Annotated in this window: 86 protein-coding genes, 3 tRNA genes and 2 pseudogenes (1 of these 91 cut by a window edge); 47 read left to right on the top strand and 44 right to left on the bottom strand. The window is 72.1% G+C overall.

Annotated elements, in window-relative coordinates:
• Positions 1–178: 178 nt before the first annotated feature.
• The 3 genes from ACZ4A5_RS03960 to ACZ4A5_RS03950 form a co-directional block, all read right to left on the bottom strand.
• Positions 179–1,096 carry an MBL fold metallo-hydrolase gene (locus tag ACZ4A5_RS03960; RefSeq protein ID WP_467578130.1) on the bottom strand — a complete coding sequence of 306 codons (918 nt, stop codon included), beginning with the start codon at positions 1,094–1,096 and terminating at the stop codon, positions 179–181.
• A 212-nt stretch (positions 1,097–1,308) separates the two neighbouring features.
• Complete coding sequence (locus tag ACZ4A5_RS03955) at positions 1,309–2,220, bottom strand: NADP-dependent oxidoreductase (RefSeq protein WP_467578128.1); 912 nt, start codon at positions 2,218–2,220, stop codon at positions 1,309–1,311.
• A gap of 74 nt (positions 2,221–2,294) precedes the next feature.
• A complete protein-coding gene (locus ACZ4A5_RS03950; protein ID WP_467578126.1) occupies positions 2,295–3,137 on the bottom strand; it encodes a 4'-phosphopantetheinyl transferase family protein in 843 nt (280 codons plus the stop codon).
• Between the two features lie 150 nt (positions 3,138–3,287).
• Between ACZ4A5_RS03950 and ACZ4A5_RS03945 the strand changes: the two genes are divergently transcribed.
• From ACZ4A5_RS03945 to ACZ4A5_RS03930, 4 genes are all read left to right on the top strand, one after another.
• The gene (locus tag ACZ4A5_RS03945) at positions 3,288–4,073 is read left to right on the top strand and encodes an SDR family NAD(P)-dependent oxidoreductase (RefSeq protein WP_467578124.1); all 786 of its coding nucleotides are present in this window, start codon (positions 3,288–3,290) and stop codon (positions 4,071–4,073) included.
• Positions 4,074–4,311: 238 nt separating this feature from the next.
• On the top strand, positions 4,312–5,577 hold the full coding sequence (locus ACZ4A5_RS03940) for a beta-ketoacyl-[acyl-carrier-protein] synthase family protein (protein ID WP_467578122.1): 1,266 nt from the start codon (positions 4,312–4,314) through the stop codon (positions 5,575–5,577).
• On the top strand, positions 5,574–6,812 hold the full coding sequence (locus ACZ4A5_RS03935; RefSeq protein ID WP_467578120.1) for a ketosynthase chain-length factor: 1,239 nt from the start codon (positions 5,574–5,576) through the stop codon (positions 6,810–6,812). The genes ACZ4A5_RS03940 and ACZ4A5_RS03935 overlap by 4 nt, the downstream gene beginning before the upstream one ends.
• A 12-nt stretch (positions 6,813–6,824) precedes the next feature.
• Positions 6,825–7,079, top strand: coding sequence for an acyl carrier protein (locus ACZ4A5_RS03930; RefSeq protein ID WP_467578118.1), 255 nt, complete (start codon positions 6,825–6,827; stop codon positions 7,077–7,079).
• A 53-nt stretch (positions 7,080–7,132) separates the two neighbouring features.
• Here ACZ4A5_RS03930 and ACZ4A5_RS03925 read toward each other — a convergent pair whose 3' ends face one another.
• Positions 7,133–8,095, bottom strand: coding sequence for a DUF1259 domain-containing protein (locus ACZ4A5_RS03925; protein WP_467578116.1), 963 nt, complete (start codon positions 8,093–8,095; stop codon positions 7,133–7,135).
• 301 nt (positions 8,096–8,396) lie between these two features.
• On the opposite strand from ACZ4A5_RS03925, the gene ACZ4A5_RS03920 reads away from it, so the two are divergent.
• Positions 8,397–9,596, top strand: coding sequence for a cytochrome P450 (locus ACZ4A5_RS03920; RefSeq protein ID WP_467578114.1), 1,200 nt, complete (start codon positions 8,397–8,399; stop codon positions 9,594–9,596).
• Between the two features lie 29 nt (positions 9,597–9,625).
• On the opposite strand, the pseudogene dmpI reads toward ACZ4A5_RS03920, so the two are convergent.
• The 3 genes and pseudogenes from dmpI to ACZ4A5_RS03905 form a co-directional block, all read right to left on the bottom strand.
• Positions 9,626–9,817: pseudogene (gene dmpI / locus ACZ4A5_RS03915) on the bottom strand (4-oxalocrotonate tautomerase DmpI); the annotation flags it as partial.
• A gap of 186 nt (positions 9,818–10,003) precedes the next feature.
• Positions 10,004–11,041 carry a hypothetical protein gene (locus tag ACZ4A5_RS03910; protein ID WP_467578112.1) on the bottom strand — a complete coding sequence of 346 codons (1,038 nt, stop codon included), beginning with the start codon at positions 11,039–11,041 and terminating at the stop codon, positions 10,004–10,006.
• The gene (locus ACZ4A5_RS03905) at positions 11,038–11,595 is read right to left on the bottom strand and encodes an RNA polymerase sigma factor (RefSeq protein WP_467578110.1); all 558 of its coding nucleotides are present in this window, start codon (positions 11,593–11,595) and stop codon (positions 11,038–11,040) included. The genes ACZ4A5_RS03910 and ACZ4A5_RS03905 overlap by 4 nt, the downstream gene beginning before the upstream one ends.
• A 462-nt stretch (positions 11,596–12,057) precedes the next feature.
• On the opposite strand from ACZ4A5_RS03905, the gene ACZ4A5_RS03900 reads away from it, so the two are divergent.
• Entirely contained in the window at positions 12,058–12,645 is a 588-nt protein-coding gene (locus ACZ4A5_RS03900; RefSeq protein ID WP_467578108.1) for a DUF3291 domain-containing protein, read from the top strand.
• Between the two features lie 61 nt (positions 12,646–12,706).
• On the opposite strand, the gene ACZ4A5_RS03895 is transcribed toward ACZ4A5_RS03900, so the two are convergent.
• Positions 12,707–12,779: transfer RNA gene (locus ACZ4A5_RS03895), tRNA-Arg, on the bottom strand.
• A gap of 303 nt (positions 12,780–13,082) precedes the next feature.
• Here ACZ4A5_RS03895 and ACZ4A5_RS03890 point away from each other — a divergent pair.
• The 7 genes from ACZ4A5_RS03890 to ACZ4A5_RS03860 all read left to right on the top strand — a co-directional run bounded on the left by ACZ4A5_RS03890 (position 13,083) and on the right by ACZ4A5_RS03860 (position 22,953).
• The gene (locus ACZ4A5_RS03890) at positions 13,083–14,813 is read left to right on the top strand and encodes a dynamin family protein (RefSeq protein WP_467578163.1); all 1,731 of its coding nucleotides are present in this window, start codon (positions 13,083–13,085) and stop codon (positions 14,811–14,813) included.
• 5 nt (positions 14,814–14,818) lie between these two features.
• Positions 14,819–17,233 (top strand): GTPase, encoded by a 2,415-nt coding sequence (locus ACZ4A5_RS03885; protein ID WP_467578106.1) that lies wholly within the window; start codon positions 14,819–14,821, stop codon positions 17,231–17,233.
• 329 nt (positions 17,234–17,562) lie between these two features.
• Positions 17,563–18,108 (top strand): single-stranded DNA-binding protein, encoded by a 546-nt coding sequence (locus ACZ4A5_RS03880; protein WP_467578104.1) that lies wholly within the window; start codon positions 17,563–17,565, stop codon positions 18,106–18,108.
• A 221-nt stretch (positions 18,109–18,329) separates the two neighbouring features.
• On the top strand, positions 18,330–19,778 hold the full coding sequence (locus ACZ4A5_RS03875; protein ID WP_467578102.1) for a Cys-Gln thioester bond-forming surface protein: 1,449 nt from the start codon (positions 18,330–18,332) through the stop codon (positions 19,776–19,778).
• Positions 19,779–20,060: 282 nt separating this feature from the next.
• On the top strand, positions 20,061–21,725 hold the full coding sequence (gene ettA / locus ACZ4A5_RS03870) for an energy-dependent translational throttle protein EttA (RefSeq protein ID WP_398868484.1): 1,665 nt from the start codon (positions 20,061–20,063) through the stop codon (positions 21,723–21,725).
• A gap of 2 nt (positions 21,726–21,727) precedes the next feature.
• The gene (locus ACZ4A5_RS03865) at positions 21,728–22,183 is read left to right on the top strand and encodes an acyl-CoA thioesterase (protein ID WP_467578100.1); all 456 of its coding nucleotides are present in this window, start codon (positions 21,728–21,730) and stop codon (positions 22,181–22,183) included.
• The gene (locus ACZ4A5_RS03860; protein ID WP_467578098.1) at positions 22,180–22,953 is read left to right on the top strand and encodes a DUF8185 domain-containing protein; all 774 of its coding nucleotides are present in this window, start codon (positions 22,180–22,182) and stop codon (positions 22,951–22,953) included. Before ACZ4A5_RS03865 ends, ACZ4A5_RS03860 begins: the two co-directional genes overlap by 4 nt.
• A 51-nt stretch (positions 22,954–23,004) precedes the next feature.
• Here the strand turns inward: ACZ4A5_RS03860 and ACZ4A5_RS03855 are convergent, their stop codons facing one another.
• Complete coding sequence (locus tag ACZ4A5_RS03855; protein ID WP_467578096.1) at positions 23,005–23,409, bottom strand: globin; 405 nt, start codon at positions 23,407–23,409, stop codon at positions 23,005–23,007.
• Between the two features lie 119 nt (positions 23,410–23,528).
• Between ACZ4A5_RS03855 and ACZ4A5_RS03850 the strand changes: the two genes are divergently transcribed.
• Entirely contained in the window at positions 23,529–24,509 is a 981-nt protein-coding gene (locus tag ACZ4A5_RS03850; protein ID WP_467578094.1) for a methyltransferase domain-containing protein, read from the top strand.
• Here ACZ4A5_RS03850 and ACZ4A5_RS03845 read toward each other — a convergent pair.
• From ACZ4A5_RS03845 to ACZ4A5_RS03770, 16 genes are all read right to left on the bottom strand, one after another.
• Entirely contained in the window at positions 24,490–25,491 is a 1,002-nt protein-coding gene (locus tag ACZ4A5_RS03845; protein ID WP_467578092.1) for an FHA domain-containing protein, read from the bottom strand. The genes ACZ4A5_RS03850 and ACZ4A5_RS03845 overlap by 20 nt on opposite strands.
• A 216-nt stretch (positions 25,492–25,707) precedes the next feature.
• Positions 25,708–27,093, bottom strand: coding sequence for a vWA domain-containing protein (locus tag ACZ4A5_RS03840; RefSeq protein ID WP_467578090.1), 1,386 nt, complete (start codon positions 27,091–27,093; stop codon positions 25,708–25,710).
• 93 nt (positions 27,094–27,186) lie between these two features.
• Positions 27,187–28,467 carry a protein phosphatase 2C domain-containing protein gene (locus ACZ4A5_RS03835; protein ID WP_467578088.1) on the bottom strand — a complete coding sequence of 427 codons (1,281 nt, stop codon included), beginning with the start codon at positions 28,465–28,467 and terminating at the stop codon, positions 27,187–27,189.
• Positions 28,468–28,470: 3 nt separating this feature from the next.
• Complete coding sequence (locus ACZ4A5_RS03830) at positions 28,471–30,999, bottom strand: serine/threonine-protein kinase (RefSeq protein WP_467578086.1); 2,529 nt, start codon at positions 30,997–30,999, stop codon at positions 28,471–28,473.
• On the bottom strand, positions 30,996–32,312 hold the full coding sequence (locus ACZ4A5_RS03825; protein ID WP_467578084.1) for a hypothetical protein: 1,317 nt from the start codon (positions 32,310–32,312) through the stop codon (positions 30,996–30,998). The genes ACZ4A5_RS03830 and ACZ4A5_RS03825 overlap by 4 nt, the downstream gene beginning before the upstream one ends.
• 80 nt (positions 32,313–32,392) lie before the next feature.
• The gene (locus tag ACZ4A5_RS03820) at positions 32,393–33,391 is read right to left on the bottom strand and encodes a glutamate ABC transporter substrate-binding protein (RefSeq protein WP_467578082.1); all 999 of its coding nucleotides are present in this window, start codon (positions 33,389–33,391) and stop codon (positions 32,393–32,395) included.
• Positions 33,392–33,408: 17 nt separating this feature from the next.
• Positions 33,409–34,830 carry a hypothetical protein gene (locus tag ACZ4A5_RS03815; protein ID WP_467578080.1) on the bottom strand — a complete coding sequence of 474 codons (1,422 nt, stop codon included), beginning with the start codon at positions 34,828–34,830 and terminating at the stop codon, positions 33,409–33,411.
• Positions 34,831–35,042: 212 nt separating this feature from the next.
• Positions 35,043–35,867: a tyrosinase MelC2 gene (gene melC2 / locus ACZ4A5_RS03810; RefSeq protein ID WP_467578078.1), complete on the bottom strand. Its 825-nt coding sequence runs from the start codon at positions 35,865–35,867 to the stop codon at positions 35,043–35,045.
• 48 nt (positions 35,868–35,915) lie between these two features.
• Positions 35,916–36,326, bottom strand: coding sequence for an apotyrosinase chaperone MelC1 (gene melC1, locus ACZ4A5_RS03805; protein ID WP_467578076.1), 411 nt, complete (start codon positions 36,324–36,326; stop codon positions 35,916–35,918).
• A 401-nt stretch (positions 36,327–36,727) separates the two neighbouring features.
• A complete protein-coding gene (locus ACZ4A5_RS03800) occupies positions 36,728–37,714 on the bottom strand; it encodes an N-acetylglucosamine kinase (protein WP_467578074.1) in 987 nt (328 codons plus the stop codon).
• Positions 37,705–38,958: a 6-phospho-beta-glucosidase gene (locus ACZ4A5_RS03795; RefSeq protein WP_467578072.1), complete on the bottom strand. Its 1,254-nt coding sequence runs from the start codon at positions 38,956–38,958 to the stop codon at positions 37,705–37,707. The genes ACZ4A5_RS03800 and ACZ4A5_RS03795 overlap by 10 nt, the downstream gene beginning before the upstream one ends.
• A 16-nt stretch (positions 38,959–38,974) precedes the next feature.
• Entirely contained in the window at positions 38,975–39,805 is an 831-nt protein-coding gene (locus tag ACZ4A5_RS03790; protein WP_467578070.1) for a carbohydrate ABC transporter permease, read from the bottom strand.
• A 5-nt stretch (positions 39,806–39,810) separates the two neighbouring features.
• Positions 39,811–40,761: a carbohydrate ABC transporter permease gene (locus ACZ4A5_RS03785; protein WP_467578068.1), complete on the bottom strand. Its 951-nt coding sequence runs from the start codon at positions 40,759–40,761 to the stop codon at positions 39,811–39,813.
• Between the two features lie 11 nt (positions 40,762–40,772).
• Positions 40,773–42,116, bottom strand: a complete 1,344-nt coding sequence (locus tag ACZ4A5_RS03780) for an ABC transporter substrate-binding protein (protein WP_467578066.1) — start codon at positions 42,114–42,116, stop codon at positions 40,773–40,775.
• Between the two features lie 81 nt (positions 42,117–42,197).
• Positions 42,198–43,355, bottom strand: a complete 1,158-nt coding sequence (locus ACZ4A5_RS03775; RefSeq protein ID WP_467578064.1) for an ROK family transcriptional regulator — start codon at positions 43,353–43,355, stop codon at positions 42,198–42,200.
• 208 nt (positions 43,356–43,563) lie between these two features.
• Positions 43,564–44,628, bottom strand: coding sequence for a mechanosensitive ion channel family protein (locus ACZ4A5_RS03770; RefSeq protein ID WP_467578062.1), 1,065 nt, complete (start codon positions 44,626–44,628; stop codon positions 43,564–43,566).
• A 258-nt stretch (positions 44,629–44,886) separates the two neighbouring features.
• On the opposite strand from ACZ4A5_RS03770, the gene ACZ4A5_RS03765 reads away from it, so the two are divergent.
• Positions 44,887–45,423: an HNH endonuclease gene (locus tag ACZ4A5_RS03765; protein ID WP_121798258.1), complete on the top strand. Its 537-nt coding sequence runs from the start codon at positions 44,887–44,889 to the stop codon at positions 45,421–45,423.
• Between the two features lie 61 nt (positions 45,424–45,484).
• On the opposite strand, the gene ACZ4A5_RS03760 is transcribed toward ACZ4A5_RS03765, so the two are convergent.
• The gene (locus ACZ4A5_RS03760; RefSeq protein WP_467578059.1) at positions 45,485–48,508 is read right to left on the bottom strand and encodes a beta-N-acetylglucosaminidase domain-containing protein; all 3,024 of its coding nucleotides are present in this window, start codon (positions 48,506–48,508) and stop codon (positions 45,485–45,487) included.
• 610 nt (positions 48,509–49,118) lie between these two features.
• On the opposite strand from ACZ4A5_RS03760, the gene ACZ4A5_RS03755 reads away from it, so the two are divergent.
• From ACZ4A5_RS03755 to pepN (ACZ4A5_RS03730), 6 genes are all read left to right on the top strand, one after another.
• The gene (locus ACZ4A5_RS03755) at positions 49,119–49,304 is read left to right on the top strand and encodes a hypothetical protein (RefSeq protein WP_398868505.1); all 186 of its coding nucleotides are present in this window, start codon (positions 49,119–49,121) and stop codon (positions 49,302–49,304) included.
• Between the two features lie 10 nt (positions 49,305–49,314).
• On the top strand, positions 49,315–51,438 hold the full coding sequence (malQ, locus tag ACZ4A5_RS03750; RefSeq protein ID WP_467578057.1) for a 4-alpha-glucanotransferase: 2,124 nt from the start codon (positions 49,315–49,317) through the stop codon (positions 51,436–51,438).
• A gap of 48 nt (positions 51,439–51,486) precedes the next feature.
• On the top strand, positions 51,487–51,756 hold the full coding sequence (locus ACZ4A5_RS03745) for a hypothetical protein (RefSeq protein WP_361527963.1): 270 nt from the start codon (positions 51,487–51,489) through the stop codon (positions 51,754–51,756).
• A 214-nt stretch (positions 51,757–51,970) separates the two neighbouring features.
• Entirely contained in the window at positions 51,971–52,945 is a 975-nt protein-coding gene (locus ACZ4A5_RS03740) for an acyl-ACP desaturase (RefSeq protein WP_467578054.1), read from the top strand.
• 133 nt (positions 52,946–53,078) lie between these two features.
• Complete coding sequence (locus ACZ4A5_RS03735) at positions 53,079–54,122, top strand: aspartate-semialdehyde dehydrogenase (protein ID WP_467578052.1); 1,044 nt, start codon at positions 53,079–53,081, stop codon at positions 54,120–54,122.
• Positions 54,123–54,274: 152 nt separating this feature from the next.
• The gene (gene pepN / locus ACZ4A5_RS03730) at positions 54,275–56,845 is read left to right on the top strand and encodes an aminopeptidase N (protein WP_467578050.1); all 2,571 of its coding nucleotides are present in this window, start codon (positions 54,275–54,277) and stop codon (positions 56,843–56,845) included.
• A gap of 64 nt (positions 56,846–56,909) precedes the next feature.
• Here the strand turns inward: pepN (ACZ4A5_RS03730) and ACZ4A5_RS03725 are convergent, their stop codons facing one another.
• A complete protein-coding gene (locus tag ACZ4A5_RS03725) occupies positions 56,910–59,612 on the bottom strand; it encodes a S8 family serine peptidase (RefSeq protein WP_467578048.1) in 2,703 nt (900 codons plus the stop codon).
• A 498-nt stretch (positions 59,613–60,110) separates the two neighbouring features.
• Between ACZ4A5_RS03725 and ACZ4A5_RS03720 the strand changes: the two genes are divergently transcribed.
• On the top strand, positions 60,111–61,844 hold the full coding sequence (locus tag ACZ4A5_RS03720) for a TIGR03767 family metallophosphoesterase (RefSeq protein WP_467578046.1): 1,734 nt from the start codon (positions 60,111–60,113) through the stop codon (positions 61,842–61,844).
• A 22-nt stretch (positions 61,845–61,866) separates the two neighbouring features.
• On the opposite strand, the gene ACZ4A5_RS03715 is transcribed toward ACZ4A5_RS03720, so the two are convergent.
• Together ACZ4A5_RS03715 and pepN (ACZ4A5_RS03710) are read right to left on the bottom strand one after the other, a co-directional pair.
• A complete protein-coding gene (locus tag ACZ4A5_RS03715) occupies positions 61,867–62,922 on the bottom strand; it encodes a hypothetical protein (protein WP_467578044.1) in 1,056 nt (351 codons plus the stop codon).
• Between the two features lie 178 nt (positions 62,923–63,100).
• Complete coding sequence (gene pepN, locus ACZ4A5_RS03710) at positions 63,101–65,704, bottom strand: aminopeptidase N (RefSeq protein ID WP_467578042.1); 2,604 nt, start codon at positions 65,702–65,704, stop codon at positions 63,101–63,103.
• Between the two features lie 112 nt (positions 65,705–65,816).
• Here pepN (ACZ4A5_RS03710) and ACZ4A5_RS03705 point away from each other — a divergent pair, with 112 nt between their 5' ends.
• A complete protein-coding gene (locus ACZ4A5_RS03705; protein ID WP_467578040.1) occupies positions 65,817–66,461 on the top strand; it encodes a mycothiol-dependent nitroreductase Rv2466c family protein in 645 nt (214 codons plus the stop codon).
• A gap of 49 nt (positions 66,462–66,510) precedes the next feature.
• Positions 66,511–67,092: a hypothetical protein gene (locus tag ACZ4A5_RS03700; protein ID WP_467578038.1), complete on the top strand. Its 582-nt coding sequence runs from the start codon at positions 66,511–66,513 to the stop codon at positions 67,090–67,092.
• A gap of 420 nt (positions 67,093–67,512) precedes the next feature.
• Here the strand turns inward: ACZ4A5_RS03700 and ACZ4A5_RS03695 are convergent, their stop codons facing one another.
• The 3 genes from ACZ4A5_RS03695 to ACZ4A5_RS03685 all read right to left on the bottom strand — a co-directional run bounded on the left by ACZ4A5_RS03695 (position 67,513) and on the right by ACZ4A5_RS03685 (position 71,369).
• Positions 67,513–68,154 (bottom strand): superoxide dismutase, encoded by a 642-nt coding sequence (locus ACZ4A5_RS03695; protein WP_398868516.1) that lies wholly within the window; start codon positions 68,152–68,154, stop codon positions 67,513–67,515.
• A 166-nt stretch (positions 68,155–68,320) separates the two neighbouring features.
• Positions 68,321–69,754: an amino acid permease gene (locus ACZ4A5_RS03690; protein ID WP_467578035.1), complete on the bottom strand. Its 1,434-nt coding sequence runs from the start codon at positions 69,752–69,754 to the stop codon at positions 68,321–68,323.
• A gap of 223 nt (positions 69,755–69,977) precedes the next feature.
• Positions 69,978–71,369, bottom strand: coding sequence for an amino acid permease (locus ACZ4A5_RS03685; RefSeq protein ID WP_467578033.1), 1,392 nt, complete (start codon positions 71,367–71,369; stop codon positions 69,978–69,980).
• Between the two features lie 297 nt (positions 71,370–71,666).
• On the opposite strand from ACZ4A5_RS03685, the gene ACZ4A5_RS03680 reads away from it, so the two are divergent.
• Positions 71,667–72,263 carry a biotin transporter BioY gene (locus ACZ4A5_RS03680; protein ID WP_467578031.1) on the top strand — a complete coding sequence of 199 codons (597 nt, stop codon included), beginning with the start codon at positions 71,667–71,669 and terminating at the stop codon, positions 72,261–72,263.
• A 186-nt stretch (positions 72,264–72,449) separates the two neighbouring features.
• Here the strand turns inward: ACZ4A5_RS03680 and ACZ4A5_RS03675 are convergent, their stop codons facing one another.
• Positions 72,450–73,889, bottom strand: coding sequence for an amino acid permease (locus tag ACZ4A5_RS03675; RefSeq protein WP_467578029.1), 1,440 nt, complete (start codon positions 73,887–73,889; stop codon positions 72,450–72,452).
• 167 nt (positions 73,890–74,056) lie between these two features.
• Between ACZ4A5_RS03675 and ACZ4A5_RS03670 the strand changes: the two genes are divergently transcribed.
• On the top strand, positions 74,057–74,545 hold the full coding sequence (locus ACZ4A5_RS03670) for a ribose-5-phosphate isomerase (protein ID WP_398868521.1): 489 nt from the start codon (positions 74,057–74,059) through the stop codon (positions 74,543–74,545).
• Positions 74,546–74,805: 260 nt separating this feature from the next.
• The gene (locus ACZ4A5_RS03665) at positions 74,806–75,615 is read left to right on the top strand and encodes an Fpg/Nei family DNA glycosylase (RefSeq protein WP_467578026.1); all 810 of its coding nucleotides are present in this window, start codon (positions 74,806–74,808) and stop codon (positions 75,613–75,615) included.
• A 7-nt stretch (positions 75,616–75,622) separates the two neighbouring features.
• Here ACZ4A5_RS03665 and ACZ4A5_RS03660 read toward each other — a convergent pair whose 3' ends face one another.
• Positions 75,623–76,849: a GNAT family N-acetyltransferase gene (locus ACZ4A5_RS03660; protein WP_467578024.1), complete on the bottom strand. Its 1,227-nt coding sequence runs from the start codon at positions 76,847–76,849 to the stop codon at positions 75,623–75,625.
• Between the two features lie 213 nt (positions 76,850–77,062).
• Between ACZ4A5_RS03660 and ACZ4A5_RS03655 the strand changes: the two are divergent.
• Positions 77,063–78,169, top strand: a pseudogene (locus tag ACZ4A5_RS03655) (PP2C family protein-serine/threonine phosphatase).
• Positions 78,170–78,285: 116 nt separating this feature from the next.
• Positions 78,286–78,732, top strand: a complete 447-nt coding sequence (locus tag ACZ4A5_RS03650; protein WP_467578161.1) for an HD domain-containing protein — start codon at positions 78,286–78,288, stop codon at positions 78,730–78,732.
• 1 nt (position 78,733) lies between these two features.
• Here the strand turns inward: ACZ4A5_RS03650 and ACZ4A5_RS03645 are convergent, their stop codons facing one another.
• On the bottom strand, positions 78,734–79,825 hold the full coding sequence (locus tag ACZ4A5_RS03645; RefSeq protein ID WP_467578022.1) for an acyltransferase family protein: 1,092 nt from the start codon (positions 79,823–79,825) through the stop codon (positions 78,734–78,736).
• A 248-nt stretch (positions 79,826–80,073) separates the two neighbouring features.
• Between ACZ4A5_RS03645 and ACZ4A5_RS03640 the strand changes: the two genes are divergently transcribed.
• The gene (locus ACZ4A5_RS03640) at positions 80,074–80,271 is read left to right on the top strand and encodes a hypothetical protein (protein ID WP_361529572.1); all 198 of its coding nucleotides are present in this window, start codon (positions 80,074–80,076) and stop codon (positions 80,269–80,271) included.
• 122 nt (positions 80,272–80,393) lie between these two features.
• Here the strand turns inward: ACZ4A5_RS03640 and ACZ4A5_RS03635 are convergent.
• Positions 80,394–80,464: transfer RNA gene (locus tag ACZ4A5_RS03635), tRNA-Gly, on the bottom strand.
• Positions 80,465–80,627: 163 nt separating this feature from the next.
• Between ACZ4A5_RS03635 and ACZ4A5_RS03630 the strand changes: the two genes are divergently transcribed.
• From ACZ4A5_RS03630 to clpX, 5 genes are all read left to right on the top strand, one after another.
• A tRNA-Pro gene (locus ACZ4A5_RS03630) sits at positions 80,628–80,704 on the top strand.
• 132 nt (positions 80,705–80,836) lie between these two features.
• Positions 80,837–82,207 (top strand): trigger factor, encoded by a 1,371-nt coding sequence (tig, locus tag ACZ4A5_RS03625; RefSeq protein WP_467578020.1) that lies wholly within the window; start codon positions 80,837–80,839, stop codon positions 82,205–82,207.
• Positions 82,208–82,496: 289 nt separating this feature from the next.
• The gene (locus tag ACZ4A5_RS03620; RefSeq protein ID WP_361533554.1) at positions 82,497–83,114 is read left to right on the top strand and encodes an ATP-dependent Clp protease proteolytic subunit; all 618 of its coding nucleotides are present in this window, start codon (positions 82,497–82,499) and stop codon (positions 83,112–83,114) included.
• A 51-nt stretch (positions 83,115–83,165) separates the two neighbouring features.
• A complete protein-coding gene (locus ACZ4A5_RS03615; RefSeq protein WP_116211811.1) occupies positions 83,166–83,834 on the top strand; it encodes an ATP-dependent Clp protease proteolytic subunit in 669 nt (222 codons plus the stop codon).
• 154 nt (positions 83,835–83,988) lie between these two features.
• Positions 83,989–85,281 carry an ATP-dependent Clp protease ATP-binding subunit ClpX gene (clpX, locus tag ACZ4A5_RS03610; RefSeq protein ID WP_467578017.1) on the top strand — a complete coding sequence of 431 codons (1,293 nt, stop codon included), beginning with the start codon at positions 83,989–83,991 and terminating at the stop codon, positions 85,279–85,281.
• A gap of 76 nt (positions 85,282–85,357) precedes the next feature.
• Here the strand turns inward: clpX and ACZ4A5_RS03605 are convergent, their stop codons facing one another.
• From ACZ4A5_RS03605 to ACZ4A5_RS03595, 3 genes are all read right to left on the bottom strand, one after another.
• Positions 85,358–86,233, bottom strand: a complete 876-nt coding sequence (locus tag ACZ4A5_RS03605; RefSeq protein WP_467578015.1) for a hypothetical protein — start codon at positions 86,231–86,233, stop codon at positions 85,358–85,360.
• Between the two features lie 203 nt (positions 86,234–86,436).
• Positions 86,437–87,417, bottom strand: coding sequence for a hypothetical protein (locus tag ACZ4A5_RS03600; RefSeq protein WP_467578013.1), 981 nt, complete (start codon positions 87,415–87,417; stop codon positions 86,437–86,439).
• Positions 87,418–87,535: 118 nt separating this feature from the next.
• Positions 87,536–88,510 (bottom strand): hypothetical protein, encoded by a 975-nt coding sequence (locus ACZ4A5_RS03595; RefSeq protein WP_467578011.1) that lies wholly within the window; start codon positions 88,508–88,510, stop codon positions 87,536–87,538.
• 123 nt (positions 88,511–88,633) lie between these two features.
• On the opposite strand from ACZ4A5_RS03595, the gene ACZ4A5_RS03590 reads away from it, so the two are divergent.
• Complete coding sequence (locus ACZ4A5_RS03590; RefSeq protein WP_467578009.1) at positions 88,634–91,267, top strand: valine--tRNA ligase; 2,634 nt, start codon at positions 88,634–88,636, stop codon at positions 91,265–91,267.
• A gap of 75 nt (positions 91,268–91,342) precedes the next feature.
• Here ACZ4A5_RS03590 and ACZ4A5_RS03585 read toward each other — a convergent pair whose 3' ends face one another.
• From ACZ4A5_RS03585 to ACZ4A5_RS03565, 5 genes are all read right to left on the bottom strand, one after another.
• Positions 91,343–92,551, bottom strand: a complete 1,209-nt coding sequence (locus ACZ4A5_RS03585; protein WP_467578159.1) for a hypothetical protein — start codon at positions 92,549–92,551, stop codon at positions 91,343–91,345.
• Positions 92,552–92,740: 189 nt separating this feature from the next.
• Positions 92,741–94,105, bottom strand: coding sequence for a glycosyltransferase family 2 protein (locus ACZ4A5_RS03580; RefSeq protein ID WP_467578007.1), 1,365 nt, complete (start codon positions 94,103–94,105; stop codon positions 92,741–92,743).
• Between the two features lie 53 nt (positions 94,106–94,158).
• Positions 94,159–95,286 carry a non-hydrolyzing UDP-N-acetylglucosamine 2-epimerase gene (gene wecB / locus ACZ4A5_RS03575; protein ID WP_398868533.1) on the bottom strand — a complete coding sequence of 376 codons (1,128 nt, stop codon included), beginning with the start codon at positions 95,284–95,286 and terminating at the stop codon, positions 94,159–94,161.
• A 392-nt stretch (positions 95,287–95,678) separates the two neighbouring features.
• Complete coding sequence (locus tag ACZ4A5_RS03570) at positions 95,679–96,365, bottom strand: response regulator transcription factor (protein ID WP_467578004.1); 687 nt, start codon at positions 96,363–96,365, stop codon at positions 95,679–95,681.
• Positions 96,362–97,513: a PAS domain-containing sensor histidine kinase gene (locus ACZ4A5_RS03565; protein WP_467578002.1), complete on the bottom strand. Its 1,152-nt coding sequence runs from the start codon at positions 97,511–97,513 to the stop codon at positions 96,362–96,364. Before ACZ4A5_RS03565 ends, ACZ4A5_RS03570 begins: the two co-directional genes overlap by 4 nt.
• A gap of 97 nt (positions 97,514–97,610) precedes the next feature.
• Here ACZ4A5_RS03565 and ACZ4A5_RS03560 point away from each other — a divergent pair, with 97 nt between their 5' ends.
• From ACZ4A5_RS03560 to ACZ4A5_RS03510, 11 genes are all read left to right on the top strand, one after another.
• Complete coding sequence (locus ACZ4A5_RS03560; protein WP_467577999.1) at positions 97,611–99,068, top strand: peptidoglycan D,D-transpeptidase FtsI family protein; 1,458 nt, start codon at positions 97,611–97,613, stop codon at positions 99,066–99,068.
• Between the two features lie 38 nt (positions 99,069–99,106).
• Complete coding sequence (gene folC, locus ACZ4A5_RS03555; RefSeq protein ID WP_467577996.1) at positions 99,107–100,675, top strand: bifunctional tetrahydrofolate synthase/dihydrofolate synthase; 1,569 nt, start codon at positions 99,107–99,109, stop codon at positions 100,673–100,675.
• A 2-nt stretch (positions 100,676–100,677) separates the two neighbouring features.
• Positions 100,678–101,037, top strand: a complete 360-nt coding sequence (locus ACZ4A5_RS03550; protein ID WP_467577993.1) for a DUF4233 domain-containing protein — start codon at positions 100,678–100,680, stop codon at positions 101,035–101,037.
• Positions 101,038–101,153: 116 nt separating this feature from the next.
• On the top strand, positions 101,154–101,567 hold the full coding sequence (gene ndk / locus ACZ4A5_RS03545; RefSeq protein ID WP_366006226.1) for a nucleoside-diphosphate kinase: 414 nt from the start codon (positions 101,154–101,156) through the stop codon (positions 101,565–101,567).
• 288 nt (positions 101,568–101,855) lie between these two features.
• Positions 101,856–102,875, top strand: coding sequence for a rod shape-determining protein (locus ACZ4A5_RS03540; protein ID WP_004950903.1), 1,020 nt, complete (start codon positions 101,856–101,858; stop codon positions 102,873–102,875).
• Positions 102,876–103,062: 187 nt separating this feature from the next.
• Positions 103,063–103,995 carry a rod shape-determining protein MreC gene (gene mreC / locus ACZ4A5_RS03535; protein ID WP_398868540.1) on the top strand — a complete coding sequence of 311 codons (933 nt, stop codon included), beginning with the start codon at positions 103,063–103,065 and terminating at the stop codon, positions 103,993–103,995.
• Positions 103,996–103,999: 4 nt separating this feature from the next.
• Positions 104,000–104,641 carry a rod shape-determining protein MreD gene (gene mreD / locus ACZ4A5_RS03530; protein ID WP_398868541.1) on the top strand — a complete coding sequence of 214 codons (642 nt, stop codon included), beginning with the start codon at positions 104,000–104,002 and terminating at the stop codon, positions 104,639–104,641.
• A 106-nt stretch (positions 104,642–104,747) separates the two neighbouring features.
• A complete protein-coding gene (mrdA, locus tag ACZ4A5_RS03525) occupies positions 104,748–106,880 on the top strand; it encodes a penicillin-binding protein 2 (protein WP_467577989.1) in 2,133 nt (710 codons plus the stop codon).
• On the top strand, positions 106,877–108,076 hold the full coding sequence (gene rodA / locus ACZ4A5_RS03520; RefSeq protein WP_467577987.1) for a rod shape-determining protein RodA: 1,200 nt from the start codon (positions 106,877–106,879) through the stop codon (positions 108,074–108,076). Before mrdA ends, rodA begins: the two co-directional genes overlap by 4 nt.
• 84 nt (positions 108,077–108,160) lie before the next feature.
• Positions 108,161–109,705: a CYTH and CHAD domain-containing protein gene (locus tag ACZ4A5_RS03515; RefSeq protein ID WP_467577984.1), complete on the top strand. Its 1,545-nt coding sequence runs from the start codon at positions 108,161–108,163 to the stop codon at positions 109,703–109,705.
• 97 nt (positions 109,706–109,802) lie between these two features.
• Positions 109,803–110,568 carry the start of a TIGR03960 family B12-binding radical SAM protein gene (locus ACZ4A5_RS03510; protein ID WP_398868545.1) on the top strand. 1,160 nt of this gene lie beyond the right edge of the window, so the window shows 766 of its 1,926 coding nt (coding positions 1–766); its start codon is at positions 109,803–109,805; the stop codon falls past the right edge of the window.

Here is a 110,568-nt window from a genome sequence, read left to right as displayed (position 1 = left end):
TGTGCTGGCTACGGTCCGCACAATCCAGCCCGTCCGGCGTTTGAGGACGCGCCCGCAGGGCGCTCCCGCCGCAGGCGGCGAACCGGCCCGCAGCCGGGGGCCTGGGGCACGCGCCCCAGTTTCGGGAAGGGGCGGGTAGGGGAAAAAGCCCGCCGCAGGCGCCACCGAGCCGTGCCGACTACGCGCGGCACTCCGGAACGCCCCCGTGGAACTCGATCATCTCCCCGAACAGCGCCGTCATATCGACATGACTACCCGGCAAAGCCCCCCGCTCCTCCGCCACAGCCCGATGCAGATTAGGCACAAGCCGCTCCGAGTCGAGCCACTCGCCGAACGGACCCAGATCCGTCGCCCGGGCGATCTCGACCGGGGAGAGACCCGCCGCCATCCCCTCGCGGGCGAGCTCGCGGACGTAGAGGAGATAGCGCTCGGCGTCGTCCAGGAGACCGGGACCCGACACCGGCCCGTGCCCCGGCACGATGACACGGGGGCCCAGTTCGCGGAGGGAGGCGAGGGCGGCGAGCGAGCCGCTGACCGAGCCCATGGGGACGAAGGGGGTGGCGCCGTTCATCACGAGGTCGCCCGCGAAGAGCACGCGCTGTTCCGGCAGCCAGACGACGGTGTCGTTGCTGGTGTGGGCGGGCCCCAGGTGCAGGAGTTCGGCGCGGACGTCGCCCACGTGCAGCGTCAGCCGGTCGGTGAAGGTGAGGGCGGGCGGCACCAGTTCGATGTCGCCCCAGCAGACGTCGGGCCACAGCCCGGTCAGGTGCAGCCCGGCGGAGAGCATCTCCGTACGGGCCCGCTCGTGGCCGATGACGAGGGCCTCGGGGAAGACGAAGTTGCCGAAGGCGTGGTCCCCGTGGAAGTGCGTGTTGACCAGCGTCCGCGGGGCGGCGGGGGCGACCGTCAGGACGGCGCCGCGCAGCGCCCGTGCGCGGGCCTCCGTCGCGGCGGTGTCCACGAGCACGGCCTGCCCGCCGCCGACGATCAGCCCGGCGTTGTTCAGACACCAGCCGCCGTCGGGCTGCACATAGCCGAACACCCCGTCGGCGACCTCCTCCAGCCGCCCTTCCGTCCCCTGCACCGCACCACTCATTCGGGCCTCCTCCAGCACGTCGTCGATCCGGCCCATCGTCGGACGGGCGGATGGAGGCGTGCTGGAGTCACCCCCGCGGAGGCCGTCGGCGCGCGGCGCCGGGTATCCGCAGGAAAAGCAGGAAAAAGGGGAACAGCGCACCGCCACCGCCGGAAGCCGCTGACATACGGAAAAGCCCCGTCGACGACGGGGGCTTCACCTCTCCCGTGTCGTCAGCCGACGACAATGGCGACCTTCCCGCGCACGTGACGGGTCTCGACTTCGCGGTGCGCGTCGGCGGCGCGTTCCAGCGGAAACGTCCGGGCGATCTCGATGTGCAACTCGCCTCGCGCATAGCGATCGACGAGGTCCCGCAGCCTTTCGGTGGAGCGCTGGCTGAAGATGCCGAGCACCCCGAGCTCCGCCACCCGGTCGAACCCGACCAGCGTGCCGATCCGGGCCTTGTCCTTCAGGAGAGCGACCGAGACGTCGAGCGCCTCGCCGCCCGCCCCGTCGAGAACAGCCGTGATCCCGCCGGGTGCCAGTGCGCGGACCCGGTCGGCCAGCCCGTCGCCGTAGGCCACCGGAACGGCGCCCAGGGAGCGCAGGTAGTCGTGGTTGCGGGGGCTGGCGGTCCCGATGACCTTCGCGCCGTACGCCGTGGCGAGCTGGACGGCCACGGTCCCCACACCGCCGGCCGCGGCGTGGACCAGCAGGGTGTCCCCGGCACCGACCTTCAGCTTCTCCAGCGCGGTATGGGCGGTCTGCCCGGAGGCGGAGAGCGCCCCGGCCACCTCCCAGGGCATGGAGGCGGGCTTCTCCACGATCTGGTCGGCGGGCACCACCACGTATTCGGCGTGGCAGGCCAGCACGCACCAGCCGAGCACCTCACTGCCGGCCGGGAATCCCCCGACACCCGCGCCGACCTGGTCGACCACCCCGGCGAACTCGTTGCCGATCTTCTGCGGGAAGGACAGGGTCTGCCCGGGGGGCGTCCAGCCGCCCCGCACCGCGCAGTCGGCGGCCTGGATGCCGGCGGCCCTGACCTTGACCCGGACCTGACCCGGCCCCGCTGTGGGAGTTTCGACATCGAGCAGTTCGACGACCTCCGGCCCGCCGAACGCATTGACAGCCGCTGCCTTCATGAATCGCCTTTCTTCGGAAGCGGAGGCACGGAGGCTTTCCGCGTCCAGTGCCTGGATGCGTTCATGCTGAAAGATCAACTGCGCTTGAGGTCAAGCCTGATGGAGGGACCTTCGAGCGGCGCCCGGCCGCGTATCCCCTCACGGCCCAGGCATGCCGCCCGCCCGCTCTCCGCGGGCCGAGCCACCGCCACACTCAGCAGATACGGCTCCGGGAGGGCGGTCCGCACCAGGCGGGTGGCGAACGACCACCGCCGGTACGGGTCCGGTCCTCCCTCGCCGTCGTCCAGCAGCACGGGCCCGCGCGCGCCGGGCGCGAAGCCGAAGCTGCGCGGGGAGCGCCGCAGGCCCACGCCCAGGGCCTTGGTGTACGCCTCCTTCAGCGTCCACAGCCGCAGCAGTTCCGCCGCGCGCTCGTCGTCCCTGAGCCCCGCCAGCCGCCCCGTCTCCTCGGCGGTGCAGACGTGCGCGGGGGACAGCGACGTCCCCCGCCCGGCCCGCTCGGTGTCCACCCCGACCGGCCCGTGCCCGCTCACGGCCGCGGCCAGCACCGGCCCGCTGTGGCTGAGGCTGACCCGCAGCCCCGGCAGGCCCCGGACGTACGGGCGACCCGTCGTCGTACGCGCCGGGCGCACCCCGCGCCAGCCCGTACCCGTCACCGCGCCCACCAGGCTGCGCAGCAGGAAGCGCGAGGCGAGGAACCGGGTCCGCAGCCCCTCGCCGCGCAGCCCCGCCCAGCGGCAGGGCTCGTCCGCCGCGAGCCGCTCCGCCGCGGCATCGGACGGCGGCGCCCAGTCGGCGACCAGGCCGTAGACGAGCACCGTGCCCTCGCGCGCCCAGTCGTCCGCCACCCCCTCCCAGGGCCCGGACGGGGCGAGGAGCCGCACGGGCAGCAGCACGGCCGGCGAAGGAGCGGACACGGGGACCTCCTCGGTCAGGTGCCGCCACCGTGCCGCACCCGGCTGGAACGCCGGTCGAGCCGCGCGTCGTCCACGCACCCTCCAGTGCAGCTCAAGGCGGCCTCGCGACGCTCACGGCAGAACGGCCGCACTCTCGACAACGGAGGTCACATGTCCACCACCCCTGCCCCCGTCGCCCTGGTCACGGGAGCGACCAGCGGCATCGGCCTGGAGATCACCAGGCGGCTGGCCGGGCTCGGCGCCCGCACCTTCATCTGCGCCCGCGACAAGGCCCGGCTGGAAGGCGTGCTCAAGGAGCTCCGGGACGAGGGCCTGGACGTCGACGGCACCGTGTGCGACGTCACCGACGCGGGCCAGATCCGCTCCTGCGTGCGCTCCGCCGTCGAGCGCTACGGCCCCATCGGCATCCTGGTCAACAACGCGGGCCGCAGCGGCGGCGGTGTCACCGCCGAGATCCCCGACGAGCTGTGGCTCGACGTCATCAATACCAACCTCACCGGCGTCTTCCTGATGACCAAGGAGGTGCTGAACACCGGCCGGATGCGGGAGCGGGGCCGCGGCCGCATCATCAACATCGCCTCCACCGGCGGCAAGCAGGGCGTCGTCCACGCCGTCCCGTACTCCGCCTCCAAGCACGGCGTCGTCGGCCTGACCAAGGCCCTCGGCCTGGAACTGGCCCGCACGGGCATCACGGTCAACGCCGTCTGCCCCGGCTTCGTCGAGACCCCCATGGCGGAGAAGGTCCGCGCGCACTACGCGGGCATCTGGGGCGTGAGCGAGGAGGAGACCTTCGACCGCATCACGAACCGCGTCCCGATGGGCCGTTACGTACAGACGCGCGAAGTGGCGGCGATGGTGGAGTACCTGGTGAGTGACGACGCCGCCGCGGTGACGGCGCAGGCGCTGAATGTGTGCGGTGGCCTGGGCAATTACTGATCGACCCGGGTCGCGCACACGCCGGCCGGGCCGCACGGCACCCTCCGTGCCACCGGCTGCGCCCCGATCGTCCGGACGCGGTCCGGTGAGCGGCCCGATGCCCGGACCGGCCGCGTCGCGCGCGGCGTGATCGCGGCCGGCGAAGAGACCGTCCTCCTCGAGTCGCGCCATGTGTCCTACGACCGACCTTCCTCACCAAGGAGTTCGCCACCATGCACAGCACCGCAGGAACCACCCCGTGACCCGGCGCGTGGTGATCACCGGGATCGGGGTCCGCGCGCCGGGCGGGTCCGGGATCAAAGAGTTCTGGAGCCTCCTCAGCGAGGGCCGCACGGCCACCCGGGAGATCAGCTTCTTCGACGCCGCGCCGTTCCGCTCCCGCGTCGCGGGCGAGGTCGACTTCGACCCGCGCGCCGAAGGCCTCAGCCCGCGGCAGATCCGCCGCATGGACCGGGCCACCCAGTTCGCCGTCGCCTGCACCCGGGAGGCGCTGGCCGACAGCGGCCTGGAGACCGCAGGCCTCGACCCGCACCGGATCGGCGTCACCCTGGGCAGCGCCGTCGCCTCGGCGACCAGCCTGGAGAACGAGTATCTGGTGATGTCCGACTCCGGCCGCGACTGGCTCGTCGACCCCGCCCACCTCTCGCCGTACATGTTCGACTACCTCTCGCCCGGCGTCATGCCCGCCGAAGTGGCCTGGGAGGTGGGCGCCGAGGGCCCGGTCGCGATGGTCTCCGACGGCTGCACCTCCGGCCTGGACGCGGTCGGGCACGCCGTCGCGCTGATCCGCGAGGGCTCCGCAGACGTCGTCCTCGCCGGCGCCACCGACACCCCCATCTCGCCGATCGTCGTGGCCTGTTTCGACGCGATCAAGGCGACGACCTCGTACAACGACGACCCGGCGCACGCTTCCCGGCCGTTCGACGGCAGCCGCAACGGCTTCGTTCTCGCCGAGGGCGCGGCGATGTTCGTGCTGGAGGAGTACGAGGCGGCCAGGGCCCGTGGGGCGCACATCTACGCGGAGATCGGCGGGTACGCGACGCGCTGCAACGCGTACCACATGACCGGTCTGAAGAAGGACGGCCGCGAGATGGCCGAGGCCATCCGGGTCGCGCTCGGCGAGGCCCGTCTGGACCGTACGGCGATCGACTACGTCAACGCGCACGGCTCCGGCACCAAGCAGAACGACCGGCACGAGACGGCCGCGTTCAAGCGCAGCCTCGGGCAGCACGCCTATGACGTGCCGGTCAGCTCGATCAAGTCGATGGTGGGCCACTCGCTCGGCGCGATCGGCTCTGTCGAGATCGCCGCGTCGCTGCTGGCGATCGAGCACGGGGTCATCCCGCCGACCGCGAACCTGCACACTCCCGATCCCGAATGCGACCTGGACTACGTGCCGTTGACCGCGCGCGAGCAGCGCGTGGACACCGTGCTGACGGTGGGCAGCGGCTTCGGCGGCTTCCAGAGCGCGATGGTCCTGCACCGCCCGGAGGCAGCGGCATGAGCGCTCCCGTCCGCACCGTCGTCACCGGCATCGGCGTCGCCGCCCCCAACGGCCTGGGCCGCGAGGAGTTCTGGAAGGCCCTGCTCGCGGGCGAGAGCGGCATCGGCGCGGTCACCCGCTTCCACACCTCCCGCTATCCGTCCCGCCTCGCCGGGCAGATCAAGGACTTCGAGCCCAAGGAGCACCTGCCGTCCCGGCTGCTGCCGCAGACCGACGTCTCCACCCGCTACGCCCTGGCCGCCGCCGACTGGGCCCTCGCCGACGCGGGCCTGGGCCCCGGCTCCCCGCTCGCCGACTACGACGTGGGCGTCGTCACCTCCACCGCGCAGGGCGGCTTCGACTTCACCCACCGCGAGTTCCACAAGCTCTGGAGCAAGGGTCCGGAGTTCGTCAGCGTCTACGAGTCGTTCGCCTGGTTCTACGCGGTGAACACCGGCCAGATCTCCATCCGCAACGGCCTGCGCGGGCCCAGCGCCGCCCTCGTCACCGAGCAGGCCGGCGGCCTCGACGCCATCGGCCACGCCCGGCGCACCGTGCGGGCCGGCGCCCGGGCCGTGCTCACCGGAGGCGTCGACTCCGCCCTCGACCCCTGGGGCTTCGCCTCCCAGCTCGCGGGCGGCCTGGTCAGCACCTCGGCCGACCCGGAGCGCGCGTACCTCCCCTTCGACGCCCGGGCGGGCGGCCATGTGCCCGGCGAGGGCGGCGCGATCCTCATCGCCGAGGACGCCGCCTCCGCCCGGGAACGCGGCGCCGAGCGCGTCTACGGCGAGATCGCGGGCTACGCGGCCACCTTCGACCCGGCCCCCGGCAGCGACCGCCCCTGTGGCCTGGGCCGCGCCGCCGGACTCGCCCTGGCCGACGCGGGCCTCGCGGCCGCGGACATCGACGTCGTCTTCGCCGACGGCGCCGGGCGGCCGGACGCCGACCGGGCGGAGGCGGAGGCGCTCCGCGGGATCTTCGGGCCGCGCGGCGTCCCCGTCACCGCGCCCAAGTCCCTCACGGGCCGGCTCGCGGCGGGCGGCGGCGCCGCCGACGTGGCCACCGCCCTGCTCGCCCTGCGCGACGGGCTCGTCCCGCACACCGCGCACACCGGCTCCGTACCCGAGGAGTACGGCCTCGACCTCGTCGTCGGCCGGCCCCGGGAAGCGGAACTGCGGTCCGCGCTCGTCCTCGCGCGCGGCCGGCACGGATTCAACTCGGCGGTCGTGGTGACCGCGGCAGACCACTGTTCATGAGGGGGAACTTCCATGGCACAGCTGACACTTGACGACCTCCGGCGCGTCCTCGTCGCCTGCGCGGGCGAGAACGACGACGTCGACCTGAGCGGCGACATCCTCGACGTGCCCTTCGAGGAGCTCGGCTACGACTCGCTCGCCCTGATGGAGAGCGCCGCCGCCATCGAGCGCGAGGCGGGCATCTCCGTGTCGGACGACGCGGTCTCCGAGGCCGGGACGCCGCGCGCCCTGCTCGAACTGATCAACGGGGCGGTGCGGGCGTTGTGAGGCGGGCACGCTCCGGGCGCCGGACGGCCGTCCGGCGCCCGGAGCGTGGGGTCTCAGCCGAAGGTCTGGACGTTGGTGTGGGCCACCGCCCGCCGCAGGCACTTAGCGAGCTCGACGGCGTCGCCCACGCCCCAGATGTGCGCGAAGAACAGCCGGGGTTCGTCCCGCAGACTGTGGTTGTGGAGATCGACGACCTCGATCCCGTCCCGGGTCAGGGTCCGCAGCACCTTCTGGACCTCGTCGGCCACCATCACGACATCACCGTTGACCGCGGCCCGGCCGCCGCCCAGGGACTGGAAGTTGAAGGCGGAGATCGCGCCGAGCCCCGGCGGCAGGACGTGCCCGCCGTCGACGATCGTCTCGCGGCGGGCGAAGACGCATTTGTAGACCCCGTCGTAGTGGGACCCCTTGGCGGACATCGCGGCGTCGATGCCCTCGGTGTCCAGGCCGGTCGCCCGCGGCGGCTGGTGCTGCCGCGGCGGCGGGGTGCCGGTGCGGTCCATCGCCGCGCGCACGCCGCGGGCCAGCGCCACGGGGTCGTCGCCGTGGCCGTGCACATGGGTCCACCACACGTCGGGGCGCTGCGCGAGGAGGTGCTTGTGGATCGCGGTCTGCTCCAGCCCGTGCCGCTGCAGGGCCTTGGTCACGTGCTGGAGCTCCGACTCGGCGACCGCGAGGTCGCCCATCACCATCGTGCTGCCGTCGGCGTAGCGGACGAAGGCCACGTGCGAGCCGAGGGCGAGGCCCGAGGAGACGGTGATGCCCCGGGAGACCACGTGCAGGTCCTCGCGCGGATAGTCGGTGTGGTAGACCGTGCCGCGCGCCATGTTGCCCTTGCGGCCCAGGACGTCCGCGATGTCCGTCCAGTCCGCCGCGGTGGTGGGCATGGGCCTGACGGGTGTGACGAGGCCGCTGCCTCCCTCGTCCGCCGGCCGGGCCCCGGCCGCGGCCGCCGTGCCCGCCAGGGCCGGCACGGACGCGAGCGCGCCTGCGGCCAGCAGCGAGCGTCTTGACACGGGCTGTCGGGCCCTGCCGTGTGACTGCGGTTCCGGACCGACCGGTTGCGGGTCTCCACTGACCATATGAGCACCTCCGTGATCAGATCGAATCACGAGTGTGCGGAGGCGTCGTGACCGCCGGGGCGGACGGGTGACGGGGCCGCTTCCGACCCGATAGTACGTTCCGTACCCCCATCACCTGTTCGGGCTAATTGGGCTACTTCGGTACATGCGTTTGGGGGACCATGGGCATGAACGCCCTCACTGGCCCGCCGCATGGCCGGGCACCTGGCGCAAGCACCCGTCTGGAGTACCTGCGATGGAACCCGACGTTCGCACATGCCCTTTCGACTTCGCCCAGGCCCTCGAATTCGACCCCGTGCTCGAGCGGCTGCTGACGGAGGAGCCTGTCGCCCGCATCCGCATGCCCTATGGAGAGGGCGAGGCATGGCTCGTCACCCGCTACGAAGACGTGCGCACCGTCACCACCGACCGCCGCTTCAGCCGCAGCGCGGTCGTCGGCCGTGACTATCCCCGGATGACCCCCGAGCCGATCATCCAGCCCGAGGCCATCAATGTGATGGACCCGCCGGCCAGCAGCAGACTCCGCAGCCTGATCGCCAAGGGCTTCGCACCCCGCCATGTGGACCGGATGCGGGTCCGCACCCAGCACGTCGTGGACGACCTGCTGGACCGGATGGAGCGGCACGGCCCGCCCGCCGACCTCGTCGAGCACGTGGCCTCGCCGCTGCCCATGACCACGATCTGCGAGGTCCTCGACATCCCCGAGGCCGAGCGCACCCCACTGCGGCGCAACGCCTGGACGATGATGGGCGTCGGCGCGAGCGGCCGGGAAGCGGCCGTCAAGGCCAAGGCCGAGCTGCGCGCCTATTTCGACACCCTGACCGCCCAGCGGCGCGCGAACCCCGGTGACGACCTCATCAGCACCCTGGCCCTCGCCCGCGACGGAGACGAGATCCTGAACGACGAGGAGCTGTCCGTCATGGCCATGGTCCTGCTGATCACCGGCCAGGACACCACGTCGTACGAGATCGGCAACATCTCCTACACCTTGCTCACCCGGCCCGATGTGACCGCCGTCCTGCGCGACAAGCCCGAGCGGCTGCCGCAGGTGATGGAGGAGCTGCTGCGGTTCATCCCCTTCCGCAAGGGCGTCGGCATCCCGCGCGTCGCCCTGGAGGACGTGACGCTGAGCGGCGTCACGATCAAGGCCGGCGACATGGTGCACGTCTCGTATCTGACGGCCAATCGCGACGAGCGGAAGTTCGAGCGCTCCGGCGAGCTGGACATCGACCGCAAGTCGCCACCCCATATGACCTTCGGCTGGGGCTCCCACCACTGCCTCGGTGCCCCCCTGGCGGCCATGGAGCTCCAAGTGGCCCTGGGCACCCTCCTCCAGCGCTTCCCGGACCTGGCCCTGGCGGTCCCGAAGGAGGAGGTCCCCTGGAACACGACCTCGATCTGGCGCTATCCGACCGCGCTGCCCGTGCGGTGGTGAGGCCCTGACGGGCGGGGCGCCCCCGTCGCTCACCGGTCGGCGGTGAGCTTCCCGCCCGTGCCCCAGCTGTCGGTGGGCACCTCGTGGATCCAGACCTGCACGGCCTCGGCCGGGATCCCGTACGTGTCCACGAACGAGTCGGTGATCTGCTTGACCAGCTCCCGCTTGAGCTCGACGCTGCGCGGACCCTGGTGAACGGTGACGATCGGCATGACCGGACTCCTTGTCTCCCCGGCGGCGCCCCGGCTGTTCCGGGCCGCTCACCGGCAGACCCCAGTCCACCGCCTGCGGCCCGGCCGGCCAAGAAGCACTTGCCGCCGGCAGTGATCACGAATCGAGATCACTGCCGGCCGCCTGCCGCTGATGTCCCTCCGGTCTGCCTGTGACCTGCCTCTGACCGGCAGGACTCAGTGCCCCTCCGGGGTGGACCGCCCCGACGGAACGGGGTGCTCCAGGGTCCGCGGGTCCGGCTTCGGCGCGTCCCAGGCGGGCCCGACGGAGAGGTAGGTGGTCCGCATGAGGAGGTCCCCGGCCCGGAGCCGCTGCGTCCCCCACTTCAGACCGTCGTCGCGCGCCGTGTTCGCGGCCTCCAGCACGTGGAACGTCCCGGGGTCGATGATCAGACGCTCACGCCAGGTGTCGACGTCCAGGTCGACGGCCGTGCCCGCGCGCCCGGTGCTGTCCTGGACCCGCTCCGTCACCCGCGCCCCGGGAATCCCGGTGAGGACCTTGAACAGCGCGGCGCGCAGCCGGGGTTCGGCGGGGGAGCGGGCGAGCAGCTCCTCGATGCCGTTGAAGAGCCCCTCCGCGGCCTCCTCCCCGGTGGCCTCCCCGACGAGCAGGTCCCGCAGCGCGTCCGGGTCGGTGGGCAGCTTGCCGAGGCCGTCCCACAGGACCGGTTTGCCGCAGATCTTGTAGGCCGTCCCCGCGATGTCCACGGAGTAGAGCTGGACCGGACCGTCACCGGACTGCCCGCGGGTGTCGCTCCGGCTCAGCCATTCGGTCTTGTACGCCCCGTCCGGCCGCTGGGTCCCCTCGCTGCCCCGGCTCCACTCGGAGGTCCGCACCTTCCAGTACGGTGCCGTCCCCGTCTGCTCCCGCGGCATCGTCGACGCCGCGGGCGAGCTGCCGCGCGTGTCCGCGGAGTCCTGCCAGGGCTGGAGCGCGACACCCAGCACGACCGCCGCGACCGCCGCCGCCGAGGCGAGCACGGGAAGACGCCGCCGCCACGTCCGCACCGGGACGACCGCGGCCGCCGGCTCCCATTCGAGCTCGACGGCGGTCCCCTCCGCCTTCTCCTCCCGGCCGGCCGCAGACCGCACCGCGGCGAGCGCCGCGGCGACGGCGTCCGCCGAGGGCGGCGCGACCTTGCCCGCGGCCTTCAGCCGCCGGGCACCGGGGAAGTCGAGGAAGTCCTTGTCGTTCATGTCCTGCTGCCCGGTCATGCGAGGTCTCCTGTCAGGGAAAGCGAGGCGGAGGGGCCGAGCGCGGCGCGCAGCCGGGTGCGCGCCCGGTGCAGCCGGGACCTGGCCGTGCCCGCGGGGACGCCGACGACGGCCGCGGCCTCGGTGGGGCTGAGCTGCTCCCACGCGATCAGGAGCAGCAGCTCCCGCTCCACGGCGGGCAGCTCGGCCAGGGTCCGGCGCATCAGCGGCGCGACCGCCGCCGCGTCCAGCCTCTGGTCGACGGCGTGCCACGGGTCGCTGCTCGCCTCACCGGCGAGCGCGGCGGCCGCGGGCCGGTCCTGGCCGCGCCAGTGCGCGGCCAGGACGTTGCGGGCCACGCCGAAGAGCCACGCCCGGACCGGCCCCCGGGCCGCGTCGTAGGTGCCGCGCCCCGCGTAGGCCCGCAGCCACGCCTCGGCCAGCAGATCGTCGGCCGCGCCGGGCGCCCGGCGCGTGAAGTAGCCGTGCAGCGCCCTTGAATGGCGCTCCACGAGCGGTTCGAAGGCCGACGCGTCGGTTCCCGAGCGCGCCAGCAGTTCCTCGTCCGTCGCCACGAACCTCCCCTTCCACGGGCCACGCCGTCCGCGGCCCCCTCCTTTCTTGCGCCCACCCCCCAAAAGCGTTCGCACCCGGGAAACCGGGCACGGCTCACGCCCCTGCCGCGGCCCCTCGCCGGCGCGGGGTCCTTGGGGCCATTGATCTTCGCATCAGGTCGCTGCTCAGCCGGCAGTGTGGAGACACCCAGGCGGCGCCACGCCGCCCCAGCCCCGCGGGCGCCTCTGCGGGAGGCCACTTGGGCAGGGAAAACGCAACTTCGACAGAGTCTGGGACGAGGGCTATCTTCACCTGGCATTCGGCGCCGCCCGCAGGGGTTCCACCAGCCTGAGTCACCCGCGAGGGGACGCATCGATCACGCCCTCAGCTCCCCGCCCCCCCCCACGGGCCCGAATCGAGTCCACGCCCGGACAGCGAGAGCGTCAGGGATTTCCGCACCAGGCCCCGCCAGGGAGAGACGCATGCCTCATCTTGCTCTGTACACGTTCGGCGTCCTGAAGTCGCCCCTCACCGATCCCGCGCGTCTCACTCGGGAGTTCCACGAGAGCGGTGGGGCCGTCTACCGGGAGATCGGCCGGCACCCCGGATATATCGCCCGTGCCGAAGCGGCAGACCGCAGCCTGGGCGCACGGACGGATTTCGACTCGGACTGGGGTGAGTGGGGAGAGTTCGCTGTTCCGGCCTGGTACGGGAAGGGCCGCACCGCGGAAACCGCCGCCCTGGCCGCGACCCTCTCCCTCTGGACCGATCTGCGATCCGCCTTCGACGCCATCTACACCGGCCTGCACCGCACGGCGCTCAACAGGCGTTACGACTGGTTCGAGAGGACGGGACACCCGGGTCACGTGTTCTGGTGGGTCGCCGACGGCACGATACCGACCTGGCGGGACGGGGTCGCCAGGCTGGAACACCTCCACGACCACGGCTCCGCGCCGCACGCCTTCACCTTCCACCACTCCTTCGATCCGGACGGAACCCCGACCGGGCTCAAAGGCATCGGACCGGTCGCCGCCCCGGCGTTTACGCCCCCGCTACCGCCCCCTCGCTAGCGTGCGCCTGAACAGCGAAAACGCCCCTCCCGCAAGGGAGGGGCGTGCGGCACAAACGGAGCGCCCCCGGCAGGACTCGAACCTGCGGCCAAGCGCTTAGAAGGCGCCTGCTCTATCCACTGAGCTACGGGGGCCGGTGTACGGCGGTCGCGGACGGGTGAAGCCCCAGGCTCGGTGGTGCCGTGACCTTGCCGGGGACAAGGATAGGGCTCCGCTCGCCCCGTCCCGGTTGCTTCACCTCCGTGCCACGATGTGCAGGTTTGGTGAAGCGGTCCTGATAATCGCAGGCAGGTACGAATCTTGCACCGTTTTTCACGCCCCAGGCGTCGGGTGTTGTGTACTCGTTATGCCTGAGTCCCTTTCGCCACGCCTCGCGCGCCATGGGCTATACGCTTCAAAATCACACCAGAATTGGGCATTCTGCACGTGTGGCGACCTTGGACGTACGGCCCCGGATGCTCGACGCGCTCTCCGCACTGCGTGACCGTGTCGACGCCGCACGCTTCCCTCTCCCCCTTCCCGGCGCCGCCCGCGCCCGTCGAAACCGTGCCGAACTCCTGGCGCAACTCGATGACTACTTGGTGCCCCGGCTGTGCGCCCCCGAAGCGCCGCTGCTGGCGGTCGTCGGGGGGTCCACCGGAGCGGGCAAGTCCACCCTCGTCAACTCCCTGGTGGGCCGCCGGGTCACTGCGGCGGGGGTCCTACGGCCGACGACCCGCACGCCAGTGCTGGTCTGCCACCCGGACGACCACCACTGGTTCGCGGGCCGACGGGTGCTGCCGGAGCTGCGCAGGATGTGGGTCCCGGCCCAGGAGATCACCGAGTACGAACCCTGCGACCTGCGGCAGATGCAGGAGCTGATGGGCACCCACGAACTGCTCGACCCGCGCGAGCTGCTGGACCCGCACGCCGGGCGCAAGCCGCACGCCCAGGGCGTGCGCGACGCGGCCGGCCGGGAGGAGGACGGCCGGGGCGACGACCCCGAGGAGCTCCCCGCGCTGCGCATCGAGACGGACCGGAGCCTTCCGCTCGGACTCGCCCTGCTCGACGCCCCCGACATCGACTCCCTCGTCGCCCGCAACCGCGACCTCGCGGCCGAGCTGATCTGCGCCGCCGACATCTGGGTACTCGTCACCACCGCGACCAGGTACGCCGATGCGGTGCCGTGGCACCTGCTGCGCACGGCGAAGGAATTCGACGTCACGCTCGTCACCGTGCTCGACCGGGTGCCGCACCAGGTCGCCGCCGAGGTGTCCCGGCACTACGGCGCGCTGCTGGCGGCGGCGGGTCTCGGCGACGTGCCACGGTTCACGATCCCGGAGCTCCCGGAGTCCGCCGGCGGCGGAAACGGGCTGCTGCCCGCCTCGGCCGTCGCGGGGCTGCGGGCCTGGCTCGACCAGCGGGCGCAGGACCCGGCGGCGCACACCGTCGCGTCCGCCCGCACGGTCGCGGGGCTGCTCGCCTCGCTGGGATCCCGGCTGCCCGGTCTCGCGGGGGCCGCCGCGATGCAGCACGCCGCGGCCGTACGGCTGCTCCAGCGGGTGGAGGACGCGTACGGGCGGGCGAGCGAGCGGGTGCGGCAGGAGGTCGCCGCGGGCGAGGTGCTCGCCGGTGACGCGCTCACGCACTGGCGCGGACACCCGCAGGACAGCACCGCGGACGAGCTGCTCACCGCGCTCACCAGCTCGCTGGCGGCGGTGCTGAGCTGCGCCGTCGCGGCCGCCGACGAGGAGATCGCCGCGGCGTGCGCGGGCGACCCGGCGGCCGCCACCGTGCTCGCGCCGCGCGACCCGGACGGGGCGCTCGGCCGGATCGGCGTGGCCGTACGCCGCTGGCGCCGCTGTCTGGAGGAGGTCGCGGAGGAGGCGGTGCGGGCGGCCGAGCGCGGCACGGGCCTCGATGCGGACCGGGCCGGCGCCCTGCTCGCCGTGTCGCTGCTGGGCGGCCGCAGGTCCCGTACGGCGGGGGAGGTCCTCGCCGGGACGCTCGGCCGGCAGGGCGTGCTGCGGCTGCGCGACCGAGGCGCGCAACTGCTGGCCGACTGCCTTGAACGGGTGCTCGAAGGAGAGCGCGACCGCCGGACCGCGCCGCTCGAAGCGCTCGACATCACCCCCGACCACCAGGTCGAACTCATCGCCGCGCTGTCCGTACTGCAGAGGGAGAGGTGACCGCCGTGTCCACGTCCGACAGTCGTGAGGAAGTCGCCGAGAAGCCTGTCCCCGAGGCCGCGCGCGGCACGTGGGACGACGGGCTGATCGCACGTCGCGCGCGCCCGGAGCGCACGCCCCGTCCGTACGCCGTCCAGGAGACTCCGAGCGCCGAGCGCGCGGTCCGCACCGAGGACAGCGCGCCACAGGAGCGTGCGAACACCTCCGAGCGCTCCCTGTACGCGCCTGACCCCACTCCCACGCCCCCGGTCGGAGCCGTCCTCAGGCCCCGCCTGGACGCCCTGCGCGAGCTCGTGGGGCTGTCGCGGGCGCGGCTGGACCGGCGGACGCTCGCGGAGGCGGGGCGGGTGCTGGAGGCGGCGGCGGCCCGGCAGCGGCACTCGCTGGACCTGACGGTCGTGGCGATCGCCGGGGCGACGGGCAGCGGCAAGTCGACCCTCTTCAACGCCCTAGCCCGGACGCAGCTTTCGGAGGCCGGGGTGCGCAGGCCGACGACGGCCGTGCCGATCGCGTGCGCGTGGACGGACCGGGCGGACGGCGCGGACGGGCTGCTGGACCGGCTCGGCATCCCGCTGCGTGCGCGCCGGCAGCCGGTCCGCCCGTACGACCCGGGCATGCACGGGCTCGTCCTGCTGGACCTGCCCGACCACGACTCCGCGACGACCGGCCACCGCGAGCAAGTGGACCGGCTGCTGCGGCTGGTGGACGCGGTGATCTGGGTGGTGGACCCGGAGAAATACGCGGACGCGGTGCTGCACGAGCGCTATCTGCGGCCGCTGGCGGGCTACGCCGAGGTCACCTTCGTGGTGCTCAACCAGGTGGACCGGCTCTCGGAGGACGCCGCCGACCAGGTGCTCGACGACCTGCGACGGCTGCTGGACGAGGACGGACTGGCCCTGGGCGAACACGGCGAGCCGGGCGCCGTCGTGCTCGCCCTGTCGGCCCTCACGGGGGCAGGGGTCGGCGAACTGCGCGAGACCCTCACCCAGTTCACGGCCGGGCGCAACGTGGCCGAGCGGCGGCTGGTGGCCGACGTGGACGGCGTCTCCGCGCGGCTGCGGCCCGCCTACGTGGCCAAGGGCAGGCCGGGGCTGACGGAAGCGGCGCGGCAGGAGTTCGAGGACCGGCTGGCGGAGGCGGTGGGCGCCCAGGCCGCCGGACTCGCGGCGGAGCGCGCGTGGCTGCGCGACGCGGACCGCGCCTGCGGGACGTCCTGGACGCTGGCCCACCACTGGTTCGGACGGAAGCGGGGGGCGCGGAAGGCGGCGCGCGTGAAGGAGAGCGCACAGCGGAGCGCACTCGGGCGTACGGGCGAGCGCGCGAGCGGGAGCGTGATCGACACCCCTGCGCCCCCCACGGCCACCGACGCCCTCGGAGCCCTCGCCGAGCTCGCGTCCTCGCCATGCCGCACGGTGTCCCGGCCCCTGGTGGAACAGGCGGTACGGGCCCTGGCGTACGAAGCGTCCGCCGGGCTGCCCGACCCCTGGGCCCAGGCGGTACGGGAGGCGGCGGGCCGTGGCGCGGAGGGCCTGGCGGACGCCCTCGACACGGCGGCCTCGGAGGCGGCGGCCATGGCCAACCGCTGGACGGGACGGACCGGGGTGGGCCTGCGCGCACGCGGGCCGCGCACGGGAGCGGCAGGCCGCCACGCCACGGGCGGCGGACCCCGCACGGAGGCGCGGGGCGTCAGGACGTCCGGCGCGTTGGCCGAAGGAAACGGCGGCCGGCGAGGGCCGGGGGAGGCGGGCGGAGCCGCCCAGGCCCTCGCGCTCGTGACCCAGGAACCCGCTACCTCCGAGCTGGTGCCCGCCGGGCTTGTGGGAACGGGCGGTGCGGGTGCCGGTGGTGCCGGTGGCCGGAGCGGGGCGGTCGGCGCGGCCGGCGGTGTCGGCCGGTGCTCCGCGCCCGGAGGCGCTTCGGCCAAGCGGGCCCGCTTCCCCCTTCCGCGTTTCGCGGCTGCCTCAAGGCCCGTGAAGCGTTCCGGAAACAAGGGTTCCGGAGGTCCGGGCGGTTCGCGTACGCGCTCGGGGCGGGTGAGCACCTGGCGCACACGCGGGGGTGCGCGCCCGGCGCGCCCCGGCTGGTGGGCTGTGGCGGGGGCGATGCAGGGCGCGCTCCTCGGACTGCAACTGGCGGGGGCGGTGTGGCTGATGGGCCTGGCGACGGAGGTGGTCGGGGGCGAGTGGTGGGCTCCCGGGCTGCTGCTGACGGGTGGGGGCGTGGGCGGCCCGGTCCTCACCTGGTGCTGCCGGATGCTGGCGCGGGGCCCGGCGCGGCGGTACGGCCTGGAGACGGAGCGGCGCCTGCGCAGTGCGGCTGCCGGGTGCGGCCGGGAGCGCGTGCTGGAGCCGGTGGCGGCGGAGCTGCTGCGGTATCGGGAGGTGCGGGCGCAGTTCGTGATCGCGGCGGGCGGCTCGTAGGCGCCCGCGGCTGCGTTGAGCGGGCTGAACGGCCGTCGTCTGCCGGGCTGTCGCCTGCCGCGCCGTGACCTGCTGGTCCGCCAGGTGCCGAGGTGTCATGTGCCGAGCCGTCATGTGCCGGGCCGGCACCTGCCGGGGCATCACCCGCGCGCGGTTCCCGTCGCGTCCGTCAAGCCCGCCCGGCGCCCGTGAAGCCGCTCCCGGTCGGCCCACACGGGTGACGGATTTATCCACAAAGCGCTCGTCGTCCACAGCCCTCAGCGGGTTCGTGTGAGCGCGGGCAGCATGGGTCTCGTTGCAGGTCCAACGCGGTGGGGGAGGCGGCTCGGATGAACGAGACATTGGTGACGGTCGTGGGGAATGTCGCGACGCGGCCGGACTACAGAGAGGTGGCGAACGGCTCGGCGGTCTCGAGGTTCCGTCTGGCGGCGACGGTGCGCCGCTGGGACCGCGGCCGGGACGAGTGGGTCGACGCGTACACGAGCTTCTACACCGTGCGCGCCTGGCGCACGCTGGCCGCGAACGTGGTGGCCTCGGTCACGGTCGGCGAACCGCTCATCGTGCAGGGCAAGTTGCGGATCCAGGACCAGGAGCGGGACGGAAAACGGTGGCTGTCGGCGGAGATTGACGCCGTCTCGATCGGCCACGACCTCACTCGCGGCACCTCGGCCTTCCGCAGGGTCTCGCCGGCCAGACCGCTGCCGGTCGAGCCGGTGCGAATGGCGGGAGCGAGAGCGGAGGCGATGGCTCCGCCGGGGGCGCGAAGGCCCGCCCCGGACGGTCCGCCGACGGATCCGGGGGCCGTGGGGGTGGGGGCGATGAGCGCGGTAGCCGCCGCAACCGACGAGGTCGCGGCCGGGGCAACGCCCTTGTGAAATGGGTGGTTTATCCCGCCGATTTATCGATAATGCCAGGTCAGGCGGCCTTCTCCGATAACGATTCCGATTCGGATCGGTTGGGCGGAGCCCTCGGTGGGGAAGCCGTCGCGCCCGCTCCTTAAGATCACGTTCGCAGCACGTGGCAACGGGGGCTTCTGAGTTTTGAGTTCGCTGGCGAGGCGTGTCGACTGGTTCTGCGCGCGCCCGGAAGGAAATCGATGACTTCTGTCAAGAGGCGGGGAGCAGCCCGCCTTGCCGCAGCGGCCTTGGTGTCGGGTCTGGCTGCGGTAGGCACGATAGTCGTGGTGGGCCCCGCCGCCGCGGAGGACGCGCCGAGGAATTCGGGCGGCGTCAGTGCCACCCTCGGCAGGATCACGGCCGGGTCGGGAGCCGTCGTCCACGACCGGCGGAAGACCGGCGACATGCAGGCGGGCCTGTTCGAGATGAAGGTCGAGGGCGGGGGCTCGCTCCAGACGTACTGCGTCGACATACTCACCAGCACCGTGGACGGCGCGAAGTACAAAGAGGTCGGCTGGGGCGAGTCGCCCCTCCACGGCAACAAGAACGCGGGCCGGATCCGCTGGATCCTCCAGCACTCCTATCCCCAGGTGAACGACCTCGCCGCGCTCGCCAAGGACGCCGACTCGGGCCCGCTCGACGCGAACACCGCCGCCGCGGGCACCCAGGTCGCGATCTGGCGCTATTCGGACGGCGTTCAGGTCGACGCCAAGGACGGCGCGGCCGAGAAGCTCGCCGACTATCTCTACAAGAACGCGCAGGACGTCGAGGAGCCCCCCGCGTCCCTGACGCTGACCCCGTCGGCGGTCTCCGGGAAGTCCGGCGGCCGGCTCGGCCCGGTCACCGTCCGCACCAGCGCGAGCAGCGTCACCGTCACCCCGGCCGGGGACGCCGAGGCGAAGGGCGTGAAGATCGTCGACAAGGAGGGCAAGCCGGTCACCTCCACCGGCGATGGGGGCGAGCTCTATTTCGACGTGCGGCCCGGCGCCCGTGACGGCTCGCTGTCCCTGAAGGCCGCCGCCGTCACCAAGGCCCCGGTCGGCCGGGTCTTCATCGGCGACCACACCACCACGCAGAGCCAGATCCTGGCCGGCTCCAGCGAGAGCACCGTCTCCGCCACGGCCACCGCGACCTGGGCGGAGAAGGGCGCCATACCGGCCCTGTCCGCCAAGAAGAACTGCGCCAAGGGCGGCGTGGACATCACCGCCGACAACAAGGGCGACGCCCCGTTCGCCTTCGATCTCGACGGGACCAGACACTCCGTCCCGGCGGGCCGGTCGGAGACGACCTTCGTGAAGGTGGGCGAGGACCAGGCGTACCGCTTCACGATCAAGGGCCCCAACGGCTTCACCAGGACGTTCTCCGGGATATTGGACTGCATGACCGCGGAGAGCGGCGCGGCCGCCGCCACCGACGGCGGCACCGCGGCGGGTACGGGCACCAAGGCGGAGCGCGCGTCCCGGATGCGCCCGGCCTCGGCCGGCGGCACCGGGAAGGGCGTGGTCAACGCCTCCGCCGAGGGTGACCTCGCCGAGACGGGCGGCAACCGCACCGACCCCACGTTCACGGGCGTGGCGATCGCCCTGATCGTCGTCGGCAGCGGGGCGGTCTACCTCCTGCGCCGGCAGAAGGCGGCCTCCGGGGAGTGATCCCGGGCCCCGGCCGTGGTGCGCGGGCGGTCCGCTCCCGCCCGCGCACCACGGGGTCGGACCGCTGCCGGACGACCGCGCGCCACCGGACCGGACGGGCGCAGGCCGCCCGCGCACCACGGGGGCGGACGGCGGCCGCTTTCGCCCCGCGCGGCGCTCGGACGCGTACGGCTGTGACCAACCCGTTTCCGCCAGGGGCTACCAGTCCGGCATGATGGGGTGTATCTGCCCTCACGCGGCGGAGCCGCACATTGGCCCTTCTCGATTGCCGGACGGTTTCTCTTGGCTGAGTACATCTACACCATGCGCAAGACGCGCAAGGCGCACGGCGACAAGGTCATCCTCGATGACGTGACGCTGAGCTTCCTGCCCGGTGCGAAGATCGGTGTGGTCGGCCCCAACGGTGCCGGTAAGTCCACCGTGCTCAAGATCATGGCGGGTCTGGAGCAGCCGTCCAACGGCGACGCCTTCCTGTCGCCGGGCTACAGCGTCGGCATCCTCATGCAGGAGCCGAAGCTGGACGAGGCCAAGACGGTCCTGGAGAACGTCGAGGACGGCGTCGCGGAGATCAAGGGGAAGCTCAACCGCTTCAACGAGATCGCCGAGCTGATGGCGACGGACTACTCCGACGCGCTGCTGGAGGAGATGGGCAAGCTCCAGGAGGACCTGGACCACGCCAACGCCTGGGACCTCGACGCCCAGCTGGAGCAGGCCATGGACGCGCTGGGCTGCCCGCCCGGCGACTGGCCGGTCGTCAACCTCTCCGGTGGTGAGAAGCGCCGCGTCGCCCTCTGCAAGCTGCTGCTCGAGGCCCCCGACCTGCTGCTCCTCGACGAGCCCACCAACCACCTCGACGCCGAGTCGGTGAACTGGCTGGAGCAGCACCTCGCCAAGTACGCCGGCACCGTCGTGGCGATCACCCACGACCGGTACTTCCTGGACAACGTCGCCGAGTGGATCCTGGAGCTCGACCGCGGCCGCGCCATCCCCTACGAGGGCAACTACTCCACCTACCTGGAGAACAAGGCCGCCCGTCTGAAGGTCGAGGGCCAGAAGGACGCGAAGCGCGCCAAGCGCCTCAAGGAAGAGCTGGAGTGGGTCCGCTCCAACGCCAAGGGCCGCCAGGCCAAGTCCAAGGCCCGTCTCGCTCGCTACGAGGAGATGGCCGCCGAGGCCGACAAGATGCGGAAGCTGGACTTCGAGGAGATCCAGATCCCGCCGGGCCCGCGCCTGGGCTCCGTCGTGGTCGAGGTCAACAACCTCTCCAAGGCGTTCGGTGAGAAGGTCCTCATCGACGACCTGTCCTTCACGCTGCCGCGCAACGGCATCGTGGGCGTCATCGGCCCGAACGGCGCGGGCAAGACCACGCTGTTCAAGATGATCCAGGGCCTGGAGACGCCGGACTCCGGTTCGATCAAGGTCGGCGACACCGTCAAGATCTCCTACGTCGACCAGAGCCGCGCCAACATCGACCCCAAGAAGACGCTGTGGGCCGTCGTCTCCGACGAGCTGGACTACATCAACGTCGGCCAGGTCGAGATGCCGTCCCGCGCCTATGTCTCGGCGTTCGGCTTCAAGGGCCCGGACCAGCAGAAGCCGGCCGGGGTGCTCTCCGGTGGTGAGCGCAACCGCCTGAACCTGGCGCTGACCCTCAAGCAGGGCGGCAACCTGCTGCTCCTCGACGAGCCGACGAACGACCTCGACGTCGAGACCCTCTCCTCGCTGGAGAACGCCCTGCTCGACTTCCCGGGCGCCGCGGTGGTCGTCTCCCACGACCGCTGGTTCCTGGACCGGGTCGCGACGCACATCCTGGCGTACGAGGGCGACTCCAAGTGGTTCTGGTTCGAGGGCAACTTCGAGTCGTACGAGAAGAACAAGATCGAGCGCCTCGGCCCGGACGCGGCCCGTCCGCACCGCGCCACCTACAAGAAGCTCACCCGGGGCTGACCGTGGCGCGTCACGTGTACTCGTGCCCCATGCGCTGGTCGGACATGGACGCGTTCGGCCATGTGAACAACGTGGTCTTCATCCGCTATCTCGAAGAGGCGCGGATCGACTTCATGTTCCGGCTGGCGCCGGGGGAGGGGAGCGCGTCCTTCACGGGCGGCTCCGTCGTGGCCCGGCACGAGATCGACTACCTGCGCCCGCTGGTGCACCGGCATGCTCCGGTGACCGTCGAGACGTGGGTGACGAAGCTGGGTGCGGCGTCCATGACCGTCGCCTATGAGGTCAAGGACGAGGACCGGGTGTACGTGAAGGCCACCACCGTCGTCGTGCCGTTCGACTTCGAGACGGGCCGCCCGCGGCGGATCACCGCCGAGGAGCGGGCCTTCCTGGAGGAATACCGGGACGACGACGGGGATCCGGACGGCCGTCCGGCCGCGAAGGGGGCCGTCGCCGCATGACGGAGCGATCCGTTCCGTACGGGCAGCGGCTGTGCTTCGCCGATGCCGGGGAGGCGGCCGACCTGGCCGCCTTCCTGGCCCGGCTGATCCACTACGACCGGGCCGCCGCGGTCCGGATCCAGGCGAGCGGCGGGGTGCTGGGTATCTTCGGCCGCCCGCCGTCCTTCGAGGTCCTTGCCATCCGCACCGCGCGGCTCGCCGAGCCCCCGACGGCCGGGGAGCGGACCGTGCTGGACACCACCGTCTCCGCCGGCCAGCTCGCCGACGCCCTGGACGCGGCGGAGGCGGCTCCCGGCGCCGGGCCGGTCGTCGTCGTCCCCGAGGCCGTCACGGGCCCGCCGTGGGCCGGGGTGCTGCCCCCGCGCAGCGGCTGGCAGCGCGTGGAGGGCCTGCCCGACGTGGAGGCCGTGCGGGGCGCCGTGGCCGCCGCCGTCGCCGAGTTCCGCACCCGGGACGGGGCCCTGCCCGACCAGCGGCGCACGCGCGCCGAGCGGGACCGCATCGGCCGGGAGATCTGGTCCCGCACCCTGGGCGGGACGGCGCTGCCGCTGCGCGCGGTGCATGCCGCCCAGTCGCTGGGCTTCCTGCGGCCCGTACGGACGGCGGCGGCCGCCGGGCCCGCCGCGGGCCGGGCCGGTGCCGCGCTCGCCGTCGGCCCCGAGCCGCTGGCGCTCTTCGCCGCGGGCGGCTGGCTGCGCCTGCGCACCCCGTACGGCTCGGTCGCCGTGCGCACGGGCGGCCTGCAGAGTCTGACGGTCACGCCCGCCTGAGGCGCGCCGTGACCACGGGCAGGGGCGCCCGGACCGGCGCCCCGCCCGGGCTCAGCCCTCGGTGTTGATCATCGAGGCGGCGGCGTAGGTCAGGTACTTCCACAGCTGCTCGGCGTGCGCCGGGGAGAGCTCCAGCTCGTCGACCGCGACCCGCATGTGCCGCAGCCACGCGTCGTGCGCGGCGCGGTCCACCGCGAAGGGCGCGTGCCGCATCCGCAGCCGCGGGTGGCCGCGGTTGTCGCTGTACGTACGGGGGCCGCCCCAGTACTGGATCAGGAAGAGGACCAGGCGCTCCTCGGCGGGGCCGAGGTCCTCCTCCGGGTACATCGGCCGCAGCAGCGGGTCCTCGGCGACCCCCTGGTAGAAGCGGTGGACCAGGCGCCGGAAGGTCTCCTCGCCGCCCACCTGCTCGTAAAACGTCTGCTCCTGCAGTGTGCCGCGCGGAATCTCAATCACCCCTCCATGGTCTCAGACCACACGGCCGACGACCGGAGAAGTAGGACCATCGCCCTTTTCGGGGGCCCACGCGCCCGGCGGCCTTCGCACCCCGCCCCGCGGCGGCGCACCCTGGACACATGGCCGATGACGCCTACGACCGAGAGCTCGCGGCCGCCCTGCGCGCCGGGCTCGTACGGGAGCTGACCGCCCGCGGCGAGCTGGCCGACCCCCGGTGGCGGGCCGCCTTCGAGCAGGTCCCGCGCGAGCTGTTCGTGCCGTACTACTACGTGGGCGCGCCCGGCGGATACCGGCGGCGCTCCCGTGCCGACCCGGACCCCCGGGCCCGCGAAGCCTGGCTGACCGGGGTCTACGCGGACGAGCCGCTGGCCACGTACGTCCGGGACGGCGAGCTGATCTCCTCCAGCAGCCAGCCGTCCCTGATGGCCAGGATGCTCGCGGTCCTGGACCCGCGGGAGGGCCACGCCGTCCTGGAGATCGGCGCGGGCACCGGCTACAACGCCGCCCTGCTCGCGCACCGGCTCGGGGACGCCGCCGTCACGACCGTCGATCTCGACCCCGAGATCACGGAAGCCGCCCGCGCGCACCTCGCGGAGGCCGGTTTCCACCCCACGGTCGTCACCGGCGACGGGGCGCTCGGCTGCCCGTCACGCGCCCCCTTCGACCGGACCATGGCCACCTGTGCCCTGCCCTCCGTGCCGCCCGCCTGGATCGCGCAGAGCAGGCCGGGCGCGCTGATCCTCGCCCCGCTCGCCACCGGGCTGATCGCCCTGCGCGTCGCGGACGCGGCGCACGCGGAGGGGCGGTTCCTGCACACACCGGCCTACTTCGTGCCGCTGCGTGGTGCCGCCGTGCCACCGCCGCCCGACCGGAGCGGCATCCCCTGGCGCCTGCTGCGGAACGACCAGTTCCAATTCCTGCTTGCGGTGAGCCGGATGGCACCGGCGGCCGCCCTCGCCCTGTGGCACGACGAAGGCCGCCCGCCGCGCGAACGCTACGGCCTGACCGTGGCCGGGGACCGCCAGTGGACCTGGCTGGACGCCCCGGAGGGCCCCTGGCGCTGGCCCCTGGACCGGGAGATCAGCCCCGGCGGAGCGTGATCGTGGTCCAGGCGCCCACGTGCACCCGGTCGCCGTCGTGGAGCGGCACCGGCACGTACGGCTGGATGGGCTCCTCCGAGCCGTTGATCGTCGTGCCGTTGGTGGAGTCCTGGTCGACGACCGCCCAACTGCCGTCCGGCTGCTGCACCAGCATGGCGTGCTGGTGCGAGACGCCCGGATCCTCCGGCGGCCGGGACAGGTCGATGTCCGGGGACTCCCCGGTGCTGTGCCGGCGGCGGCCGATCGTCACCTGCGGGCCGCTCAGCGGGAGCTGGAGCTCGGGGGAGTAGGCGGGCAGGTTCAGCCCGGCCGCCTCCGGCCCGCTGCGGTTCATCATCGCCAGGAAGTAGTCGCGGTCCGGCGCCACCACGGCCGTCCAGCCCGCGGCCGCGGCGGGTGGCCCCGCCTGCGGCGGCACGCCCTGCGGCGCCCCCTCCGCCGTGTGCTCCTGATACTCCTGATACGGCGACGCGTGCTCCGCGTACGGATAGGCCGACGCCGGCGCGGAGTTCGGGGGCGGGAGCATCCAGTCGCCGTCGTCGCCGTACGACGGCGTCGCCGGGTGGGTCTCCGGAGTGAGCGGCTCGGCCGGGCGGTTGATCCGGGACGGACGCGAACCGTAGTACTCGTACGACTGCGGCGGCTGCGTGTGCTGCGGGGCCGGCGGCGGCGCCGACTGGAGGTCCTGCGCCTGCGGCACCGGCGGCGGGCCGAACGAAGCCCCCGTGTGCGTCAGGAAGTTGTGCCGGCACTCCTCGCAGAACGGCGCCTGCGCCTCACGCGGCGTACGGCACCGCGGGCACAGCTCCGCCTGGACGGTCGTCTCCCCGTAATAGCCACCGCCCGGACCGGACAGGGGCGGTGCGGAGGGCGGTGGTGGCGGGGGCACGGCACCCGCGGGGGCGGCCGCCGACATCCGGTGGCCGCACACCTCGCACCAGTCGTCGGCCGCCGACTGGTGGCCGTTCGGGCAGGTCGGCATGTCGGTTGATCCCCCTTGTGTGCCGTTTCGTCGCCGGTCTGTGCACCGGTCGCTCGCACCGGATCGTCTCACCGGGCCGCGCACCGGTGACCGCCGGGCCGGCACCGGACCGGGGCGGACCCGGCCCGGACCCAAGGCGCGAGGCCCGGCCGGTCTGCCGCCGGGAGGCTCCACCGCGGCCCTGGCGGCCGCCGCGCGCCCCCGCGCGGTTCCTCGCTACTTCTTCACTCGTACGGTCTTGGTCGAGCGCGTTTCGAGCGTCATCCGGGCCTCGGCCGTGACCTTCGCCTTCAGCCGCACAGTACCCGTCGCGGCGTCCACGACGTCCACCACTTTCGCCAGGAGTTTCGCGGTGTCCTCGTTGCCGGACCGGTTCGCCAGCTGCACGGCGCGGCCGAGCTTGGCCGTGGCACCGTCGACGTCACCCGACTTCCGCAGGTCCAGGCCCTGTTGGATGACCTCGGCCAGCTCGGCCTGGCCGGTGTAGTGGGCCACCTGGGGGTTGATGGACGTCGACGCCGCCGGGTCGTCCGTCCAGATCGCCCGGACCAGCCCCTGCGCGAGCACCTCCGGCGGGGAGCCGTCCGGCGACGGCAGCACGAGCGAGACCCGCGCGGCCAGCATCTCCTCGCCCACCGCGGCACTCGGCACCCGTACGCACACGTGGTAGTCGCGCGACTCGTCGCCCCACGAGCCCGTCGGATAGTCGCCCGTGCGCGGCCCCGACTCCGCGCGCCTGCCGGTCAGGTCCTCCATCGACGGCGCGACCTGCTTGACGAACCGCACCTCCGCGCCCTGCGGGGTCCACAGCCGCAGCGCGACGTCCGCGACCTCCTTGCCCATGGTGGCCCGCATCATGCGCGTGAAGTCCGTGGCCAGCCCGGCCGGATCGGCGACGATGTCGGCCGTGCCCAGCAGCGCCGAGGCGATGCCGGTGACCTCCTTGACCTCCCAGTCCGTCCCCACGCCCCGCGCGTCACAGGTGAACCGGCCCGCGCACACGTCCAGCGTGGCCCGCAGCGCCTCCGGCTCCTCGTGCTCGTTGCGGCCGTCGGTCAGCAGGATGCCGTGGCGTATCGCGGCACCGGAGGCGTCCAGCAGCCGGTCGGCCAGGCGCAGCCAGGTGCCGATCGCGGTGCCGCCGCCCGGAGCGAGCTTGCGCAGCGCCTCCTTGGCCTGCTGCCGGGTGACGGGACCGGCCACCGCGAGCCGGCCGCCGCCCGGATACGCCTCCTTCGCCTGGTGCGTTCCGGCCACCACGGCGAAGGCCACGCCGTCGCGCAGGGTGTCGATGGCGGCAGCGGTGGCATCACGGGCGTTGCGCATCTTGGTGGGCGGATAGTCCATCGAGCCCGAGCAGTCGACCATCACGACGACGGCGGCGTCCGGGGCCTGCGCCCGCGGCGCGTGCCCCGCCGGGGAGAGCTGGGCCGGGATGGGCGTCTCTCCCGTCGCGCTGCCGCTTGTCGAGGCGCTTGTCGAGGTGCCGGTCGAGGTGACCGTGACGATCGCGTCGACATCGCGGCCGCCCTCGGGCAGATGGGCGTTCTGATACACCTCGACCGCGAACCGGGGCACACCCGGCTTGGAGAATGTGGCCATCTGATCCGCTCCTCGGTACTCGGCAAAGCAACAAGTGGGCGGGGACGGCCGCGCGCCCGGCACCGCGGCGTGCATCCCCCGTGGACACGCGCGTCAGGCCGATCCTGCCCCTTCGAGCGGCAGCGGGAACGGCAGGACCGCCACCGTTACGTTGTCGTGGCCCCCTCCGTCGAGCGCGTGGGCCAGCAGCCGCCGCGCGCACTCCAGCGGCCGCTGACGGGCGTCCGCCGGGGTGATCGCGGCCATGTGCTCCGCGGATTCGGCGTAGTTCCACAGCCCGTCGGTGCACACGATGACGACGCCCTCCCGGTCCGGGTGGAACGACGCGGTGTGCGGCTCGACCTCGTACGCGTCGGCGCCCAGCCAGCCGGTGATCGCGTGGGCGCGCTCGTCCGCGTACGCCTCGGTCTCCGTGAGCAGACCCGCCGCGACCATCTGGGCGGCCCACGAGTCGTCCTCGGTGAGCCGGGCGGGCTGGGTGGCGCGGTCCTCCGGCACCCAGTAGGCGCGGCTGTCGCCGATCCAGCCCACCGTCAGGAGGTCGCCGGTGATGACGGCGCTGACGATGGTGCAGGCGGGGGCGTTCTCGTGGCGGTACCCCTCGTGCCGCCGGGCCTCTTCCGCGGGCGGTGCCGAGGCGAGCGCGGTGACCGCCTCGGCGGCCTGGACGATCGCGTCGTGAGTGGCCTGCCGGGGGTCCGCGCCCGTCGGCAGGGCCGCCACGAGCCGCTCGCGCGCCGCGGCGCACGCGGCCGCCGACGCCTCGTCGGGCCGGGTGGCGGACGACACGCCGTCACTGACGACGGCGACGGTGGCGGGGCCGCCGTCCGCGAGTGCCACGGTGGACACGGCGTACGCGTCCTCGTTCCGGTGGTGGCGCAGGCCGCGGTCGCTGACCGCCGCGACGCCTGGCAACTGGTGCTCCATGTGATCCCGTTCGCGCGGCTGTGCATGACCGCAGTGTTCGCAGTACCCGTCCTTGTCGATCATGCCGGATCGGCAGGACCCGCAGATCCTGCCGGTGCCGTCCGCGCCGGGGTGCGCGTGGCCCGGCTCCGGCGGCGCGCCGAAGGCACCGTGCGCCGCCTGCGCGGGCACACCCCCGAACGCGCGCGTCTCACGCGGGTCCGGGCCGGTCCCGGGCGCCGCGGAGGCATCACCGCCGGGCGGCGGCCCCGGGGCGGTCCGGCCGGCGGCCCGCGCGGCCGCGTGCCCCTCCGGTGCCGGGCGCGGAGCCGCGGGAGACCCGGCCGGCGGCAGCGGCGGCGCCGAGAGATCGGCACCGCAGCCGCCGCAGAAATTGTCGGCCGGCTCCAGCGGCTCGTGGCAGGAGGGACATACCGTCAGCTGTGGGGGGCGCGGCAGTTGCGACATCGATCACACCCATGTCCTGGGGCGGAAACGGTTGGCCCGCTCCACCAGTTCGATCCGTTCCTCACCGCGCTGGGCGAGGCGCGCGAGCACGCGGTACGAGCGCTCCAGCCCGAACCGCAGCCCGCGCTCGTCCAGGCCGCAGCCGAGCAGCGTGGCGGTGTGCCCGCCGGGCGCGGCCGCGCCCGGCGGGGCCGCCAGCACCCGGTCCAGAGCGGTGCCGAGCACCTCCGTGCACAGCCGCTCCCGCCGCACGGCGTCCAGCCCGGAGTCCGCGAGCCGCTCCACCTGGCCGGCCGCGGCCAGCAGGTCGTCCAGCCGCACGTCCTGGGGGAGGCGTCCGCGCAGCCGGGCCCGTACCGCCGCGACCCGTGCCGCCGTGCAGTGGACGGACGCCTCCGGTATGGACTCCAGCGCGGCCACGGCACCCGCACGGTCGCCGGCGGACAGCCGCACCCGGGCCAGCCCGAACGCGGCGCCGACGAAGCTCTGGTCCGTCTCCCACACCAGGCGGTAGTACTCGGCGGCGTTGTCGAGCTGCCCCAGCACCTCCGCGCACACCCCCAGCGCCAGCTTCGGCGCGGGCTCGCCCGGGAAGGCGTCGTAGACGGCGTCGAAGGACAGCGCGGCCGTCTCGTGGTCACCGGTGGTCAGCGCGTGCAGCCCGCGGTACCAGACGACCCGCCAGTCCTCGGGGTGCGCGGCCTCCAGCGCCTCGATCGCCTTCGTCGCGAGCCCCTCCTCGCCGAGCTCCAGCTGGGCCCGCACGCGCCGCAGCCGCAGCTCCGGCGAGGCCGTGGGCGCCGCCTGGAGCGCGGCGTAGAGCTCGGCGGGCTGGGAGGCCAGCAGGCCCGCCAGGAAGCCCGCGTTGGGGTCGTTCGGGTCGACCAGCGGCACCGGCAGGGCCAGCGCCGCGGCCCGGGTGTCCAGCGGGGTGACGGCCGCCGCCGGGCCGGTGCCCGGGCCCGCGGGCCGCCGCTGCGCGGGCACCGCGGCGGCCGCGCCCTTGCGGCCGCGGCCCGTCACCCGGGCGCCCAGCACCGAGGTCTCGCGGACCGCCTCCTCGAACAGCCGGGTGTCCACCACCCGCAGCTCGGGCCCGAACAGCGTCGACAGCGCGGGCCGCGGCCGCCCCGTCTCGAGCGCGACGACCTCCCGCAGCACGCCCGTCAGCTGGTCCGCCATCTCCTGCGCGGACCCGAACCGCCGCCCCGGATCGGGGTCGGTCGCCCGGACGAGCAGCCGGTAGAAGGACTCGTAGCGGGTGAAGACCTCGATGTGCTCGGGGTCCGGGAGGCTGTCGGCGAAGACGTTGGTGTAGCCCTGGAAGTCGAAGGTGAGTACCGCCAGCGTGCGCGCCACCGTGTAGAGGTCGGAGGCGACGGACGGGCCCACCTCCGCGACCTCCGGCGCCTGGTAGCCCACGGTGCCGTAGATCGCGCTGTCGTGGTCGTCCATCCGCCGGACCGCGCCCATGTCGATCAGCTTGAGCTGGTCCTGCTGCTGGATGGCGTTGTCGACCTTGAAGTCGCAGTACAGCAGATTGCGGCTGTGCAGATGGCCCAGCGCCTCCAGGGCCTCGATGCCGTACGCGCACGCCTGCCCGACCGGCAGCGGGTCGCGCCGCCCGTCCGGCTGCCGCCGGGCGTTGGCGATCTCCTTGAGCGACTTGCCGCCCACGTACTCCATGACGATGTAGCCGTCGAGGCTGCCGGTCCGCTGGTCGAGGTGCTCGACGAAGTTGTAGATCCGGACGATGTTGGAGTGCTCGATCTCCGCGAGGAAGCGCCGCTCGGAGACGGCCACCGCCAGCGCGTCCTCGTCACCCGTGTCCAGCAGGCCCTTGAGGACCACCCAGCGGTCGGAGACGGCGCGGTCCACGGCGAGATAGATCCAGCCCAGCCCGCCGTGCGCGAGGCAGCCCGCGACCTCGTACTGCCCGTGCACCACGTCGCCCGCCCGCAGCTTCGGCACGAAGGAGTACGGGTGCCCGCACTTGGTGCAGAAGCCCTCTGTGCGCCCCGGCAGGTCCCCGCGCGAACGGCCCACCTGCGCACCGCAGTCGCCCTTGCTGCAGAACCGCTTCCGCTCGGGCACCTGAGGGTTCTCCAGCACCGCCGCGCGCGGATCCGGGCGCGGCACCTCCGGCACGCTCACCAGCCCGGCGCCCAGCTTGCCGCGCCCGGAGGCCGGGGCCGCCGAGGAGTGCGAGCTGCGCACCGACACCGACCGGGTGCCCGCCGTGCCCCCGGACCCCTGGGAGCCGCCGGCCAGCGCGCGCGACAGCCTGCCGGACACCGACCGGCGGGAGGACGAGGACCGGGACGATCCCGACGACGAGCCGGGCGCGGACCGCCCCGAAGGGCCGCTCGGGCCCGAGCCCAGGCCCCCGGCCGTCATCCCGGTGGCCGGGGACGCCAGCATGCCGTGCGGCGAGACCACCGGGGTCAGCCCGCAGGTGTCGCAGTACAGCTCACCGCCGCCCACGTCCTCGTACGCCCCGGCGCAGCCCGGGCGCTGGCAGGCAACGCTCAAGATTCCCCCCTACGGTCCACGGGCTCCGGGGCCCCGGTCGGTGGCGGCGCCAGCGCGTCGGCGAGCGCCTGCTGATAACGCAGAACAGCCATTTCGGCGGCCACCAGATCACATGGCGCGCTCCACAGCATGCGGCGCGCCGCGTCGTGCCGCTCGATCAGGAAGGAGTCCTCCGTCAGGCCGTGCCTGCCCGCCTTCGCGCGGTACGCGTCCAGCCGCCCGCGCAGCTCGGCCCGCACGGCCAGCGGGGCGGTCACCGCGGCCAGCGACTCGCGGGCCCGCAGCAGTTCGTCCTCGGCCCGCTGCTCCAGGCCCTCCAGCAGGGGCGACAGGCGGTGCCACCGTGCGTGCCTGCGGTGGTCGGCCGCCGCCGCCAGCTGTTCGTAGAGCGCGGTCGGCGGGCCCGACACGGCGGGCACCTCGAACGCGGCGATCTTGGACAGGACCTCGGCGCGCGCCTGCCGCGCCTCCGTCAGCGTGCGGTCGGCCCGCGAGAGGACGTCCCGCACCTGGAGCAGCCGCTGCTCGGCGTCCTGCCGGACGTCCAGGACGGCCTCGACCTCGCGGCGTACGTCCTCCAGGGCGCGGGCCGCGCGGTCGTAGCGCCCGGTGTCGGGGCGGCCGCCGCCCGGCGCGGAGCTCGGCGACGCGCCCGCCCAGAAGGCCAGCGGATCGGCTATCACCTCGGACCGCAGTGCGGCCAGCTCCAGAGTGATCTCCTCCAGGTCGTCGCCGGAGGGGTGCTCGCCGGGCCGCACGCCCACCGAGTGGGCCAGGGAGCGGACGCGCTGCAACTCCGCGGCCAGCAGGTCGATCCGCGCGGGCAGCGCCGACCAGACCGCGTCTGCGGTGACCACCACGTCGAGCGCCTGGGCGTACCAGCCGTTCATCCGCTCCAGGAGCTCCTGGAGGCTCAGCCGCTCGCTCAGGCGGGCGGCGGTGCCCTCGGCGGCGAGGGTGAGCGTGGCGTCGCCGGGCAGGGTGACGCCGCTGCCGCGCAGCAGCTCGGTGAGCTCGGACAGCTCGGCCTGGCTGGGCCAGCGGCGCCGCGCGCGCAGCTCGCGGGCGGCCGTCAGGGCCGCCGTATAGGCGTCGAAGCACACCCACAGCCGGCTGATGAGCAGCTCGGCCGCCGCCCACCGGCTCTTGGTGGTGCCGGTGAGCTCCGCCCCCTCCAGGAGGCGGCGCCCCGCGTGGTCCTGGAGGGCGAGCAGCGAGGTCTCGACGGCCTCGTGCTCGGCGCCGAGCCTCGCCAGCGCACGGTCCACCTCCTCGCGGCTCAAGGCCGGCCCGGTGGGCCCCGCGACCGCCATCGGTCCCCTCTCCTGTCCGCGGCCCTGCCGCCGACCTCTCCTCAACGGTGGTGCTCGTCGCTCCTCGCGCGCGCCCGCTGTCAGTCCCGGTACTCGGGTGCCGGCGGGGCGTCGGCCTCACCGAGGCCGGAGGCGAGCCAGTGCTGGTACGCCTTCATCCACGGGCTGTTGGTGCCACCGCTGCGGTAGTCCTCCAGCACCTTGTTGACCCGGCGTACCAGGTCCACGTCCTTGAGGTTCATCGCCACGCCGTACGGTTCGGTGGTGAACGGCTTTCCGACCAGCTGCACGGAGGGGTCCTGGGCGGCTTGCCCGGCCGCCAGGGCGTTGTCGTTGACCACCGCGTCGACCTGGCCCAGCTGGAGCCGCACCAGGCAGTCGAGGTGGTTGGGGACGGTCACCAGGGTCGAACCGTGCGGCTCTTCCCGCACCTTGGCCTCCGCCGTGGATCCCTCGGCCGTACAGACCTTCTTCCCCTTCAGCGAGTCGTCGAACGCCTTCACCGGCGACCCCTTGGGGACCAGCACCTGCTGCCCCGCCTGGAAGTAGGCGGTGGAGAAGGCGACTTGGCCGATCCGGGTGCAGTTGACGGTCATGGTGCGCGCGACGATGTCCACCTTGCCCGACTGCACGGCGGGGATGCGGCGGTTGGTGGGGATCGTGAGGAAGACGACCTTGTCCGGGTCGCCCAGGATGTCCTTGGCGATGGCGCGCACCAGGTCGATGTCGAAGCCGCTCAGCTCGTTGGTGGCGGGATCGCGGTAGCCCCAGCGGTAGCTGTTCTGGTCGACGCCCGCGATCAGCTTGCCGCGGGCCTTGATGCGCCGGACGGCCGGGCCGTCCAGGTCGCCCGTCGGCCGCAGACTCGCCTCCGGGTCGGTGCACTTCGGCGCCGCGGCCTCCCGCGCCGGCCCGGCGGCCGCGGCGGGGGGCCGCTCCGGGCGCTCCGCGGCGGCGCCGCCCTGGACGGGCAGCAGCACGGCGGCCGTCGTCGCCAGCGCGCAGCCCGCCGCCGTCACGGCCGTGAGCAGTGGCCTGGAGCGCACTCGTGTCCCGAGCGCCCGCAGTGGTGCGTTCACGCCCTCGCCTCCCCCCGTCACCGGTACTCCGACAGTCTGCGCCCGATGCCGAGGACGGCGCCCGCCGCCCCCAGGACGGCGAGCACGGCGGCGCCGGCCGCCAGGCCCGAGAGCGCGCCGCGCCCGTCGTCGGCCGCCTGCCGGAACTCGTTCTGCTCGTGGTCCAGGGCCTGCCGCAGTTCGTCGTCGACGCGGTCGAAGGACTCGCCCGTGCTGCCCTTGTCGCCGATGACCTCGGAGACGGCCTTGTCGTAGAACCCGCCGTCGTCGGCCGCGCGGGCGTCGCCGTGCCGGCGCTGCCACTCCCGTACGTCCGCGATCGCCGCGTCCACGGGGTCGCGCCCGGCGCGGTCGTCGGCGAGGCCGCGGGCGCGCTCCAGGAGGGAGCCGGCGGCGGGGCGGCCGTGGCCGCCGCCGATGAGCTTGTCCATGCCCTCGCGGTAGCTCGTCTCGTACGCGTCGTCGCCGCTCTTGGTGAGGACGGCGCCGCGCGCGACCAGGGTGAGGTTCTCGTCACCGCGGGCCTGGAGGGAGCCGATCCGGGCCTCGTTGAGGACCTGGAGGGACTCGGCGCCGTGGGAATAGGAGCGCTCCAGGCAGGAGCGGGCCACGGCGTGGCCGACGGTCAGCCAGAGCAGCACCACCGTGGCGGCGCCGGTCGCGGCCAGCAGGCCGTGGTTGAAGACGCGGTTGGTGCGCAGGAAGGAGCGCCGCTGGGTCCAGCCGAGCGCGGCGAGGGCCGGCACGCCGGTGCCCAGGGCGGCCCAGGGCCAGGACTTGGCGTCGGCGTAGTCGGAGCCGAGGCGGGCGGTCTCCGATTCGTAGAGCCCGCGGGCGGCGGGCAGCAGCCGGTCGCGCATCCGGTCGCCCGCGTAGCGCAGATAGGCGCCGCCGAGGGGGAGGCCCTGGCGGTTGTTGGCGCGGGCGGCCTCCACCAGGCCGGTGTACTGCGGGAGCTCGGCGTTGAGCTCGGCGATCCGGCTGCGGGAGGCGTCCGGGCCGCTGCTGTCGGTGGCGGCCTTGACCAGCAGCTCGGAGGCGCGCGCGATGTCCTTCTCATAGCGCTCGCGGACCGCGCGCGGCTCCTGCCCGCCTGCGAGGAAGCCGCTCGCGGCGGTGGTGTCGGCGTCGGCGAGGGAGCGGTAGATGTCGGCGGCGTCGGCGCTCAGCGGCTGGCTGCGGTCCACGACGGCGTCGGCCGCGGAGGCCCGGGAGGTCACCTGCCAGGCGGTGACCGCGCCGAAGGCGACCAGCAGCACGACCAGGACGGCGCCGATGATCCGCAGCCGCCCGGGCTCGGTCGTCGCCGCGGCCCGCAGCCGGTCGAGCGCCTCGCGCCAGGCCGGCGTCCGCTCGGGCGGGCCCGGCGGTACGGGCGAGGCGGGCGGAGGCGCGGGCGTCGTCGGCGCGACGGCTCCGGCCGGCTGCGGATAGGACACGAGACCTCCCCCTCGGTCGCTGAGGGCGGCCCGTCACCCGATGCGGTGGAGGACAGGTGCCCGGCCAGTCAGTATGGCCGCAGGGACTGACAAACACACCGGTCTCCGGCCGATCTTGTTCGGATCGGGATCTTCACCGGGGCCCGCGTCGGCCTCTGTACCCCACCACGTACGGCGGGCCCGTTCGGTTCCCGGGCCCGGCCGGACGACCGTCAGCGGTCGTAGGTGTAGAACTTCGTGTGGTCGAGCATGTCGGCCGGAGTGACGTTGTTCCAGGGGCGCATGGTGTCGTTGAGGTCCACGACGTTCGGGGTGTTGCCGGCGGGCAGGTAGCCCGAAGTGGGGTGCATGCGCTGCCAGTCGGACCACAGCTTGTCGATGAAGCAGTGGTGCAGCCAGAAGGCCGGGTCGTTGGGGGAGGTGCCGGTGGCCATGTGGCCGCCGATCCACACGTGCACGCTGTTGTGGATCCGGCCCGGTCCGCGCCAGCCCTCCAGGAGGTTGCGGAAGCCGCCCTCCGACTGGCCGTTCCAGGGCGCCATGTCGTAGACGGGCACGGCGAGCACGGCGTCCACCTGCGCCCGCGTGGGCAGCTGGCCGCCGGCGCCCAGCTCGCGCTGGAGGTAAGGGCGGTTGTCGACGCTGACGTTGATGTTCCACTTGCCTGTGGAGTACGCGAACGGGCCGGTGGTCACCTGGGCGTCGCGGCTGCGGCCGTTGCCGCCGAGGAAGTCGGCGCCCCAGATGGAGGCGTTGGTCCCGCGGTCGGCGGTCCAGTCCCAGTAGGGGAGCGAGACCGAGGAATCTATCTTCTGGAGCTCCTGCTCGAACTGGATCAGGAAGCGGCGGTGCCACGGCAGGAAGGACGGCGCGTGGTGGCCCACACGGTCGCTGTCGTCGCGGTCGCTCATGATGAACTGGTCGTGCGTCCGGACGAATTCGTCGTAGCCGCCCTTGCGCTTCAGCTCCAGCACGGCGTTGACGAAGTTCCGCTTCTCGGTAGCGGTGAGGTTCGCCTGGTTCTTGCGCACTGCCATGGGGTGTCGTGTCCTTTCGGGTCGGGTTCGTGGGAGGGCAGTGACGCGTCAGTGGGACATCGTCATCGGGACGAGCGTGGCGCCCCGGAGCTTCTCGACGGCGGCGCGGGCGAGCGCGCGCGGTTCGTCGAGGGGGAGGTAGTGGTTCACGACGCTGATCCAGGTCCCGTCGCCGAGCCGCATGATGTGCAGCTCACGGTCGTCTATGAAGACCGCGAAGGTGCCGCCGTGGTGGGCGCTCATGCTGCCGGGCTCGGCGGCCTTACCGACGATGTGCCGGCCCTGGTAGATCTCGTCGAACGGCTGGGGATCGCTGTGTCCGGTGTGGCCGGAGTGGTCCATGGTGCCCGTTGCGGCGCTCCGGGTGGCGGCCAGCGCGGTCGGAGCGGCCAGCGCGGCACCGGCCACGGCCACGGCGGTGCCTCTGAGTACAAGACGTCGGGTGACGTTGGACGACATGGGTCGAACCCCCCTCGAAAGGTGATCAGGTGCAGGGTTGTCACGAATGCACCCGCAAATCCCTTTTGATGGCGGTTGCTTGTTGTATTTCGTGATCAATCCATGCGGACCGGATGTTTGCACGGGTGCCGGGAGGGTGAGGAATGGTTGGCCGCTTTATGGACATTCGGTGCATGAAAGGTCAACTATCGCCAGGGGAGAAGTTTCTGGCGTATGGCGTTATTGACGCCGTGTCAGGAGATTCTGCGGCCGCAAATGATCTTGAGCGGCATTTCTTCGGAACGCGCCCGTCCGCAGTGACGGTTCTCACGGCGCGAGGATGACGCGAACAGGCGCCCGGTGAGGGAATGCGAGAGACCGGGCTGGGGTTGCCAGCCCGGCCGGTGAGGGGGGATCAGGCCCTACGCGAAGTGCCCCCGCAGCCGGGCGTACGCGGAATCCGGAGCCTGCGCCCGGTCCAGGGCGAGGAGCGCCGCGCCGAGCACCGGCGGCGCCGTCACCACCACCGGCACGGCCTTGGGGGCACGCGCCGCCAGCAGTTCCACGACCCGGTCGTGCAGCAGCGGATGGCGTGCCGCCAGCACACCGCCGCCCAGCACCACCGGCACCGGCTCCGCCAGCAGCCTCAGCCGTCCCAGCGCCACCGTCGCCATGGCCACGACCTCCTCCGCCTGCCGGGCCACGAGCGACCGCGCCACCGCGTCCCCCGCGGCGGCCACCGCGAACAGCAGCGGCGTGATCTCGTGCTGCCGCTCCTCCCGCACCGTGCCCAGGTGCAGCGCCTCGATCAGCGCGGGCATGTCCGCCAGCCCGAAGTGCGCGGGCAGGACGCGGGCCAGCTCGGTCGCCTCGCCGCGCCCGTCGTCCGCGCGCGCCGCCCACCACAGGGCCTCGGCCGCCAGGTGCCCGCCGCCGCCCCAGTCGCCCGAGAGGTGGCCGATCGCGGGGAAGCGGGCGGTGCGGCCGCCCGGCGCCAGCCCCGCGCAGTTGATGCCGGCCCCGCACACCACGGCCACGCCCGCGGGCTCGTCCCCGTCGGGCAGCCCCGCCCGCAGCAGGGCGAAGGTGTCGTTGGCGACCGTGACCGTACGCCCCCAGCCGCGCGCCTCGACCGCCGCCGTGAGCCGCTTCTCCTCCACCGGGAGATCGGCGTTGGCCAGGCACGCCTGGATGTGGCCCACCCGGACCGGGCCGCTGTGCCCGGCCCGCGCCGCCGCCTCGGCCAGCAGCGGCCCCAGGGCCGCGACCGCCTCCCCGGCCCCGGTCCGCTGCGGCTGGAAGCCTCCGCCCCGGGCCTGGCCGAGCACGGTCCCGTCCGCGGCCACCAGAGCCACGTCGGTCTTGCTGTTACCGGCGTCGATCGCCAACGCCGAGTCGCTCAGGCCCACGCGAGGTGCTCCCGGTTGTGTGCGATCAGGTCGTCGGCCAGCCGGTCCGCGTAGGCGGCCTGGCCGATCAGCGGATGCGCGAGCAGGGCCTCGAACACCCGGTCGCGACCGCCCTTGAGCGCGGCTTCCAGCGCCAGGTGCTCGTAGGCGGTGACACCCGCGACCAGCCCGGCGAACAGCGGCTCCAGGGGGCGTACGGGCGCCGGGTGCGCGCCCCGGGCGTCCACCGCCGCGGGCACCTCGATGACCGCGTCGTCCGGCAGGAACGGCAGTGTGCCGTTGTTGAAGGTGTTGACGACCTGCACGTCGCCGGTGTCACGCAGCAGCGAGGAGGTCAGCGCGACCGCGGCCTCCGAATAGAACGCGCCACCCCGCTTGCCCAGCAGCTCCGGCTTCTCGTCCAGCGTCGGATCCCCGTACAGCGCCAGCAGTTGCCGCTCCATCGCGGCCACCTCGGCGGCGCGCGAGGGCTTGCTCAGCAGCTCCTCGACGACCTCGTCGTGCTGGTAGAAGTAGCGCAGGTAGTACGAGGGCACCACGCCGAGCCGGTCCAGCAGCCCGCGCGGCATGCGCAGGTCGGCGGCGATGGCCTCGCCGTGCTCGGCGAGCAGCTCCGGCAGCACGTCACGGCCGCCGACGGTCACCGACCGCTCCCACGTGAGGTGGTTGAGCCCCACGTGCTCCAGCGCGACCGCCTCCGGCGCGACGCCCAGGTGACCGGCGAACTTCCGCTGGAAGCCGATGGCCACGTTGCACAGCCCGACCGCCCGGTGCCCGGCGGTCAGCAGCGCCCGGGTCACGATCCCCACCGGATTGGTGAAGTCCACGATCCACGCGTCCGGGTTGCGCCGCCGCACGCGCTCCGCGATGTCCAGCACCACGGGCACCGTGCGCAGCGCCTTGGCGAGGCCGCCCGCGCCCGTCGTCTCCTGGCCCACGCAGCCGCAGTCCAGCGGCCACGTCTCGTCCTGCTCGCGGGCCGCCTGGCCGCCCACGCGCAGCTGGAGCAGCACGGCGTCGGCGCCGTCCACGCCCGCGTCCAGGTCGGCGGTCCAGGTGATGCGCCCGGGGTGGCCCTGGCGGGCGAAGATCCGCCGGGCGAGCGGGCCGATGAGCTCCAGCCGGTCCGCGGCCGGGTCGATCAGGACGAGTTCCGTCAGCGGCAGCGTGTCGCGCAGGCGGGCGAAACCGTCGATGAGTTCGGGGGTGTAGGTCGATCCTCCGCCGACCACTGCGAGCTTCATGTGCGCATCATGGGATTCAGCCCTTTACTCCGGTGAGAGTGACGCCTTCGACGAAGGCTTTCTGTGCGAAGAAGAAAACGACGATGACCGGCGCCATGACGAGCAGCGTCGCCGCCATGGTGAGATTCCAGTTGACGCTGTGCGCGCTCTTGAAGGACTCCAGACCATAACTGAGCGTCCAGGCGCCCGGATTCTGCGCCGCGTAGATCTGCGGGCCGAAGTAGTCGTTCCAGCAGTAGAAGAACTGGAAGAGCGCGACCGCCGCGATGCCCGGCTTCGCCATCGGCACCACGATGCCCAGCAGCGTGCGCAGCTCACCGCAGCCGTCGACCTTCGCCGATTCCAGGTATTCCCTGGGAATCGTCAGCAGGAACTGCCGGAGCAGGAAGATGGAGTACGCGTCCCCGAACGCCATCGGGATGATCAGCGGCCAGAGGGAGCCCGACAGGTGCAGCTGCTGCGCCCACACCAGATACATCGGGATGACGACGACCTGGGGCGGCAGCATCATCGTGGAGATGACGAGCATGAGCGCCGTCCGGCGGCCGCGGAAGCGGAATTTGGCGAGCGCGTAGGCCACCGGGACCGACGAGCACACGGTGAAGAGGGTGCCGAGGCCCGCGTAGAGGAGGGAATTGCGCCACCAGTCGAGGAAGCCCGGGGTGTCGAACACCTCCGCGTAGTTCGACCAGTTCCACTCGTGCGGCCACAGCTCGCCGCTCATCGCCTGGTCGTCGCTCATGACCGAAGTCAGGAAGACGAAGACGAACGGCAGGACGAAGAAGAGCGCGGCGGCGATGGCGGTGGTGTGGACCGCTATCCAGTGCAGAGCGCGGCGACGGGTCATCACGCTCAGTCCTCCGCCGTCAGCAGGCCGGCCCGCTTGCGCATGAGCAGCGAGGTCGCGGTCATGGCGATGGCGAAGAGCACGAGCGAGAGCACGCACGCGGCGCCGGTGTTGAAATTCTGGAAGCCCAGCGAATAGACGAGCTGCGGAACGGTGAGCGTGGAGTGGTCGGGATAGCCGGGCTGGATGACCGTGCCGGGCCCGATGCTGACCCCGGAGGCGAGTTTTCCGGCGACCAGCGCCTGGGTGTAGTACTGCATGGTCTGCACGACGCCCGTCACCACCGCGAACATCACGATCGGCAGAATGGCCGGCCAGGTGACGTAGCGGAATGTCGCGAACGGGCCCGCGCCGTCCAGTTCGGCCGCCTCGTACTGCTCCTTGGGCACGTCCAGCAGGGCAGCCATGAAGATGACCATCAGGTCGCCGATGCCCCAGAGGGAGAGCAGCACCAGCGAGGGCTTGGCCCAGTCCGGGTCGTTGAACCAGTTGGGCGCGGACACCCCCACCGCCGAGAGCGCCTCGTTGACCGGCCCGGTGCCGGGGTTGAGCAGGAAGACGAAGGCGACCGTCGCGGCCACGGGCGGTGCCAGATACGGCAGATAGAAGGCCGTACGGAAGAACCCGGCACCCGTCTTGATCTTGGTGATGAGCAGGCCGACGCCGAGCCCGAAGGCGACGCGGAGGGCGACCATGACGACCACGAGCCAGAGGGTGTTCCACAGCGCCGGGCCGAAGAGGGGCATCTGCTCCAGCACATAGCGCCAGTTCCGCAGGCCGACGAAGGTCGGGGCCTGGATCTGGTTGTAGTGCATGAAGGAGAAATAGACGGTGGCGAGGAGCGGATAGCCGAAGAAGACGGTGAAGCCGACCAGCCACGGCGAGAGGAAGCCGAGCGTCCGCAGCCGTTCTCGGGTGCGTCTGCGGCGCAGTTCGGGTGCTGGGGATATGGCCATGGCGGGCTCCGTCAGTTGCGGGACTGGAGGTTGTCGTCGTCTATCTGCCGGTCGAGCCGGCGCAGGCCCTTCGCGAGGTCGTGGACCCGTCCCGCCTCGACGTCGTAGGAGAAGTCGCGGAGCGAGACGATGTACTGCCCGCCGTTGACTGACGGCGGCATGCCGACGCTGCGGGGATTCGCGGCGATGCCGAGGAAGGTCCGGAGAGTGGCGTCGCGGTCCAGTTCCGGTGAGGCGAGCGCGGCGTTGGTGGAGGGGAGATTGTGGATGGCGTTGGCGAACGCGACCACCTGACCGGTGTCGGCCGTCAGGAATCTCAGCAGTTCCCACGCCGCGTTCTGGTGCTTGCTGCTGTGCGCGATGCCCGCGACCGTGCCGGTGAGATAGCCGCGGCCGTAGGTCTCCGGGCGGTCGTCCGGCACCGGCATGGGGGCCGTGGCCCAGCGGAAGGAGGGCTTGGCCTCGTCCAGCATCCGCCCGCGCCATTCGCCGTCCATGTGCATGGCCACCTTCCCGGTCAGAAAGGCGTTCTGCGAGGACATCTCGTCACCGAAGGTGGTGCGGAACCTCTCCAGCGGGCCGTAGCCGCCCTGCGCGCCGATCAGCTCCCGCTGGACGCGGAAGAATTCCGCGGTGTCGGGGGAATCGGCGAGCCGGGCCTTTCCCTTGTCGTCGAAGTAGCGCGGCCCCCACTGGGCGAGGAGCCGGTCCGGGCTGTTCTGGTAGAAGCGGAAGTCCGGCATATAGCCGAGCTGCCGGTACGAGCCGCCGGAGGTCCGCCGGGTGAGCTTCGCCGCGTCCTCGCGGAATTCGGACATCGTGCGCGGGGGACGGGAGATGCCCGCCTCCTCGAAGGCGTCCTTGTTGTAGTAGAGGCCGTAGGCGTCCGCGAGCAGCGGCAGGGCGCACTGCCTGCCCTCGTAGGAGGTGTAGCTCAGCAGGGTCTTCGGGAAGACCTTCTCCTTGTCGAGGCCCGATTTCCGCATGAAGGGGTCGAGATCGGCCCACATGCCGGAGGAGCAGTACTGCCCGACGTTGTCGGTGGTGAAGGAGGACACCACGTCGGGCGCGTCGCTCCCGCCCGCGCGCAGCGCCTGGCCGGCGGTCGCGTCGCTGACGTTCCCGGTCGCCTTCACCCGGATGTTGGGGTGCAGCTTCTCGAACCGGGCGATCGACGCGTCGATCGCCTTGACCTCGTTCTTCTCCGACCAGCCGTGCCAGAACCGCAGGGTCACCGGCCGGGTGGGGTCGTCGTCGGCGCTGCCCCGGGCCGGGTTCGCGCAGCCCGCCAGCAGGCCCACGCAGAGCAGCAGGGGGAGGAGGAGGGCCGGCGCGCGGCGGTGCGTTCGCGGCATGGCTGGACTTCCTTTGCGGCAGGGGGCGGGGAAGTGGCGCGCGGGAACGCGGGGGACGCGGGGGAGAGGCGGGGCGGCCGGTCAGGCGGTGTCGAAGACGGTGTCGCGGGCGGCGGCGAGCGCGACCCGCAGCGCCCCGGTGATGATCGGCGAGCCCTGGACGGCGCTGAGCCGCAGCAGCGGCCGGGGCAGGGACAGCCCCGTGAGCTCGGCCTCGACCATCGAGCGCAGCCGCTCGCCGCCCGCCTGGCAGACCTCGCCGGAGAGCACCACCAGCTCCGGGTCGACCACGGCGACGACGGCCGCGAGCCCGACGGCGAGCCGCCGCCCGAGCTCGGCGAGCAGGTCGTCACCACCCCCCGGGGTGGCGGCGGCCAGCGTCAGCGCCTCCCGCGCGGTGGTGGCGTCGATGCCGTGGGTGGCCGCGAGCGCGAGCACGGCGGGCGAGGCGACGAGCATCTGGAAGCCCCCGCCGCCGTCCGGGCCCGCGGTCGCGTCCTCGCCGCCGCGCGCGAGCGGCGCGCCGGGCAGCGGCATATAGCCGATCTCGCCCGCGCCCCCGGTGGCGCCGCGCAGCAGATTGCCGCCGAGCACGACGGCGGCGCCGACGCCCTCGGCCGCCCAGACGAGCACGAAGTCGTCGAAGTCCTGGGCGGTGCCGTCGTGCTGCTCGGCGACCGCGGCGAGGTTGACGTCGTTCTCGATGACGACGGGCGTCCCGAGCGCCGCGGCGAGCTCGTCCGGGAGGGCACGGGACTGCCAGCCGGGCAGGTGGGGCGCGTAGCGGAGGGTGCCGCTGCGCGGGTCGAGGGCGCCGGGGGTGCCGATGACCGTGCGGTGCAGGGCGTCGCGGCCGAGGCCCGCCGCGGCGAGCGCCCCCTCGACCGCCTCGGTGACCAGGGCGGCGGTGCGCGTCCGTACGGGCTCGGCGCTCGCCTCCGCCTCGACGCGGTGCTCGCCGACGACGCGGCCGGTGATGTCCGCGACGGCGGCGGTGATGCCCTCGGGGTCCACGGCGAGGGCGGCGACGTGGGCGACGCCCGGGTTCACCTCGTAGAGCTGGGCGCTGGGGCCGGGCCGGCCGGTGACGTTGCCGGTCGGGCGGACCAGCCCGGCCGCCTCCAGCCGGGTGAGCAGTTGGGAGGCGGTGGGCTTGGAGAGGCCGGTGAGTTCGCCGAGGCGGGTGCGGGTGAGGGGGCCGTGGGCGATGAGGAGGTCCAGGGCGGCCCGGTCGTTCATGGCCCGCAGCACACGTGGGGTCCCCGGGGCACCGGCCATGGTCTCCGCCTCATCTGTTCGGGAACGCAGCTGTCGGGAAATCAGCCGCCGACGATGCGGCCGCACAGCTGTTAGGAAACTTTCCTATCAATGAGACAGGACGTTAAGGCCGCGGTAGGGCGACGTCAATGGGTGCGGCGGGGTTCTTTCCCGGCCCCGCCGCGACGGATCACTTCCCGAGCGTGGGGCCCGGCGGTATCGGCACGGTGGCCTGGGACTGCGGGGAGGTGGGGTTCGCCAGGGCCGAGGGGGCGGCCACCGCCGCCGCCGGGTCGGCGGCCGCCGTCTCCAGGTCCGCGTCCAGCGGGCGCCCGACGATGCGGATGCCCTCCGCGTCCAGCGCCCGCTTGATCCGCCAGCGCAGCTCCCGCTCCACGCCCAGCGCCACGCCGGGCATCGTCTTCGCGGACACCCGGATGACGACGGAGTCGAGATAGACCGCGTCCAGCCCGAGCACCTCGACCGGCTCCCACAGCCGCTCGTTCCACGGCTCGTCCTTCTGCATCTCCTCGCCGGCGCGGGTGATGATCCCGCGCACCCGGTCCAGGTCCTCGTCCGAGCGGACCTGGATGTCGACGCCCGCCGTGGCCCAGCCCTGGCTGAGGTTGCCGATGCGCTTCACCTCGCCGTTGCGCACGTACCAGATGGCGCCGTTGGAGCCGCGCAGCTTGGTCACGCGCAGGCCCACCTCGATGACGGTGCCGGTGGCGACGCCGGCGTCCACCTCGTCACCGACGCCGTACTGGTCCTCCAGGATCATGAAGACGCCGGAGAGGAAGTCCGTGACGAGGTTGCGGGCGCCGAAGCCGATGGCCACACCCGCCACACCGGCGCTCGCGAGCAGCGGGGCCAGGTTGATCTTGAGTACGGACAGCACGGTCAGCGCGGCCGTGCCCATGATGAGGAACGAGGTCACGCTGCGCAGCACCGACCCGATGGCCTCGGAGCGCTGCCGCCGCCGCTCGGCGTTGACCAGCAGACCGCCGAGCGCGGTGCCGTCGAGGTGTTCCGTGGTGCGGTTCATGCGGGCTATGAGCTTGGTGATGGCCCGCCGGATCAGCGACCGCATGACGACCGCGATCACCACGATCAGGATCATGCGCAGGCCGTTGCTGAGCCAGATGGACCAGTTCTCCTCCACCCAGCCCGCGGCGTCGTTGGCCGTTCGTTGAGCCTCGTCCAGGGACACGGGACGGGGCGTCGAGTCGGCGGCCGGGGCAGCGGACCAGATCACAGCGGTAACCCTCCGTATGAGCCACGCCCGCGGGCGAAGGGCGGCGCGGGCAGCACACCACACTAACGGGGCAGCCGCGTTCCTCCGTTGCTCTGTTCGAGATGGAGCAGGTCTTGGGCGGGGGATGAACACACTGTGTTCCAAAACACCCGTGGCCCGTTACCTGACGATGGTGGCGCTCCGGCCGGGGGCCGGGGGACACTTGCAGGAGATCGTCCCGGCGCGAGCCACGCGCCGCCGGCGTACAAGGAGGCACCCGTGCCGCATGTCCTGGTCCTCAACGCGTCGTACGAGCCGCTCGGCGTCGTACCGCTCCGCCGCGCGCTCATACTCGTCCTCAATGAAAAGGCCGTCAGCCTTGAGGATTCCGGCGCCTTCATGCACAGCGCGACCTGCACCATCCCCGCACCGAGCGTCGTGAGGCTCAAGCGCTTCGTGCGGGTGCCCTTTCGGGGGCCCGTTCCGCTCACCCGCCGCGCCCTCTTCGCCCGTGACGGCGGCCGATGCGCGTACTGCGGTGGCGTCGCAACCAGCGTCGATCACGTCGTCCCGCGCAGCCGTGGTGGCCAGCACGCCTGGGAGAACGTGGTGGCCGCGTGCCGCCGCTGCAACCACGTCAAGGCCGACCGGCACGTCGCGGAGCTGGGGTGGAGGCTGCGGCACCAGCCGGCGCCGCCGTCCGGGCTGGCATGGCGCATCATCGGCACGGGACATAGGGATCCGCGCTGGCTGCCTTATCTGGAGGCATTCGGCGCGGAGGACGCGATGGCCCGGATCGACGGCATTTCCGCCTGAGTCGACCGGGCCATCGTCATAGGTGCGCGCGGTCGCCCGCGCGCGGGCGGTGGCCCGGTCTTCAGGGCTTGCCCTGCTGATCGACCACGGCGTACGCCTGCACCTCGGTCAGGGCGTACGCGTCCTCCGTCGCCCGCTTCCCGCCCTGGACCCGCACGAACCGGGCCCCGGGCGCGTCCATGCGCACCGTCTCCGTACCGCCCGCGCCGTGGCCGACGACGGCCGCGTCGCGCCAGGTCCGGCCGTCCGGCGAGACCTGGACGCGGTAGCGCGAGGGGTGGCCGTCCTGCCAGTGCAGCACGAGGCTGCCCAGCCGGGCCGGGCGCGCCAGCTCCAGCTGCCACCAGGCGCCGTCCACCGGCTCGGCGGTCCACCGCGTCGCCGGATTGCCGTCGACGGCCGCCGACGCGGGGGAGTCGGCCGAGGCGTCGCCCGAGGACGCCGCCTTCGCGCCGCGCGCCAGATCCGGGCCACCGGACCGCGGGTACGCCCGTACGGTCAGGGTCCGCTCCACGTCACCCAGCCTGACCGGCACGGTGAAGGTGCGGGCCGCGGACCCGGCGGGCACGGACAGCTCGATGCGGGCCGTGGCCACGCCTCCGCGCGCCACCTCCACCTCGGCGGGCGCCTTGACCGTGACGCCCGACGGCGCGCGCACGGTGAGCTTCTCGCGGACCGTCTCCGGCCGCCGGTTGATCATCCGGGCCTCGGCGACGGCGGGCTGCCCGCCGTTCTCCGCGGCCACGTCGGAGTCGGTGAGCTCGAAGTCGGCCGAGGGGGTGTCCCCGAACCACGGCGCGATCTCGTGCACGGCCGGCCGGTCGCTGCCGTCCGCCCAGACCAGCCGCAGCGCGTCGGCCCGTACGTCCTTGCCCGGCACCTGGGTCCAGCCGCTGTCGGACACCGCGCCGAGCGGCTGCCAGCCCTTGGCCGGGTCGTGGGCCCAGGCCGTGCCCCGCACGCCCTTGCCCGGCGCCGTGAGCACGGTGACGGCCGTGAGCGGGTGCTGCCCTGTCAGCCGTACGGTCAGCGGCTCGCCCGCGGGCGGGGTGACCGCCGTCGCCGGGTCGCCGTCGGTGGCCGCGCCCGCCGTGCGCACCGGCCGGTCCACGCCCGTCCAGCCGTCGGCGCGGGCCAGCGCCTGGTCGAGGAACGGCGCCAGCACCCCCTTGCCGACCGTCACCGGGCTGTCGTCGATCTTCTCCCGCAGCTCCTGCACGTCGAGCTGGGCCCGCCAGGCCGCCGCGCCGTCACCGCGTGCCTGGGCGGTCAGCATGTCCACGGCCCGGATGCCCGCCCGGCCGTGCCGCGCCAGCTGGTCCAGCCACGGCCGCACCTCGTCGCCGAAGCCGTCGGGCTGCCGGGTCAGGAGGTCCGGGGCGTCCCGCATCGTGCCGAAGGCCGACCGCAGCCGGTCCGCCGCGTCGGTCAGTCGGCCCTGGTCCGTACCCGAGCGCGCCTCCCAGAAGGCGTCCAGCAGCGGCCGCAGATACGCCGACTCCTCGCCGCCGAGCACGGACGACGCGTCGTTGCCCGCCAGCGCCCGCAGTGCTTCACGGGTCGGCCCGTCGGTGCCCGCCAGGTCGTCGACGGCCGCCTGCCACGACTCGTCGGGGCGATAGCCCTGGGGGTTCCAGGCGTAGTCGGCGGCGGTGAACAGCGGGATGCGCGAAGCGGTCGGCTGCGCGGCCGCGTTGGCGAGCAGCGCGGCGGAGCCGGTCGCGACGGCCGGCTCGCGGCCGGTGTACGGCCCGAGGAAGACGCGGTCCTCGGCGAAGTCGTTCACCGGGTAGTTGTCCATGGTGACCAGCGGGTGCCCGAACGCCGCGCGGGCGTCGGAGAGTTCGCCGCCGGTGATGGTCCTGGGCACCACCCCGACACCCGTCCACGCCACCTCCACCCGCGGGTCCAGCTGGTCCGCGAGCGCCCGGCGGAAGTCGGTCCGGCCGTCCTGGTAGTACTCGGTCGGCAGCAGCGACAGCGGCGCGGCCTCGGCGCCCTTGGCCGCCAGGTGCCGGGCGATCGCGCCCGCGACCTTCGCCTGCGCCTTCGCCGCCGCCTTCGGCCCGGAGCCGAACGCCCGCGCGTCCGCGTCGCAGTGCCACTCGCTGTAGCTCACGTCCTGGAACTGCAACTGGAAGGCGCGCACGCCCAGCGCCCACATCCCGTCGATCTTCCGTTCCAGGGCCCGCAGGTCCCCGGCGGAGGAGAAGCACATCGACTGCCCCGGAGCGACCGCCCAGCCGAGCGTCACGTGGTTGCGGCGGGCCCGCTCGGCCAGCGCGCGGAAGTCGGCGCGCTGCTCGGCGGGGTACGGGGCGCGCCAGCGGGCCTGGCGGTAGGGGTCGTCACCGGGCGCGTAGAGATAGCGGTTCTGCTTCGTGCGCCCCATGAAGTCCAGCTGCGCCAGCCGCTGTTCACGCGACCACGGCCGGCCGTAGAAACCCTCGGTCAGCCCGCGCACCGCCGTGCCCGGCCAGTCGCGGATCACCGCGCCCGCGAAGGCGTGCCCGCCGTCACGCGCCACCGCCAGCTGCCGCAGCGTCTGCGCGGCGTGGAAGAGCCCGTCCGGCCCGTTGCCGGAGAGCGCGGCCGTGGGCCTGCCGTCGACCTGGCCGGTCGCGAGGCGGTAGCCGCCCGTGGGCAGGTCCCCGGCGGCGGGCGCGCCCAGCGACTTGAGGGCGTCCTCGGCGGCCTGCCCGCCCGCGAGGACGATCAGCCCGCTCGGCGGCGGGGTGCCGCCGGGCGCCGCGTCCACGACCGTGCGGGCACCGGCCGCGCGCAGGATCTCGCGCAGCGCGTCCAGGGCATACGGGTCGGTGCCGCTGTCGGCCATCAGGGTGACCTGGTCCCCGACCGGTACGGACGCGCCCAGCGCGCGCGAACTCTGCGGGCGCGGCCACACCGGCGGCAGACCGGAATCGCTCTCCCGGTCGGGTGCGGAGGCCGCGGTGCCGTCGGGGCGGGGCGTGGCGAGGGCCTCGGCCCCGCCGCCGAGGAGAGCGCCGAGAAGCGCGGCGGCCAGGACGGTGGCCCCGGCGCGGCGAGGGTGGGAGAAGGCGGAGTCACTGCTCCGGAAATGCACGGTCCGTTTCCCCTTTTCCCACGTTCCCCGTGTTTCCCCGTGTCGGTGAGGGTCGAGCCCATCACCAGCGGATGAAGGTGTCAACGGACGTGACCGAAGTGCGGTTATTGTGCGGCGGGTTCTCTGGTTGCTGCCGGTGCTTGGGTGCGGGTTTCGTTGCCTCCCCCAGCTACCTCCCCCAGACTCCGTCCGGGGGTGCCCCCAGAGGTGCCCCCAGCGGCGGGGGCGGCCCGCGGCCGCGTCCTCAAGCGCCGGACGGGCTGGATGTGCGGCTCCGTAGCGCCTGCGGCGGGCGCCCTCAATCGCCGGCCGGGCTGATTGCGCGGACCGTAGCCCGCAAACCTGCGGCCCGCAGGCCAAGAACCCACGGCCCGTGAAATTCAGCCCGTTGGGGGCACCTCCGGGGGAGGTAGCTGGGGGAGTTCGAGGACAGCGCGCGAAGCGTGCTTCGGGGGTCGGGGGGCTTGCCCCCAGTTTCGGGAAGGGGCGGGTAGGGGAAAAGGCCCGCCGCGGGCGCCCACCGACCCGCCGCCGAAAGAACTGGGTCTGCGCCCGCCATCCGTGGGTAGGCCATGACGTGACCCACCCCCGTCACCCACAGGAGGCCCCCGTGGCCGCGTCCGCTCTTCTGCTGCTCTCCGGGCTCACCAGCTGCACCGAGCCGCCGCTGACCAGCGAGCCGCCCCTCGCCGACACCACGCCTCTCACCAGCGAGCCCCCGCTCACCCCCGAGCCGCCGCTGACCAGTGAACCCACCGCCCGTAATCCCTGCGGCACGGACAGCCCGGAGATCTGAGGCGGTGGGGATGGGCAGAGCGCGGCTCGCCGCCCTGCACGGCGTCGCCACCTCCTACGCTCCCGCCCCGGGCAGGAGCGTCGCGGTGTCCGAGGACACCGTCGTCGCGGTCCTCGCCGCCCTCGGCGTCGACGCGTCCACCCCCCGGTCCGTCCAGGAGGCCCTGGAGGCCCGGGAGCAGGCGGACGCCCTGCGGCTGCTGCCCGCCACGGTGGTGCTGCGCCCCTCGCGGCCGGAACTGCCCGCGCTGCCGGAAGGCACGCTGCTGCGGGTCGAGACCGAGGACGGGCGGAGTGTGGCGTGGCAGGGGCCCACATGGGATCCGGCAGGCGCGCGGAATACCGTGCGCGCCGGTCGCGTGCCGGACGCCTCCGATTTCTCCGGCGGCCTGCCCTACGGCAGGCACCTCCTGCGGGCCCAGGCCCCCGACGGCCGGAGCGCCGGCGCGTCCCTGATCGTCTCTCCCGAGCGGCTGCCCGAGCCGCCGGAGCGCTCCCACGGCTTCCTCGTCCAGCTGTACTCCCTGCTGTCGGCCCGCTCCTGGGGCATGGGCGACCTCGGTGATCTGGCGGAGTTCGCGGCCTGGTCCGGGCGCACCTACGGCTCGGACTTCGTGCAGGTCAACCCGCTGCACGCGGCCGTGCCCGGCACCCACGGCGCCCCCACCGACCCCTCGCCCTACCGCCCTTCCTCCCGCCGCTTCCCCGACCCCGTGCACCTGCGCGTCGAGGACGTCGCGGAGTACGCCCACCTGGCCGGTCCCGCGCGCGAGCGGGCCGAGGCGCTCCTGACCCGGGCGGCCGCGCTGCGGGAGGGCGTGCTGCGCGGCGGCGAGCTCATCGACCGGGACGCCGTCTGGGCGCTCAAGCGGCGCGCGCTGGAGCTCGTGCGCGCCGTGCCGCTCGGCCCCGGGCGCCGGGCCGCCCACGACGCCTTCCTCGCCGGGCAGGGGCCGGCGCTGGAGGACCACGCCACCTGGTGCGCGCTCGCCGAGGTCCACGGCACCGACTGGCGGGGCTGGCCCGGCGGCCTGAGCGATCCGCGCTCCGCCGCCACGGCCCGCGCCCGCGAGGAGCTCCACGACCGCGTCGGCTTCCACCGCTGGCTGGCCTGGCTGACCGACGAGCAGCTGGCCGCGGCGCAGCGGGCGGCGCGCGAGGCGGGCATGCGCGTGGGGCTCGTCCACGACCTGGCCGTCGGAGTCCATCCCTCGGGCGCCGACGCCTGGGCGCAGCAGGACGCCTTCGCCGCGGGCATGTCCATCGGCGCGCCCCCCGACGCCTTCAACGCCCGTGGCCAGGACTGGGGTCTGCCGCCCTGGCGGCCCGACGCCCTGGAGGCTGGCGGCTACGGCCCGTACCGCGATCTGCTGCGCGGCCTGCTGCGGCACGCGGGCGCGCTGCGGATCGATCATGTGATGGGCCTGTTCCGCCTGTGGTGGGTCCCGGAGGGCCGGGAACCGACGCTGGGCACGTACGTCCGCTACGACCCGGAGGCCATGCTCGGGGTCCTCGCCCTGGAGGCGCACCGCGCGAACGCCACCGTCATAGGGGAGGACCTCGGCACGGTCGAGCCGGGCGTGCGGGACGCGCTCGCCGAGCGGGGCGTGCTGGGCACCTCGGTGCTGTGGTTCGAGCGGGACTGGGCGCGCGAGCCCGCCGAGCCCCTGGAGCCCGCCCGGTGGCGCACGTCCTGCCTGGCCACCGCCACCACCCACGACCTGCCGAGCACCGCTTCCCGCCTGTCCGGCGACCACGTCGGGCTGCGCCACCGGCTGGGCCTGCTCGGCCGCCCGCTCGCCGAAGAGCAGCGGGAGGACGCGCGCGAGGTCGCCGAGTGGCTGGCGCTCTTCCGGCGGCTGGGCCTGCTGCCGGAGGGGGCCGAGGAGGAGGCCGCCGTCCGGGCCGTGCACCGCTATCTGCTGCTCACCCCGGCGCGCATGATCGGCGTCTGGCTGCCGGACACGGTCGGGGACCGGCGGCCGCAGAACCTGCCGGGCACGTGGGACCAGTACCCCAACTGGCGGCTGCCCGTCGCCGACGCGGAGGGCAGGCCCCTCTCCCTGGAGGAGCTGGTGGCCTCGCCCCGGCTGCGCGCGCTGATGGAGGAGGTCAGGGCGGTGAGGTCCCCGTAGGGCCACCCCGGACGCGCGGGGCGAGCAGGTGTCCTATACGTTGAGCGCGTGAGCAATAAGGTCAACAAGAACGCCGTGCGTGCCGGTGCCATCGCCACCGGCACGATGCTGATGCTGCTGATGTCGTCCCCCGCGTTCGCGCTCACCCGCGACGACGGTGACGACCCGGGTCCGGGTCTGAGCGTGCTCGACACGCTCGGCCTCTATGTCGCCGCGCCGATCGTCCTCTTCCTGGTGATCGCCGGCATCGTGATGGTCGCCTCGCGCCACGGTGACAACCCGCACACCCGCGACACCCACCACGCGCGCACGCGCTGACCCTTCCTCTCTTCCGCCGCCCGGCGTCCACGGTCCTTCAAGGGCCGAGGACGCCGGGCGGTTCTGTTGTGCGCCCGCGCCGTCCTTGTCCGCGCCCGCCGAGAAAGTGAGAGATCAAATTCCGGTCACCCTTGCCGTTTACCGCGGTCTTAACCTACGGTGTCGTAACCTACGGATCCGTAAGTAAGATCATCCCCCCTGCCTGGAGCTGTCTGTGACCATCGCCCCCCTCCGCCACCATGCCCGGGCCGTGTGGAGCGACAGCCGACTGCTGTTCGCGCTCGAAGAGGTCGTGGAAGCCGAGCTCAACCGGCATCTGACGGTCGCCAAGGAGTGGATGCCGCACGAGTACGTGCCGTGGAGCGACGGGCGGAACTTCGACGGGGTGATGGGCGGCGAGGCATGGGCGCCCGAGCAGTCCAAGGTCACCGACATCGGGCGCACCGCCCTGATCGTCAACCTGCTGACCGAGGACAACCTCCCCAGCTACCACCACGAGATCGCCTCGCTCTTCGGCCGCGACGGCGCCTGGGGCACCTGGGTGCACCGCTGGACCGCGGAGGAGGGCCGGCACGGCATCGTCATGCGCGACTACCTGCTGACCTCGCGGGCCGTCGACCCGGTCGCGCTGGAGCGGTTCCGGATGCAGCACATGTCGGAGGGCTTCGAGTCCGACAACCGGCACAGCATGCTGCACTCCGTCGCGTACGTCGCCTTCCAGGAGCTGGCCACCCGCATCTCGCACCGCAACACCGGCCACCACTCCGGCGACCCCGTCTGCGACCGCATGCTCGCCCGCATCGCCACGGACGAGAACCTGCACATGGTCTTCTACCGCAACCTCCTCGGCAAGGCGTTCGAGCTGGCCCCCGACCAGACCATGGCCGCCGTCCGCGACGTCGTCGTGGGCTTCCGGATGCCGGGCCACGGCATCCCCGGCTTCGAGCGGGCCGCCGCGCAGATGGCCATCGGCGGGATCTACAACCTCCGCATCCACCACGACGACGTGCTCCAGCCGGTGCTGCGCTTCCTGAAGGTCCTGGAGATCACCGGCCTCGGCCCGGACGGCCTGCGCGCCCAGGAGGAGCTCGGCCTCTACATGGGCGGCCTGAACGCGGAGGCCACGAAGTTCGACGAGCGCCGCGAGGCGCTGCTCGCCCGCCGCAAGGCCCGCGCGGAAAAGGCCTGAGCCGGCGCGGAGGCGCTCGGCCGGCTGCCCGTCCCTCGGCTGTCCGCCCCTTGAACAGCGGATTGGACTTTTGGGCCACCCAGCACCACATGATGGAGCCGCACATACAGGAGTACAGGAGTAGGGAGTACCCGTGAGGATCGGAATCGTCGGAGCCACCGGCCAGGTCGGCGGAGTCATGCGCAAGATCCTCGCCGAGCGGGTCACGGCCGGCCCCATCGGCGAGGTCACCGAGCTGCGCCTGTTCGCCTCCGCGCGGTCCGCCGGATCCACGCTCCCGTGGCAGGGCTCCGAGATCACCGTCGAGGACGCCGCCACCGCGGACTACTCCGGCCTCGACATCGTGCTCTTCTCCGCCGGCGGCGCCACCTCGCGCGCGCTCGCGGAGAAGGTCGCGGCCCAGGGCCCGGTCGTGATCGACAACTCCTCCGCCTGGCGCATGGACCCCGAGGTCCCGCTCGTCGTCTCCGAGGTCAACCCGGAGGCGATCGCGAACCGCCCCAAGGGCATCATCGCCAACCCGAACTGCACCACCATGGCCGCCATGCCCGTGCTGCGCCCGCTGCACGACGAGGCCGGCCTGACCGCGCTGATCGCCACCACCTACCAGGCCGTCTCCGGCTCGGGCCTCGCCGGTGTGGCGGAGCTGGACGGCCAGGTGCGCGCCGTCGGTGACCGGGCGCCCGAGCTGACGCACGACGGCGAGGCCGTCACCTTCCCCGAGCCCGCGGTCTACAAGCGCCCCATCGCCTTCAACGTGCTGCCCCTGGCCGGCAGCATCGTCGACGACGGCCGCTTCGAGACGGACGAGGAGCAGAAGCTCCGCAACGAGTCCCGCAAGATCCTCGGCATCCCGGAGCTCAAGGTCTCCGGCACCTGCGTGCGCGTCCCGGTCTTCTCCGGCCACTCCCTGCAGGTCAACGCCCGCTTCGCGCGCCCGCTGACCGTCGAGCGCGCCTACGAGCTGCTCAAGGGCGCCCCCGGCGTCGAGCTGTCCGAGATCCCCACGCCGCTCCAGGCCGCGGGCAAGGACGCCTCCTACGTGGGCCGCGTCCGTGAGGACGAGACCGCCGAGAACGGCCTCGCGCTCTTCCTCTCCAACGACAACCTCCGCAAGGGCGCGGCGCTCAACGCCGTCCAGATCGCGGAGCTGGTCGCCGCGGAGCTGCGCGGCTGAGCCGCGCCGTGGCATGAAGGGCCGCACGTGAGACGAAGGGCCGGACGCGACCGCGTCCGGCCCTTCGCGCTGTCCGCACCCCGGCCCCGGCCCCGCCCGGGGGCGGCATGGAAGGATGGCGCGAACGTCGCAATGCAGAAGGAGATGCCCAGGTGCCTGGAACGAATCTGACCCGCGAAGAGGCGCAGCGGCGCGCGCGGCTGCTCACCGTCGACTCGTACGAGATCGAGCTCGACCTCTCCGGTGCGCAGGAGGGCGGCACGTACCGCTCCGAGACCCTGGTGCGGTTCGACGCGGCCGAGGCGGGCGCGGAGTCGTTCATCGACCTGGTGGCGCCGGCCGTGCGCGAGGTCGTGCTGAACGGCACCGCGCTGGACGCGGCCGAGGTGTTCGCGGACAGCCGCATCGCGCTGCCCGGCCTGCTCGCCGGGCGCAACGAGCTGAAGGTCGTGGCGGACTGCGCCTACACCAACACCGGTGAGGGTCTGCACCGGTTCGTCGACCCGGTCGACGAGCAGGCTTATCTCTACACGCAGTTCGAGGTGCCGGACGCGCGCCGCGTCTTCGCCTCCTTCGAACAGCCCGACCTGAAGGCGACGTTCCGGTTCACCGTGAAGGCCCCCCAGGGCTGGACCGTGATCTCCAACTCGCCGACGCCCGAGCGCCCGGCCGACAACGTCTGGCGCTTCGAGCCGACCCCGCGGATCTCCACGTACATCACCGCGCTGATCGCCGGCCCGTACCACAGCGTGCACAGCTCCTACGAGAAGGACGGCCACAGCATCCCGCTGGGCATCTACTGCCGTCCGTCGCTGGCGGAGTTCCTCGACGCGGACGCCGTCTTCGCGGTCACGCGCCAGGGCTTCGAGTGGTTCGAGGAGAAGTTCGCCTACGACTACCCCTTCGCGAAGTACGACCAGCTGTTCGTGCCGGAGTTCAACGCGGGCGCGATGGAGAACGCGGGCGCGGTCACCATCCGCGACCAGTACGTCTTCCGCTCCAAGGTGACGGACGCGGCGTACGAGGCGCGGGCCGAGACGATCCTCCACGAGCTGGCCCACATGTGGTTCGGCGACCTGGTCACCATGGAGTGGTGGAACGACCTGTGGCTGAACGAGTCGTTCGCCACCTACACCTCCATCGCCTGCCAGGCGTACGCGCCGGGCTCGAAGTGGCCGCAGGCGTGGACGACCTTCGCCAACTCCATGAAGACGTGGGCCTACCGGCAGGACCAGCTGCCCTCCACCCACCCGATCATGGCCGAGATCCGCGACCTGGACGACGTGCTCGTCAACTTCGACGGCATCACCTACGCCAAGGGCGCTTCCGTGCTCAAGCAGCTCGTGGCGTACGTCGGCCAGGACGAGTTCTTCAAGGGCGTGCAGGCGTACTTCAAGGCGCACGCCTTCGGCAACACCCGCCTGTCGGACCTGCTGGGCGCGCTGGAGGAGACCTCCGGCCGCGACCTGAAGACCTGGTCGAAGGCGTGGCTGGAGACGGCCGGCATCAACATCCTGCGGCCCGAGATCGAGGTCGCCGAGGACGGCACCATCACCTCCTTCGCCGTCCGCCAGGAGGCCCCCGCCCTGCCCGCCGGCGCCAAGGGCGAGCCGACCCTCCGCCCGCACCGCATCGCGATCGGCCTGTACGAGCTCCAGGGCGGCAAGCTCGTGCGCACCGACCGCATCGAGCTGGACGTCGACGGCGAGCTGACGCCCGTCGAGGCCCTCGTCGGCACCAAGCGCCCGGCCGTCGTGCTCCTCAACGACGACGACCTGTCGTACGCGAAGGTGCGCCTGGACGAGGAGTCCCTGCGGGTCGTCACCGCCCACCTGGGCGACTTCGCCGAGTCCCTGCCCCGGGCGCTGTGCTGGGCCTCCGCCTGGGACATGACGCGCGACGGCGAGCTCGCCACCCGCGACTACCTCTCGCTGGTGCTCTCGGGCATCACCAAGGAGTCGGACATCGGCGTCGTCCAGTCGCTCCAGCGGCAGACGAAGCTGGCCCTGGACCTCTACGCGGCCCCCGACTGGCGCGAGAAGGGCCTGGCCACCTGGACCGAGGCGGCGCTGGAGCAGCTGCGCGCGGCCGAGCCGGGCAGCGACCACCAGCTGTCGTGGGCGCGCACCTTCGCGGCCACCGCCCGCACGCCCGAGCAGCTCGCCCTCCTCCAGGCGCTGCTGGACGGCACGGAGACGATCGAGGGCCTCGCCGTCGACACCGACCTGCGCTGGACGCTGCTGGAGCGGCTCGCCGCGACCGGCCGCGCCGACGAGCGGGCGATCGCCGCGGAGCTGGAGCGCGACAAGACGTCGGCGGGCGAGCGGCACGCCGCCGCGGCCCGTGCCGCCCGGCCGACGGCCGAGGCCAAGGCGGAGACGTGGGCGCAGGTCGTCGAGTCCGACAAGCTGCCCAACGCGGTGCAGGAAGCGGTCATCGGCGGCTTCGTCCAGACCGACCAGCGCGAGCTGCTCGCCCCCTACAGCGAGAAGTACTTCGCGGTGGTCAAGAGCATCTGGGAGAGCCGCAGCCACGAGATCGCCCAGCAGATCGTGGTCGGCCTCTACCCCGCCCTGCTGGTCTCGCGGGACACGCTGGACGCCACCGACGCGTGGCTGGCCTCCGCCGAGCCCAACGCGGCCCTGCGGCGCCTGGTCACCGAGTCGCGCGCCGGTGTGGAGCGCGCCCTGAAGGCACAGGCCGCGGACGCGGCCGCTGCCTGAGCGCGACAGTGAGCGCCGGGCGGGCCTTTCCAGGCCCGCCCGGCGCTCGCCGGTTTCACACAGGTCAGCTCGCGCCGAGGCCCTGGGCGGTGACCGTCAGGGTGTACGGGTTCGCCGGCAGCGGTGACGTGCGGCGGGACTCCACCTCGAACTCCCAGACACCGGGGACCGGGTTCGCGTAGCTCCGGCCCTCGGGGCGGCAGGTGTTCGCCGGGTTCGGGTAGTTCGGGTAGCAGTTGACCGTGGAGGTCGGGTCGGCCGGTACGCCGTAGGGGTCGATCGCGATGAAGCGGGTCTGGCTGCCCGCCGCGAGCCCGCCGAGGGCGGCGTCCAGCGACTTCGCGCCCTTCGGCACGGTCACGAAGTACGAGGTCGTGGCGTTGCGCGCGGCCTTGCCCGACTTCGTGAGCGTGTGGGAGGGGGCGGCGAGCGGCTCGGCGGCGATCACGGTGGTCATGATCTGCTGGTCGATGCCCTCGGTGCGGTCGTCGTCCACGGTGAGGATCGCGCTGTGCAGCCCGGCGGTCCTGGCCTTGGCCCTGACCTTGACGGTCACCGGCTCGTTCAGCGGCAGCTTCACCTCGTCCGGGCTCGCGAGCCTGAAGGTGCCGTCGTTGTTGCGCCACTTCAGCTCGTGCCACACGGCCTTGGCGGGACCCGAGGTGCGGGTGACGGTCACGTCGTACGTCCGCGTCTCACCCGGCTTCAGGCCGCCCTCGCGGTCGTAGATCCCCGTGCCGAAGCCGGGGGTCCTGAGCTTGCCGGAGAGCGCGGTGGAGACGGGCGCCCGCACCGTGTAGGTGTGCGCGGTCGCGTGGTCGCGCAGCGCCTCCCAGGCGTCCTCGATGTCGATCAGGCCCGCGCCCTGCTCGTACGCCTGTACGCCCTTGATCTGCTTGGCGGTGCTGGTCAGCGCGGTGCGGAGGTCGGCGGGGGTGAGCTTCATCCGCCTCTGCTTGGCGGCCGAGATCAGCAGCGCCGAGGCGCCGGCGGCCTGCGGGGAGGCCATCGAGGTGCCCTGGAGCATGCCGTAGCCGGGCGGCAGGTCGTAGCCCGCCTCCTTGACGGGGGCGCCGGGCTCCCAGGTGGGCGTGGTGTTGACGGACGCGCCGGGTGCGGTGAGCGTGGGCGTGAAGCCGCCGTCCTCGCGCGGGCCGCGGGAGGAGAACGGCATCATCGCGTACTTCGTGGTGACCTCGGAGCCGTAGTTCGCGGCCCAGGTCTCCTTCGACACGGACGCGCCGACGCTGATGACCTTGTCGGCCAGGCCGGGGTCGCCGATGGTGTTGGCGCCGGGGCCGCTGTTGCCCGCGGATATCACCAGCTGCACGCCGTAGGTGTCGATGAGTCGGGTGTAGAGCTCGGCGCGGGCGTTGTTGCCGTCGTTGAGCGCGGGGAGGCCGCCGATCGACATGTTGACGATGTCGACACCGCGGTTCACGACGAGGTCGATCATGCCCTCGGTGAGTGCCACGTTGGTGCAGCCGCCGCTCCAGGTGCAGGCGCGCGAGGAGACCAGCCGGGCGCCGGGCGCCGCGCCGTTCATCCGCCCGCCGAACAGCCCGTTCGCCGCCGTGATGCCCGCGACGTGCGTGCCGTGCTCGGACTCGATGACGCCGATGTTGACGAAGTCGGCCTTCTTGCCGATCCAGTCGCCGCCCTTGGGGTCCATCGGCACGTCCTTGCGGATCTGCACGACGAAGGGGATGCGCTCGGCGACCGGGGTGGCGGGGTCGTCCTTGCCGAAGTATCCGACCTGGAAGCCGTCCTTGTAGGGCTTCATCTCCGTCTCGTCCGAGAAGTCGCCGTTGTCGTTCAGATCGACGCGGACGGTGCCCCTGGCCTTGTCGTAGAGCACCGCCCAGGAGTCGGTCGTGTCACCGTCCCGGTTGAGGTCACCCTTCATGTCGCCGCCGGTGGTGGCGCTCTCGCGGAAGAGCGCGACCTCGTAGGCGCCGTTGCCGGGCGCGGTGTAGGTGCGGCCGCCGAAGGCGAAGCTGGGGCCGGTGACCTCGGAGGTCATCGGCAGCCAGGTGTCGTCCTTGTCGGCCAGCGGGTCGGTGGCCGTGACCCAGTCGACGATCTTGCGCTCGCCGGTGGTCGTCCGCTGGAGCGCCGGATGCCCGAGGTCGACGCCGGAGTCGAGGATGCCGATGGTCACGCCGCGGCCGTCGGCCTCGGGGTGGTCCTCGACGAAGTCGACGGCGCCCGTCTCGAAGGCCGGCTGGTAGGGGTTCTTCGCCGGGGTGTCCTTGCCCGGACCGGGGTAGGAGCCCGCCTTCCCCCGGGCGCCCTGGACGGCGTCGGCGCGCGGCGAGGGGTCGGGGAGCCTGATCTCCTGCTTGAGGTCGATGCCGTGCACGGAGCCCAGCCGCTGCGCCTCGGCGATCGCGGCGTCGGCCTTCGGCGTCGGCACGGTGGCCCGGACGTAGCCGAGCTTGTCGTAGGTCTGCCCGACCGAGGCGCCCTTGATGGCGCCGAGCTTCCCGGCGACCTGAGCGGTCTGCCCGGGAGCGGTCGCGATCATCATCGTGACGGTCGCGTCGCCGTCGGCCTTGGCGCCGGCGAGCAGGGCGGCATTGTGCGAACCGAGCTTGGAGGGGGACGAGTTCGGCCCCGGCGCGGGGGAGGGGTCCGCGGCGAGCGCGGGGGCGGCGCCCGCCGCGGTGAGCGCGGCCACCAAGGCGGCCGCGGTGGCTATTCGGGTCAGGCGGTACGGCGTGCGTCTCGCGCCGCCGAGGGGCGCGGAGAGGTCTGCGGGGGTCATGAACATCCCTGGCTGGGTTGACGGCAGGAGCGGGCTGTACAGCGGGCGTCCGGAAATCGGAGCCGAGTGACCGATCACTTTTATGCAAGTGACAGGGGTTTGGGGAGAGTTGTCAGTGAGGGAAAGAAAGAGTGGCGTAAACCCGCCATGCGCCACGGGGGAGGAAGTGTGCCGAAGGCCGTGAACCGGTCAGGGGTCTCGCGCGGTCCGGCGGGTGCGGGCCAAACGGGCGACATCGTGCGGCCCAATGCCGCCCGGGAGTTCCCCACGCGGGTGAACGCTGAGTGAGCGTCAGCTCGCCAGGGGACGAGTGGTGTATGTCGATTCGCAATCGCCATGATCGATGTGAGGTGATCGGCGGCGGCCGTTGCGGCCGCGTTCACGCCCACGCCACCCCCACTGCCAACCATCCTCAGTGAAGGAGCCAGGACCGCACGGACCGCATCGCAGGACCGCCGTCAAGCCCAGCATTCGCGATCGCACTCGGGGAGACCGCATATGTACCGCAGATCTGACGGGCCCGCAGCCGCCGGCCTCGACCGCCGTACGTTCCTCGCCGCGGCCGGTGCCGTGACCACCGCCACCGGCATCGGCATGGCCCTGGGATCGGACGACCGCGCGGCGGCGACCGGGCCGAACGACGCCGCGGCCGCCTCGGCCAGACAGGCGGGGGCCGCCGCCGCGGGCGCCCCCACGGGTGCGGGCACCACCCTCGTCTCCGTCGCGGCGCCCCGCGGCAGCGGCGGCTACCGGCGGCTCGGCGACGGCCCCGGCTGGCCCCGGGTCACGCGCTCCGAGCTGGCCACGGGGAAGAGCGGCCGCGAGGACCGGCGCTCGACGCTGGCCTGCTTCGTCCAGTTCACCGACCTCCACCTGACGGACGTCCAGCACCCGCTGCGCTACGAGTTCTTCCGCGCCGGGGAGCCCGGCGCCTGGCGCCCGCACGAGGCGCTCACGCTGCCCGGGGTGGTCTCCCTCGTCGAGCGCGTGAACAAGGTCCGCCGCGGCCCGGCCACCGGCACGCCGCTGAGCTTCGTCATCACCACCGGCGACAACGGCGACGAGAACGCGAAGATCGAGGTGGAGTGGTTCCTCACCGCCCTCAGCGGCGGCCGGATGAACCCCAACACCGGCGACCCGCGGCACTACGAAGGCGTGCAGAACAGCGGCCTCAAGCTCTTCTGGCACCCCGAGAGCGCCCTGCGCGACCAGGACAAGCAGCTGGGCTACCCGCGCATCGACGGCTATCTCGCCGCCGCCACCCGCAGTGTCAACAGCCCCGGCCTCAACATCCCGTGGTACTCCACCTTCGGCAACCACGACCTGCTGTCCGGCGGCTGCTACCCCGCCGCGGGCTCCTTCATCCAGGACGCCGCCGTCGGCAACAAGAAGCTCCAGATCATCTCCGCCGCCGACGCGAAGTGGCTCATGGACGGCGAGTCCAAGGGCGCCGACCCCAAGGGCGAGCGCATCCGCGAGCTGCTGCGCGCCCACAAGAAGGAGATGCGCACCGTCACCCCCGACCCGCGCCGGGTCCCGCTCACCGCCCAGCAGTACGTCTCCGCCCACCTCGACCGCGCATACGCCGGCCACGGGCCCGTGGGCCACGGCTACAGCCGCGACAACCTCGAATCCGGCGAGCTCTACTACTCCTTCAAGGTCTCCGACGACGTCGTCGGCATCAGCCTCGACTCGACCGACCCCGGCGGCCACTACCAGGGCTCACTGGGCACCTCCCAACTCCTGTGGCTGGACCGGACGCTGAGGAGGTTCCGCGACAAGTACGCGCTCGTCTTCAGCCACCACCCCAGCTGGAGCATGGACAACCTCACGCCCGACCCCCGCCGCCCCGACGAGGAGCGGCACGACGGCAACGAGCTGATCCAGCTCCTGCAGAGCCACAACAACGTCCTGGCCTGGATCAACGGGCACAGCCACCGCAACCGCATCCGGCCGCGCGGCACCTTCTGGGAGATCGCCACCGCCTCCCACGTCGACTACCCCCAGCTGGCGCGGATCATCGAGGTCACGGACAACCACGACGGCACGGTCTCCCTCTTCACCACGCTCATCGAGTCCGCGGCCCCCTACCGCACCGACTTCCACGACCTCTCCCAGACCGGCCTCGCCTCCCTCTACCGCGAGCTGGCCTTCAACGCCCCCGGCTCGGACACCTCCCTCGGCGGCGCGGCCGGCGACCGCAACACCGAGCTGCTGCTGCCCAGGCGCTGACCCCCTCGGGCCCCGCCGCGGCTCAGCGCGGCAGGACCACGAGATACGCGGCGGGATCGCGGTCGGCCGACGCCATCAGGGCGGTCCGGACCACCGCGGCCTGCTGCTCGGGGGTGTCCCGCAGCTTCTTCGGCGTCAGGTGCACCACCGTGATGCCGAGCCGCTCCAGGTGCTCGCGCTTGCGGTACTGCTCCGACCACAGCGTCTCGTCGTCCTGGCGCGGGGTCCGCGAATCGATCTCCAGCGCGACGCTGTGCTCGGGCCAGAACGCGTCCACCCCGCCCAGGGACGGCCCGCCGGGCAGCCGGAGGTGCACGTTCCACAGCGGCATGGGCAGCCGGTACGCGCGCACCAGGTCATAGAGCCTGCCCTCCGCGACGGCCCGGCTCTCGGCGAGCAGTGTGTCCACGGCGTCCACCACGTGCGGCCGGCCCAGCAGCCGGGCACGCGACAACTCCCGTACGACGGCCTGGGCTTCGCAGTGCCCGCCGCGCACGGCCTCCGTCAGCACCCGGCGCACCGTGGACGCGTCCGTGAGCTCGGCGACGGCGTCGGCCACGGCGCGTGCGACGGGCGCGACGGGGACGCCCGTCAGCCGCTGCGGGTGCGGCAGGGCATGGGCCCGTACGAGCCGGGCGAACCCGGCGCTCCGCAGCCGGCGGGTGCGCGGCACGAGCACGTCGAGGTGGTCGAGGGAGAGCAGCGGGGGGACGGACGTGAAGCGGTGCAGGGCGAGCGCCGCCATTCCGGTGATCATGGCGTCGCCGTACGGGTCCGCCGCGGCCCGGCGGGCGGCGGCGGTCGCCGTGCCGGGGCCGGGCTGGGCGGGCAGGCTCTGGGCGCGCGGCAGGGTGTACATCAGGGCGGCGTGCAGCCGCTCCTCGCTGGTGGCGGGCCCCGTGCGGAGCAGGAACACGCCGGGCAGCAGCTGCTGCCAGGGTCCGCCGGGGCGGCAGCGTTCGGTCACGACGGCCCCCGGCACACCGTGCTCGCGGAGCTGACGCGCCGTCATAACACGGTGGCGCACGTCCGACAGGTGGTGCAGGGGGCGGGGCGAGAGCGGGGTTCCGTGATTCATGCTCTGCCAGTGCCGCTGTTCCCGGCGGCTCTAACCTGGTGTTACAGGCCCGTAGGCAAACCCGGACAACTCTGTCCTAAAGTACGGGCGTTCGAGAGCCGAGGAGGGATTCCCCCGGACCGGACGCCCGTGCCGTCACGGCGCGGCCGGAGCTGTGCGGGCCCCGGCCGCGCCGCGGTCAGGCTGCCCCGGCGGCGGCCGAGTCACACTCCTGGGCCCGCAGGGCCCGCGCCAGGTCGTCGCGGGCCTCCAGCACCAGGCGGCGCAGCGCGGGCGCCGCGTCCTCGTGCGCGGACAGCCACTCGTCCGTCAGGTCCAGCGTCCGCCGGTCCCCCTGGAGCAGCGGGAAGGTGCCGCGCACGACGGCCATCCCGATCTCGATCGACCGCTCCCGCCAGACCCGCTCGATCTCCTTGAAGTACCGCTCCGCGTAAGGGGCCAGCAGGGGGCGCTGCCCCGGCTGGTTCCAGCCCGCGATGGTCGCCTCGGCGAGCGCGTTGGAGAGCGTGTCGGACTCCACGACGGCGGCCCACGCCTCCGCCTTGACCTCGGCGGACGGCCGGGCCGCCAGGCAGCGCACCTGGTGCCGCCTGCCGGAGGCGGTGTTGTCCCGGGCCAGCTCGGCCGTCAGCGCGGACTCGTCGGCCGCGCCCCGCGCGGCGAGCGTGCCGAGGAACGCCCAGCGCAGCTCCTGGTCGACCTCCAGCCCGTCGATCTTCCCGGCCCCGTCCAGCAGTTCGCGCAGCAGCTGGAGGTCGGACTCCGCGGTGGCGAGCTGCGCGAAGAAGCGCACCCACGCCAGCTGGTGGCCGCTGCCGGGCTCGGCGAGCCGCAGCTCGCGCAGCGCGCTCCCGGCGAGGGTCCGCGCGCCCTGGTCGCGCGAGGCGGGCGCGGTGTAGTGCACCAGGGCCGACTGCGCCCAGCTCTGCACCATCTGGAGCACGCCGATCTCGGTCTCGGCCCCGGCGAAGCGCTCGACGAGGGCGGTGAAGTCGCGGGCGGGCATCAGCCCGTCGCGCGTGAGGTTCCACAGCGCGGACCAGCACAGGGCGCGCGCGAGCGGGTCGGTGAGCTCGCCCAGGTGCCCGCGGAGGGTGTCCAGCGAGACCTCGTCGAAGCGGATCTTGCAGAAGGTGAGGTCGTCGTCGTTGACCAGCACGAGCTCGGGCCGCTCGGCCCCGGCGAGCTCGGTCACGACCGTGCGGGGCCCGGCGACGTCCACCTCGGCGCGGGCGTAGCGCACGAGGGCGCCGTCGGCCTCGTGGCGCCGGTAGAGGCCCACGGCCACCCGGTGCGGGCGGAGCGTGGGGTGCGTCTCCGGGGCCTCCTGGAGGACCGCCAGCTCGGTGATCCGGCCGGCGGCGTCACAGGTGACCAGCGGCGTCAGGGAGTTGACGCCCGCGGTCTGGAGCCAAGAGCGCGACCAGCCGGCCATGTCCCGGCCCGAGGTCTCCTCCAGCACGGCCAGCAGGTCCGTAAGGCGGGTGTTGCCGTAGGCGTGGCGCTTGAAATAGCGGCGCGCGCCCTCGAAGAAGGCGTCCCGGCCCACATAGGCGACGAGCTGCTTGAGCACCGAGGCGCCCTTGGAGTAGGTGATGCCGTCGAAGTTGAGCTTGGCGTCCTCCAGGTCGCGGATGTCGGCCGTGACCGGGTGGGTGGAGGGCAGCTGGTCGGCGCGGTACGCCCAGGACTTGCGCTGGTTGGCGAAGGTGATCCAGGCGTTGTCGTAGCGCGTCGCCTCGACCTGCGAGAACGAGCCCATGAAGTCGGCGAAGGACTCCTTGAGCCACAGGTCGTCCCACCACTCCATGGTCACCAGGTCGCCGAACCACATGTGCGCCATCTCGTGCAGGATGACGTTGGCCCGCCGCTCGTACGAGGACGTGGTCACCTTGCCGCGGAAGACGAACTCCTCCCGGAAGGTCACGCACCCCGGGTTCTCCATGGCGCCGATGTTGTACTCCGGCACGAACGCCTGGTCGTACTTCCCGAAGGGGTACGGGTAGTCGAAGTGGTCGTGGAAGAAGTCCAGGCCCTGCTTGGTGACGGTGAAGATCTCGTCGGCGTCGAAGTGCCGCGCGAGGCCCTTGCGGCAGAGCGCGCCGAGCGGGATCTCCAGGACCGTGCCGTCCTCGAACGTGCGGCTGTAGTGGTCGCGGACCACGTGGTACGGACCGGCGACGACGGCCGTGATGTACGTCGAGATCGGCCGTGTCGGCACGAAGTGCCAGGTGGCGGCGTCAGGGCCGGCGGACCTGGGCTCGCCCGCCGCCTCGCCGTTGCTCAGCACCGTCCAGCCCGCGGGCGCGGTCACCGAGAAGGTGAACGGGGCCTTCAGATCGGGCTGCTCGAAGTTGGCGAAGACGCGGCGGGCGTCGGCCGGCTCGTACTGCGTGTAGAGATAGACCTCGCCGTCCTCGGGGTCCACGAAGCGGTGCAGGCCCTCACCCGTCCTGCTGTACGCGCACTGGGCGTCCACGACCAGGACGTTCTCGGCGGCGAGCGAGGGCAGCGCGACGCGCGTCCCGTCGAAGACCACCGCGGGGTCCAGGGGCTCGCCGTTGAGCGTCACGGCGGTGACCGAGGGTGCCACGAGGTCGGCGAAGCTCGCGGCTCCCGGCTCGGAGCAGCGGAAGCGCAGGGTGGTCACCGAGCGGAACGTACGGTTTTCCGGGCCCGCGCCCACCGCGGACCGCAGGTCGAGCGCCACCTCATAGGCGTCCACCGCCAGCAGCCGGGCCCGGTCGCGGGCCTCCTCACGGGTCAGATTCTCACCGGGCACAGGGGCTCCCCGTTTTTGTGTCGGATCTTGGACAACGCTGGAATGATGGCACGGGGCCTGATGTTGAATCTGCTACTGACCAGCTCGGATGAGCTCTCATGAGGAGATTCACGTGACCGCTTCGGAGAAGACCGTCGCAGACTTCTGGTTCGACCCGCTGTGCCCGTGGGCGTGGCTGACCTCGCGCTGGATGCTGGAGGTCGAGAAGGTACGGCCCGTCGAGGTTCGGTGGCACGTCATGAGCCTGGCCGTTCTCAACGAGAACAAACTGGATGAGCTCCCCGAGCAGTACCGCCAGAACATGCTCCCCGACGGCCCGGCCTGGGCGCCGGTGCGCGTCTGCATCGCGGCCGCGGACAAGCACGGCCCGGAGGTCCTCGGCGCGCTCTACACCGCGCTCGGCACCCGTTTCCACGTGCAGGACCAGCCGCGCGACCGCGCGACGATCGAGGCCGCGCTGGTGGACGCCGGTCTGCCGGCGGAGCTGGCGGAGGCCGGTTACAGCGAAGCCTTCGACGAGCAGCTGCGCGCCTCCCACAACGAGGGCATCGAGAAGGTCGGCCAGGAGGTCGGCACCCCGGTCATCGCGGTGCCCGGCGCGGACGGCGAGCAGGTCGCCTTCTTCGGCCCGGTCGTCACCCCGGCGCCCAAGGGCGAGGCCGCGGCCCGGCTGTGGGACGGCACCCTGCTGGTCGCCTCGACCCCCGGCTTCTTCGAGCTGAAGCGCACGCGCACCCAGAGCCCTGTCTTCGACTGACCGCCCCGCTCGACGGGCGGCTCCCGAGCAGGTCCCTTAATGTCCCGGTATGGGCAAGACGGACCTCTCCCGGCCGCTCGGCCGCACGGGCGGCCGGGCGGACACGGAGCCGCCGGGCGGCACCGCGCCCCGCTTCGCCGACCGGCCCGCCGGCCCGTACGACCTGATGACGCGCGCCGTCTGCCGCGCCCTGCCGCCCCTCTGGGCCGCGCTGGGCCTGCGCCAGACGGCCGCCACCCTGCGGCACTATCTGCGCGGCACGGGCACGCCCTACCGGGTGGACGCCGCGCTGCTCCTCGCCCTCCCGGAGGTCCGCTCCGCCGCCGAGGAACAGCTCGCCCGCTGGCGCGCCGAAGCGCTTGCCCGCTGGCGCGGCGCCCCTGCCGCGTACCCCGCCGACAGTGGGTGGCGCGCCGTTTCGCTCGCGCGGCGTGGCCGCTGCGACTGGTGGTTCGCGCTGCGCGCGGTCGACTTCCGCCTGACGGGGACGGTGCGGGTGTCCGCGGACGGCGCTGCCGTGATCGACTACCGCTTCGCGGTGAACAAGTGCTGGGCTTTCTTCGGCCGCCTCCACGAGGCGGGCCTCGCCCGCGACTTCCTGATCACGGGCGAGGCGTTCGGTCACGCGTGATCGCCGCGTCGCGCCTCAGCCCCGCCGGGGCGCGCCCGGCCCCCGGCTGCGGGTTTCGTTGCCTCCCCCAGCTACCGCTGGGAGGTGCCCCCAGCGGCGGGAGCGCCCTGCGGGCGCGTCCTCAAACGCCGGACGGGCTGATTGTGCGGACCGTAGCCAGCACAACCAGCCCGTCCGGCGTTTGAGGACAACGCGCGAAGCGTGTTGCGGGGTCTGGGGCGACAGCCCTCCACGCGGCGGATCCGCACATCAGATGCAGCCGGGAAGGGGTGGGGCTGGGGAGAAAGCCCGCCGCAGGCGCGGCGGCGCGCAGGCAAGAAAAGAAAAAGCCCCCACGCGAACCACTCACGTGGGGGCTTCGCCTGCTGCGTGAAGGGTGAGAAGACGATCACGAAGCAGGACGCAAAGTGACGCGAAGAGCTACGGCGCCAACAGCAGCGCGTTCCCCCGCTCCTTCGCCGCCGCGTACCGCGCCGCGACATCCTGCCAGTTGACGACCTGCCACATGGCCTCGATGAAGTCCACCTTCTGGTTCTTGTACTGAAGGTAGAACGCGTGCTCCCAGGCGTCGAAGACCAGGATCGGCACCGACCCCTGCCCGACGTTGCCCTGGTGGTCGTAGACCTGCTCGACGATGAGGCGGCCGCTGACCGGCTCGTAGGCGAGGACGCCCCAGCCGGAGCCCTGCGTGGTCGCCGACGCCTTGGTGAGCTGCGCCTTGAACTTCGCGAAGGAGCCGAACGACTCGGCGATGGCGTCCGCCAGCTCGCCCACGCCGTCCTTGTCGAGCGGCTCGCCGCCGCCGTCACCGGTCATGTTCTGCCAGTAGATGCTGTGCAGGATGTGGCCGGAGAGGTGGAAGGCCAGGTTCTTCTCCAGGCCGTTGACGGCGCCCCACTGGTCCTTGTCACGGGCCTCGGCGAGCTGCTCCAGGGTGTCGTTCGCACCCTTGACGTACGCGGCGTGGTGCTTGTCGTGGTGCAGCTCGATGATCTTCGCGTCGATGACCGGCTGGAGTGCCGCGTAATCGTAAGGGAGTTCAGGAAGTGTGTAGATGGCCATGCCGAGCCCTCCGACTGCTTATTGCAATTAACTTGCAGGTAGACGCTATCAGTAAGTGCCTGGGAAAAGCGGTTCCGGGGGTGGGCTTGGGACCAAAGACGGAGGCGGTGTAGGTCCTGAAGATCAGGACCTACACCGCCTCGTGCGGGGGGCTGGTGTCGGAGCGTCAGATTCCGGTGGTCGTGGCGCGGCGCGCCAGCATCCGCTGCCGGAGGTAGCCGAAGAGGGCGAGCACCACGGTGAGCCCGGCCGTCGCCCACAGCTGGACGCGGGTGTCGTGCTCGCGCAGCATCAGCGCCAGGGTGCCGAGGATCCCGGCCAGGGCCAGGAAGGTCACGTACGGGAAGAGCCACATCCGCACGACCAGCTTGTCCGGCGCCTCGCGCTCCAGCCGGCGGCGCATCAGCAGCTGGGTGACGGCGATGAACGCCCACACCACGAGCACGGCCGCGCCGGTCATGTAGAGCAGCCACTTGAAGACCGTGTCGGGCCACCAGTAGCTCAGCAGCACCGCGAAGAAGCCGAAGGCCGAGGAGGCCAGCACGGTCATCCGGGGCACGCCGCCGGTGACCTTGCCCAGGAAGCGCGGGCCCTCGCCGCGCTGGACCAGCGAGTACGACATCCGGGAGGCGCCGTAGATGTTGGCGTTCATCGCGGAGAGCAGGGCGATCAGCACGATCACGTTCATGATCTGGCCCGCGGCGGGGATGTCGAGGTGGTCGAGGACGGCGACGTACGGGCCGGTCTCGGTGATCGACTTGTCGGTCCAGGGGATCAGCGTCACGACGACCAGCATCGAGCCGACGTAGAACAGGGCTATTCGCCACATCGCGGTGCGCACGGCCTTGGCGACGCCCTTGACGGGCTGCTCGGACTCCGCCGCCGCGATCGTCACCGTCTCCAGCCCGCCGTAGGCGAAGACGGAGGCCAGCAGGCCGGCGGCGAGGCCGTCGGTGCCGCCGGGCAGGAAGCCGCCGTGGCCGGTGAGGTTGTCGGCGCCCGGCGCCGAGGTGCCCGGCAGCAGGCCGAGGATGGCCAGCACGCCCAGCACCAGGAAGAGGCCGATCGCGCCCACCTTCAGCGCGGCGAACCAGAACTCGAACTCACCGAAGTTGCTGACCGCCGCCAGGTTGGTGCCGCAGAAGACGGCCATGAAGATCAGGACCCACATCCAGGAGGGTGTGGAGGGGAACCACGAGACCATGATGTGGGCCGCGCCGATCGCCTCCACGGCGATGCCCACGCACAGCTCCACCCAGAACATCCACCCCACCGTGAACCCCGCCCACGGGCCCATGGCCCGCTCGGCGTGCACGGAGAAGGTGCCGGAGGCGGGGTTGGCCGCCGCCATCTCGCCCAGCATCCGCATCACGAGCATCACCAGCAGCCCGGAAGCGGCGTAGGCGAGCACGATGCCCGGACCGGCCGCGGCGATGCCCGCGCCCGAACCGACGAAGAGACCGGCGCCGATCACACCCCCGAGGGCGATCATCGACAGATGGCGCTGCTTGAGGCCGTGCGACAGATCCGTGCCGCCCGGTGCCTGATCGGTGACCTCGCCGCGCGGTGGCGCGGAAGAGGCCGCAGGTGTCCGAGTCATGATCGTGTGATTCCCGTGGGGTGAGAGCGGAAAAGTTGCCTCAGTGTGGAGGTCATGTTCGCTCAGGACAACAGTTGTGACATTGCTGTCCGATATCTAGACAGCAACGTCACTGACTGTGCACGACACATATCTCCGGAAGCAACCGGTTTGCCGCCGAAACGGACGAAACAACTCCGGTGACGACCGGTAACGGACAGTGGACCGGCGCCCGTTCGGCGACTCAGCGTCGCCGGAGCCGGAGCTCGCGCAGCCCCGCGACCACGAGCACCGCCGCCGTCGCGCCCGCGGACCACAGCAGCTGCGGCCGCGCGCCGTCGTCCGTGAGCATCAGGATCAGCACGCCGCCCATCGCGGCCAGCGCCACCCACGTGAGATAGGGGAACGCCCACATCCGCAGCGTCAGCCGCTCCGGCATCTCGCGCTCGACACGCGGCCGCAGCCGCAGCTGCGAGGCGGCGATCAGACCCCAGACGAAGAGCAGGACGGCGCCCACCGCGTTCAGCAGATAACGGAAGATCGAGTCGGGCCACTCCAGATTCAATATGACCGAGGCGAACCCGAAGACGACCGAGGCGAGCACGGCCCGGCGCGGCACCCCGCCGCCCGACACCTTCAGCAGCGAGCGCGGCGCCTCGCCCCGCTCGGCCAGCGAGAAGACCATCCGGGAGGACCCGTAGAGATTGGCGTTCAGCGCGGACAGCAGCGCCACGAAGACCACGACGTTCATGATCTGACCGGCCCCGGGCACCCCGATGTGGTCGAGGACCGCCACGTACGGGCTCTTGCCGGGCACGATCGACGACCACGGCAGAAGCGTGACGATGACGAGCATCGAGCCGACGTAGAAGAAGAGGATCCGCCACACCGCGCTGCGCACCGCCCGGCCCACCGCGCGGGCGGGGTCGTCGGACTCCGCGGCGGCGATGGTGACGACCTCCAGGCCGCCGAAGGCGAAGACGACGGCGAGGACGCCGGAGACGACACCGCTCCAGCCGTTGGGCAGGAAGCCGCCCTTGCCGGTGAGGTTGGACAGCCCCACCGCCTCCGTGTCCGGCAGCACGCCGAAGACGGCCAGCAGGCTCAGCACGAGGAAGAGGACGATCGCGCCGACCTTCAGCGTCGCGAACCAGAACTCGAACTCACCGAAGTTCTTCACCGCGGCGAGGTTGGCGCTCGTGAAGACCACCATGAAGAGCAGCACCCACGCCCACTGCGGCACCGACGGCAGCCAGCCGTTGGCGATCTGCGCGGCGCCCGTGGCCTCCACGGCGAGCACGACCACCAGCAGGAACCAGTAGAGCCAGCCCACCGTGAACCCGGCCCAGCGCCCCAGCGCGCGCTCCGCGTGCACCGAGAAGGCGCCCGAGGCGGGCATCGCCGACGACATCTCGCCGAGCATCCGCATCACCAGCATCGCGAGCGCGCCCGCGATCAGATACGAGACGATGATCCCGGGCCCGGCCACGGCGATCCCGCCGCCCGAGCCGACGAACAGCCCCGCCCCGATCACGCCGCCCAGGCCCAGCATCGTCAGATGGCGCTGCTTGAGCCCCGCCGACAGGGGTTCCTTCTCGCCGCTCAGCGGTTCGGCGGCAGGCGGTGCGTCATGCATGGCGCTCGTGACTCTCGGATCTGTGCGATGGGCGCAAAAAGGCTGCGAAGGTACTCCACACTCTCCCGAGCGGGTGTCCGGCGCCAAGCTTCGCCGGTCCGTCGTGACGAGCATCACGCATGCCCGGGGAACGAGGCGGGAAAGGCGCGCCCTTATCAGCGCCGACCTGCGGCGGCGTCGTTCGGAACTCTCCAAAGCGGGGCGCGCCCGCTTGTCACGGTCACCCGGTGTCCGCGCCGGACCCCTCGATTAACGTCACGGTGTCCCCGACCTTCCTCGATCTGACGCGGAGTACCGATGGCCACCGCTGCCCCAGTAACCCGGACCGGTACGGTCCTCGCCGACGCGCTCTTCCCCACCCTGTCCCGGGCCCGCGTCGGTGACGCCGCCCTGGTCCTCGGCGGCGCGGTGCTGACCGGCGTCACCGCCCAGATAGCGGTCCCCGTCCCGGGCTCGCCGGTGCCCGTCAGCGGCCAGACCTTCGCCGCGCTCCTCGTCGGCACCACGCTCGGCGCCCGCCGCGGCTTCCTCTCCCTCGCGCTCTACGCGCTGGCCGGCCTGGCGGGCGTGCCGTGGTTCGCCGAGGGCCGCTCGGGCGCGGGCTTCGCCTCCTTCGGCTACGTCCTCGGCATGATGCTCGCCGCCACGGTGGCGGGCGCCCTGGCCCGCCGCGGCGGCGACCGCTCCACGCTGCGCACGGCGGGCACGATGGCGCTGGGCTCCGCGATCATCTACGCGGTGGGCGTCCCCTATCTCGCGCTGTACGCCCACCTCTCCCTGACCGACGCGATCGCGGCGGGCCTCACGCCGTTCCTGATCGGCGACGCGCTCAAGGCGGCCCTGGCGATGGGCGCGCTGCCGACGGTGTGGAAGTGGCTGGGCCGGCGGGGCTGAGCGGCACCGGGTGCGGGCCGTGCGGTCCGCACCACCGCCGCGCGGCGGTGTCCTCACATGCCGGACGGGCTGGACGTGCCGCACGTGATCGTCAACGTGCGGCGACATCCAGCCCGTCCGGCATGTGAGGACACGCCCGGAGGGCGTCCCCGCCGCGGGCGGCGATGCGCCCGCGGCCGAAGACCCTTACCGCTCGGCGGCAGCCACCCGACGCCGGCGGCGCTGGTCCAGGGAGAGGCCGAGGCCCACCACGATCACGCCGAGCAGCGTCGACAGCAACACCTGGTCCCGGTTGTCGCCGCCGTCGTAGACCATGTAGCCGAGCACGAACGTGATCATCCCGATCGTGGCCCATGTGAGATACGGGAAGAGCCACATCCGCACCACGAGCTTCTCCGGCATCTCGCGCAGGATGATGCCGCGCATCTTCAGCTGGGTGACACAGATGACCAGCCAGACGAAGAGGGCGATGGCGCCCGAGGAGTTCAGCAGGAACTTGAAGACCGTGTCGGGCCACGCGTAGTTGAAGATCACCGACACGAAGCCGAAGACGACCGAGCCCAGGATCGCGATCCGCGGGACGCCGTTGCCGCTGACGCGGGCGAAGGCCCGCGGCGCGTCGCCGCGCTGACCGAGCGAGAAGGCCATGCGGGAAGCGGTGTAGAGGCCGGAGTTGAGGCAGGAGAGCACGGCCGTCAGGACGATGACCTTCATGATCTGGCCGGCGTGCGGGATGCCGATGGAGTCGAGGGCGGCGACGTAGCTGCCCTTGTCGGCGATCTCCTTGGAGTTCCACGGCAGCAGCGAGACGACCACGAAGATCGAGCCCAGGTAGAAGACGCCGATGCGCCAGATGACGCTGTTGGTGGCCTTGGTCACCGCGCGGCGCGGGTCCTCGGACTCACCGGCGGCGAGGGTGACGATCTCACTGCCCATGAAGGAGAAGACGACCATCAGGACACCGGTGAGGATCGCTCCCGGCCCGTTCGGCAGGAATCCTCCGTGCGAGGTGAGGTTCGAGATCCCCGCGGTGTCGTTGTGCGCGCCCGGCAGCACGCCGAACACGGCCAGCAGGCCGATGATGACGAAGGCGCCGATCGCGACGACCTTGATCCCGGCGAACCAGAACTCGAACTCGCCGTACGAGCTGACCGACCCCAGGTTGGTCACGGTGAGCAGCACCATGACGATCAGCGCCCAGGCCCACTGCGGCACGGCCGGGATCCAGCCCTCCAGGATCTTGGCACCGGCGGTCGCCTCGACCGCGAGCACCACGACCCAGAAGAACCAGTACAGCCAGCCGATGGAGAAGCCCGCCCAGCGGCCGAGCGCCCGGTCCGCGTAGGCGGAGAAGGAGCCGGAGGTCGGATTGGCGGCGGCCATCTCGCCGAGCATCCGCATCACGAAGACGACCATCGCGCCGACGAGCGCGTAGGAGATGAGGATGCCGGGGCCCGCGGCGGCGATGCCGGAGGCGGAGCCGACGAAGAGACCGGCGCCGATCACGCCGCCGATGGCGATCATCGACAGGTGGCGGTTCTTGAGTCCGGCCTTCAGGCCGTCCTGGGACGCCTGCCCGGGTTCGCCGGAGTTCGACGCCTTTGTCAGGGTCGGCGGTGTGGCCATGAGCACGTTCCTTACGGTTCTCGGGTTGCGAGTTCCCGCATTAGAACTTTTCGAAGGTGTGATCGGGAAGAGTCGAATCCGTATCGTTGTGATCGGGGCCCGGTGACCGGCGCGGACGGCGAGCCCTGAGGCGGAGCCCGGGCCGCACTCGTGCCACACTCGGTCGCATGCGCGTGTATCTCGGCTCCGACCATGCCGGCTACGAACTCAAGAACCACCTCGTCGAGTGGCTCAAGGCCCAGGGCCATGACCCCGTCGACTGCGGCCCGCACATCTACGACGCCCAGGACGACTACCCCCCGTTCTGCCTCCGCGCCGCGGAGCGGACCGCGGCGGACGCCGACAGCCTCGGCATCGTGATCGGCGGCTCCGGCAACGGCGAGCAGATCGCCGCGAACAAGGTCAAGGGCGTACGGGCCGCCCTGGCCTGGAGCGAGCAGACGGCCGCCCTGGGGCGTGAGCACAACGACGCCAACGTGATCAGCATCGGCGGGCGGATGCACACCCAGGAGGAGGCGACGAAGTTCGTCGAGATCTTCCTGGCCACGCCGTACTCGGGTGAGGAGCGCCACACCCGCCGCATCGAGATGCTCGCCCGCTACGAGCAGACCGGCGAACTCCCCGAGATCCCCGCCCACCACCCCCAGCAGGGCTGACGCCCGGCCCCGCTCCTCTTCCGGCCGCGCTGCCGCGCGGTGTCCTCGAACGCCGGACGGGCTGATATCCAGCCCGTCCGGCGTTCGAGGACGCGGCCGCAGGCCGCTCCCGCCGCGGGCGGCGAACCGACCCGCACCCGGGGGTCTGGGGCACGCGCCCCCCCCCACGCGGCGGAGCCGCACATCAGACACAGCCGGGAAGGGGCGGGGCTGGGGAACAAAACAGCCGCATCACACACCGCACCCGCAGGAGAACCGCCGTGCCCGAAGGGCATACGATCCACCGCCTCGCGGCGGACCACCGTGACCTTTTCCGGGCGCAACCGATCCGCGTCACCAGCCCCCAAGGCAAATTCTCCGACAGCGCCGCCCTCCTCGACGGCCACGCCCTCACCACCGCGGAAGCCCACGGCAAGCACCTTTTCCTCGGCTTCGCCGAACACGGCTGGATCCACATCCACCTCGGCCTCTTCGGGAAGTACACCTTCGGCGGAGCCCCCGTGCCCCCGCCCACCGACACCGTGCGGCTGCGGCTCGCGACCGCCACCGCGTACGCCGACCTGCGCGGCCCCACCACCTGCGCCCTGGTCACCGACGGGGAGAAGCAGGCGATACACGACCGGCTCGGCCCGGACCCGCTGCGCGCGGAGGATGACGGCGAGGCCGCCTGGGCCCGCGTCAGCCGCAGCCGTACGACGATCGCCGCCCTCCTCATGGATCAGAAGGTCATCGCGGGCGTCGGCAACGTCTACCGCGCCGAGGTCCTCTTCCGGCACGGGATCGACCCTTACCGCCTCGGCCGCGATCTCACCCGCTCCGAATGGGACGCGATCTGGTCGGATCTGGTCGATCTGATGCGCGAGGGCGTACGCAACAACAGGATCGACACCGTGCGCCCCGAGCACACCCCCGAGGCCATGGGCCGCCCGCCGCGCGTGGACGACCACGGCGGTGAGGTGTACGTCTACCGCCGGGCCCGGCAGGCGTGCCACATCTGCGGCGGCGAGATCCGCACCGCCGATCTCGCCGCCCGCAACCTCTTCTGGTGCCCCGGCTGCCAACAGCGCTGAGGCGCCGTCAGAAGCCGTGCGGCAGCCACGGAGCGACCGGGCTGCCGAACGCCACCGAAGCCTCGCCCAGCGCCCCCTCCCGCAGTTCCCTGACCCGCCCCGCGCCGGCCAGCGAGAGCAGGGACACCCCGCCGAGATACGCGGAGCCCAGCTCCCGCACGGACAGCGCCAGATCGGCGGGGTCCTCCGTGCGCGCGCAGGACGCCCCCTTGGCGTCGCCGGTCAGCCGCCAGCGCCCCGCGTTCCAGGGGCAGAAGGCGTCGTCGACCTCGAACACCACGTCCACCGGCGCCTGATACGTACGGGCCGCCAGCGCCGCCCCCACCTCGACCAGCCGCACGTACAGCGAGTCCTCCGTGGTCAGGTGACAGCGCCGGACGTCGTCGACCAGGTGCCACAGCGGGTCGTCGGACGGCCGGTCGCGCGCCACGATCTCCATCGTCAGGTCCAGGTCGAACAGGAAGCGCCACAGCGCGGCGTACGCGGCGGGGGTCAGCGCCTCCACGTCGCGCAGCAGCACCGTGCCGTACGGCCCGTCGTCCGGCCGGGGCTGGACGAAGTAGCGGGCGTAGCCCACCGTCCGGCCGTCCACCTCGGCCAGTACGCACTGCAAGGACGAGCCGTCACCACGGCGGCTCGGCGCGTCCAGCAGCGGCTGCGCGTCCCAGCCCGGACGGCGCTCCAGCATCCCGGGACGGGCCGGCACCCGGCGCGCGTACACCGCCTCGCACGCCTCGCGCGCCTGCTCGGGCTTCGACAAGCGGAGCCGCACGCCGTCCGCGCCCTCCGGCATGATCAGCCGCACCCGGTCCGTGTCGATGCGGGCCCGCGTCCACTGCGTCGCCGCGCCGTAGCCGAACCGCCCGTAGATGACCGGCTCGGAAGCCGTCAGCACGGCCAGCGGCGCGCCCCAACTGCGTACGTCGTCCAACTGGCGCCGCATCATTCCCCGCAGCACCCCGCGCCGCCGGTGTGTCGGCCGCACGCCCACCATCGTCACCCCGGCCGTGGGGACCACGGCACCGCCCGGCACGGTCATCCGGAAGTCGAACGCCCCCGTCGTGCCCACGACTTCATCGCCGTCCCACGTGCCCAGCCACCGGTCGAACAGGGTGAGCTCCCGCCAGAGGGCGCGCTCCTCGGGGGGCTCGGACATGCCGCCGAACGCCAACTCAAGTGTCTCGTACCACTGCTCCCACTCGGCAGGACGCAGTACACGCAACTCTGTTGTCATGACGCCATGACTAGCAGCGGATTCCCGCGCGGGCGAACGAATTTCGCATAAGGTGCCCATCCGTGCGACATGGTGCGGTCCCACGGCTTCTCCCAGCTCGCCGCAGGTCCGCCGCGGTCGGCCGCGTCGGCGCGGCGTGAGTCGACGCACCGCCGAATGGGTGGATAAGGTCACGATGCAATGACTGGCGGTGCGGAGACTCCGACGGCCCGGATGCGCAAAGCCATGCACCGGGCCCGCACGGCCATGCGCAAAGCCGGGGTGGACTACTTCCGCGGCGACGGCTCCGACTGGATCGCCCTGGCCGCCCTCCTCCTCGCCGTCCCCGCGCTCGCCGGCGGCACCATCGCCCTGCCCGAGTGGTGCGCCCCCTCCGCGCTCGTCCTGCCCATCGTGGCGGGCGGCCTCCTGCTGCGCCCGGCCAGCCTGCTGGCCCTCTACGCGGCGTCCGCCGTCGCGCTGATCGTGGAGTCCTTCGCCCTGGACCGGGGCGTGCACAGCGGGGACGGCCGGGTCACCCCGGGCACGATCCTCGTCGTCGCCGCGGTGGGCTTCCTCGGGCTGCTCATCGCGCAGTTCCGCAGCCGCGTCGGCGTCCCCTGGCGGCGCGGCGGCACCATGCTGTTCGACCTGCGCGAGCGCATCCGCGTCCAGAGCAAGCTCCCCAAGCTGCCGCGCGGCTGGCACCGGGAGATGGCCCTGCGCCCCGCGGGCGGCCAGTCCTTCTCCGGCGACTTCGTGGTCGCCGCCCGCACCAACGGCGGCCGCACGCTGGAGATCGTGCTGACCGACGTCTCCGGCAAGGGCATGGACGCCGCCTCGCGCGCCCTCCTGCTCTCCGGCGCCTTCGGCGGGCTGCTGGGCTCGCTGCCGCCCCATGCCTTCCTGCCCGCCGCCAACGGCTATCTGCTCCGGCAGGACTGGGACGAGGGCTTCGCCACCTCCGTCCACCTCGTCCTGGACCTGGACAGCGGGGACTACGAGATGTTCTCCGCCGGGCACCTGCCGGGCCTCCAGCTCAGCGCGGGCACCGGCCGCTGAGAGGAGAAGGCCGCGGAAGGGCCGCTCCTCGGGGTCTACGACGGCGCCCAGTTCGACCCGATAAAGGGCACGCTGTCCCCCGGGGACGTGCTGATGCTCTTCACCGACGGCCTGGTCGAGACCGCCGACCGCGACCTGACCGAGGGCATGGACCGCCTCACGGGCGAGGCGGACCGCTATGTGTCCGCGGGCTTCCAGGGCGCCGCCTGGCACTTGATCGAAGCGGTGGCGAAGGACGTCAACGACGACCGCGCGCTGCTGCTGATCTGCCGCACGTGAGGGCGGCGGAGGGCGCCCCGTAAGGGGGAGCGGGGAACTGCGCGACAAGCCCCCGCCGGCCCGCGGCCGGAGAACAGACGCATCCGCACCACGCTCACGGAGACACCATGCCCCCCATGCCCCTGGACGCCGTCGAAGCCTTCGCACGGCACGCCCACGCCACCCAGACCGACAAGGCGGGCCGCCCGTACACCGAGCACCTGGCCGCCGTCGCGGAAGGCGTACAAAACCGCGGCGGTGATGACGAACAGATCGCCGCCGCCTGGCTGCACGACGCCGTCGAGGACGGGGCCGTCACCGAGGAGTGGCTGGCGGCGGCCGACCTGTCGCAGCGGACCAAGGACATCGTGCTGGCGGTGACCAAGCGGGCCGGTGAGGCACCGGAGGCGTACGCGGCCCGTGTCCTGGCGACACCGGGCGCGCTGCTGGTCAAGGAGGCGGACCTGGCCCACAACGCCGACCCCGGGCGGGCCGCGGCGCTCGACGCCGCCACCCGCGAACGGCTCCGGGTGAAATACGCCCGGATGCGCGCCCTCCTCGGCCTGGACGCGCCCACCGGGTGACTCACCGCTGCTTGCGGAAGGCCCACTCCATCCTCGGCTCCATCGCGAAGCGGAACACCCGCCGCACCGGCGGGGTGCACAGCGCCGTCATCACCACGATCGCGATCAGGGTCACCACGACCTCGCCGACGGGCCGGCGGACCCAGGCGTAGGCGTCGTACCACTCCTGCCAGCGGGACAGCTTGATCAGGAAGCCGTGCAGCAGATAGCCGTACAGCGTCCCCGCGCCCAGCGCCGTGAACCACACCGTGCGGCTCGGGACCCAGGCGAGGAAGCAGGCGGTCAGCACCGCCGCGCAGCCGAACATCGCCAGCGTCATCGCGGGCGCGGACCACAGCGGCGCGCGCAGGTCCTGGACGGCGGCGTTGTGGTAGAACCACGTGCTGTTCATCCGCGGCGCCGCCCAGTACGCGAAGACGATCGCACCCGCGAAAACCGGGATCGCCGCGATCCGCACCCAGCGACGCCGCACCAACTGGAAGTGCTCGGCCTTCAGGTGCAGCCCGATCACGAAGAACGGCAGGAACTGCAACACGCGCTGAAGGTCGAAGTCGCTGCCGATCTCGGGGGAGAGCGCGGCCAGCGTCGCGATCGTGAACGCCACCGGGACCGGCCAGCGGATCAGCTTCCAGATCGGCGTGGTCAGCCGCCAGATGAACAGCGCGGCCAGGAACCAGTTGAGGTACCACGGGTTCAGCAGGGAGACGGGATCCGGCGGGGAGTCGTGGTCCATCCAGTGCTGGAAGTAGACGTAGGCGACCTGGAAGATCACATACGGCACGGCCACGCCCGTTATCAACCGCTTGATCTTCGCCGGACTCATGTCGAAGCCACGCGAGAAATAGCCGGATATGACGATGAAGGCCGGCATGTGAAAGGCGTAGACGGTCAGGTACAGCGCCATCGCGGCGCGCCCACCGTGGGTGAGTGGCTCCCACGCGTGGCCCAGGGCGACCAGGACTATCGCCAGGTACTTCGCATTGTCGAAGAAAGGGTCGCGCTGCGCCGGAAGGGGCGCCACCGGCGCGGACTGCGGGGCACTCGACGGGATCGAGGCCGCCGAGGGGGACGGCGGAGTGACGGCGGGGGACATCCGAGGCACCCTAGCGGCGCAATCGGGACCGGTAAAACCCCGTTCCATCTATTGAGCTATTCACCCCGAACCGGCACGCTGTCCAGCAAGTCGGCCGATATCCTCTCCACGCAGCTTTCTGGACGATCCACCGATGAAACGTCACTGGCCCCCAACAGCAGGTCAGTTGATGGCACGATGGTGGTCGTGAGGGGTCTGCGAGGACTTCCGGGCAGGCCGGGTGATTCCGACCGAGGGTGTGATCAGCTATGACCACCATTTCGCTGTCAGGCGTGCTGCTACTGGCGATCGTGCTGGTGGTGATGATGCGCGCGGGGCATATCAAGGGCGGCCCGGCGATCATCGCGATCCTCTTCGGCTTCTTCCTCGCCTCCACCGGCATGGCGCCGTCCATCCAGCGGTTCCTGGACTCGCTGGCCCAGACCATAAACGGCATCAAGTTCTGACCCCCGCCCATGGCCGGATCCGCTCGGTCGCGCGCCCGGGGGCGCCGCCCATGGGAACGCGCGGCGGGCACGCGGGAAACGCGCACGAAAAACGCCTCCGGCCGGAGCCGGAGGCGTATCGGAGCGGGCGACGGGAATCGAACCCGCGTAGCCAGTTTGGAAGACTGGGGCTCTACCATTGAGCTACGCCCGCGCGCACCGCGATTCCCGGGAGGGCCGCGCGGCACGTTGTGCATCGTAGCGGGTCCGGACGCCCGGCCGCACACCCCGGGGTGCCGTCCGCCCCCCGCCTCTTCTTCCGCCCGTTATTCGGCAGCCGGAACCCCTGCGGGCATGTACCCTACGTGTCGCACCGACGGGGTGTGGCGCAGCTTGGTAGCGCGTCCGCTTTGGGAGCGGAAGGTCGTCGGTTCGAATCCGGCCACCCCGACCAATCAAGATCACATTGTGGGGCCCGTACTGCTTGCGGTTACTATGCAAGCTGCGTGCCCGTGTGTCTCTGTACCGGGCGCGATCCGCTGGACATCAGCAGAATCCAAGAAGTCAGCCCCAAGGAGACCGAACCGTGAAGAGCGCCGTGGAGACCCTGAACCCGACTCGGGTTCGGCTCACTGTTGAGGTGCCCTTCGAGGAGCTCAAGGCCAGCCTCGACGCGGCGTACAAGAAGATCAACCAGCAGGTCACGGTGAAGGGCTTCCGTCAGGGCAAGATCCCCGCCCGTGTCATCGACCAGCGGTTCGGCCGCGGTGCGGTGCTGGAGGAGGCCGTCAACGACGCGCTTCCGAAGTTCTACACCGAGGCGGTCAACGAGGCCGACCTCAACCCGCTGGGCCAGCCCGAGGTCGACATCAAGGAGCTGAAGGACGGCGAGCTGCTCTCCTTCACCGCCGAGGTCGACGTCCGCCCGACCCTGGAGATCCCGGACTACTCCGGCATCGAGGTCACCGTCGACGCCGTCGAGGTTTCCGACGAGGACATCGAGAAGTCGGTCGAGCAGCTGCGCGACCGCTTCGCCACCACCTCCCCGGTCGAGCGCGCCGCCGCCGAGGGTGACATCGTCACCGTCGACCTGGAGGCCAAGGTCGACGGCGAGGTGCTGGAGGACGGTGTCGCCGAGGGCATCGACTACACCATCGGCTCCGGCCAGCTGCTCGACGGCATCGACGAGGCCGTGACCGGTCTCGAGGCCGGCGGCACCGCCACCTTCACCTCCGAGCTCAAGGGCGGTTCCGCCGAGGGCAAGGAGGCCGAGGTCAAGGTCGTCGTCACCGCCGTCAAGGCCCGCGAACTGCCCGCCCTGGACGACGAGTTCGCCCAGCTGGCGAGCGAGTTCGACACGCTGGAGGAGCTGCGCGCCGACAGCACCAAGCGCCTGGCCCGGATGAAGAAGTTCGACCAGGCCACGCAGGCCCAGGAGAAGGTCCTCGACGAGCTGATCAAGCTGGTCGAGGTCCCGATGCCGGAGAAGCTGCTCGAGGACGAGGTCAACACCCGTAAGCACAACCTCGAGCACCACCAGCTCGGCCAGATGGGCCTGGACCTGGCGAAGTACCTGGAGATCCAGGGCAAGTCCGCCGAGGAGTTCGACGCCGAGCTCAAGGAGCAGGCCGAGAAGGGCATCAAGACCCAGTTCATCCTGGACGAGATCGTCAACAAGGAGAAGCTGTCGGTCGGCCAGGAGGAGCTCACCGAGCACCTCATGCGCCGTGCCCAGTCCTCCGGCATGAGCCCCGACCAGTTCGCCCAGGCCGTCGTCGAGGGTGGCCAGGTGCCGATGCTCGTCGGCGAGGTCGCCCGCGGCAAGGCCCTCGCGGCCGTCGTCGAGGCCGCCACGGTCAAGGACAGCAACGGCGAGGTCGTCGACCTGGACGACGAGGACGAGACCGCCGAGACGGTCGAGGCCGCCACCGAGGTCGTCGAGGGCACCGAGGCCTGAGCCTCGCCCCCCTCGTAGCGATACGGAGCACGGGCCCGGCCCCGGCACCCTCCTGGGTGCCGGGGCCGGGCCCGCCGCGCTCCTGTGGACCCGGGGGAACCTGCGCTCAGAGCGAACAGTTCCTGATGCGGGATGGCCACCGCCTACCAGCGCGTTAGGGTCCGTAGATACGGGGGCAGGGGAGTCCCGGAAGCGCGACGCGGAAGCCCGGATGGCGCGCCCGACCTCACCCCTTGAAGAAGACGCTGAGACGGCTCGCGGGGCCGTCGAACAACGAGCAGGTGGATACGTGACGAATCTGATGCCTTCCGCCGCCGCCGGCGAGCCGAGCTTCGGTGGCCTCGGCGACCAGGTCTACAACCGACTGCTCGGGGAACGAATCATCTTCCTCGGCCAGCCGGTCGACGATGACATCGCCAACAAGATCACGGCGCAGCTGCTCCTCCTTGCCGCGGACCCGGACAAGGACATCTACCTCTACATCAACAGCCCCGGCGGCTCGATCACGGCCGGCATGGCGATCTACGACACCATGCAGTACATCAAGAACGACGTGGTCACCATCGCCATGGGCCTCGCCGCCTCGATGGGCCAGTTCCTGCTGAGCGCCGGCACCCCGGGCAAGCGCTTCGCGCTGCCCAACGCCGAGATCCTGATCCACCAGCCCTCCGCGGGCCTGGCGGGCTCCGCCACGGACATCAAGATCCACGCCGAGCGGCTGCTCTACACCAAGAAGCGGATGGCCGAGCTCACCGCTCACCACACCGGTCAGTCCGTCGAGCAGATCACTCACGACTCCGACCGCGACCGCTGGTTCTCCGCCGACGAGGCCAAGGAGTACGGCCTCATCGACGAGGTCATGGGATCCGCCGCGGGCGTTCCGGGCGGGGGCGGCACCGGGGCCTGATCCCCGGCGCGTCCACGCAGCAGAACCCCTCGCCCTCAGAACGCCACCAGGATGGTGAACACGCAGATGAACAACAACGCCGGCAGCGGCCTCTACACCGGCCCCCAGGCCGACTCCCGTTACATCGTCCCGCGCTTCGTCGAGCGCACCTCGCAGGGCGTGCGCGAGTACGACCCGTACGCGAAGCTCTTCGAGGAGCGTGTGATCTTCCTCGGCGTGCAGATCGACGACGCCTCGGCCAACGACGTCATGGCGCAGCTGCTGTGCCTGGAGTCGATGGACCCGGACCGCGACATCTCGATCTACATCAACTCGCCGGGCGGCTCCTTCACGGCGCTGACCGCGATCTACGACACGATGCAGTTCGTGAAGCCGGACATCCAGACGGTCTGCATGGGCCAGGCGGCCTCCGCCGCCGCCGTGCTGCTCGCCGCCGGCACGCCGGGCAAGCGCATGGCGCTGCCGAACGCCCGCGTCCTGATCCACCAGCCGTACAGCGAGACCGGCCGCGGCCAGGTCTCCGACCTGGAGATCGCCGCCAACGAGATCCTCCGGATGCGGGCGCAGCTGGAGGACATGCTGGCCAAGCACTCCACCACGCCGATCGAGAAGATCCGCGAGGACATCGAGCGCGACAAGATCCTCACCGCCGACGAGCTGCTCGCGTACGGCCTGGTGGACCAGATCGTCTCGACGCGCAAGACGTCCGTTTCGGCCTGACCTTTTTCGGTCCGGCCACATGTGCCGCCGGCAACCCCCTTGGACCGAGTAGGGCCAAGGGGGGCCCGCACGGGGGGCCCGGCAAGGTACCGTCGATAGGCAAGCACCCGGGTTCGCAGAGCAAGGCGGATCCCAGGCGAAGGGGAAGCACCTCGTGGCACGCATCGGTGACGGCGGCGATCTGCTCAAGTGCTCGTTCTGCGGGAAGAGCCAGAAGCAGGTGAAGAAGCTCATCGCGGGGCCTGGTGTGTACATCTGCGACGAGTGCATCGACCTCTGTAACGAGATCATCGAGGAAGAGCTGGCGGAGACCTCCGAGGTGCGGTGGGAGGAGCTCCCCAAGCCCCGCGAGATCTACGAGTTCCTCGAGGGCTATGTCGTGGGCCAGGAGGCGGCCAAGAAGGCCCTCTCCGTCGCGGTCTACAACCACTACAAGCGCGTGCAGGCCGGTGAGAGCGGCGGCGGCCACGGCCGCGACGACGGCATCGAGCTCGCGAAGTCCAACATCCTGCTCCTGGGTCCCACGGGCTCGGGCAAGACCCTCCTCGCGCAGACGCTCGCCCGCATGCTGAATGTCCCCTTCGCGATCGCCGACGCCACGGCGCTGACGGAGGCCGGTTACGTCGGTGAGGACGTCGAGAACATCCTGCTGAAGCTGATCCAGGCCGCGGACTACGACGTCAAGAAGGCCGAGACCGGCATCATCTACATCGATGAGATCGACAAGGTCGCCCGGAAGAGTGAAAATCCGTCGATCACACGGGATGTGTCGGGCGAGGGCGTCCAGCAGGCCCTGCTGAAGATCCTGGAAGGCACTACGGCCTCCGTCCCCCCGCAGGGCGGCCGTAAGCACCCGCACCAGGAATTCATCCAGATCGACACGACGAACGTCCTCTTCATCGTGGGCGGCGCCTTCTCCGGCCTGGAGAAGATCATCGAGTCGCGCGCGGGCGCCAAGGGCATCGGCTTCGGGGCGACGATCCGCTCCAAGCGGGAGATCGAGGCGAGCGACCAGTTCCAGGAGGTCATGCCCGAGGACCTGGTGAAGTTCGGCATGATCCCGGAATTCATCGGCCGCCTCCCCGTGATCACCAGCGTCCACAACCTCGACCGCGAGGCGCTCCTCCAGATCCTGGTCGAGCCGCGCAACGCCCTGGTGAAGCAGTACCAACGACTGTTTGAACTCGACGGTGTGGAGCTGGAGTTCGACCGCCCGGCCCTGGAGGCGATCGCCGACCAGGCGATCCTGCGCGGCACCGGCGCGCGCGGTCTGCGGGCCATCATGGAAGAGGTCCTGATGTCCGTGATGTACGAGGTCCCGTCCCGCAAGGACGTGGCCCGCGTCGTCATCACCGAGGACGTCGTCCACTCCAACGTCAACCCGACCCTGGTCCCGCGTGAGCCGCGGATCGTCGGCAAGGACGAACGGCACGAGAAGAGCGCGTAGTTCTCGGCTGAAGACTGAAGAAGGGGGGGCACCCGGCTTACCGGCCGGGTGCCCCCCTTCGTCGTGCGCGGACCCGCTACTTCTTGATCTCCACGCGGATCTCCGTGCGCAGCTTGGCCGTGATCCCGGCGGCCTCGTCGAACGGGAGCTTGGCGCCCGGGTCGGAATGCTTCCTGTCGCCCACGTAGACCACGCCGGCCGTGCTGTGGTCCGCCCAGATGCACAGGGGCACGACGATGCTGCTGTCGCCGGGGTGCGTGTACTGGCACTTCATCGCGCCGTCGAAGCCGGGCGGCGTGACGGCCTGCGGGGTTCCCTCCACCTTGGTGGCGGTCACGGACTTCGCCATGCTCCTGAACATGGCGTCCACGAAGTTCTCGGGCTTCTTGATGCCGCCCCAGATGCCGATGAACCGCAGCAACTTCCGCTCGGAGACGTTCCCGGCCCTGTACTCCGCCGAATTGGACTCCGGATTCCTCACGCCCATGATGCGGAGATCGCGCCGCGCCTCCGGGGTGTTGAAGAAGCCCTGGTCCCGGAAATCGGGGTCCTTTTTGTACTCGGTGAGGACCGTGTCCGGTGCCGTCAGCTTGTAGCGCTTGCCGTCGTCCGCGACGGAGGAGCCGCTGTGGTCCTTCATCAGCACGGTGATCCCGCCGATGATCGCCCCGACCACGACGAGCGCGGCGACCGTGATCCCGACGACCTTGCCCTTGCCGCCGCGCCGCGGGGGTATCGGCGGCGGGTACGGCGCGGGCACCCCGGGGTAGGGCTGCTGGCCGTAGGGCCCCGGCCGGCCGTACGGGCCGGGCTGCCCGTACGGAGGCTGCTGCTGCCCGTACGGCGCCTGCTGCGGATAGCCGTAGCCCGGCTGCGGGGCACCCTGGCCGTAGGGCGTGGGCGGCTGCTGGGGCGGCGGACCGCCGTACGGGCCGGGCTGGGCGTGGCTCATCTGGGTTCCCCCTCAGGAATGCGCTCAGGCGGCCGGACACGCCCTCGGTGAGGGAACCCCGGGCGGGGCCCTCGCGGGCCACGCCGGCGGAGCGTTCAGGATCCCATAGGGGACCGGGGGGTTCGAAAGCCGTTTCGACCGCCGGGCCGCCCGTACGGCCCCCGCTGGACGTACGGGCTCGGCTGCGGCGCTCGCCCCGGGAGCTACTTGTTCTTGCGGACCTCGTTGCGGATCTTGACCACCGCTTCGGACAGCTCCTGCGCGGACATCGCGTTGCCGGTGGCGGAGGTGGTGGCGCCGCCGGTGATGCCGCCGGTGGTCTTGGCGACCGAGTGCGAGACGGCTGTCACCGCGCTGGAGTCACCCCAGACGCACGTCGAGCCTTCGGCGCTGGACGTGATGGCCCCCATGGTCACGGTGGCCTTCTTCGACTCGCACTTGATCACCGCGCCGTCGAAGCCGCTCGGGTGGAACTCGGTGACGGGCGTGATGACCTCGATCTTGGCTCCGGCCGTCGTGGACTTCTGGTCCAGCTTGGCGAAGATCGCGTCCACCGCCTTGCCGGGGTCGGACACGTCGCCGTAGACGCCCTTCACGGCCAGGCCCTGCTGCTGGGCGTTCTTGTAGGACGCGCCGACACCGGTGCCGTTCGCGATGCCCATCGCCTTGATCTCGCTGTCGTCAGCGAGGCTCTTGTTGGCGGTGTCGGTGGAGGACTGCTGCTTGTTGAACTTCCCGTCCAGCAGCGAATCCGGCATCACCAGCGTGTAGGGCGCCACCTTCCCGCCGCCCCCGCCGCCGTTCTTGAAGAAGAGGACGCCGCCCACGATCGCGCCGACCACGACCAGCGCGCCGATCGTGATGCCGATCGCCTTGCCCTTGCCGCCACCGCTCTGCGGCGGGACCGGCGGGGGGTACTGGCCCGGCATGCCGGGCTGCGGCTGCTGGCCGTACGGGCCCGGCTGGGGCTGGCCCCAACCGCCCTGCTGCGGCGCGCCGTACGGCGGGGCGGCCGGGGGCTGCTGGCCGTAGGGGCCCGGCTGCGGGGGCTGGCCGTAGGCCGGGGCGGGAGGCTGCTGCGGGTAACCGTAACCGGGCTGGCCCGCGGCTCCGCCGGGGCCGTACGGCCCCGGCTGCTGGGGCTGCTGGGGAGCGCCGTAGGGGCCCGGCTGGTTGTAGCTCATCGTGTCTCGTTTCGATCTGTGGCTCGTGACAGGCCCGCCATCCTCCCCGACGACTTACGCGAGCTTTACCGCGGGGCGGCAACAGTTCGGGAACAGTCGCCCCGTCGGCTCCGCTCCGTCAGCTCCCCACCGGCACCCGTACGCGCTCGCGGAACGTCGCGACCCGGCCGGCGGCCGAGTCGAGGCTGAGGTCCTTGCCCTGCACGATCAGCGAGGTGTCCAGGGCGAACACCGTGCCGACGGTGTTGCCGTCGGCCCAGATGCACAGCGGCATCCTGAGGGACTTGCCCGTCGTCGGACCGAGGCTCTGCTTGGTCATCTGGCACTTCAGCACGGCGTCGTCGCCGATCCCGTCCGGGGACATCCGGCGCGGGCTGTCCTCGAATTCGATCTTCTCGTTGGGGTCGGTCTCCTTCGCGGCCCCGTCCGTCGCGCTCTTGAACAGGCCGTCGACCAGAGCCTCGGGGTTGCGCACGGAGGTGCCCCAGGCACCGGAGAAGCGGAGAATCTTCTGGGCGCGCTTGTCCGTACCGGACTTGTAGTTGCCGTTGACGCCCTGCGGGTCGGCCATCCCGAAGCCCTTGAGCTCGTCGAGAGCCTTGGAGTCGAAGCCGGAGCCGGGGTCGCTCGTGTCCTTCGTGTAGTCGTCGGCGAGCGTGTCGGGCGCGGTGAGCTTGTAGCGCGCCCGCGCCGTCGCGGTGGCGCTCGGCGAGGCGCTGGTCTCCGGGGTGCCGGGCGAGGCACTGGCACCGGCCTTGGCGCTGCTGCCGCCGCTCTTGTCGTTCCCGGTGAAGAGGACGATGCCGCCCACGATCGCGCCGATGACGACCAGCGCGCCGATCGTGATGCCGATCGCCTTGCCCTTGCCGCCACCGCTCTGCGGGGGCACCGGCGGCGGGTACTGGCCGGGCGGCGGTCCCCAGCCGCCCGGCTGCTGCTGCGGTGCTCCGTATGGCCCGGCGGGCGGCGCCCCGTACGGCGCGGCCGGCGGTGCGGCCGGCGGTGGCGGCGGGAAGCCGGGGGTGCCGCCCTGGGCGTAGGGGTTCGGTTCTTGCGGCGGCATCCCGTACGGACCGGGCCGGTGCTCGCTCATCGTCGCCTTTGCGTGTCGCGGAAGATCGGTTCCACGCCATCCTTTCCGACGGTGCCGCCGGGCCCGGTCCCGGGGCCCGGAATGGATTCGTAACCCCCCCACACGCCCCCGTAGACTTCTCCCGTGACCGAGAACACTCAGCGCCCCGACAGCGGGCCGAACGACAGCACCCCCGAACTGCCGACCCAGTACGCGCCGGCCGACGTAGAGGGGCCGCTGTACGAGCGCTGGGTAGAGCGGGGCTACTTCGAGGCGGACGCGAAGAGCGACAAAGAGCCGTACACGATCGTCATCCCGCCGCCGAACGTCACCGGTTCGCTCCACCTGGGCCACGCCTTCGAGCACACGCTGATCGACGCCCTGACCCGCCGCAAGCGGATGCAGGGTTACGAGGTGCTGTGGCAGCCCGGCATGGACCACGCCGGCATCGCCACGCAGAACGTCGTGGAGCGCGAGCTGGCCAAGGAGGGCAAGTCCCGCCACGACCTCGGCCGCGAGGCGTTCGTCGAGCGCGTCTGGCAGTGGAAGGCCGAGTCCGGCGGTCAGATCTCCGGCCAGATGCGCCGTCTGGGCGACGGCGTCGCCTGGTCCCGCGAGCGCTTCACCATGGACGAGGGCCTCTCCAAGGCCGTCCAGACGATCTTCAAGAAGCTCTACGACGACGAGCTGATCTATCGCGCCGAGCGCATCATCAACTGGTGCCCGCGCTGCCTCACCGCGATCTCCGACATCGAGGTCGAGTACCAGAACGACGAGGGCGAGCTCGTCTCGATCCGCTACGGCTCCGGGGACGCGGAGATCGTGGTCGCCACGACCCGCGCCGAGACGATGCTCGGTGACACCGCCGTGGCCGTCCACCCCGAGGACGAGCGCTACCAGCACCTGATCGGCACCGAGATCGAGCTGCCGCTGACCGGCCGCAGCATCCCGGTCGTCGCCGACGAGCACGTCGACCCGGAGTTCGGCACCGGCGCCGTCAAGGTGACCCCGGCCCACGACCCGAACGACTTCGAGATCGGCCGCCGGCACGACCTGCCGATGCTCACCGTCATGGACGAGCGCGCGGTCATCACCGTGCCCGGCCCCTTCCAGGGCCTGGACCGCCTGGAGGCCCGCAGCGCCATCGTCGGCGCCCTGCGCGCCGAGGGCCGTATCGTCGCCGAGAAGCGGCCGTACGAGCACTCCGTCGGCCACTGCTCGCGCTGCAAGACCACCATCGAGCCGCGGCTGTCCATGCAGTGGTGGGTCAAGGTCGGCCCGCTGGCCGAGGCCGCCAGCAAGGCCGTCCGCGACGGCGATGTCGCCATCCACCCCAAGGAGATGGAGTCCCGCTACTTCGGCTGGGTCGACAATCTCCACGACTGGTGCATCTCGCGCCAGCTGTGGTGGGGCCACCGCATCCCCGTCTGGTACGGCCCGGACGGCGAGATGGTCTGCGTCGGCCCGGACGACGAGGCGCCCACCGGCGAGGGCTGGCACCAGGAGACCGACGTCCTGGACACCTGGTTCTCGTCCGGCCTGTGGCCCTTCTCCACGCTCGGCTGGCCCGAGCAGACCGACAGCGTCCGGAAGTTCTACCCGAACTCCGTCCTGGTCACCGGCTACGACATCCTCTTCTTCTGGGTCGTCCGGATGATGATGTTCGGTCTCTACGCGATGGACGGCACCCCGCCGTTCCACACCATCGCCCTGCACGGCATGGTCCGCGACCAGTTCGGCAAGAAGATGTCGAAGTCCTTCGGCAACGCGGTCAACCCGCTGGACTGGATGGACAAGTACGGCTCCGACGCCGTCCGCTTCACCCTGGCCCGCGGCGCCAACCCCGGTGTCGACGTGCCGATCGGTGAGGACTGGGTCCAGGGCTCGCGCAACTTCGCGAACAAGATCTGGAACGCCACCCGCTTCGCGATGATGAACGGCGCGACGGTGGAGGGCGACCTGCCGCCCGTCGAGCAGCTGTCGGCGACGGACCGCTGGATCCTCTCGCGCCTCAACGCCACGGTCGCCGAGGTCGACGCGTACTACGACGACTACCAGTTCGCCAAGCTGTCGGACGCCCTCTTCCACTTCGCGTGGGACGAGGTCTTCGACTGGTACGTCGAGCTGTCCAAGACCACCTTCATGGGCGGCGGCGAGCAGGCGAAGGTCTCGGCCCGCGTCCTCGGCGAGGTCCTGGACGTCACGCTGCGGCTGCTGCACCCGGTGGTCCCGTTCGTCACCGAGACGCTGTGGACGACGCTCACGGGCAAGGAGTCGGTCGTCATCGCCGACTGGCCGGCCGACAGCGGCTTCCGCGACGCGGGCGCCGAGCGGGAGATCGAGAATCTCCAGCAGGTCATCACCGAGGTCCGCCGCTTCCGCTCCGACCAGGGCCTCCAGCCCGGTCAGCGGGTCCCGGCGAAGCTCGACCTGAGCGGCACCGCCCTGGCCGCGCACGAGGCCGCGATCCGTCAGCTGCTGCGCCTGCAGCCCGCCGAGGACGGCTTCCAGGCCACGGCGACGCTGCCGGTCGCGGGGGCCACGGTCGCCCTCGACCTGTCCGGGGTCATCGACTTCGAGGCGGAGCGCAAGCGCCTGACGAAGGACCTGGCGGCGGCGGAGAAGGAACTCGCCCAGGCCAAGGCCAAGCTCGGGAACGAGGCGTTCCTGGCCAAGGCGCCGGACAACGTCGTGGACAAGATCCGCACGCGCCTGGCCACCGCCGAGTCCGACATCGAGCGGATCACCACGCAGCTCGCCGGACTGCCGCAGGGCTGACGCCGCAACGGGACAAGCCCCCGTCGCGAGAGGAATCCTCTCGCGACGGGGGCTTGTCCCGTTCCAGTGCGGGGATCACCGCCCGGTGGGCGGTTCCTCCCACGGGGTGGGCGGTACGGTCCGGGCTTCCCACGGCCGGGACCGGCCCGGGTCCCACATGGGTCCCCACGGGCCTTCCACCGGTTCCTCGTCCACCCGGTTGAGCGGCCGGTGGCTGCCGCGGTTGCGCTGGGGCCAGAACAGGACGTAGACGGTCGACACCGCCACGAAGAGCAGCCGGATCAGGCCGCGTGCCGAGTCGTCGTGGACGACGAAGACGCTGCCGTAGAGCACGATCAGGGCGATCCAGCTCCACCAGGGCACCAGGCGCCGCTGCCCGCAGACGTCCCACAGCAGGGTGCCGAGCAGCACGGAGGCCGTGTAGTAGGTGTAGACGCTGGGGTCGAGGAGGATGCGGGCGTTCGCGCCCAGCAGCACCACGCCGGCCCAGCGGCCGCGCCACACGGCGACCGCGCCGAGCGTGAGACCGAGGGCGGCCTGGGCGGGCCGGGCCCAGTTGGGGGTCTCGGGGGTGTTGCCGCCGAGCCAGCGCAGCGCGGACGCCGGGTTGTTGGGGATCGTGAACTTCGCGGCGGCGAAGGAGTGCGGGTCCACCAGGAAGAACGGCAGCCAGGCGACGGCCACCAGGCCCACGCACCACAGCACCGCGCGCATCCAGCGGTCCCTGGGCAGGGCGAGGATCAGCGGCAGGAAGGCCAGCGCGGTCGGCTTGGAGTCCAGGGCCAGGGCGAGGCAGATGCCGACGGCGGCGGGGTTGCAGCGCGTCAGGAACCAGACGGCCAGCGCGGTGAAGAACAGCGCGAGCACGTCGTCCAGGTGCCCGAAGCGGACCGACACCTCGATCCACATGGGGATGAACGCGGCGCCCGCGATGAGGACGCGACGGCGCAGGCGCTGGTGGTTGGTGCCGGTGCCCAGGAAGTGCATGGCGGCGCTGCGGCCCGCGAGCACCACGATGACCAGTCCCAGGGCGGACATGAAGGCCGCCGCGAGGAACTGGCCCGCGTGCTCCGAGAAGGGGTTGAACAGGCCCGCCACCAGGAAGCTGATGGGGCCCATCTGGAGCTCGGGATGGTGGGCGTAGAGGTTGAGCCCACCGGTCCCGTTGCCCCCGTCATATATGAGCTCGCCGCCCGTGCGCAGATAGTGCCAGGAGAACCCGCCGCTCGGCTCCACCAGGGCGAACCACAGCACGGTCCACGCTGTGAGCAGCAGCAAGTGCATCCGAGTGCTGACTTCCGGTACCCGCACGACGCTCCTGTTCCGCCACCCGGAACCGCTCCGGGCGATGTGGGCAATGTTTTCCCCGGCGGTCAGATGGCGGAAGAGGGGCGGAGGTTGCCTCGCGGGCCTCAAGTGTGGCCCATCTCATGGTTTGTTCAGTTGGTGAGCGCAGACTGTCAGAGGCTCGCGTCAGCTCTCGACGGCGATGGGGCCGGAGGTGACGACCTCCGCGTTGCGCCGCGTCTTGGCCCAGCCGTTGCGGCCGCGCAGCATCCGTATGAAGCCACGGGCGGAGGCCGGGAAGAGGTGGTACGCGTACAGCCACAGTGCCAGCCCCCACAGCAGGGAGACGAGCAGCGAGCGGCCCGGTGCGCGGTCCCGGCGGTAGACCGGGCCCCACAGGACGAACGGCAGCACGGAGACGACGGCCAGACCGAGCACGAGCGGCCACAGGGCGAGCATGCCGCCGAACGCCTCGCCGAAGCCCTCGTCGGCGGCGGTGAGTCCGAGCAGCGCGAACATGACCAGGCAGAGCGCGAGCGTCACCAGGTGGGCGACCGGCTGGAGGAAGGTGTAGAGGGTCTCCAGGACACCCTTGCCGCTGTAGTGGCGCGAGGAGACGATGCGCGGCGCGTAGCGGACGCACTGGAGGTTGCCCTGGGCCCAGCGGGTGCGCTGGGTGAGGAAGCGGCGGCCGTGGGGGAGGCCCTCCTGGGAGACCCAGGTGTCGGCTATGTGGGCTATGCGGTCACCGTTGAGGATCATGTGCAGGCCGAGCTCGTAGTCCTCCAGGAGCGCGCCGCGCTGCCAGGGGCGGCGCTCGGCCGCGGCGATGCGGTCCAGGGAGGCGAGCCGGGTGAACTGGCCGTTGCCGCCGAGGCCCACGGAGCCGGTGCGGCCGCGCAGCAGCTGCATGCCGGCGTTGGAGACGGAGAACTCCATGTCCTGCATCCGCACGAGCAGGCGGGCGAAGGCGTTGCGGACCCGGCCGCGGCCGGCGAGCGGGCGCGGGTCGTCGGCGTTGCGCATGTGCACGCTGACCTGCACGCCGCCGGTCTCCGGGTCGCCGAAGCCGAGGGGGCCGCTGACGCGGTCCAGGGCGCGCGGGTCCAGCTGGCCGTCGGCGTCGATGACGCAGACGACGACGTGCTCGCGGTCGGCGTCCTCGGGCAGGTACTCGTTCAGCTCGTCGTACGCGGCGTTGAGCGCGGCGCCCTTGCCCAGGCGGGCGTTGGGGCGGTGGCGGCGCACGAGGTGGACGCGGCGGTCCGTCTCGCCGAGCTCCGCCACGATCGCGCCGGTGCGGTCGTCGCTGTCGTCGTCGATGACCCACACGTGGGCGCTCGGGTGGTCCTTGCGCAGCCGGTCGACGGTCGTCCCGATCACGGCTTCCTCGTCACGGCACGGCACGAAGAAGTGCCAGTCGAACGCGGCGGCGTTCCCGTCCTCGACGGCGGGCCGCCGCAGGTAGGAGGTGCGTGCCCCGGCCCAGTAGAGCAGGAAGCAGAGCAGCAGGAAGAAGGGGAAGACGAACAGCAGGGGACTGTCGAACATGAGGGTGGGAACTCCGGGGTGGGGGTCGGGTCACGGGAGCGTCGGGCCGGGCGTCACGCCGCGGCGGCGAGCTGTTCCGGTGCCGTGACAGCGGCCAGCAGGGCGACGATCCGCTCGGAGGCGAGGCCGTCCCCGAAGGGGCTGGGGAGCGCGGCCAGCCGGGCCAGACCGGCGGGGCCCTCCGCGAGCCGGCGGCGGGCGGCGGCGCCGATCTGCGGGCCGGGCTCGACCAGGTCCGCGAAGTCGGCCATGGCCTCGGGGCGCTCGGTGGAGCGGCGGACGACGACCAGCGGGCGGCCCAGCACGGTGCACTCCTCCTGGATGCCGCCGGAGTCGGAGACCAGGAGCGCCGCGTGGCGGGCCAGCGCGAGGAACTCGCCGTAGCCCAGCGGGCGGCACACGGTCAGGCCGGTGAGCAGGTCCTCCAGACCGGCGGCCGCGATCCGCGCCCGGGTGCGGGGGTGCAGCGGCACGACGACGGGGACGGACTCCGCGAGCGCGGACAGCTCGGTGAAGATCGCCCGGAGGGCGTCCACGGAGTCGGTGTTCTCGGGCCGGTGGACGGTGGCCAGGACGTACGCGTCAGCCGTCAGACCGTGCCGTTCGACGAGCTCCGCGCGGGCGGCGGCGTCCGGCAGCTGGCCGTGCACGGCCTCCACGACGGTGTTGCCGGTGACGGCGACGCGGGCGTCGTCGATGCCCTCGGCGAGGAGGTTGGCGCGGTTGTCCTCGGTGGCCGCGCACAGCACGTCGGCGATGCGGTCGATGAGGACGCGGTTGTGCTCCTCGGGCATGTTGCGGTCGTGGCTGCGCAGCCCGGCCTCGACGTGCAGCAGCGGGATGCCGCGGGCGTTCGCGGCGAGCGCGCCGGCGAGGGCGGCGTTGGTGTCGCCCTGCACGACGACGGCGAGCGGCGGCTCGGCGGTGAACAGCTCGTCGAGCTGGGCGAGCGCGGCGGAGATCTGCACGGCGCGCGGCTGTCCGCCGATCCCGCTCAGAAAGGTCGGCTCCGGAAGACCGAGCTCGGTCAGGAAGCGGCCGGACAGCTCCTCGTCGTAGTGCTGACCCGTGTGCACCAGGTGGGCGGCGGGGCCCAGCAGGCGGACGAGGTCGGTGAGCTTGACGAGCTCGGGGCGGGTGCCGAGGACGACAGCGACGCTACGGGTGGGGAGGTGCGACACGGATGACTCCTGGAGCTGTGCGACGAGGACGGCTCCGAGAGTGCGGTGGGTCGGTTGCGGGGTCGGATGGGCTTCGGTTGCGTGACGGTTGCGATCTCTTCCGCGGGGCGGATGGGGCCTTTGGTCCCGGGGCGGGGAGGGGCTTTGTGCCGTGCGGCTGCGCGCCGCTGCGCCTGCGGCGGGAGCGCCCTTCGGGCGCGTCCTCAAACGCCGGACGGGCTGGTTGCGCGGACCGTGGCCAGCGAGTTCAGCCCGTCCGGCGTTTGAGGACAACGCGGCGAAGCCGTGTTGCGGGGGTCTGGGGGCTTGCCCCCAGTTTCGGGAAGGGGCGGGTAGGGGAAAAGCCCGCCGCAGGCGCCACGGCGGGGCCCGGGGCATGAGCCACGGAAGGGCTAGTCGAGCGCCCGGTACCGGTAGCCGAGCCCCCGCACGGCCTCCAGCGGATCCGCCGCCTCATCCCCCGCCGCCTGCCGAAGCTTGCGCCGGAGCCGAAGCACCGCGAACTTCACCCGCTCCCGCCCCGTCCCCTCCGGGTCGTCCCAGACGCGGTCGAGCAGCTGGTCGGTGGTGAGCACCCGCCCCCGGTTGCGGACGAGCACCTGGAGCAGCCGGTACTCGATGTCGCTGAGCCGCGCCTCGTGGCCCTGCCAGACCGCCGAGCGCCGCTCGGGGACCAGCCGGAGCCCGTCGTCGAAGGAGTCGCCGGCCCAGCGGGTGGGCGCGGTGCGGCGCAGCAGGGCCTCGACGCGGGCGAGGAGCTCGTCGTTGCCGAAGGGCTTGGGGAGGTAGTCGTCGGCTCCGGCGCGCAGCCCGCGCACCCGGTCGGTCTCGGCGCCGCGGGCGGTGAGCAGCAGGACGGGCAGGTCGCTGAGGTCCCGGGTGCGTTCCAGCACCTCCCAGCCGTTGAGCTGGGGCAGGCCGATGTCGAGGAGCATCAGCGCGGGCCGTTCGGAGAAGAGCAGCCGCAGTCCGTCGCGGCCGTTGTCGGCGTGGATCACGTCGTAGCCCGCGCGGCCGAGGAGGGTGCGCAGGGCGAGGGCGAGGTCGGGGTCGTCCTCGACGACCAGGACGCGGCTCACGGCGCGCCCTGGCCGGTGGGCGCGGTGTCGGGGCCGGGTCCGGTGACGGGCAGCCGGATCAGGAAGGCCGCGCCCTCGCCCTCGGCGCTGTCCGCGGTGAGGGTGCCGCCGTGCAGCTGGACGACCGTACGGCTGATGGCGAGTCCCAGACCGGTGCCGGGATATCCGCCGCCGGTGGCATTCGGTGCGCGGACAAAGCCGGTGAAGATTTCCTCATGGAATTCATGCGGGATGCCGATTCCCGTATCGGTTACCTCGATCTCCCAGAAATGCCCGCAGGGAGCGGCCGTGACGGTGATCCGGCCGTCCGGTGGGGTGAATTTCGCGGCGTTCTCCAGAAGATTGGCCAGGACCTGCTGAAGGCGGTGCCGGTCGCCCCGGAGAGCGGGTCCGCGCGCGCAGTCCAGCACGGTGAAGACGGCCGATCCCTGCGGTGTGGCCAGCCGGTCCAGGACGGCGTCCTGGACCATCGCGGGCACGTCCACCGCGTCGAACTCCAGCTCAAGGCCGGAGGCCCGCATCCGGGTGGTCAGCAGCAGGTCGGCGATCACCCGCTGCATGCGGTCGGCGTTGCGGCGGATGGCGTCGAGGAAGGCCAGCTGGTCGGTGCCCAGGGCGCTGCCCGCGTCCGGGTCGGCCAGCAGCTCGCAGAAGCTGATGATCGACGTGAGCGGGGTCCGCAGCTCGTGGGAGGCGGCCGCCGTGAAGGTGTTGCGCTGCCGCGCGAGCTCCGTGAGCGCGAGGTTGTCGCGCTCCAGATCGCGCTCCCGGCGCTTGCGGTCGGTGATGTCCTGGAAGGTCCACAACGCCCCGAGGTGGTGGCCCGCGCGGCGCAGCGGCTCGACCTCGCGCCGGATGGTGCGCCCGTCCGTGAGCGGGATCTCGGCCGTCCGGTGGACGTGCCGACCCGCCAGGATCTCGCCGGGGCTGCCGGGGCCGGAGAAGCCGGGGGCGAAGAGGGCCCGTACGAGGGGGACGACCGGGCGCAGCGGAGCGCCGGGGGAGAGGTCGGCACGGCCCTCCAGGTCGAACATGCGGACGAAGCGCTGGTTCGTCGCCAGCACCTCGTCCGCCGGGCCCTGCACGAGTGCGCCCGCCGGCAGCGCTTCCAGGACCGCCAGGAGCCGGTCCCGGTCCTCGGACGGCATCTTTCTCAGCCAGCTCTCATGGAGTCGGGGAACACTAACTCCGCTTAACGGAGTTTTCGGGAAAACCGTATGTCAAGGAGAGGGAGCGCGCCCCCCAATGAACAAGCCCGTCCGGCACGTCGCCGTCTTCTCCCTGCTGCTCGTCCTCGCCGTGCTCGTACGGGCCACCTGGGTGCAGGCCGCCCAGGCGGGCAGCCTCGACGACAACCCCCACAACCCGCGACAGGCGATAGCCGCGCACTCCCGGCCGCTCGGCGACATCCTCGCCGGGGGCAAGCTCCTCACCGGCTCCACGGCGACCGGCGGTGATCTGAAGTACAAGCGCACCTACACCGACGGCGAGCTCTACGCGCCGGTCACCGGCTTCTCCTCGCAGATCTACGGCGACACCCAGTTGGAGAGCCTCTACAAGTCGGTCCTCACCGGTGAGGACGACCGGCTGCGCAGCCCCTCCGACGCCCTCACGAACAAGCAGCCCGACCCCGGCGACGTCATCACCACCATCGACCCCGCCGTGCAGAAGGCCGCCTTCGAGGGCCTCGGCGGCAAGACCGGCGCCGCCATCGCCCTCGACCCCGCCACCGGGGCGATCCTCGGCATGGCCAGCACCCCCTCGTACGACCCCGGACGCTTCGCCGGTTCCGCCGCCGCCGACCAGAAGGCGTGGGAGGCGCTGGAGAAGGACAAGCGGCAGCCGGCCCTCAACCGCGCGCTGCGCCAGACCTATCCGCCGGGCTCGACCTTCAAGCTCGTCGTCGCGGCGGCCGCCCTGGAGAACGGCCTCTACTCCTCCGTCGACCAGGCCACCGACAGCCCCGACCCTTACCTCCTGCCGGGCACCCGCACCTACCTGACCAACGAGAACACCAGCGCCCCCTGCGAGAACGCCAGCATCCGCACGGCGCTCCAGTACTCCTGCAACAACGTCTTCGGGCACCTCGCCGAGCGGCTCGGCGCGCAGAAGGTCGCGCAGCAGGCGGAGAAGTTCGGGTTCAACGACGGCAGGATCGACACGCCCGTGCGCGCCGCCAAGAGCCTCTACCCGACCGACATGAACGCCTCGCAGACCGCCCTGTCCGGCATCGGCCAGTTCGACGACCAGGCCACCCCGCTCCAGATGGCCATGGTCTCCTCGGCCATAGCCAACGGCGGCAAGCTGATGACGCCCCGCCTCGTCGACCGCGTCACCGACGGCAGCTCCGGCGTCCTGGAGAAGAGTGACCCGAAGCAGTACGGCCAGGCGATGTCCGCCGACACCGCGCGGCAGCTGAAGTCCGCCATGCGGACCGTCGTCGAGCAGGGCACCGGCGGCAACGCCCGGATCGACGGCCTGACCGTCGGCGGCAAGACGGGCACCGCGCAGCACGGCGTCGACAACAGCGGCACGCCGTACGCGTGGTTCGTCTCCTACGCGCAGAACAGCCAGGGCAAGCAGGTCGCCGTCGCCGTGGTGATCGCCGACAGTGACGCCGCCCGCGCGGACGTCAGCGGCAACGGCCTCGCCGCCCCGGTGGCCAAGGCCATGATGAGCGCGGCGCTGGCCTCCGGTGCCTGATGGCCGCGCTGTCAGTGCGGCTCCGTAGACTGGACCGCGTGAGCGAGCGCCCCCTGAACGACGAGAACGACGACACCGGCCCCGGCGAGGACGACCGGTTCGCCGGGACCGCCGATGCCGAGACCGACCTCCCCCAAGCTCTCGAATCCGCTCGAGCAGGGGGTGCCCCCGCCCCCGACCTCGCCGTGATCGAGGCCGGGAGCCGCACCCTGCGCACCCAGGGCGGCCCGCCGCAGGGTGACGGCGTGCCGTCCCGCCCCGCCGACCCCGAGGTCGACCGGGAGCTGCGCGAGGTGGAGGCCGAGCTGGCGGGCCGCTGGCCCGAGACCAAGCTCGACCCGTCACTGCGCCGCGTCGAGGCGCTGATGGACATCCTGGGCCAGCCGCAGCGCGCGTATCCCGCCATCCACATCACCGGCACCAACGGCAAGACCAGCACCGCCCGCATGATCGAGGCGCTGCTGGGCTCCTTCGACCTGCGCACCGGCCGCTACACGAGCCCGCACATCCGGTCCGTCACCGAGCGGATCAGCCTGGACGGCGCTCCCATCGAGGCCGAGCGCTTCATCGAGACGTACCGCGACATCCAGCCGTATGTGCGGATGGTCGACGAGCGCGAAGAGCACCGGCTGTCCTTCTTCGAGGTGATCACCGCCATGGCCTACGCGGCCTTCGCGGACGCCCCCGTCGACGTGGCGGTCGTCGAGGTCGGCATGGGCGGCACCTGGGACGCCACCAATGTCGTCGACGGCACGGTCGCCGTCGTCACCCCCATCTCGCTGGACCACACCGACCGGCTCGGCACCACCACCGGTGACATCGCCGGGGAGAAGGCCGGGATCGTCAAGCAGGGCGCCACCGTCGTCCTCGCCCAGCAGCCTGTCGACGCCGCGCAGGTCCTCCTCAAGCGCTCGGTCGAGGCCGACGCGACGGTCGCCCGCGAGGGCATGGAGTTCGGCGTCGTCTCCCGCGAGATCGCCGTCGGCGGCCAGCTGCTGACGCTGCGCGGCCTGGGCGGCGAGTATCCGGACGTCTTCCTGCCGCTCTACGGCGCCCACCAGGCGCACAACGCCGCGGTCGCCCTCGCCGCCGTGGAGGCGTTCTTCGGCATCGGCTCGGAGCACGCCCGCACGCTCGACATCGACACCGTCCGCCGCGCCTTCGCCGCCGTCACCTCGCCGGGCCGGCTGGAGGTCGTGCGCCGCAGCCCCACCGTGGTGCTGGACGCCGCGCACAACCCCGCGGGCGCGGCCGCCGCGGCCGAGGCCGTCACCGAGGCGTTCGGATTCAGCCGTCTCATCGGTGTGGTTGCCGCCAGCGCCGGCAAGGACGCCCGGGGGCTCCTGGAAGCCTTCGAACCGATCTTCGCCGAGGTCGTGGTGACCCGGAACTCCACCCCGCGCTCCATGGACCCCGATGAGCTGGCCGGCATCGCGGTCGAGATCTTCGGTGCCGAGCGCGTGCAGGTCGAGCCCCGGCTCGACGACGCCCTGGAGGCGGCGATCACCCTCGCGGAGGAAGAGGGCGAGTTCTCCGGCGCGGGCGTCCTGGTGACCGGCTCCGTGATGACGGTCGGCGAGGCCCGGCTGCTCCTGGGGAGGGACTGACCATGCGCATGCTCTGCTCCAGCACTCTGATCGGTGAATTCTTCGTCATCGGGTTCGCCGGCCTGGTCGCCATGCAGATGTCCGACGTCTCCACCGGCACGGTGTGGGCCGTCAGCGGTACGGCGATGGTGCTCAGCGTCCTGCTGTGCGGGATGCTCGGGCGGCCCGGTGGCGTCCAGCTCGGATGGCTGCTGCAGGGCGCGCTGTTCCTCAGCGGCTTCGTCGTCCCGATGATGTTCATCCTGGGCGTCGTCTTCGGCGTGCTGTGGTGGGCGTCGGTCCACTTCGGCGGCAAGATCGACGAGGCGAAGGCGCGCTTCGCGCGGGAGGCGGCGGAGCAGGCGGCGGCCGATCCGGCCTAGCCCGGCCCGGCCCGCGGGCCTGCGGGGCCCGGCCCCGGAGGCCGCCCGCGATCTCGGTACCCCATGATCCGCGATACCCTCGCGGCACTGTTGTCCCGCCCGCAAGGAGCCGCAATATGAGCCAGCGCACCCTCGTCCTCCTCAAGCCCGACGCCGTGCGGCGCGGCCTGACCGGCGAGATCATCGGCCGGATCGAGCGCAAGGCGAACTGGACGATCAGCGCGCTGGAGCTGCGCACCCTGGACCGGGGCACGCTGGAGCAGCACTACGCCGAGCACGTCGGCCGCGACTTCTACGAGCCCCTGATGCAGTTCATGTCCTCCGGGCCCGTCGTGGCCCTGGTGGTCGAGGGGGAGCGTGTGATCGAGGGCGTGCGCGCGCTGGCCGGCCCGACCGACCCCATCTCGGCCGCCCCGGGCTCCATCCGTGGTGACTTCGGCACCATCACGCGCGAGAACCTCATCCACGCCTCGGACTCCGAGGAGTCCGCACAGCGGGAAATCAAGATTTTCTTTCCGGGCCTCGCCTGATAGTTCGTCAGTGACGCACCCATTCTGATCAGGGGCGGCCGATTTCTTTTCGGCCGCCCTCTGGCATATGCGTGGCGAACGAGGGAACCTCTCACTCCGACACGACGTCACCATTACTGGGGCGGGCTCGCGTTCCGCCGACAATGGCGGAGGAACCCTCGCGCCGTGTACGACCGGTCGAGACTACGATGAAGCCTCCGCGCCCCGCAGCGCACCGCACACCCTGCCGACCTCAAGTAAGCATTCGCTCCAGCTGGGAAGGCCAGACGTATCCTCATGGGGAACAACATGTCGTTCATCGGCCGTGACATGGCTGTCGACCTCGGGACCGCCAACACGCTGGTGTACGTCAGAGGCCGCGGAATCGTCCTCAACGAGCCGTCTGTCGTAGCCATCAACACCAACACCGGCGGCATCCTCGCGGTGGGTGCCGAGGCGAAGAAGATGATCGGCCGGACCCCGGGCAACATCGTCGCCGTGCGTCCGCTCAAGGACGGGGTGATCGCGGACTTCGAGATCACGGAGCGGATGCTCCGTTATTTCATCCTCAAGATCCACAAGCGGCGCTGGATGGCCCGCCCGCGCGTCGTGGTCTGTGTGCCCTCGGGCATCACCGGGGTCGAGCGCCGCGCCGTGATCGAGGCGTCCACCCAGGCCGGCGCCCGTCAGGTGCACATCATCGAGGAGCCGATGGCCGCCGCGATCGGCTCCGGCCTCCCCGTGCACGAGGCCACCGGCAACATGGTCGTCGACATCGGCGGCGGCACCACCGAGGTCGCGGTGATCTCCCTCGGCGGAATCGTCACGGCACAGTCCATCCGGGTCGCGGGCGACGAGCTGGACAACGCGATCATCCAGCACATCAAGAAGGAGTACAGCCTCCTCCTCGGTGAGCGCACCGCCGAACAGATCAAGATCACCATCGGCTCGGCCTACGACCTGGAGCAGGACGAGCACACCGAGATCCGCGGCCGCGACCTCGTCAGCGGGCTGCCCAAGACGGTGGTCATCTCGGCCGCCGAGGTCCGCAAGGCCATCGAGGAGCCCGTCAACTCCATCGTCGACGCCGTCAAGACCACCCTCGACAAGTGCCCGCCCGAGCTGTCGGGTGACGTGATGGACCGCGGGATCGTTCTCACGGGCGGCGGCGCTCTCCTGCGCGGCCTCGACGAGCGGCTGCGCCGGGAGACCGGGATGCCGATCCACATCGCCGAGGACCCGCTGGACTCCGTCGCCCTGGGCTCCGGCAAGTGTGTCGAGGAGTTCGAGGCGCTCCAGCAGGTGCTGGACGCCCAGCCCCGCCGGTGACGGGTGACCGGCGGGCTGAGATCCATCGGTCCGGCCGGTTCTCGCGGCCGCCCGTGTCAGGGCGGCGCGAGGGTGCGCCCGGCTGTACCCGCTGCCGGTAAACAACCTGATATACAGGCAGAACGCTCCCGATGACCGGCCCGGACCCGCAGCCGACCGGTCCGACGAGAAGGGCACGCCGCCGCACGTGAGGGACACACGAGAGAGCCGGCTGCTACTGGTGCTGCTGGTCGCCGTCGCGTTCGCACTGATCACGGTGGACATCCGCGGTGGCGAACAGTCCCCGCTCGACGGTGTCCGGCACGCCGCCGCCTCGGCCTTCGGACCGGTGGAGGCCGGGGTCGCCGACGCCGTGGACCCGGTCGGCAACGCCATCGCCGCCGTACGGGACTCGGGCGGCCGCCACAGCCGCATCGCCCAGCTGGAGCGGGAGAACGCCACCCTCAAGCAGCGCCTCGGCAGCGACGACCGCAACCGCGGCCGGGCCCGCGAGCTCGACGCGATGCTCAAGACCGCGGGCCGCGGGCAGTACGGCATCAAGGGCGCCCAGGTCATCGCCATAGGAGCGGCCCAGGGCTTCTCCTGGACGGTCACCATCGACGCGGGCAGCAACGACGGCATCCACCGCGACATGACCGTGCTCAACGGCGACGGCCTCGTCGGCCGGGTCACCACCGTCTCCCGGTCCACCGCCACCGTCCTGCTCGCGACCGACCCCAAGTTCACCGTCGGCACCCGGATGGAGAAGTCCGGCGAGCTCGGCTTCGCCACCGGCCAGGGCGACCGCTCCCTGCGCGTCGAACTCCTCAACGGCAAGGCCGTCGTCCACGAGGGCGACCGCCTCGTCACCTTCGGCTCCAGCAGGAACAAGCCGTTCGTGCCCGGCGTCCCCGTCGGCGAGGTCACCCGCGTCGAGCCCGCGGGCGGCAGCCTGACCCGCACCGTCCAGGTCCGGCCCTTCGTCGGCTACAGCAGGCTCGACATCGTCGGCGTCGTCGTCGAGGAGCCCCGCACCGACCCGCGTGACACGGTCCTGCCGCCGAAACCCGAGGCTCCCAAGCCGACGCCCACGGTGACCGTGACGGCCACCCCCTCCGCGAGCGCCAAACCCCAGGACTGAACCGATGCGCATCAACCGGATCCTGCTCTCGTCGGCGCTCGTCGTGATCGCCCTCGTCGTCCAGGTGACCGTTCTCGCCCGGCTCCACCTCCCCGGCGCCGTCCCCGACCTGATGCTCCTCGTCGTCGTCGGCCTCACGCTCGTCTACGGGCACACCAGCGGCGCCCTCATCGGCTTCGGGGCCGGTCTCCTCGCCGACCTCGCGCCGCCCGCCGACCACGCCACCGGGCGGTACGCCCTGGTGCTGTGCGTGGTCGGCTATGTCGTCGGCCTGGTCAAGCCGGAGAGCGGCAGAGTGCGCTCGGCCACCGTCCCCATGCTCGTCGTCGTCGCCGCGGCCATCGGCTCCACGCTGCTCTACGCGGGCGTGGGCGCGCTCGTCGGCGACACCGCGGCCCGCCACGTCGGGCTGAGCGGCCTGGTCCTCACCGCGACGCTCTACGACCTGCTGCTGGCGCCCTTCACCGTGCCGCTGATCATGGCGCTCGCCCGCCGCACCGAGAACGACCCGCTCGCGGGCGAGGGGGGCCCGGCGACGCTGGCCGGCGGCGAGGGCGCCTTCTCCCGCCTCGGCGGCCAGCGCGGCGGTCTCTTCGGCAGGCCGGCCCGCCGGCAGGGCCGCCTGAAGGGGGTCCGGCGGCTGTGACACGGCACTCTTCCGGCAAGCCCGGCGCGGCGGTCGAGGGGGCATGCGAGGGGGCGGCCGCCGAGGTGGCCGACGGTGATCCCGGAGCGACGAACGAGGGGGCGTCATGAGCAACATTCCCGAGAGCGGGCGCACTTCGCGCGTCACCATCCGCCTCATCACCATCCAGATCCTCGTCGTCTCCCTCCTGCTCACCCTCGGCGGCCGCCTCTGGTACCTCCAGATCCGCAACGGCGACCAGTACACCGCCGAGGCCGCCGACAACCACATCCAGCAGGTCGTCGCCCCCGCCACCCGCGGCTCGATACTGGACGCCCGCGGCGTGCCGCTGGCCGACAACGAGACCCGCCTCGTGGTCTCCGCCAACCGCACCGACCTGCTGAAGATGCCCGACCGCGGCAAGGCCGTACTCGCCCGGCTCGCCGGTGTCCTCGGCCTCAGGCCCGAGGAGGTCGCCGCCAAGGTGCGGCTGTGCGACGCCAAGACCCCCAAGCCCTGCTGGGCCGGCTCGCCCTATCAGCCCATCCCCATCACCGACCAGGCCACCACCCAGCAGGCCCTGCAGATCCGTGAGCGCGCCGAGGACTTCCCCGGCGTCACCGCCGAGCCCACGGCCGTACGCCGCTACGCCGGGCCCGGCGGTTCCAACACCGCCCAGGTGCTCGGCTATCTCTCGCCCGTCACCGACGACGAGATCAGCAAGACCAAGTCCGGCCCCGCCCCGCTGCTCCGCTCCGACCAGGTCGGCCGCTCCGGGCTCGAACGGCAGTACGACACCCAGCTGCGCGGCAAGGCGGGCGTCACCCGCTACGAGGTCGACAACCTCGGCCGCGTCATCGGCAAGGCCAAGAGCGACAAGGCCGTGCCCGGCGCCAACATCGTCACCAGCATCGACGCCCGCGTGCAGGCCATAGCGGAACGCGAGCTGAACCAGGCGATGAAGGACGCCCGCAAGGAGCTCGACCGCAACACCGGCGTCAACTACAAGGCCGACGCGGGCGCCGTCGTGGTGATGGAGTCCAAGACCGGCCGGGTCGTGGCCATGGCCTCCAACCCCACCTACGACCCCAACGCCTGGGTCGGCGGTATCTCCGCCAAGGACTACAAGCAGCTCACCGGCAAGGACTCGGACTACCCCCTGCTCAACCGGGCCATCCAGGGCCAGGCGGCACCCGGCTCGATCTTCAAGGTCATCTCCGCCACCGCCGCGGTCAAGGCCGGATACGACTTCAACGGCAACTACAACTGCTCCAGCTCGTACAGCATCGGCAACCAGGTCTTCAAGAACTTCGAGTCCAAGGGCTACGGCCCGATCAACCTCGGCCGGGCGCTGGAGGTCTCCTGCGACACCGTCTTCTACGACCTGGCCTACCGCCAGTGGCAGAAGGACGGCGGCAACAACCCCAAGCACCCGGCGGACTGGTTCTACCGCACCGCCCACGACTTCGGCCTCGGCAAGGAGACCGGCATCGATCTCCCCAACGAGGTCAAGGGCCGCGTCCCGGACCGCGAGTGGAAGAAGAACTACTGGGAGGCCAACAAGGACACCTGGTGCAAGCAGGGCGGCAACAGCGACGACTACGCCGCGAAGATCGCCAAGGAGAACTGCGAGTCCGGCATGCGGATGCGCGCCGGTGACTCGGTCAACTACTCCATCGGCCAGGGCGACACCCTCGTCACGCCCATCCAGATGGCCACCATCTACGCGGGCATCAGCAACGGCGGCACGCTCTACAACCCCACCATCGGCAAGGCGATCGTCAGCGCCGACGGCAAGCACATCCAGGAGATCGCGCCCACGGCCCACGGCAAGCTGCCGTTCGACAGGAAGACCCGCGACCAGCTCGACGCCGCGCTCGCCGGCGTCGCCACCCAGGGCAGCGCCGCCTGGCGCTTCGAGGGCTGGCCGCAGAAGGACATCCCGATGCACGCCAAGACCGGCACCGCCGAGGTCTACGGCAAGCAGACCACCTCGTGGTTCGCGACGTACACGCAGGACTACACCGTCGTCATGACGATCTCCCAGGGCGGCACCGGCTCCGGCGCCTCCGGCCCCGCGGTGCGCAACATCTACAACGCCCTCTACGGCGTCGACGAGAAGGGCAAGATCGACCCGGGCAAGGCCCTGCTGCCGCACCCCGAGAGCGGACTCCCCAAGATCGAGAAGGACGGCACGATCGAGGCCCAGAAGATCGACGCGCCCTCCCCGCCCGCCCGGAAGGAGGACCAGCAGCAATGACCACCACCGGCGGCTACAGGATCCGCCGCTACACCCCCGAGCGCGGCGTCTGGGGCACGCTCACCGCCCGCGACTCCGTCGTGCGCCGCCTCGACTGGGTCATGCTGCTCGCCGCGCTCGCCCTCTCGGGCATCAGCACCCTGCTGGTCTACTCCGCCACCCGCGGCCGCAAGGAGCTCACCCACGGCGATCCGTACTACTTCCTGCTCCGCAACATCCTCAACACCGGCATCGGGCTCGCCCTCGCCGTCGGCGCGGTCTGGGTCGGCCACCGCGCCCTGCGCGGCGCCGTCCCCATCCTCTACGGCGTCTCCGTGCTGCTCACCGCCGCCGTGCTCACCCCGCTGGGCGCGACCATCAACGGCGCCCGCTCCTGGATCCAGCTGGGCGGCGGCTTCTCCCTCCAGCCCTCCGAGTTCACCAAGATCACCATCACGCTCGGCATGGCGATGCTGCTGGCCGCGAAGGTCGACGGAGGCGAGAAGCCGCACCCCGACCACCGCACCGTCCTGCAGGCGCTCGGCCTCGCCGCCCTGCCGGTCCTGATCATCCTCCTGATGCCCGACCTCGGCTCCGTGATGGTGCTGGTGGTGATCGTGCTCGCCGTGCTGCTCGCCTCCGGCGCCTCCAACCGCTGGATCGCCGGCCTGCTCGGGGCGGGCGTCCTCGGCTGCGTCCTCATCTGGCAGCTCGGCGTGCTGGACGAGTACCAGATCAACCGCTTCGCCGCCTTCGCCAACCCCGCCCTCGACCCCTCCGGCGTCGGCTACAACACCAACCAGGCCCGCATCGCGATCGGCTCCGGCGGCCTCACCGGCTCCGGGCTCTTCCACGGCTCCCAGACCACCGGCCAGTTCGTGCCCGAGCAGCAGACCGACTTCATCTTCACCGTCGCCGGCGAGGAGCTGGGCTTCGTCGGCGCGGGCGCGATCATCTTCCTCGTCGGTGTCGTGCTCTGGCGCGCCTGCCGGATCGCCCGCGAGACGACGGAGCTCTACGGCGCGATCGTCGCGGCCGGGATAATCGCCTGGTTCGCCTTCCAGGCGTTCGAGAACATCGGGATGACCCTCGGGATCATGCCGGTGACGGGACTGCCGCTGCCCTTCGTCTCGTACGGCGGATCGTCGATGTTCGCCGCGTGGATCGCCATCGGCCTGCTTCAGTCGATCAAGGTCGAGAGACCCGTGTCCGCGTAGGGCACGGCCATCGTGGGCGTTCGGATCCGGTCGGACTCCCCTCGCGCCCTGCACATCGGGCCGGACGCGGACTAGATTCGCCCTATGGCGGACACCGTGCGAGAGATCGAGCGGAAGTACGAAGGCCGGGGCGCGAAGCCGGCCCGGCTGCCCGATCTGAGCCGCCTCGCGGCGACCGTCACCCGCGAGGGGACACAGCGGCTCGACGCCGTCTACTACGACACGAAGGACCGGCGCCTCACCGGCGCCCACATCACCCTCCGCCGCCGCACCGGCGGGAACGACGCGGGCTGGCACCTCAAACTCCCCGTCGGCCCCGGGGAGCGCGACGAGATCCGCGCGCCCCTCACCCCGGCCGTCCCACGGGAACTCACCGACCTCGTGCGCGCCAGGATCCGCCACGCCGAGCTCGCCCCGATCGTGCGCATCGTCTCCCGCCGCACGGTCCACCACCTCCTCGACGACGACGGCACCCTCCTCGCCGAGGCGAGCGAGGACACGGTCACCGCCGACCGGCTCACCCGGGACGGCCGCTCCGCCTGCTGGACGGAGGTCGAGGTGGAGCTCGGCGAGGGGACCGACCCGGCCTTCCTCGACACCGTCGAGCGGCGCCTGCGCAAGGCCGGGCTGCGCCCCTCGAAGGCCCCCTCCAAGCTGGTCCGGGCCCTGGCCGAGACCGACCCCGCGCCGCGCGAGGCCAAGGACGGCAAGGCCAAGGACAGCAATGCGAAGAAGCCCACCGCGCCCACCGCCGGCGACCACGTGCTCGCCTACGTCCGCGAACAGACCGACGCCCTCCTCGCCCTCGACCCCGCCGTCCGCGGCCGCGCCGAGGACTCCGTCCACCAGATGCGGGTCGCCACCAGGCGGCTCCGCAGCGCCTTCCGGACGTACGGCAAGGTTCTCGACCGGAAGGCCACCGACCCCGTCGGCGCCGAACTGAAGTGGCTCGCCACCGAGCTCGGCGTCGACCGCGACCGCGAAGTGCTCGCCGAACGCCTCGCGGACCGGCTCGCCGAGGTGGACGGCACGCTCGTCCTCGGCCCCGTCGCCGCCCGGCTCCGCGTGGCCGCGGCGGGCCGCCACAAGGGCTCCCGCAAGCGCCTCGCGGCCCTCCTCGACAGCGACCGCTATCTCACCCTGCTCGACACCCTCGACGCCCTGCTCGCCGACCCGCCCCTGCGCCCCGCGGCCGCCCGCCCGCCTCGCGAGGTGCTGGCCCGGGCCGTCCTGCGGGACTACGGACGCCTCGCCTCCCGCGTCGAGCGCGCCCTGGCCACCGCGCCGGGCCCGGAGCGCGACGCCGTCCTGCACGACGCCCGCAAGGCCGCCAAGCGCGCCCGCTACGCCGCGGAGGCGGCGCGGCCCGCGCTCGGGAAGCCGGCGAAACGGTTCGCGGCACGCATGAAGTCCGTACAGAGCCTGCTCGGCGACCACCAGGACAGCGTCATGGCCCGCGCCGCCCTGCGCACCATGGCGGCCCAGGCCCACGCGGCGGGGGAGAGCACCTTCACCCTCGGACTCCTGTACGGCCGGGAGGAGCGGCGGGCTGCCGACGACGAGCGGGAACTGCCGGAGCTCTGGCGGAAGGCGTCCCGCAAGCGCCACCGCGAGGCACTGCCGCGCTGACGCCCCGCCCGGACCGCGGAAATCCGCCGTGCAAGGGCGTGACCTCGGCTGCGTTAGCCTTGAGGGTCACCCCTGTCAGCTCACGAAGGTCTCGGGTATGTCTGCCGAATCGGTCTTCCCGCAGCTCGAAGCTCTGCTCCCGCATGTGCAGAAGCCGATCCAGTACGTCGGTGGAGAGCTCAATTCCACGGTCAAGCCCTGGGAGTCCACGGACGTCCGCTGGGCGCTCATGTACCCCGACGCCTACGAGGTCGGGCTGCCCAACCAGGGCGTCATGATCCTTTACGAGGTCCTCAACGAGCGCGAGGGCGTCCTCGCCGAGCGCACGTACAGCGTGTGGCCGGACCTCGAGGCGCTGATGCGCGAGCACAAGGTCCCGCAGTTCACCGTGGACAGCCACCGGCCCGTCGGCGCGTTCGACGTCTTCGGCCTGAGCTTCTCCACCGAGCTCGGCTACACCAACATGCTCACCGCCCTCGACCTCGCCGGCATCCCGCTCGACGCGGCCGACCGCACCGTCGACCACCCGATCGTCCTCGCCGGCGGCCACGCGGCCTTCAACCCCGAGCCGATCGCGGAGTTCATCGACTGCGCGGTGATCGGCGACGGCGAGCAGGCCGTGCTGGAGATCACCGACATCATCCGGGCGTGGAAGGCCGAGGGCCGCCCCGGCGGCCGCGACGAGGTGCTGCTGCGCCTGGCCAGGACCGGCGGCGTCTACGTCCCGCGCTTCTACGACGTGGAGTATCTGGCCGACGGCCGGATCGCCCGTGTCGTGCCCAACCACTCCGGCGTGCCGTGGCGCGTGTCCAAGCACACCGTGATGGACCTCGACGAGTGGCCCTACCCCAAGCAGCCGCTCG

The sequence above is a fragment of the Streptomyces sp. NPDC025618 genome (genome assembly GCF_055558795.1).
This window is presented reverse-complemented; position numbering and strand designations above follow the sequence as displayed.

What these genes read in the sequence shown, in the direction of transcription:
- ACZ4A5_RS03960 (WP_467578130.1), bottom strand. Translation starts at nt 1,096, where the DNA reads ATGAGTGGTGCGGTGCAGGGGACGGAAGGGCGGCTGGAGGAGGTCGCC.
- ACZ4A5_RS03955 (WP_467578128.1), bottom strand. Translation starts at nt 2,220, where the DNA reads ATGAAGGCAGCGGCTGTCAATGCGTTCGGCGGGCCGGAGGTCGTCGAA.
- ACZ4A5_RS03945 (WP_467578124.1), top strand. Translation starts at nt 3,288, where the DNA reads ATGTCCACCACCCCTGCCCCCGTCGCCCTGGTCACGGGAGCGACCAGC.
- ACZ4A5_RS03935 (WP_467578120.1), top strand. Translation starts at nt 5,574, where the DNA reads ATGAGCGCTCCCGTCCGCACCGTCGTCACCGGCATCGGCGTCGCCGCC.
- ACZ4A5_RS03930 (WP_467578118.1), top strand. Translation starts at nt 6,825, where the DNA reads ATGGCACAGCTGACACTTGACGACCTCCGGCGCGTCCTCGTCGCCTGC.
- ACZ4A5_RS03920 (WP_467578114.1), top strand. Translation starts at nt 8,397, where the DNA reads ATGGAACCCGACGTTCGCACATGCCCTTTCGACTTCGCCCAGGCCCTC.
- ACZ4A5_RS03910 (WP_467578112.1), bottom strand. Translation starts at nt 11,041, where the DNA reads ATGACCGGGCAGCAGGACATGAACGACAAGGACTTCCTCGACTTCCCC.
- ACZ4A5_RS03900 (WP_467578108.1), top strand. Translation starts at nt 12,058, where the DNA reads ATGCCTCATCTTGCTCTGTACACGTTCGGCGTCCTGAAGTCGCCCCTC.
- ACZ4A5_RS03880 (WP_467578104.1), top strand. Translation starts at nt 17,563, where the DNA reads ATGAACGAGACATTGGTGACGGTCGTGGGGAATGTCGCGACGCGGCCG.
- ACZ4A5_RS03875 (WP_467578102.1), top strand. Translation starts at nt 18,330, where the DNA reads ATGACTTCTGTCAAGAGGCGGGGAGCAGCCCGCCTTGCCGCAGCGGCC.
- ACZ4A5_RS03860 (WP_467578098.1), top strand. Translation starts at nt 22,180, where the DNA reads ATGACGGAGCGATCCGTTCCGTACGGGCAGCGGCTGTGCTTCGCCGAT.
- ACZ4A5_RS03850 (WP_467578094.1), top strand. Translation starts at nt 23,529, where the DNA reads ATGGCCGATGACGCCTACGACCGAGAGCTCGCGGCCGCCCTGCGCGCC.
- ACZ4A5_RS03845 (WP_467578092.1), bottom strand. Translation starts at nt 25,491, where the DNA reads ATGCCGACCTGCCCGAACGGCCACCAGTCGGCGGCCGACGACTGGTGC.
- ACZ4A5_RS03840 (WP_467578090.1), bottom strand. Translation starts at nt 27,093, where the DNA reads ATGGCCACATTCTCCAAGCCGGGTGTGCCCCGGTTCGCGGTCGAGGTG.
- ACZ4A5_RS03835 (WP_467578088.1), bottom strand. Translation starts at nt 28,467, where the DNA reads ATGTCGCAACTGCCGCGCCCCCCACAGCTGACGGTATGTCCCTCCTGC.
- ACZ4A5_RS03825 (WP_467578084.1), bottom strand. Translation starts at nt 32,312, where the DNA reads ATGGCGGTCGCGGGGCCCACCGGGCCGGCCTTGAGCCGCGAGGAGGTG.
- melC2 (WP_467578078.1), bottom strand. Translation starts at nt 35,867, where the DNA reads ATGGCAGTGCGCAAGAACCAGGCGAACCTCACCGCTACCGAGAAGCGG.
- melC1 (WP_467578076.1), bottom strand. Translation starts at nt 36,326, where the DNA reads ATGTCGTCCAACGTCACCCGACGTCTTGTACTCAGAGGCACCGCCGTG.
- ACZ4A5_RS03795 (WP_467578072.1), bottom strand. Translation starts at nt 38,958, where the DNA reads ATGAAGCTCGCAGTGGTCGGCGGAGGATCGACCTACACCCCCGAACTC.
- ACZ4A5_RS03790 (WP_467578070.1), bottom strand. Translation starts at nt 39,805, where the DNA reads ATGACCCGTCGCCGCGCTCTGCACTGGATAGCGGTCCACACCACCGCC.
- ACZ4A5_RS03785 (WP_467578068.1), bottom strand. Translation starts at nt 40,761, where the DNA reads ATGGCCATATCCCCAGCACCCGAACTGCGCCGCAGACGCACCCGAGAA.
- ACZ4A5_RS03780 (WP_467578066.1), bottom strand. Translation starts at nt 42,116, where the DNA reads ATGCCGCGAACGCACCGCCGCGCGCCGGCCCTCCTCCTCCCCCTGCTG.
- ACZ4A5_RS03775 (WP_467578064.1), bottom strand. Translation starts at nt 43,355, where the DNA reads ATGAACGACCGGGCCGCCCTGGACCTCCTCATCGCCCACGGCCCCCTC.
- malQ (WP_467578057.1), top strand. Translation starts at nt 49,315, where the DNA reads ATGGGCAGAGCGCGGCTCGCCGCCCTGCACGGCGTCGCCACCTCCTAC.
- ACZ4A5_RS03725 (WP_467578048.1), bottom strand. Translation starts at nt 59,612, where the DNA reads ATGACCCCCGCAGACCTCTCCGCGCCCCTCGGCGGCGCGAGACGCACG.
- ACZ4A5_RS03720 (WP_467578046.1), top strand. Translation starts at nt 60,111, where the DNA reads ATGTACCGCAGATCTGACGGGCCCGCAGCCGCCGGCCTCGACCGCCGT.
- ACZ4A5_RS03715 (WP_467578044.1), bottom strand. Translation starts at nt 62,922, where the DNA reads ATGAATCACGGAACCCCGCTCTCGCCCCGCCCCCTGCACCACCTGTCG.
- ACZ4A5_RS03700 (WP_467578038.1), top strand. Translation starts at nt 66,511, where the DNA reads ATGGGCAAGACGGACCTCTCCCGGCCGCTCGGCCGCACGGGCGGCCGG.
- ACZ4A5_RS03695 (WP_398868516.1), bottom strand. Translation starts at nt 68,154, where the DNA reads ATGGCCATCTACACACTTCCTGAACTCCCTTACGATTACGCGGCACTC.
- ACZ4A5_RS03690 (WP_467578035.1), bottom strand. Translation starts at nt 69,754, where the DNA reads ATGACTCGGACACCTGCGGCCTCTTCCGCGCCACCGCGCGGCGAGGTC.
- ACZ4A5_RS03685 (WP_467578033.1), bottom strand. Translation starts at nt 71,369, where the DNA reads ATGCATGACGCACCGCCTGCCGCCGAACCGCTGAGCGGCGAGAAGGAA.
- ACZ4A5_RS03680 (WP_467578031.1), top strand. Translation starts at nt 71,667, where the DNA reads ATGGCCACCGCTGCCCCAGTAACCCGGACCGGTACGGTCCTCGCCGAC.
- ACZ4A5_RS03675 (WP_467578029.1), bottom strand. Translation starts at nt 73,889, where the DNA reads ATGGCCACACCGCCGACCCTGACAAAGGCGTCGAACTCCGGCGAACCC.
- ACZ4A5_RS03670 (WP_398868521.1), top strand. Translation starts at nt 74,057, where the DNA reads ATGCGCGTGTATCTCGGCTCCGACCATGCCGGCTACGAACTCAAGAAC.
- ACZ4A5_RS03660 (WP_467578024.1), bottom strand. Translation starts at nt 76,849, where the DNA reads ATGACAACAGAGTTGCGTGTACTGCGTCCTGCCGAGTGGGAGCAGTGG.
- ACZ4A5_RS03650 (WP_467578161.1), top strand. Translation starts at nt 78,286, where the DNA reads ATGCCCCTGGACGCCGTCGAAGCCTTCGCACGGCACGCCCACGCCACC.
- ACZ4A5_RS03645 (WP_467578022.1), bottom strand. Translation starts at nt 79,825, where the DNA reads ATGTCCCCCGCCGTCACTCCGCCGTCCCCCTCGGCGGCCTCGATCCCG.
- ACZ4A5_RS03640 (WP_361529572.1), top strand. Translation starts at nt 80,074, where the DNA reads ATGACCACCATTTCGCTGTCAGGCGTGCTGCTACTGGCGATCGTGCTG.
- ACZ4A5_RS03615 (WP_116211811.1), top strand. Translation starts at nt 83,166, where the DNA reads ATGGTGAACACGCAGATGAACAACAACGCCGGCAGCGGCCTCTACACC.
- ACZ4A5_RS03605 (WP_467578015.1), bottom strand. Translation starts at nt 86,233, where the DNA reads ATGAGCCACGCCCAGCCCGGCCCGTACGGCGGTCCGCCGCCCCAGCAG.
- ACZ4A5_RS03600 (WP_467578013.1), bottom strand. Translation starts at nt 87,417, where the DNA reads ATGAGCTACAACCAGCCGGGCCCCTACGGCGCTCCCCAGCAGCCCCAG.
- ACZ4A5_RS03595 (WP_467578011.1), bottom strand. Translation starts at nt 88,510, where the DNA reads ATGAGCGAGCACCGGCCCGGTCCGTACGGGATGCCGCCGCAAGAACCG.
- ACZ4A5_RS03585 (WP_467578159.1), bottom strand. Translation starts at nt 92,551, where the DNA reads ATGCACTTGCTGCTGCTCACAGCGTGGACCGTGCTGTGGTTCGCCCTG.
- ACZ4A5_RS03580 (WP_467578007.1), bottom strand. Translation starts at nt 94,105, where the DNA reads ATGTTCGACAGTCCCCTGCTGTTCGTCTTCCCCTTCTTCCTGCTGCTC.
- ACZ4A5_RS03565 (WP_467578002.1), bottom strand. Translation starts at nt 97,513, where the DNA reads ATGCCGTCCGAGGACCGGGACCGGCTCCTGGCGGTCCTGGAAGCGCTG.
- ACZ4A5_RS03560 (WP_467577999.1), top strand. Translation starts at nt 97,611, where the DNA reads ATGAACAAGCCCGTCCGGCACGTCGCCGTCTTCTCCCTGCTGCTCGTC.
- ACZ4A5_RS03550 (WP_467577993.1), top strand. Translation starts at nt 100,678, where the DNA reads ATGCGCATGCTCTGCTCCAGCACTCTGATCGGTGAATTCTTCGTCATC.
- ndk (WP_366006226.1), top strand. Translation starts at nt 101,154, where the DNA reads ATGAGCCAGCGCACCCTCGTCCTCCTCAAGCCCGACGCCGTGCGGCGC.
- ACZ4A5_RS03540 (WP_004950903.1), top strand. Translation starts at nt 101,856, where the DNA reads ATGTCGTTCATCGGCCGTGACATGGCTGTCGACCTCGGGACCGCCAAC.
- mreD (WP_398868541.1), top strand. Translation starts at nt 104,000, where the DNA reads ATGCGCATCAACCGGATCCTGCTCTCGTCGGCGCTCGTCGTGATCGCC.
- mrdA (WP_467577989.1), top strand. Translation starts at nt 104,748, where the DNA reads ATGAGCAACATTCCCGAGAGCGGGCGCACTTCGCGCGTCACCATCCGC.
- rodA (WP_467577987.1), top strand. Translation starts at nt 106,877, where the DNA reads ATGACCACCACCGGCGGCTACAGGATCCGCCGCTACACCCCCGAGCGC.
- ACZ4A5_RS03515 (WP_467577984.1), top strand. Translation starts at nt 108,161, where the DNA reads ATGGCGGACACCGTGCGAGAGATCGAGCGGAAGTACGAAGGCCGGGGC.